Origin of the sequence: Xanthomonas arboricola pv. juglandis, from assembly GCF_001013475.1 — a bacterium.
GTDB lineage: Bacteria > Pseudomonadota > Gammaproteobacteria > Xanthomonadales > Xanthomonadaceae > Xanthomonas > Xanthomonas arboricola.
In genome coordinates this window covers 398498-496234 of the sequence record NZ_JZEF01000004.1, presented here as the reverse complement: position 1 = coordinate 496234, position 97737 = coordinate 398498, and the positions used below count along the sequence as shown (strand labels likewise).

72 protein-coding genes, 1 pseudogene and 1 riboswitch (1 of these 74 running past the window's edge) are annotated in these 97737 nt (G+C 66.9%); of the genes and pseudogenes, 22 read left to right on the top strand and 51 right to left on the bottom strand.

The window, feature by feature from the left end:
• Positions 1 to 156 precede the first annotated feature (156 nt).
• From thiL to XARJCFBP2528_RS17055, 5 genes are all read right to left on the bottom strand, one after another.
• Positions 157 to 1131 (bottom strand): thiamine-phosphate kinase, encoded by a 975-nt coding sequence (gene thiL, locus XARJCFBP2528_RS17075; protein ID WP_047124916.1) that lies wholly within the window; start codon positions 1129 to 1131, stop codon positions 157 to 159.
• 110 nt (positions 1132 to 1241) lie between these two features.
• A complete protein-coding gene (nusB, locus tag XARJCFBP2528_RS17070) occupies positions 1242 to 1721 on the bottom strand; it encodes a transcription antitermination factor NusB (protein WP_039519005.1) in 480 nt (159 codons plus the stop codon).
• Complete coding sequence (gene ribH / locus XARJCFBP2528_RS17065; protein WP_005997267.1) at positions 1718 to 2182, bottom strand: 6,7-dimethyl-8-ribityllumazine synthase; 465 nt, start codon at positions 2180 to 2182, stop codon at positions 1718 to 1720. The genes nusB and ribH overlap by 4 nt, the downstream gene beginning before the upstream one ends.
• 251 nt (positions 2183 to 2433) lie before the next feature.
• Positions 2434 to 3573, bottom strand: coding sequence for a 3,4-dihydroxy-2-butanone-4-phosphate synthase (ribB, locus tag XARJCFBP2528_RS17060; RefSeq protein WP_047124915.1), 1140 nt, complete (start codon positions 3571 to 3573; stop codon positions 2434 to 2436).
• Complete coding sequence (locus XARJCFBP2528_RS17055) at positions 3570 to 4172, bottom strand: riboflavin synthase (protein WP_047124914.1); 603 nt, start codon at positions 4170 to 4172, stop codon at positions 3570 to 3572. The genes ribB and XARJCFBP2528_RS17055 overlap by 4 nt, the downstream gene beginning before the upstream one ends.
• A gap of 162 nt (positions 4173 to 4334) precedes the next feature.
• A riboswitch (FMN riboswitch) is annotated at positions 4335 to 4513 on the bottom strand.
• Positions 4514 to 4731: 218 nt separating this feature from the next.
• Between XARJCFBP2528_RS17055 and XARJCFBP2528_RS17050 the strand changes: the two genes are divergently transcribed.
• Both XARJCFBP2528_RS17050 and XARJCFBP2528_RS17045 read left to right on the top strand, forming a co-directional pair.
• On the top strand, positions 4732 to 5355 hold the full coding sequence (locus XARJCFBP2528_RS17050) for an outer membrane beta-barrel protein (protein ID WP_016905113.1): 624 nt from the start codon (positions 4732 to 4734) through the stop codon (positions 5353 to 5355).
• Positions 5356 to 5461: 106 nt separating this feature from the next.
• Positions 5462 to 6793, top strand: coding sequence for an IS4 family transposase (locus XARJCFBP2528_RS17045; RefSeq protein ID WP_016905121.1), 1332 nt, complete (start codon positions 5462 to 5464; stop codon positions 6791 to 6793).
• Positions 6794 to 6870: 77 nt separating this feature from the next.
• Here XARJCFBP2528_RS17045 and ribD read toward each other — a convergent pair whose 3' ends face one another.
• The 5 genes from ribD to XARJCFBP2528_RS17020 form a co-directional block, all read right to left on the bottom strand.
• The gene (gene ribD, locus XARJCFBP2528_RS17040) at positions 6871 to 7965 is read right to left on the bottom strand and encodes a bifunctional diaminohydroxyphosphoribosylaminopyrimidine deaminase/5-amino-6-(5-phosphoribosylamino)uracil reductase RibD (RefSeq protein ID WP_016904673.1); all 1095 of its coding nucleotides are present in this window, start codon (positions 7963 to 7965) and stop codon (positions 6871 to 6873) included.
• Entirely contained in the window at positions 7965 to 8447 is a 483-nt protein-coding gene (locus tag XARJCFBP2528_RS17035) for a GNAT family N-acetyltransferase (protein ID WP_047124913.1), read from the bottom strand. The genes ribD and XARJCFBP2528_RS17035 overlap by 1 nt, the downstream gene beginning before the upstream one ends.
• Complete coding sequence (nrdR, locus tag XARJCFBP2528_RS17030; protein WP_006453216.1) at positions 8444 to 8968, bottom strand: transcriptional regulator NrdR; 525 nt, start codon at positions 8966 to 8968, stop codon at positions 8444 to 8446. The genes XARJCFBP2528_RS17035 and nrdR overlap by 4 nt, the downstream gene beginning before the upstream one ends.
• A 102-nt stretch (positions 8969 to 9070) precedes the next feature.
• Complete coding sequence (gene glyA / locus XARJCFBP2528_RS17025) at positions 9071 to 10324, bottom strand: serine hydroxymethyltransferase (protein ID WP_016904671.1); 1254 nt, start codon at positions 10322 to 10324, stop codon at positions 9071 to 9073.
• Positions 10325 to 10509: 185 nt separating this feature from the next.
• Positions 10510 to 11022, bottom strand: a complete 513-nt coding sequence (locus tag XARJCFBP2528_RS17020) for an RcnB family protein (protein WP_016904670.1) — start codon at positions 11020 to 11022, stop codon at positions 10510 to 10512.
• A 226-nt stretch (positions 11023 to 11248) separates the two neighbouring features.
• Here XARJCFBP2528_RS17020 and ettA point away from each other — a divergent pair, with 226 nt between their 5' ends.
• The gene (gene ettA / locus XARJCFBP2528_RS17015; RefSeq protein WP_047124912.1) at positions 11249 to 12910 is read left to right on the top strand and encodes an energy-dependent translational throttle protein EttA; all 1662 of its coding nucleotides are present in this window, start codon (positions 11249 to 11251) and stop codon (positions 12908 to 12910) included.
• Between the two features lie 53 nt (positions 12911 to 12963).
• Here ettA and def read toward each other — a convergent pair whose 3' ends face one another.
• On the bottom strand, positions 12964 to 13479 hold the full coding sequence (def, locus tag XARJCFBP2528_RS17010; protein WP_016904668.1) for a peptide deformylase: 516 nt from the start codon (positions 13477 to 13479) through the stop codon (positions 12964 to 12966).
• A 211-nt stretch (positions 13480 to 13690) separates the two neighbouring features.
• A complete protein-coding gene (arsC, locus tag XARJCFBP2528_RS17005; protein ID WP_016904667.1) occupies positions 13691 to 14113 on the bottom strand; it encodes an arsenate reductase (glutaredoxin) in 423 nt (140 codons plus the stop codon).
• 633 nt (positions 14114 to 14746) lie between these two features.
• On the opposite strand from arsC, the gene XARJCFBP2528_RS17000 reads away from it, so the two are divergent.
• Positions 14747 to 15160 (top strand): post-PEP-CTERM-1 domain-containing protein, encoded by a 414-nt coding sequence (locus tag XARJCFBP2528_RS17000; protein ID WP_024940595.1) that lies wholly within the window; start codon positions 14747 to 14749, stop codon positions 15158 to 15160.
• On the top strand, positions 15153 to 16811 hold the full coding sequence (locus tag XARJCFBP2528_RS16995) for a PA domain-containing protein (RefSeq protein ID WP_047124911.1): 1659 nt from the start codon (positions 15153 to 15155) through the stop codon (positions 16809 to 16811). The genes XARJCFBP2528_RS17000 and XARJCFBP2528_RS16995 overlap by 8 nt, the downstream gene beginning before the upstream one ends.
• 236 nt (positions 16812 to 17047) lie before the next feature.
• Here the strand turns inward: XARJCFBP2528_RS16995 and XARJCFBP2528_RS16990 are convergent, their stop codons facing one another.
• From XARJCFBP2528_RS16990 to XARJCFBP2528_RS16935, 12 genes are all read right to left on the bottom strand, one after another.
• Positions 17048 to 21583, bottom strand: a complete 4536-nt coding sequence (locus XARJCFBP2528_RS16990) for a cellulose biosynthesis protein BcsC (RefSeq protein ID WP_047124910.1) — start codon at positions 21581 to 21583, stop codon at positions 17048 to 17050.
• Positions 21565 to 22746 carry a cellulose synthase complex periplasmic endoglucanase BcsZ gene (bcsZ, locus tag XARJCFBP2528_RS16985; RefSeq protein WP_016901864.1) on the bottom strand — a complete coding sequence of 394 codons (1182 nt, stop codon included), beginning with the start codon at positions 22744 to 22746 and terminating at the stop codon, positions 21565 to 21567. The genes XARJCFBP2528_RS16990 and bcsZ overlap by 19 nt, the downstream gene beginning before the upstream one ends.
• Entirely contained in the window at positions 22743 to 25058 is a 2316-nt protein-coding gene (gene bcsB, locus XARJCFBP2528_RS16980; RefSeq protein WP_047124909.1) for a cellulose biosynthesis cyclic di-GMP-binding regulatory protein BcsB, read from the bottom strand. The genes bcsZ and bcsB overlap by 4 nt, the downstream gene beginning before the upstream one ends.
• A gap of 44 nt (positions 25059 to 25102) precedes the next feature.
• Positions 25103 to 27247: a UDP-forming cellulose synthase catalytic subunit gene (bcsA, locus tag XARJCFBP2528_RS16975; protein ID WP_047124940.1), complete on the bottom strand. Its 2145-nt coding sequence runs from the start codon at positions 27245 to 27247 to the stop codon at positions 25103 to 25105.
• Positions 27248 to 27339: 92 nt separating this feature from the next.
• Positions 27340 to 27825 carry a hypothetical protein gene (locus XARJCFBP2528_RS16970; RefSeq protein ID WP_047124908.1) on the bottom strand — a complete coding sequence of 162 codons (486 nt, stop codon included), beginning with the start codon at positions 27823 to 27825 and terminating at the stop codon, positions 27340 to 27342.
• Between the two features lie 28 nt (positions 27826 to 27853).
• Complete coding sequence (gene bcsD / locus XARJCFBP2528_RS16965) at positions 27854 to 28309, bottom strand: cellulose biosynthesis protein BcsD (RefSeq protein WP_016901867.1); 456 nt, start codon at positions 28307 to 28309, stop codon at positions 27854 to 27856.
• 175 nt (positions 28310 to 28484) lie between these two features.
• The gene (gene pncB, locus XARJCFBP2528_RS16960) at positions 28485 to 29681 is read right to left on the bottom strand and encodes a nicotinate phosphoribosyltransferase (RefSeq protein WP_039518967.1); all 1197 of its coding nucleotides are present in this window, start codon (positions 29679 to 29681) and stop codon (positions 28485 to 28487) included.
• Between the two features lie 175 nt (positions 29682 to 29856).
• The gene (locus tag XARJCFBP2528_RS16955; protein ID WP_047124907.1) at positions 29857 to 30825 is read right to left on the bottom strand and encodes a glycoside hydrolase family 113; all 969 of its coding nucleotides are present in this window, start codon (positions 30823 to 30825) and stop codon (positions 29857 to 29859) included.
• Positions 30807 to 32093 carry a hypothetical protein gene (locus XARJCFBP2528_RS16950; protein WP_016901870.1) on the bottom strand — a complete coding sequence of 429 codons (1287 nt, stop codon included), beginning with the start codon at positions 32091 to 32093 and terminating at the stop codon, positions 30807 to 30809. Before XARJCFBP2528_RS16950 ends, XARJCFBP2528_RS16955 begins: the two co-directional genes overlap by 19 nt.
• A gap of 49 nt (positions 32094 to 32142) precedes the next feature.
• Entirely contained in the window at positions 32143 to 34050 is a 1908-nt protein-coding gene (locus XARJCFBP2528_RS16945) for a glycosyltransferase family 2 protein (RefSeq protein ID WP_026064183.1), read from the bottom strand.
• Between the two features lie 13 nt (positions 34051 to 34063).
• The gene (locus XARJCFBP2528_RS16940) at positions 34064 to 35095 is read right to left on the bottom strand and encodes a hypothetical protein (protein WP_026064184.1); all 1032 of its coding nucleotides are present in this window, start codon (positions 35093 to 35095) and stop codon (positions 34064 to 34066) included.
• 130 nt (positions 35096 to 35225) lie between these two features.
• The gene (locus tag XARJCFBP2528_RS16935) at positions 35226 to 36065 is read right to left on the bottom strand and encodes a glycosyltransferase family 2 protein (RefSeq protein ID WP_047124939.1); all 840 of its coding nucleotides are present in this window, start codon (positions 36063 to 36065) and stop codon (positions 35226 to 35228) included.
• A gap of 356 nt (positions 36066 to 36421) precedes the next feature.
• Between XARJCFBP2528_RS16935 and XARJCFBP2528_RS16930 the strand changes: the two genes are divergently transcribed.
• From XARJCFBP2528_RS16930 to XARJCFBP2528_RS16915, 4 genes are all read left to right on the top strand, one after another.
• Positions 36422 to 37582, top strand: coding sequence for a phosphotransferase enzyme family protein (locus tag XARJCFBP2528_RS16930; RefSeq protein ID WP_016901887.1), 1161 nt, complete (start codon positions 36422 to 36424; stop codon positions 37580 to 37582).
• Positions 37583 to 37614: 32 nt separating this feature from the next.
• A complete protein-coding gene (locus XARJCFBP2528_RS16925; RefSeq protein WP_016901888.1) occupies positions 37615 to 39780 on the top strand; it encodes a TonB-dependent receptor in 2166 nt (721 codons plus the stop codon).
• A gap of 201 nt (positions 39781 to 39981) precedes the next feature.
• Positions 39982 to 40557, top strand: a complete 576-nt coding sequence (gene pnuC, locus XARJCFBP2528_RS16920) for a nicotinamide riboside transporter PnuC (protein ID WP_016901891.1) — start codon at positions 39982 to 39984, stop codon at positions 40555 to 40557.
• Between the two features lie 105 nt (positions 40558 to 40662).
• Positions 40663 to 41391, top strand: coding sequence for a UTRA domain-containing protein (locus XARJCFBP2528_RS16915; RefSeq protein WP_016901893.1), 729 nt, complete (start codon positions 40663 to 40665; stop codon positions 41389 to 41391).
• Between the two features lie 513 nt (positions 41392 to 41904).
• Here the strand turns inward: XARJCFBP2528_RS16915 and XARJCFBP2528_RS16910 are convergent.
• From XARJCFBP2528_RS16910 to xerD, 19 genes are all read right to left on the bottom strand, one after another.
• Positions 41905 to 42744 (bottom strand): glycosyltransferase family 2 protein, encoded by an 840-nt coding sequence (locus tag XARJCFBP2528_RS16910; RefSeq protein ID WP_047124906.1) that lies wholly within the window; start codon positions 42742 to 42744, stop codon positions 41905 to 41907.
• Entirely contained in the window at positions 42741 to 45065 is a 2325-nt protein-coding gene (gspD, locus tag XARJCFBP2528_RS16905) for a type II secretion system secretin GspD (protein WP_016901902.1), read from the bottom strand. The genes XARJCFBP2528_RS16910 and gspD overlap by 4 nt, the downstream gene beginning before the upstream one ends.
• Positions 45062 to 45853, bottom strand: coding sequence for a type II secretion system protein XpsN (gene xpsN, locus XARJCFBP2528_RS16900; protein WP_024939113.1), 792 nt, complete (start codon positions 45851 to 45853; stop codon positions 45062 to 45064). Before xpsN ends, gspD begins: the two co-directional genes overlap by 4 nt.
• Positions 45843 to 46496 carry a type II secretion system protein GspM gene (gene gspM / locus XARJCFBP2528_RS16895; RefSeq protein WP_016901906.1) on the bottom strand — a complete coding sequence of 218 codons (654 nt, stop codon included), beginning with the start codon at positions 46494 to 46496 and terminating at the stop codon, positions 45843 to 45845. The genes xpsN and gspM overlap by 11 nt, the downstream gene beginning before the upstream one ends.
• Entirely contained in the window at positions 46480 to 47601 is a 1122-nt protein-coding gene (locus XARJCFBP2528_RS16890) for a PilN domain-containing protein (protein ID WP_016901907.1), read from the bottom strand. Before XARJCFBP2528_RS16890 ends, gspM begins: the two co-directional genes overlap by 17 nt.
• Positions 47598 to 48449, bottom strand: coding sequence for a type II secretion system minor pseudopilin (locus XARJCFBP2528_RS16885; protein ID WP_016901924.1), 852 nt, complete (start codon positions 48447 to 48449; stop codon positions 47598 to 47600). The genes XARJCFBP2528_RS16890 and XARJCFBP2528_RS16885 overlap by 4 nt, the downstream gene beginning before the upstream one ends.
• Positions 48446 to 49081: a type II secretion system protein J gene (locus XARJCFBP2528_RS16880; protein ID WP_016901925.1), complete on the bottom strand. Its 636-nt coding sequence runs from the start codon at positions 49079 to 49081 to the stop codon at positions 48446 to 48448. Before XARJCFBP2528_RS16880 ends, XARJCFBP2528_RS16885 begins: the two co-directional genes overlap by 4 nt.
• The gene (gene xpsI / locus XARJCFBP2528_RS16875; RefSeq protein ID WP_016901927.1) at positions 49078 to 49494 is read right to left on the bottom strand and encodes a type II secretion system protein XpsI; all 417 of its coding nucleotides are present in this window, start codon (positions 49492 to 49494) and stop codon (positions 49078 to 49080) included. The genes XARJCFBP2528_RS16880 and xpsI overlap by 4 nt, the downstream gene beginning before the upstream one ends.
• Positions 49491 to 50003, bottom strand: a complete 513-nt coding sequence (gene xpsH / locus XARJCFBP2528_RS16870) for a type II secretion system protein XpsH (protein WP_026064185.1) — start codon at positions 50001 to 50003, stop codon at positions 49491 to 49493. The genes xpsI and xpsH overlap by 4 nt, the downstream gene beginning before the upstream one ends.
• Positions 50004 to 50013: 10 nt before the next feature.
• Entirely contained in the window at positions 50014 to 50445 is a 432-nt protein-coding gene (gene gspG, locus XARJCFBP2528_RS16865) for a type II secretion system major pseudopilin GspG (RefSeq protein ID WP_016901930.1), read from the bottom strand.
• A 123-nt stretch (positions 50446 to 50568) separates the two neighbouring features.
• Entirely contained in the window at positions 50569 to 51786 is a 1218-nt protein-coding gene (gene xpsF, locus XARJCFBP2528_RS16860) for a type II secretion system protein XpsF (RefSeq protein WP_016901931.1), read from the bottom strand.
• Between the two features lie 175 nt (positions 51787 to 51961).
• Complete coding sequence (gene gspE / locus XARJCFBP2528_RS16855; RefSeq protein WP_016901933.1) at positions 51962 to 53689, bottom strand: type II secretion system ATPase GspE; 1728 nt, start codon at positions 53687 to 53689, stop codon at positions 51962 to 51964.
• 129 nt (positions 53690 to 53818) lie between these two features.
• Positions 53819 to 55702, bottom strand: a complete 1884-nt coding sequence (locus XARJCFBP2528_RS16850) for a diffusible signal factor-reguated S8 family serine peptidase (protein WP_016901936.1) — start codon at positions 55700 to 55702, stop codon at positions 53819 to 53821.
• Positions 55703 to 55923: 221 nt separating this feature from the next.
• Positions 55924 to 62718 carry an ESPR-type extended signal peptide-containing protein gene (locus XARJCFBP2528_RS16845; RefSeq protein WP_047124905.1) on the bottom strand — a complete coding sequence of 2265 codons (6795 nt, stop codon included), beginning with the start codon at positions 62716 to 62718 and terminating at the stop codon, positions 55924 to 55926.
• Positions 62719 to 63262: 544 nt separating this feature from the next.
• Positions 63263 to 65047: a S8 family peptidase gene (locus XARJCFBP2528_RS16840; RefSeq protein WP_374057768.1), complete on the bottom strand. Its 1785-nt coding sequence runs from the start codon at positions 65045 to 65047 to the stop codon at positions 63263 to 63265.
• Between the two features lie 179 nt (positions 65048 to 65226).
• Complete coding sequence (locus XARJCFBP2528_RS16835) at positions 65227 to 69195, bottom strand: YadA-like family protein (RefSeq protein ID WP_047124904.1); 3969 nt, start codon at positions 69193 to 69195, stop codon at positions 65227 to 65229.
• A 747-nt stretch (positions 69196 to 69942) separates the two neighbouring features.
• Positions 69943 to 73989 (bottom strand): phosphoribosylformylglycinamidine synthase, encoded by a 4047-nt coding sequence (purL, locus tag XARJCFBP2528_RS16830; RefSeq protein ID WP_016902879.1) that lies wholly within the window; start codon positions 73987 to 73989, stop codon positions 69943 to 69945.
• Positions 73990 to 74382: 393 nt separating this feature from the next.
• Positions 74383 to 75186: a DsbC family protein gene (locus XARJCFBP2528_RS16825; RefSeq protein ID WP_016902881.1), complete on the bottom strand. Its 804-nt coding sequence runs from the start codon at positions 75184 to 75186 to the stop codon at positions 74383 to 74385.
• A gap of 135 nt (positions 75187 to 75321) precedes the next feature.
• A complete protein-coding gene (xerD, locus tag XARJCFBP2528_RS16820; protein ID WP_016902882.1) occupies positions 75322 to 76293 on the bottom strand; it encodes a site-specific tyrosine recombinase XerD in 972 nt (323 codons plus the stop codon).
• Positions 76294 to 76480: 187 nt separating this feature from the next.
• On the opposite strand from xerD, the gene XARJCFBP2528_RS16815 reads away from it, so the two are divergent.
• A complete protein-coding gene (locus tag XARJCFBP2528_RS16815) occupies positions 76481 to 76942 on the top strand; it encodes an RDD family protein (protein WP_016902883.1) in 462 nt (153 codons plus the stop codon).
• A 154-nt stretch (positions 76943 to 77096) separates the two neighbouring features.
• On the opposite strand, the gene lptG is transcribed toward XARJCFBP2528_RS16815, so the two are convergent.
• Positions 77097 to 78203 carry an LPS export ABC transporter permease LptG gene (lptG, locus tag XARJCFBP2528_RS16810; protein WP_016902884.1) on the bottom strand — a complete coding sequence of 369 codons (1107 nt, stop codon included), beginning with the start codon at positions 78201 to 78203 and terminating at the stop codon, positions 77097 to 77099.
• Positions 78200 to 79282, bottom strand: a complete 1083-nt coding sequence (gene lptF, locus XARJCFBP2528_RS16805; RefSeq protein ID WP_039814671.1) for an LPS export ABC transporter permease LptF — start codon at positions 79280 to 79282, stop codon at positions 78200 to 78202. Before lptF ends, lptG begins: the two co-directional genes overlap by 4 nt.
• Before the next feature lie 107 nt (positions 79283 to 79389).
• Between lptF and XARJCFBP2528_RS16800 the strand changes: the two genes are divergently transcribed.
• The 3 genes from XARJCFBP2528_RS16800 to XARJCFBP2528_RS16790 all read left to right on the top strand — a co-directional run bounded on the left by XARJCFBP2528_RS16800 (position 79390) and on the right by XARJCFBP2528_RS16790 (position 84429).
• Positions 79390 to 80871 carry a leucyl aminopeptidase gene (locus XARJCFBP2528_RS16800; protein WP_016902886.1) on the top strand — a complete coding sequence of 494 codons (1482 nt, stop codon included), beginning with the start codon at positions 79390 to 79392 and terminating at the stop codon, positions 80869 to 80871.
• 114 nt (positions 80872 to 80985) lie between these two features.
• On the top strand, positions 80986 to 81411 hold the full coding sequence (locus XARJCFBP2528_RS16795; RefSeq protein ID WP_016902887.1) for a DNA polymerase III subunit chi: 426 nt from the start codon (positions 80986 to 80988) through the stop codon (positions 81409 to 81411).
• Positions 81412 to 81519: 108 nt separating this feature from the next.
• Positions 81520 to 84429, top strand: a complete 2910-nt coding sequence (locus tag XARJCFBP2528_RS16790; RefSeq protein WP_016902888.1) for a valine--tRNA ligase — start codon at positions 81520 to 81522, stop codon at positions 84427 to 84429.
• 93 nt (positions 84430 to 84522) lie between these two features.
• Here the strand turns inward: XARJCFBP2528_RS16790 and XARJCFBP2528_RS16785 are convergent.
• Positions 84523 to 85657: pseudogene (locus XARJCFBP2528_RS16785) on the bottom strand (pectate lyase family protein).
• Between the two features lie 255 nt (positions 85658 to 85912).
• Here XARJCFBP2528_RS16785 and XARJCFBP2528_RS23740 point away from each other — a divergent pair.
• Positions 85913 to 86098 carry a hypothetical protein gene (locus XARJCFBP2528_RS23740; RefSeq protein WP_126750558.1) on the top strand — a complete coding sequence of 62 codons (186 nt, stop codon included), beginning with the start codon at positions 85913 to 85915 and terminating at the stop codon, positions 86096 to 86098.
• A 348-nt stretch (positions 86099 to 86446) separates the two neighbouring features.
• Here XARJCFBP2528_RS23740 and rimI read toward each other — a convergent pair whose 3' ends face one another.
• From rimI to pssA, 3 genes are read right to left on the bottom strand one after another with little or no spacing between them, the layout of a single operon-like run.
• Entirely contained in the window at positions 86447 to 86929 is a 483-nt protein-coding gene (rimI, locus tag XARJCFBP2528_RS16780) for a ribosomal protein S18-alanine N-acetyltransferase (protein ID WP_016902890.1), read from the bottom strand.
• On the bottom strand, positions 86926 to 87396 hold the full coding sequence (locus XARJCFBP2528_RS16775) for an alanine acetyltransferase (protein WP_026064413.1): 471 nt from the start codon (positions 87394 to 87396) through the stop codon (positions 86926 to 86928). The genes rimI and XARJCFBP2528_RS16775 overlap by 4 nt, the downstream gene beginning before the upstream one ends.
• Positions 87393 to 88166, bottom strand: coding sequence for a CDP-diacylglycerol--serine O-phosphatidyltransferase (pssA, locus tag XARJCFBP2528_RS16770; protein ID WP_016902892.1), 774 nt, complete (start codon positions 88164 to 88166; stop codon positions 87393 to 87395). The genes XARJCFBP2528_RS16775 and pssA overlap by 4 nt, the downstream gene beginning before the upstream one ends.
• Positions 88167 to 88297: 131 nt before the next feature.
• Here pssA and XARJCFBP2528_RS16765 point away from each other — a divergent pair, with 131 nt between their 5' ends.
• From XARJCFBP2528_RS16765 to XARJCFBP2528_RS16755, 3 genes are all read left to right on the top strand, one after another.
• Complete coding sequence (locus XARJCFBP2528_RS16765) at positions 88298 to 88699, top strand: DUF4124 domain-containing protein (protein ID WP_016902893.1); 402 nt, start codon at positions 88298 to 88300, stop codon at positions 88697 to 88699.
• A gap of 114 nt (positions 88700 to 88813) precedes the next feature.
• Complete coding sequence (locus XARJCFBP2528_RS16760) at positions 88814 to 90508, top strand: proline--tRNA ligase (RefSeq protein WP_016902894.1); 1695 nt, start codon at positions 88814 to 88816, stop codon at positions 90506 to 90508.
• A gap of 144 nt (positions 90509 to 90652) precedes the next feature.
• Positions 90653 to 91105: an H-NS histone family protein gene (locus XARJCFBP2528_RS16755; RefSeq protein WP_016902895.1), complete on the top strand. Its 453-nt coding sequence runs from the start codon at positions 90653 to 90655 to the stop codon at positions 91103 to 91105.
• A gap of 60 nt (positions 91106 to 91165) precedes the next feature.
• On the opposite strand, the gene XARJCFBP2528_RS16750 is transcribed toward XARJCFBP2528_RS16755, so the two are convergent.
• Positions 91166 to 92425 (bottom strand): threonine/serine exporter family protein, encoded by a 1260-nt coding sequence (locus tag XARJCFBP2528_RS16750; RefSeq protein WP_016903960.1) that lies wholly within the window; start codon positions 92423 to 92425, stop codon positions 91166 to 91168.
• Between the two features lie 49 nt (positions 92426 to 92474).
• Here XARJCFBP2528_RS16750 and XARJCFBP2528_RS16745 point away from each other — a divergent pair, with 49 nt between their 5' ends.
• From XARJCFBP2528_RS16745 to XARJCFBP2528_RS16730, 4 genes are all read left to right on the top strand, one after another.
• A complete protein-coding gene (locus XARJCFBP2528_RS16745; protein ID WP_026064688.1) occupies positions 92475 to 93704 on the top strand; it encodes an MlaE family ABC transporter permease in 1230 nt (409 codons plus the stop codon).
• An 85-nt stretch (positions 93705 to 93789) separates the two neighbouring features.
• On the top strand, positions 93790 to 94632 hold the full coding sequence (locus tag XARJCFBP2528_RS16740) for an ABC transporter ATP-binding protein (RefSeq protein ID WP_016903958.1): 843 nt from the start codon (positions 93790 to 93792) through the stop codon (positions 94630 to 94632).
• 2 nt (positions 94633 to 94634) lie between these two features.
• The gene (locus XARJCFBP2528_RS16735) at positions 94635 to 95561 is read left to right on the top strand and encodes an MlaD family protein (RefSeq protein ID WP_016903957.1); all 927 of its coding nucleotides are present in this window, start codon (positions 94635 to 94637) and stop codon (positions 95559 to 95561) included.
• The gene (locus XARJCFBP2528_RS16730; RefSeq protein ID WP_026064687.1) at positions 95558 to 96202 is read left to right on the top strand and encodes an ABC-type transport auxiliary lipoprotein family protein; all 645 of its coding nucleotides are present in this window, start codon (positions 95558 to 95560) and stop codon (positions 96200 to 96202) included. The genes XARJCFBP2528_RS16735 and XARJCFBP2528_RS16730 overlap by 4 nt, the downstream gene beginning before the upstream one ends.
• Positions 96203 to 96668: 466 nt before the next feature.
• On the opposite strand, the gene XARJCFBP2528_RS16720 is transcribed toward XARJCFBP2528_RS16730, so the two are convergent.
• Entirely contained in the window at positions 96669 to 97268 is a 600-nt protein-coding gene (locus XARJCFBP2528_RS16720) for an alpha-ketoglutarate-dependent dioxygenase AlkB family protein (protein WP_016903955.1), read from the bottom strand.
• Positions 97269 to 97395: 127 nt separating this feature from the next.
• Here XARJCFBP2528_RS16720 and XARJCFBP2528_RS16715 point away from each other — a divergent pair, with 127 nt between their 5' ends.
• Positions 97396 to 97737, top strand: the beginning of a protein-coding gene (locus XARJCFBP2528_RS16715) for an electron transfer flavoprotein-ubiquinone oxidoreductase (protein WP_016903954.1). It continues 1308 nt past the right edge of the window; 342 of the gene's 1650 nt are visible here — the first part of the coding sequence; its start codon is at positions 97396 to 97398; its stop codon lies beyond the right edge, outside the window.

Below are 97737 nucleotides of genomic sequence, written 5' to 3'. Positions count from 1 at the left end.
GGCGGGAGGCGGGAGGCGGGAGGCGGGAGCGTAGGCGCCGCAATGGCTGGCACGTGCTGAAGTGCAAGCCGGCGGACGCCATCGCATGGCCGCTCCCGACCTGCAGACGTTGGCTGCGATGCAGCACGCCCGCGCCACGCCTCCCGCGCGCTCAGCTCAGCCCACGAAGTGCTGATATCCGCGTTGCGGCGGCTGCCACGGGTTGCCATCGGCGTCGTGGACCACCACGCCCGGCTCGGCGACGATCTGGCCGATGCGCGTCACCGCGACTCCGGCGAAGTCCATTGCCTGCGCCACCGCGTCACGGTGCTGCACGGCGGCGGTGAAGCACAGCTCGTAGTCGTCGCCGCCGCCGAGTTGCCAACCGATGCATTGCAGCGCGCTGATCCCGGTGCTGCGCGGCATCGCCGGCAGTGCCGCCAGCGCCAGCTGCGCGCCCACACCGCTGCGTTCGCACAGATGGCCCAGATCGGCCAGCAAGCCGTCGGAGATGTCCACACAGGCATGCGCAAGCCCACGCAAGCGCAGCCCGGCCTGCACGCGCGGCTGCGGGCGCAGCAGGCGGCCGCGCCACAGTTCGTGCAACGGATCGGCCGCCGCGCAGGTCACGTCCAGCTGGCCGGCTTGCCATAGCGACAAGGCCGCCGCCGCCTCGCCCGGCGCGCCGGTGACCCAGACGTCATCGCCCACACGTGCGCCATCGCGACGCAGCGCCGCACCCGGCGGCAGGCTGCCGATCGCGGTCACCGCGCACGCCAACGGCCCGCGTGTGGTGTCGCCACCGACCAGCGCAATGTCATGCGCATCGGCCAGTGCAAAGAATCCATCGGCGAATGCGTCGACCCATGCGGCATCGTCGTGCGGCAACGACAGCGACAAGGTGCACCAGCGCGGCTGCGCGCCCATCGCCGCCAGGTCGGACAGATTGACCGCCAGCGTCTTCCAGCCCAGATCCTCGGCGCGCGTCTCGTGCGGAAAATGCACGCCCGCATTGAGCGTATCGGCGGTGATCGCCAGTTGCTCGCCCGGCGGCGGCTGCAGCAATGCCGCATCGTCGCCAATCCCCAACGGCACATCCACACGCGCCGCAATGCGCGCGCGCAAGCGGGCAATTAGATCGAATTCGGGCATGTGGGCGGGAATCGGGAGAAGGGAATCGGGAATCGCAAAAGCGCGTCAGGAGATATCGGAGATGGTGCTCTTACGATTCCCCATTCCCGACTCTCCATTCCCGCGGCGCCTCAGGCGCCGTTAGCGCCCGACTCCACCTTGCGCCACTCCACCGAGGCGCGATCCAGCACGCCGTTGACGTAGGTGTGGCCGTGTTCGGAGCCGAAGCGCTTGGCGGTTTCGATCGCTTCGTTGATCACCACGCGGTACGGCACGTCCTGGCGATACAGCAGCTCGTAGGCAGCCAGGCGTAGCACTGCGCGCTCGATCGCGTCGACTTCTTCCACGCCGCGATCCAGATACGGCGTCAGCGCGGTGTCGAGCTCGGCGCGGTTGCTCAGCACGCCTTCGACCAGGTTTTCGAAATAGGCCAGATCGGCCACTTCGTGCGCCTGCTCATGCGCAAACTGCGAGATCACCTGCTTGGCGAACCCGCCGGAAATCTGCCAGGCATACACCGCCTGCAAGGCACGCCGACGCGCGCGCGAACGCAGCACCGGGTCGATGCCGTCGCGACGGACGTGGCGGGCGTGTCCACCGGACTTGCTCATGGCAACAACTCCATCAAATTGACCAGTTCCAATGCCGCAAGCGCGCATTCTTCGCCCTTGTTGCCATGGCTGCCACCGGCACGCGCCTCGGCATCTTCCACGCGCTCGACCGCCAGCACGCCGTTGAGCACCGGCACGCCGGTCTGCAACTGCACGCTCATCAGGCCTTCGGCGCACAGGTCGGCCACGTGTTCGTAGTGGCGGGTGTCGCCGCGGATCACACAGCCCAGCGCGATGATCGCCGCATGCTGTCCGGATTGCCCCAGGCGGTTGGCGGCGATCGGAATTTCCCAGGCGCCCGGCACGCGGATCACGTCGATGGCGTCCTCGCCGATGCCGTTGCCGGCCAGGCTCTGACGCGCACCGGTGACCAACGCGTCGGTGATGCGGGCATTCCAGCGGCTGGCGATGATCGCAAAGCGCGCGGTGGTGGGGCGGAGATCGCCTTCGTAGTGGGTCATGCGGGTCGGCAACTCGAGGGGGCGGCAAGTTTAACAGCTGCCGGGGCCTGGCCCCGGCTGGTGCGTGGCGGCCGGGGTGCCGAAGCAGCCCCGGCCATGTCGCCAGGAAACGATTGTGGAGCGCGCAGCACGGGCTGGGGCAGCTGGCATGGTCGATGCGCAACAACCGCGCGAGCCGCTCGGACAGCGCGGTTCCTGCTGCGCCTCCGGCAACCACCGGACAGCGGCGGCTCCAGGCCGCCCGCGCTACGTCAGGGCAGCGCGGCCGCTGGCACCGAGCGCATCCCTTCGCCCGCGTGGCATTCCAGGTATTCCACCACCTCCAGCCCGAACCCGGCCAGGCCCACCTGACGCCGCGGCGTGCCCAGCACGCGCAGCTTGCCCAGGCCCAGTTCGGCCAGGATCTGCGCCCCGGCCCCGTTGCGCCGCCACTGGCTGACGTCCTTGGCGTTGGTGGCCGCTTCCGGTTGCTGGCGCAGCCGCGCCAGCAAGGATTCGCTGTCGCGCGGTGCCGACAGCACCACCATCACGCCCTGCCCTTCGGCGGCGATCGCACGCAAGGCATCGGTGGCGGCTACGCCAAAGTCGTCGCGTTGCCAGTGCAGCAGATCGGCCAGCGGGTTTTCCACCTGCACACGCACCAGCGTCGGCGTGGCCGGATCGGCAGTGCCGCGCACCAGCGCAAAGTGCAGGTCGTGGGCGATGCGGTCGCGGTAGGTCACCAGCATGAACGGGCCGAACTCGGTGCTGATCTCGCGCTCGTCCACGCGCTCGACGGTGTGCTCGTTGGCCAGGCGGTAGGCGATCAGATCGGCGATCGAGCCCATCTTCAGCCCGTGCTCGCGTGCGAACACTTCCAGCTGCGGGCGCCGCGCCATGCTGCCGTCCGGGTTGAGCACTTCCACCAGCACGCCGGCCGGTTCCAGCCCGGCCAGCATCGGCAGGTCGCTGGCCGCTTCGGTATGGCCGGCGCGGGTCAGCACGCCGCCGGGCTGGGAGATCAGCGGGAAGATATGCCCCGGCTGGCTCAGATCCTGCGGCTTGGCATCCGGCCGCACCGCGGTGCGCACGGTGTGCGCGCGGTCGTAGGCGGAGATGCCGGTGGTCACGCCTTCGGCCGCCTCGATGCTGACGGTGAAGTTGGTCTGGAACTGCGCGGTGTTGTTGCGCACCATCGGCGCCAGGCCGAGCTGCGCGCAGCGCTCGCGAGTCAGCGACAGACACACCAGCCCGCGCGCGTGGGTCACCATGAAATTGATGTCCGACGGCTTGACCAGCTCGGCCGCCATGATCAGATCGCCTTCGTTCTCGCGGTCCTCGTCATCGACGATCACCACCATGCGGCCGGCGCGCAGTTCCTCGATCAATTCCGGAACGGGTGCGAAATTCATGCCGTACCCCGCGTGCCGAGCAGGCGTTCGACATAGCGCGCCACCAGGTCGATTTCCAGATTCACCGCCGCGCCAACCGCGGTCTGCGCAAACGCGGTGTTGGCCACCGTGTGCGGAATCAACGCGACCTCGAAGCCGTCCGCGTCCACTTCGTTGACGGTGAGGCTGACCCCGTCCACGCAGATCGAGCCCTTCTTGGCGACATAGCGCAACACCGCCGGCGGGGCGGCAAACCGCCAGCGCTGCGCGCGCGCATCGCCATGTACCGACTGCACCTGGCCCAGACCGTCGACATGCCCGCTGACCAGATGCCCGCCGAGGCGGTCGGTCGGGCGCATCGCACGCTCCAGATTGAGCAACGCGCCTTCCGGCAAGGCGCCCAACGTGGTCAGCGACAGGGTTTCGGTGGAGGCATCGGCCTGGAAGCTGCCGGCATCGAAGGCGATCACGGTCAGGCACACGCCGTTGACGGCAATGCTCTCGCCCAGTTGCACCGCCTCGAACGGCAGGTTGCCGGTGGCAAAGGTGAAACGCACATCGCCGCCCTGCGGCTGGCGCGCCGCCAGATGGCCGACGCCTTCGATGATTCCGGTAAACATCAGCGCACCCCCGTCGTTGATGACGACAGCGCGGACGGGGTGCGGTGGAAGATCGCGACGCAGCGCGACGGGTGACGCATGGACATAGTCGTTTCTCGCAGGAGTTGAGCGAAAAACGCCACAAGGCAAACAGGCGCGCGCACAGCCGCAAGGCTGCGCGTTGGCCGTCTTCTTTCATCCGGACTATACCGTCGGCCCCGGCATCGCACCGGATCTGCTGACCTTGCGCAGCAGGGGTTTCGCGTGGATCCGCTCAACCCTGAAGTGCAAGCGCTCGCGGGCTCGCATGCTTGCGCATGCCTACCGCCGGTGGGGAATCGCACCCCGCCCTGAAGACGTTCGTGAGTACCGGCGAACCGGTGCGCAAAGTCTAACAGGGCACATCGGCGCGATGGCTGAGCGTGGGCTAAGGCTGGCAGGACACTGCGTCATGTGGGGAAATCCCCCATAGCCAGGATTGTGAAGGATCTGTTAATTTACGCGCCGCGACGGGAGACGTCGCTTTTTCCCTCCCGCAACGGGACGGAGACACGGACATCAATTCGGAGAGAGACATCCAATGCGTAACACCCTGATTCTGGCTGCCCTGCTGGCCGCCGCACCGTTTGCTGCTTCGGCCGAAGGCCTGAGCTATTCCTACGTCGAAGGCGGCTGGAACCGGACCGAGATCGGTGTAGACGGCGACGCCGACGATCTCGACGGTGGCTACCTCCGAGGCTCCTGGCAGATTGCCGAGCCGGTGTACGTCTTTGCTGGCTACCAGCGCGCGACCGAGAATTACAGCCCGTTTCCTGGTATCACTGCAGACATCACTGTGCAGCAGGCACACGTTGGTATCGGTTATCGCCAGGAAATGACCGAGCGTGTGGAGTTCACCGCCGACGTCGCTGCCCTCCGCAACAAAGGCGAAGTCGAATCGCGCGTCAACGGCCGCAGACTGGGTAGCGCATCGGATTCGACCAACCTGGGCTTCGCCAACCTGGGCCTGCGCGGCAAGCCCTCGCCGCGGACCGAAGCCTGGATCAAGGCCGGCTATATCGACGGTAGCGACGTGGACGAAGGCGAGTTCGTCGGCACCCTGGGTGGTCAGGTCAACTTCACCCGCACCTGGGGCCTGGTCGCAGAAGCGCAGTTCATCGACGACGCCAACCAGTACAAGGTCGGCGTGCGCGCAAGCTTCTGATCGACGCGACTCAGATACACCAAGGCCCCGCATGCGGGTAATGCTGTTCACTTAAGCAATTGAGTTACCGAAAATCTGGTATCAGACCTCTGGTATCGGATTTTTTGTGTCCCTTCAACAGCAGCTGTTCGACCTTGGCGATCTGTTCAACTTCTCCGACCTGAGCACGTTTACGCAGAATATTCCGGTGGAGTGGGTGGCCAGCGCGCTGGAACTGTCTTCCAAGGCCAGCATCCGGCGTCGGCGTCTTCCCAGTGATCAGGTGTTGTGGCTTGTCCTGGGCATGGCGTTGTTCCGTGACGAACCGGTGCACGAGGTCGCACGTCGTTTGAACATCTGCGCACAAGGGCTGGCCTCAGAAGATCTGTTGGCTCGCAGCGGTGTCAGTCAGGCGCGCGCGCGACTGGGCGCCGACCCGGTCCACCACCTGTTTGCAACGACTGGGGCGCAGTGGGGATGCGAACGCTACAAAGGCGATGAATGGCAGGGATTGCAGGTCTTTGCCGTGGATGGCGCGCTGCTGCGGACGCCAGACACTGAAGAACTGCGCGAACATTTTGGTTCCGGTAATACCAGCACGGACCGTCAGACACCATTTCCCATGCTGCGATTGGTTGCACTGATGAACGTACGCTCGCATGTCTTGCTCAATGCCCAGCTCAGTCCGTACCGGCGCAGCGAAATTCGCTTGAGCGAGCCGTTTCTACACTCCATTCCCGACCATTCGGTCACCTTGTTCGACAAAGGATTCTGGAGCGCTGATCTGTTGCTTTCGCTAGCCAACACTGGCACTGCACGCCACTGGCTGACACCAGCACGCAAAGGCCTGGTGGCTGAGGAAATCACGCGTTATGGCACTGATGATCGGTTACTGCGCATGCGTGTCTCGCCGCAGGCCAGAAAACGCAATCCAGCGCTTCCCACGCACTGGGACGTACGTGAAGTGAGCTATCTGCATCAGGGGAAGAGAAAGTCGGTGCTGACCTCGTTGCCTGTCACCACTTACAGCACCAAGTCTGTCGCACTGCTTTACCAGGAGCGATGGGAAATCGAACTGAGTTTGCGCGACATCAAAAGCTCGATGCAGCACAACGCGACGACCTTACGTAGCAAGAAGATCGACTTGGTGTACCAGGAGGTCTGGGGGTTGCTGCTGGCTTACAACATCATTCGACGTGAAGCCGGTCAGGCAGCGGAGGCGTTTGGCAAAACGCCTTCGGACATCCGATTCAAACCGGTTTGCCAGTACATCGCAGTGCAACTCATCGTGATGGCCGCAGCCAATCCAGCTTCCGCCACAGGAAGACGCTTATCCCAGCTTCGCTCAGGCATCGCGAGCCTGTTCCTCGATCACCGTCCAAGGCCTACCCGGCCAAGGACGGTGAAGATCTCGAAGACCCGCTATCCGGTAGATCGGAAGGCTGCTCCGCCTAAGTGAACAGCATTACCGCATGCGGGGCCTTTTTCATGCGCGCAACAGCACAGCTGCGCGGCATCGCGCGCGCCATGCAGCGCTCACCCGGCAACAACCGGCGCATAGCGCAGACGCAGATCCTGACCCAGCTGGCGCACATCCAGCAGCTGCAACGCAGCGCGCTGCGCCATCGTCTCGATGCCCAGCCCGGCCAGCAGCGGCCTGGCGGTATCGCCCAGCAGTACCGGCGCCATGTAGACCAGCAGCTCGTCGACCAGCCCGGCCTGCAGCAGCGCACCACCCAGCGTTGCGCCAGCTTCCACATGCACCTCGTTGATGCCGCGCTCGCCAAGCAGGGCCAACACCGCTGTCAGATCGAAGCGGCCGGCTTGCAACGGCATCGCAAGGAACTGCACATCGTCCAGCGACGGCGCGGCGACATCCTCGCCATGCAGATACAGCGTGGGCGCATCGCCCTGACACAGGTTCCTGCACGCCAACGTCCGCAGCCCGGCATCGAGCACCACGCGTAGCGGCGGCACGACCGGCGTGTCATCGCCCAGCCGCACCGTCATGGAGGGGTCGTCGGCCAGCACCGTGCCCGCACCAGTGAGGATTGCGCCCGCACGCGCACGCCAGCGCTGCACGTCTGCACGCGCGTCACTTCCGGTGATCCACTTGGATTCACCGCTGGCCAGCGCCGTACGTCCATCCAGGCTGGCGCCGAGCTTGACCCGCAACCACGGCCGCCCACGCTCCACCCGCGACAGAAACCCACGATTCAGCGCGCGCGCCTGTGCCTGCAGAACACCGCTAAGCACTTCGATCCCAGCCTCGCGCAGCAGCGCAAACCCGCCGCCGTTGACCTGCGGAAACGGGTCGGCCATCGCCGCAACCACACGTGCAACGCCGGCATCGATCAAGGCCAGCGCACAGGGCGGTGTGCGTCCGTAGTGCGCACACGGCTCCAGCGTGACGTAAGCGGTGGCGCCACGCGCCAGCGCGCCGGCCGCGCGCAGCGCGAACACTTCCGCATGCGGGCCGCCGGCACGTTGATGAAAGCCCTCGCCCACGCACACGCCATCGCGCACGATCACGCAGCCGACCATCGGATTGGGGCGCGTGGTGTAGGCGCCACGCTCGGCCAGGCGCAATGCCTGCGCCATCCAGCGATGATCGTCGGCCGTTGCGCTCATTACGGTGCCGCTTGCGGTTCGATACACATCACCACAATCTGCAGCGGCCCCAGCAGTAATTCTGCATGCGTCTGCCAGCCCAGCCGCTGATAAAACGGCACCAGCACTGGTTGGCAATACAGGTACAAGGCCGGCACGCCCATGCGCGCGGCGGCCTGCACGCAGTGCGTCACCAGCGTCTCGCCGATGCCCTGCCCGCGCGCCTGCGGCTGCACGTACAGCGACGCCAGCCAGGGCGACCACTGGCGAATACGCGCATCGTCGTTTTCCAGCAGGCTGACCGACCCGAGCCACTGTGCCTGATCGAGCGCAACCCAGGTGGTCGGGATCACGCCGTCGCGGCTGTGGCTGCGCAACTCGCGCAAGGCCTGATCGAAATTCCAGTCCGGCAACAGGCTGCCGAAGGCCTGCAGATGCGCCTGCGCGAGGGCGGGCAGCAGCTGCGGCGTGTCGGCCACGCAGGCGATGCGCATCGCCCTCACCGCTTGCCGGGCTTGCCGGCGCGCTCCAGGGCCGCTTCCAGCAACGGCAACTGCTCGATGCCGACCGGGAGCTCGCGCTCGAGCTTTTCGATTTCCTCGCGGAAATCGGCAACGTCCTGGAAGCTGCGGTACACCGAGGCAAAGCGTACATAGCCCACATGATCGAGCTTGCGCAGCTCGACCATCACGTACTCGCCCACCCGCAGCGAGCCGACCTCGCGTTCGCCGGACATGCGCAACTGATGCACCACCGCCCGCACCGCCGCTTCGATCTGTTCTTCGGACACCGGGCGCTTTTGCAGCGCGCGGTCGAAACTGGTGCGCAGCTTGCGCGCATCGAAGGCCTCGCGCCCGCCGTCGCTCTTGACCACGGTCGGCAGCTTGAGTTCGATCGTTTCCAGGGTGCTGAAACGCTCGCCGCACGCCTCGCACTCACGGCGCCGACGAATCGTCGTGCCGTCTTCGGACACGCGCGAATCGATCACGCGGGTGTCGTTGTGCTGGCAAAAGGGGCAGTGCATCAGGGCGCCGGGATTGGAGAGTGGGGATTAGGGATTGGCAACAGCAGGTGCAAGGACGCGCTTGCCGCGCATCCCCAATCCCGAATCACCAATCCCGGCATCTCAGCCATACACCGGATACTTCTTGCACTGCGCCGTCACCGCGTCGCGGACCTTGGCCAGCACCGCTTCGTCGCTGGGGGCGTCGAGCACGTCGGCGATCCAGTTGGACAGGTCGATGCTGTCCTGCTCCAGGTAACCACGGGTGGTGATTGCCGGGGTGCCCAGGCGCAGGCCGGAGGTGACGAACGGCGAGCGCGGGTCGTTGGGCACCGAGTTCTTGTTGACGGTGATGTGCGCCTTGCCGAGCGCGGCCTCTGCATCCTTGCCGGAGACGTCGCGGCCGATCATGTCTACCAGCATCAGGTGATTTTCGGTGCCGCCGGACACGATCTTGTAGCCGCGCGCGATCAGCGTGTTGGCCATCGCCTGCGCGTTCTTGACCACCTGCTGCTGGTAGGTCTTGAATTCCGGCTCCAGCGCTTCCTTGAACGCCACCGCCTTGGCCGCGATCACGTGCATCAGCGGGCCGCCCTGGATGCCGGGGAACACGATCGACTGCAGCTTCTTCTGCAGCTCTTCGCTCGCGCCCTTGGCCACGATGATGCCGCCACGCGGGCCGCGCAGGGTCTTGTGCGTGGTCGAGGTGACCACGTGCGCATGCTCCAGCGGGCTCGGATACACACCGGCGGCGACCAGGCCGGCCACATGCGCCATGTCCACGAACAGATACGCACCGACGCTGTCGGCGATGGCGCGGAAACGCGCCCAGTCGATCTTCTGCGAATACGCCGAAAAGCCGGCCACGACCATCTTCGGCTTGTGCTCGGTGGCCAGTCGCTGGACCTCGTCATAGTCGATCAGGCCCTGCTCGTTGACGCCGTACTGCACGGCGTTGAACAGCTTGCCGGAAACGTTGACCTTGGCGCCGTGGGTCAGGTGACCGCCGTGGGCCAGGCTCATGCCCAGGATGGTGTCGCCGGGCTGCAGCAGCGCCAGATACACCGCCTGGTTGGCCTGCGAGCCGCTATGCGGCTGCACGTTCGCATAATCGGCGCCGAACACCTGCTTGATGCGCTCGATCGCCAGCTGCTCGGCAATGTCGACGAATTCGCAACCACCGTAGTAGCGCTTGCCCGGGTAGCCTTCGGCGTACTTGTTGGTCAGCTGGCTGCCCTGGGCTTCCATCACCAGCGGGCTGCAGTAGTTTTCGCTGGCGATCAGCTCGACGTGATCCTCCTGGCGGCCGCCTTCAGCAGCGATGGCCTTGGCCAGTTCGGGGTCGTAGGTTTCCAGTCGGACGTCGCGCGAGAACATGCAGAGCTCCGGGGCAGCTGTTGCCAGTAGGGGCGCAGATTGTAAGCCCCCGCATGGACAGGTGACCAATTGCGACGCTGGCGCAGGCCAGGTGCGCCATGGCGGGTTCCGCCCTGGAACGACAAAGGCGCACCGGAGTGCGCCTTTGCGGATGCCCTGCCCGCTGTCCGAGCCAGTGCCGAGGCCTAGTTGTTGAGCACCAGGTCGGCGATCACACCGGTGGCAATGGCCACCAGCAGCAGATTGCCGGTGTTGTCGCGCTGCCACCGGTAGCCATACGGCGGGCGGCGCAGGTTGTAGCGATCGTAGTCGTTGATCACGTAGACCGGGCCGTGGAAACGCTGGCCGCGGGCCCACGGCGGCGGGCCGGCGCGGTAGTAGCTGGGGCGATCGTAGACATAGACCCGGTTGCGGTCGTAGCGACGGTCCTGATAGCGGGCATCGCGATAGCCCTCGCGGTAGCCGCTGCTGTGGTAACGGCGGTCATCGCGGCGGTCGGCCCGGCGCTCGTCATGCCAGTCGCGGCGGTCGTTGCGCCAATTGCCACGGTAATCGCGGTCGCGGTCGCGGTGATCGTCACGGTCATGACCACGACGGTCGTGGCCGCGGCCCCAGTCGTCGGCAAACGCTGCCGGGGCCACGGAGCCCAGCGCCAGGATGGAGGAAAGCACAACAGTCACGATGCGTTTGCGGTTCATGGGATTGCTCCTGTCTGCGATGTCGCAATTTCATTAAGGCGCTGGCCGCCTTAACGCATTCTTGCTGGAATCGATTACGAAAACGCCCATTCAGGTGGAAGGTAGGCTGCCGTTTAGCTACTGCCGCGCCGCCGCGGGTCAAGCCGGTTGCCCGTATAATCGGCGCAATCCCTTTTCCGCTGCCTCCGGCCTCGGCCGGCGGGCTGCCTGCGTCCACGGAGCACCCATGTCGCAATACATCTACACCATGAACCGCGTCAGCAAGGTGGTCCCGCCCAAGCGGCAGATCATCAAGGACATCTCGCTGAGCTTTTTCCCGGGCGCCAAGATCGGCCTGCTGGGCCTGAACGGCGCCGGCAAGTCCACGGTGCTGAAGATCATGGCCGGCGTGGATACCGATTTCGAGGGCGAAGCCCGTCCGCAGGCCGGCATCAAGGTCGGCTACCTGGCGCAGGAACCGCAGCTCAACCCCGAGCACAGCGTGCGTGAGGCGGTCGAGGAGGGCGTGGGCGACGTGCTGCAGGCGCAGGCCGCGCTGGATGCGGTCTACCTGGCCTATGCCGAGGAAGGCGCCGATTTCGACGCCCTGGCCAAGGAACAGGAACGCCTGGAAGCGATCCTGGCCGCCGGCGATGCGCACACCCTGGAAAACCAGCTGGACGTGGCCGCCGATGCGCTGCGTCTGCCGCCGTGGGACGCGGTGGTCGGCAAGCTGTCCGGTGGCGAAAAGCGCCGCGTGGCGCTATGCCGCCTGCTGCTGCAGAAGCCGGACATGCTGCTGCTCGACGAACCGACCAACCATCTGGACGCCGAGTCGGTGGAATGGCTGGAGCAGTTCCTGGCGCGCTACACCGGCACCGTGGTGGCGGTCACGCATGATCGCTACTTCCTCGACAACGCCGCCGAGTGGATCCTGGAACTGGATCGCGGCCGCGGCATTCCGTGGAAGGGCAACTACACCGACTGGCTGACCCAGAAGGACGAGCGCCTCAAGCAGGAAGACAACCAGGAAAAGTCGCGTCAGAAGGCGATCCAGAAGGAACTGGAATGGTCGCGCCAGAATGCCAAGGGCGGCCGTACCAAGGGCAAGGCGCGTCTGGCCCGTCTGGAAGAACTGCAGTCGGTGGACTACCAGCGCCGCAACGAGACCAATGAAATCTTCATCCCGCCGGGCGAGCGCCTGGGCAATGCGGTGATGGAGTTCAAGAACGTCTCCAAGAAGTTCGGCGACCGCCTGCTGATCGACAATCTGTCGATGATCGTGCCGCCCGGCGCCATCGTCGGCATCATCGGCCCCAACGGTGCCGGCAAGTCGACCCTGTTCAAGATGATCACCGGCGCGGAGAAGCCCGATTCCGGCGAGATCGTGGTCGGCCCGACCGTGCAGCTGTCGTACGTGGACCAGAGCCGCGATGCGCTGGAGGGCAACCACAACGTGTTCCAGGAAATCGCAGGCGGCCTGGACATCCTCAACATCAACGGCGTGGAGATCCAGTCGCGCGCCTACATCGGCCGCTTCAACTTCAAGGGCCAGGACCAGCAGAAGATGGTCGGCTCGCTCTCCGGTGGTGAGCGCGGTCGTCTGCACATGGCCAAGACGCTGCTGCAGGGCGGCAACGTGCTGCTGCTCGACGAACCGTCCAACGACCTGGACATCGAAACGCTGCGTGCGCTGGAAGATGCATTGCTGGAGTTCCCGGGCAATACCTTCGTGATCTCGCATGATCGCTGGTTCCTGGATCGCATCGCCACGCACATCCTGTCGTTCGAAGGCGAGTCGCACGTGGAGTTCTTCCAGGGCAACTACCGCGAGTACGAAGAAGACAAGCGCCGCCGCATGGGCGATGACGCCGGTCCCAAGCGTCTGCGCTTCAAGGCGCTCAAGTAAGCACGACAAGGGCGCCGCAAGGCGCCCTTGTCACATGCGATGCCGCGGTGCGATCACAGGTCGTAGGACAGCACGTCCTCGAAACCGAAGGTGGCGAAGTTCTCGATCCGCGAGGGGTACAGGCGGCCGACCAGATGGTCGTATTCGTGCTGCACCACGCGGGCGTGGAAGCCTTCGGCCTCGCGTTCGATCGGGCTGCCGTCCGGCGCGAAGCCGCGGTAGCGAATGACGCGATAGCGCGGAATGACGGCACGCAGGCCGGGAATGGACAGGCATCCCTCCCAGCCGTTTTCCATCTCCTCCGACAGCGGTTCGATCTGTGCATTGGCCAATGCGGTGCGCGGCACCGCCGGCGCCTCGGGATAGCGATCGCTGGCTTCGAAGCCGAACACCATCAGCTGCAGATCCACTGCGATCTGCGGTGCGGCTAGGCCGACGCCGCGCGCATCGTCCATGGTCTCGAACATGTCGGCCACCAGCGTGCGCAGCTCGGCGCTGCCCAGGTTGGTCACCGGTGGCGCCACGCGCAGCAGGCGTTTGTCGCCCATGCGGATAATCTCGCGAATCATCTGGCTGCTCCGGGGAAACGTTGTGACGATTCTAGGACCTGTGCGGTAGGTGGGGGTGAGGTTGGGGATTCGGGATTCGGGATTCGGGATTCGGGATTCGGGATTAGTAATTGGTCGCTGGGGCGTCAGTGGCGCTGCTTGGCGTTTCGCATCTTGATCTGAGTTGGCTGCGCTTGATGTGGAGCGACCTCATGTTTCGCGTATCTGTCTATCAGCCCGTTACGCGTTGCCCGGCATCGTCCAGTACGCGTTCGCCATCTTCCTTGACGAAGCCGCTCGTCGCAGGCGGCAGCAGGTCGAGCACGCGTTCGGAGGGGCGGCACAAGCGCGTCCCCAACGCGGTTTGCACGAAGGGGCGGTTGATCAGGATCGGATGCGTGAGCATTGCGCTCAGCAACGCTGCGTCGTCCAGCGTGGGATCGTCGAGTCCCAGTTCCAGATACGGGGTGCCTTTCTGACGCATGGCTGCGCGAACCGGGATGCCGGCGGCGGCGATCAGGGACTGCAGTGTTTCGCGGGTGGGCGGGTGCTGCAGGTAATCAACGATCTTCGGTTCGATGCCGGTATGGCGGATCAGGGCAAGCGTATTGCGGGAGGTCCCGCAATTGGGGTTGTGATAGATGACGGCGTGCATGGGGACCTGGTGCGCGGAGTGGTCAAGACTGTAACGCGCTGCGGTCGAATGACACGCGCTGCGTGCGGGACAAGCGCAAGGTACGCGAAGAAAGCGCTGATGCCGATGCCGATGCCGATGCGGGGCATAAGCATCTCCCAGCAGGCCACCAACGCATGGCTTGCGCGCGTTGGTACGACCGCGCTAATTGCGTAGGCCGGGCCACTGGCCGGGTTGGAATACAGCCCCTCTCCCCTCGGGAGAGGGGTTGGGGTGAGGGTACGGGGCGAAGCCCAGGCGTACCCGACCCCTGCTCTCAAACTCCACCAGGCTTCGCACGACCCCTCACCCGCCCCTTCGGGGCACCTTCTCCCGCAGGGAGGAAGGAAGGCTTCCGGCCCGGTTGGTTCGCGTCAAAAATCTGGCCGATTTGAGTGCCAGCTGCCGCTGCAGCGCCCAGAAATTTCCCCAACGCAAGTGCGGCGATAACCGTTTCAGGCTCTCGCTTCGCATTCAGCGGCCTATATGTCAAAAGATTGACACACATCACGGATTCATGATTCAGTCATGAACAGACTGAAACGGAAGGATTCCCCCGATGCCGGTGTCTGCACGGCGTCCCTTTTCCCTGTTGGACTCAAGGAAACCCCAACGATGATGAGCTTTCGTAAGCCCGGATGGATGCTGTCCGGTGTGTTGTGTGTCGTCTGCCTGCCGGCCTTGGCCGTGGCGCAAGAGGCTGCAACCAGCAGTTCCAAGGTGGGTATCGATCCCGTCACCGGCAAGCTGCGCCCGCTGACCGACGCCGAGAGCGCGGCGCTGGATCAGCAGGCTGCGTCGGCTGCCCGCAGCAGCGCTGCCCGCACTGCGGTTCCGCAGACCGAATCTGCCGCACGCGCGACCGAGCGACGCCTGCCCAATGGCACCGTGGCGCGCAAGTTGCCGGCCACGCAGATGAGTTCGCTGATGGCGACCCGTCAGGCCGATGGCCGCATCGTCATCGAGCACAGCGAAGACGCCGACACCCAACCCGCCCACGCCGAGCACGGAGCGCTGCCGCATGAATAAGCCCTTGTTGCTGTTGTCCCTGGCGGTGGCTGCGGCCATCGCGCCGCTGCATGCAAGCGCCGCCAACGTCACGCTGATCAATGGCGATGCCGGCACCAGCGTCGGCTTGAACGACCCCACCAGCGCAGCGCCCTTGGGCGGCAACCCGGGGCGCTCGGTCGGCGAGCAGCGTCGCATCGCCTACCAGTACGCGATGGACCTGTGGGGCGCGGTGCTGCAGAGCAATGTCGAGATCAAGGTGTATGCCTCGTTCGCGCGGCTGACCTGTACCTCCACCGGCGGCACGCTGGGCCAGGCCGGCCCGAACTGGATCGTCAACGACTTCCCCGGTTCCAAGCCCAATACGCTGTATCCGTCCGCGCTGGGCGATGCGATTGCCGGGCAGGATCTGGTCCCCGATCCCAGCGATCCGGCCGACGTGTTCTCGCAATTCAACGGCGATCTGGGCAAGCCCGACTGCCTGGCCGGCTCGGGCTGGTACCTGGGCCTGGACGGCAAGACGCCCGAAGGCCAGATCAACTTCCTCAACGTGGTGATGCACGAGATCGGCCACGGCCTGGGTGCGGCGGGCTTTCTCAACAAGACCACCGGTGTGCTCGGCTCGGGCAGCGGCCTGACCGACGTCTACACCGCGCAGGCCTTCGACAACGTGCAGAACAAGCGCTTCGACGATCCGGCCATGACCAACGCGCTACGTGCCGAAGCGATGCGCACGCCGGGGCGTACGGTGTGGGCCGGCACGCGCGTCAACCGCGAGGCGGCACTGATCCTGGATCCGCGCACCCTGTTGCAGGTGAGCGCACCGGCCAGCGCGGCGGGCAAGTTCGAGGTGGGCTTTGCCAGCTTCGGGCCGCTGGCCACGGCGGCCAATTTCCCGGCCCGCGCAGTGGTGACGGTCAATGACGGAGTGACCGCGGCATCGGCCAGCGATGGTTGCGAAACGCCGTTCGTCAACGCGGCCGAGGTGGCCGGAAAGGTAGCGCTGATCGACCGCGGCACCTGCGCGTTCGCGATCAAGGTCAAGAACGCACAGCTCAACGGCGCGGTGGGCGTGATCGTGGCCAATAACGCGGCCGGCGTACAGACAATGGGCAATGCCGCCCCGCCGATCACCGACATCACCATCCCGGCGATCATGGTGTCGCAGACCGATGGCGCGCGGCTGAAGGGCAGCGCCGGAGTGGTGGCGGCGTTGTACGAAGACCCCGAGCTGTTGCAGGGCACCGATACCGCGGGCCGCACGCGGCTGTATTCGCCCAGCGTGGTGGCCGGCGGGTCCACGTTCTCGCACTTCGATACCGACCTGCAGCCGAACGCGTTGATGGAACCGTTCGATACGCCGGAAGTGCAGGCGCATCTGAACATCGACCTGACCCCGGCGCTGTTTGCCGATATCGGCTGGACGCTCAATCGCGGGCTGGCCAAGCTGGGCAACTGCAATACGCTGGTGCCGACGCTGGAGACCGGCGGGCTGATTCCCGGCGCCAACATCTCGGCCGAAAACAGCCTGTGCAAGTCGCAGAATGCCGGCAACCGTCTGGGGTACCTGACCTGCATGGACGAGCACGCACGCGAGTTGCAGAACCAGGGTGCGATCAGCCGCATTCAACAGGCAGCGGTGTTTGTCTGTGCCACCAAGGTGCGCCCGTAACAACAGGCGCAGTCTGCAGGCAATCGATGCAGTGCGAACGGCGCCGGGAGGCGCCGTTCGTTTATCCGTGCTCACACTGTTCGAGCTGCGCCACACCCGGCGATGTCCATGCCCCACCGAGAGCGCGCGCGCCAGCAAGCGTGTACAGCGCGCAGCAAAACGCCGGCCAGAGACACCCACCAGAGCGCAGACCAACCGCCACGGCCAGAGGGCCGCGCAGTCGGTCTGCCTTGTCCTCAACGATCGGCAGCGTATGGCGAGGTCAGCACCTGTGGCGCACGACCCAGTGCCGCGCCCAGCCGATCCATCACGAACCGCAGATAGAGATTGCTGCTGAACTGGTTGTAGTCGCGCGCATTGTTGAAGGTCATGCGCCCGCCCAGGAACAGCTGCGGTGCCACCTGCCATTCGGCCGCGCCACTTAGGTTGTAGGACACGCCGGTGCGGGTTTCGCCCGCATACACCGGGTCGGTGTAGCGGTTGACCAGCCCGAGCAAGGCCGCCAGCGAGGCGGCATCGTAGGCGGCCTGCTGCAGGGTGGGATCGGTCGGAAAATACGGCGAGGCGTCGGTGCTGAAGTGCTGCACGCCGATGCTGGCATCGACCTTCCAGTTCACCGTCTGGCCGGCGCTGCGGCCGCTCCAGTGCATCGGGAAACCCAGGTCCACATAGTTCTGCGGGCTGAAGTAACCGCCATGGCCGTAGGTGAAGCCGCTGAGGTTCTTGTCGTACTGCATGGCGGTGAGATTGACGCCAGCCGTGAGCGACTGGTGCCGGGTTTCCAGTGCGTGCACGTAAAAGCCAAGATCGACCTGGCGCTGGTCGTTGTCGGCGACGTTGTTGCCGAGCAGACGGTGCGCGGCAAGATTGGCATAACCGCCCAGCAGCCCATTGTCGGCAGTGGCCGACAATGACACGCCATTGCTGGTCACCCCGCCCCATTCGCGGCCGCTCCGTGCATCCTGCGCGCCGGAGAACGACAGCACGCTGTCGGTGACCGCGCGCCGAGAGGCTTCGGCCGACCAGCTCACCGCATCGCCGAGCTCGCCGCGATAGCCGACGCCGCCGATGAGGTTCTGCTCCTGGAAGCCGATCGGGGTGCTGCCGATGTCGGCACTGAACCCGCCATTGCGATAGCGCACACCGACGCCCACCCCGGTGTCGTCCTGGCTGAGCCGGCGCGTGCCGTTGCCGGTGGCGGCCATGGTGTTGAGCGTGGCGGCCAGCCCGGTTGGGGTCTGTTGTGCGGCGGCCGTGCTGCCGGCCAGCGCACGCAACGCGGCCGCATCGCCGACAGCCAGCTGTTCGCTGAGCGCGGCGTTGCCGAGGATGTCGCGCGCCAGTTGGGCAATTGGCGTGTTGGAGGCGTTGATGCCGAGCAGGTAGGCCGGCAACGGTTCGTTGGCCAGCGCCGCCACGGCGGCGGCATTGCTGTTGTTGTTCTCGACCAGCAGTTCGTTGAACAGACCGGTGTTCAAGGCGTAGCGACGCAGGCGTTCACGCGTGGCGGCGGTGTCGCCTTCGGTGGCGAGCAACTGGTACATCGACGAGCTGACCAGCGTATCGATCGGGCCGCGATCGGCCGCCAGCGCATCGTTGATGGCGGTCTGCGGGCCGCTGCCGAAGCGGCTGGCGGTGACGTAATCGGTGGTCAGCGTGCCGGCATCGACGATGGTCGGGGTCAGGGTGACGCCAAGCTTGCCGTCGCCGACGGCGAACTCGGCCTGGACCGGCATTTCGATATCGTCCAGGCGGCCCAGACCGTCTTCGCCATCGCGCGAGCGGTACAACGCGCCACCGGCGAGGTTGTCGCTGTTGTCCGACTGCACCGCACGCAGTTCGTCGAGCACGCCGTTGCCGCTGCCGAGCGGCGGCAACGCCTGTGCGGCGGGCTTGGTCAGACGTGGACCGGCGTCTGCGGCGATCGGCGCAACCGCGCGCGCGGCAAGCAGCCCGTCGCCGCGCGACGAACCGCGCATGCGGCCGCTGGAGACCGGCAGCATGGCGGGCGCAGCGCCGGAGCTGACCGGCGGCGGCAACGTATCGCCGCCGTTGTCGGCAGACCCACCGACCGGCGCGGCAGTGGCGAACCGTGCAGAGCCCGGCGACGCCGCCACCGGTGCAACCGCCACGTCGCCATAGGCGCTACCGGCATCCATGCGCTCGGACAACACCGCCGGCGAGCGTGGCATGCCGCCGGTCATGCCGGAAAACGGATTGAGCGGGCGGCTGGAGGACGCGACCGCGGACGGACCACGCGCGGACGGCAGGCCATTGTCCAGTTGCCCGGCCTGACGCTGCTGCGCGGCCAGCGAGGCACGGAAATACTGCTCGGCCTTGCGGTTCTTGCCGGCGCTGCGATACACGCGGCCGGCCGCGGCCAGCACCTCCGGCGACTCCGGTGCCTGCGCCAGCGCGCGTTGCAGGTAATGCTCGGCATTGCGCAGGTCCGACTGCGCGGCCGCGCTGTTGGCGGCGGCAGTGAGCGTGTCCAGGTCGTCGGGATGACGCTGCAGGATCTGCTGGTAGATCGCCAGCGCCTGACGCTGGTCGCCGGAGGCGGCATACAGCCGCGCGAGCGCGGCCTGCGCATCGCGGCTGTCCGGTTGCTGGGCCAGGATCGGCGACAGCGCGTCGTAGGCGCCTTCCAGGTTGCCGAGTTCGCGCAGCGCATCCACCTGGCGCAGCGTGTAGGCGCTGCGTAGGCGTTGATAACGACGCAGCTGTTCCGGGGTCAGGGTGGTGGCCTGCAACTGGCGCAGCACCGCCGACAGTTCGGCGTCCTGGTGCGCGCGCAGCAGCACGCCGGCATATTGCAGGCGATCTTCGCTGCGCACCGTGGCGCCGGTGACCAGGCGCTGGGCCAGGGTCAGCGCGCGCGGGGCGTTGCCGGCATCGGCATGCGCGCCGGCCAGTGCGGCCAGCAACTGCGGGTCGTCGAGCTGATTGCCCAGCGCAGTTTCGGTGCGCGCCAGCAACTGCTGCGCGTCGCCCGGCCGGCCCTGCTCCACCAGCAACCGTGCCTGACGCGCCTGCAGTTCTATCCAGGCGGTGGTGCGCAGCTGGGTCATTTCCGGCGTGCGCGATGCGACCGGAATGCGCTCCAGGCTGTCGTAGGCGCCCTGCCAGTCGCCGCTTTCCTGCGCGAGCAAAGCGTTGGCATGCAGCGCTTCGGGTTGGTCGCCATGCACGGCGAGCAGGCCATCCATCACGCTGCGGGCCTGATCGGGGCGGCCGGCCTGTTGGTACAGGCGGGCCAGATCCAGACGGATCCAGGCATCGCCCGGGCGCTCGACCATCGCCGCTTCCAGCTCGGTCTGCGCGCTGACCGCATCGCCGGCTTCCAGCGCCTGGCGGGCGCGCGCGCGCTGCACGTTGGAACGCAGCAAGGCTTGCCCGCCGGCTTTGGCACGTTCTGCGGCAGGCAGGCGATTGAACAAGTCGCTGGCTTCCTGCATGCGGCCCTGGCGGCTGTACAAACCGACCAGGCCCTGCAGCGCGCCGGCATTGTCGGCGTCGTGCGACAGCGCCTTGCGGTAGCTGGCCTCGGCGGCGGCCGGGTCGCTGGCGGCCTGCAGGCCGCCCAGCGCCACCTGCGCGGCCGGTTCGTTGGGCAGCAGCTGCACCGCCTGCTCCACCAGCTGGCGCGCCTGGGCCAGATCGCCACGTTTGCGTGCGGCCTCGGCCTGCTGCAGTTGCAGCCAGTAGCGCGCGCTATCCAGCGCGCCTTTCCATTTGCCGTGACTCGCAGCCGCCGGGCGCAGCAGCTCCTGCGCTTCGGCAAAGCGCTGCTGACGCAGGCGCACCGAGCCCAGGCCGCCGAGCGCTTCCGGATCACGCGCACGTGCGCGCAACACCTGCGTGAAGCGTTGTTCGGCAGCGCCCAGATTGTTGGCGCCCAGCGCGCGGAAGCCTTCGCCCAGCAGCACGCCATTGGGGTCGGCCGACGCGGCGGCGGCGGCGCTGCGTTGTTCGCGCAGCTGGCCGAGTTTGGCGGTGACTTCCGCATCGGCCGGGGTACCGGCCAGGAATGCCTGGTACAGCGGCGCATCGGCCATGCCGGCATTGAGCCATAGCAGCGCCTGGCGCCAGCTGCTGCGCGCCGGCCCGCCGACATCGGCGCGTTGCGCCAGCGTGCGCAGCTGCGCGATGCCGTCGCGGCGGGTGGGTTCGCGGTAACTCAGCACCTGCGCCAGCGCCAGCTGCACTGACGGGTTGCCCGGTTCGCTGGATTGCAGGCGTTGCAGACCATCGCGCGCACGCTCCCAGCCGGTGGGGGTGCCGGCCAGCGACTGGTAGTACTCCAGCGCCAACGCCGGCGGCGGCGGCTTGCCGGCGAACAGCGCTTCGTAGTTGCGCGCGGCTTCGACATAGCGCCCGGCCACGGCGGCGCGGCGTGCGTTGCGCAGGTTCGGATCTTCGCCGGCAGCGCTGCTGCCACGGGCGCCGATCGCCACGCGCAGGCGCTGTGCCTGCGGCGATTGCGGGTGTGCCGCGTCGAGTTGCTGCAGGCGCTTGCGTGCTTCGGATTGACGGCCCTGCGCCAGATCGATCTGCGCCAGGCCGAGCAAGGCGTCGGGCTGATCCGGATCGACGCCAAGCAGCTTGCGCCAGGTGTCGGCGGCCAGATCGTCGCGGCCCTGGTCGTGCCAGTAATTGCCCTGCCCGACCAGTTGCTGGGTGGCGCTGGTCTGCGCCTGCACCGGCGAGGCGAGCAGGCACAGGTCGATCATGCCGACGAGGTACAGCGGGGTCAGTTTTTTGCGGAGCATGCAGGCGTTCTCCAGGCGGGCAGCAGGCGCCCGTCTGCGGCAAAGCGGTAGCGGTTCTCAAGCCAGCCCTGTCCGAACAGGGCCAGCGTGCGTTCGAAGTACGGCAGCGCAGCGGCTGCCGCTTGCGCGGCGGCGGGAATGCGCTGCGCCTGCGCCTTGAGCAGCGCGGGCTGGCCCATCGCACTCAGGTAGGGCAGCAGCGCGGCAGAAAACCCGACCGGCAATGCGCCGCTGCCCACGCCGCGCGCGGTGTCGATCTTTTCCGCAAACGGGGTCTGTGCGGCGAGCAGGTCGGCCGGGCCGGACAGGTCGCGCAGCAAGCCGCTGCGCAGCGGCTCGCCGGCATCGAGCATGCCGGCCCACAGATACACGCGGATCGCGTCGTAGCTGCCGACGTTGCCGCGCTTCGGATCCGGGCTGAAGCGCTCGCCATCCCATACCGTCCAGTCCGGCGCAAAGCCCACCGGCGCGCTCTCGCGCAACACGCGTGCGGCGTTGCTGGCGATCGCCGCCCACGGCCCCTTGGGGTCGGCGTTGGCGCAGCGCCGCAGCACCTGGATCGGCAGGTAGCTGGGATTGAGCGTCCAGCGCTGCTTCTCGGCAAAGCCGGTGCGGCCGGGCAGCAACATCGCGCCCAGGCCCGGCAGCGTGGCCACCTCCTGTTGACGCATCAGTTGCAGGATCTGCTGGCCGGCCTTGACGTACCCGGGCCGGCTCCACAGCCGGCCGGCTTCCAGCAGCGCGTAGGCAATCCACAGCTCGCCATCGCTGGCGGTATTGGCATCGAGCACGCGCCAGCTGCCGCTGCCATCGCGCCCCCACAACCACGCCGGCAGATTCAGATCCGGGCGGCCGCCGCACAGATTGTGGCGGGTCCAGCCCAGCACCTTCTCGAACAACACCTGGTCGTTGTTGACCAGGGCGAAGAACAGCGCATACGACTGACCTTCGGAAGTCGAGCGCTGGTCCGGATTGAGGAAATCCACCACCCGCCCGTCGGGCTGGATGTGCTTGTCGACGAAGGCATTCCACAGCGGCCACGGCCCGCATTGGCTGGCCGCCGCCGCTGCGCGCGTGGGCAGCAGCGCGGCCAGGCCGGCCAGCGCACCGGCACGCAGCAGGCTGCGGCGCGTCATCGTCGCGGCGCGATCGTGCGCGCTCATGCGCTGCCGCCTTCGTTGAGCCGCTCGGCGGCATGTCGGCGCAGCAGCACGCGCGCGGCCAGCGCCAGCAACAGCGCCAGCAGCACCACGGTCAACGCCAGCCACACCGGGTGGTGCGAGAAGTACCAGCGCAGCCAGGTCGGGAGCGGCAGATGGCCCACGTAATAGGTCTGGTTGCCGACCAGGCTGATGACCTTTTTTTGCTGCAGCAACACCACGCTGCCCTGGAAGTCCTTGAGCAGGGTCGGGTCGAACCAGGCGTCGAACAGCCGGCTCATGTTGGCTGGGTCTTCGCTCTGGAACGCGACCACGCTGCGGCCGGACTTCAACGGCGATTCGAAGCCCATCAACAGCACATCGTCCGGCTGCGGTTGCAGGGCGATTTCGGTGGTGGTCGGCAGGTCGGTGCGGCGCGCATCGAAGGACAGGAAGCCCGGCAGCTTTTCCAGCACCCAATCGGTCAGCGCAAAGCGTGTCGCCTGCCCGTCCTGGCCCACCGGCAGCTGTGCGCGCCATTGCTTGAACAGCGGCTGCGACTGCGCACTGCCGAGCAGCAACAGATCGCGGTCGGCATGCTGCTGCACCGCGCCGGCACCGATGATCTGCGCATGCAGCGCCGGATACCCGGTGGAGGCGCCGAAGCGTCCGAGCAGGGTCAGCACATTGCCCAGGTCCTGATCGCCGGGATTGTCGGGCAGCACGATGGTGGATTCGGACAGATCGGCCAGGCGCGTGAACGGGTAGCCGGCATTGGCGAACGCGGCCAGGTTCGGCATCGCCATGTAGTGGTGGAAGCCGCTCAGGTCGATGCTGGAATCGGCATCGATGGCGCCGGACACGTCCGGAAAGGTGTTCTTGCACTCCTCGCCCTGCGGGCGATCGAAAAAGAAGTGAAAGCGCAACTGGCTGTTGGCCGAGAACGCACCCACCGGCAATGTCAGATCCTGATGCACCGGCATGCTGCCGCGTGCGCCCAGGCTGTTCCACCAGCGCCTCGGGGTGGACTCGGCGAACGGGCGGCCGGTCAGCGGCAGCGTGGTCACGAACGACTCGTTGATGCTGACGTTGAGCGCGGACTTGTTATCCACGTCCGGCACCGTGTAGCGGTATTTCAGCGCAACCGGAATGCCGTCGCGCTCCCACACGAACAGGTCCGGCGGCAGCTGCAGGCCGACCCGGATCAGGTCCGGGTGATAGCCGCTGACATTGAGCTGGCCGGGCTGGGTCACCAGATCGCCGAAGCGCACCGGATGCTGGCTGGACACCCACTTGGGCGCGTCGTACGGCTGACGCGGCGCCGGCGCGCTGACCTCGCCGATGCGGGCGACCGCCCCGGTCAACGGCGCGCGCAAGGCCAGCGCGGTGGCGGCGCGTTGCAGGTCTTCGCTGTTGCGGCCGAGCACCAGCAGCAGCTTGCCATTGGGATCGGTCGGGTTGACCACCACTGCCACGGTCGGGCCACGGATATCGGCCACGCCACTGTCGGCGGTGGCGAACTGCTCCGGCAGCGTGCTGGGCGTGGCGAACACCACTGCGTTGCCGGTGGCCGGCAGCGCTTCGGTCGAGGCCGGGAACACCGCGCCGCGGTAACCGGCCAGTGTGCCGAACCACGAGGCCACCACGCCAGCCGCCTGCAGCGTGGCGTTGTCCGGGCGCTGCGGAAAGTAGAACGGCAATTCCAGCCGGCGCGTGTCGCGCACATCGAAGAACGGCACCGGCAACAACGCCAGGTTATTGGCCAGCGCCAGCGGCGTGGTGGTCAGCGACAGGCTGGTAGCCGCGTCCACATTCGCCCACAGGCTGCTGTGGTCCGGGTCTTCGCACTCGCGCGTGTAATGGCCGATCAACTGCAGGTTGAGCTGGTTGTAATCGGTGACCAGGCGCGGGTCGATCGGCAGATCGGCCGAGAGCAGCTTGCCGGCATTGGCCTTGTCGGCGGGCAAGGTGCCCACGGTGACGCCATTGATGGTGACCTTCAGATGCGACAGGTCCGGCAGCAGCGCGGGCGAATAGCTGTATTTGAGGTTGAGCGTGGCGGCGGTGACGATCTCGTCGCTGCGCACGCTGAAGGGCACGCCGGCACTGCCCTGCACGCCGCGCAGGGTGATTTCGTAGTCGATGCCGAGCTCGCGCAGGCTGGAGGTGCGGGTGCTACCGGCCGGCATCGCTGCCGGTGCCGGCGGCGCGCTCGCGGCGGTGCCGGCCTGCCCGGTCAGCGTGGCCGTCGCCGTTGCCGGCACGGCCTGCTGCGCCTGCGCCAGGCTAGTCAGCAGGGTGAGCACACAGGTCAACACGGCCGGGGACATTCGCATCGGTTGCTTCTTGGCAGGGAAAAGGGAAACGGCAGGCGTCACGCTCACGACTCCAGATCCAGCGCGCGCGCCGGGCGAAAGCCCTGACGCGCACTGAGTGCGATATGCCCGCCCAGGCGTCCGAAACCGCGCGCGCTGGCAGCCAGCACCTGGCCCATCGAGCGCCAGAACGAATCGCGGTCGTGCTGGCCCCATTGCGATAGCCAGATGTCGGCGCGCGCAAAGGTCGAGGCCACCAGCCAGCGCTCCTGTTCCATCGACATCGCGGTGAACTGCACGCTGACCTGGCCATCGCGGTCCTGCCGCACCACCGCCGGCAAGGTCTGCTCCACGCCGCGATGACTCAGGCCGATTTGCACCGGCAACCCCGGCTCGATCGGCTGCGGCTGGGCGAGCCTGATCGCCATGCCGCCGGTGGAAAAATTCAGCGAGCGGCTGGGCAGCACGCTGCCATCGGGCAGATACAGATTGACCGGGACATCCAACGGCACGCGATGGGCGCTGCGCACCTGGCGGGTTTCGCTGGCGGTGGCGATGGTGGCGCCCAGCAGCACCATGTTGTAGAGCGTCCAGGCCAGGTTGAACCAGATCGTCTGCTGCTCGCCGCTGCCGCCGACATAGATCAGGCGCAGCACGCCGGCAGCCACACCGGCCAGGTTGAGCAACAGCAGGAACAGGTACGGCTTGGCGATCTGCGCATCGAAATAACTGCGCGCCACCAGCCCGCCCTTGGGCGTGACATTGAACTTGCCCAGCTTGGGGTTGAGCAGCGCAACCAGGGTGGGACGGAAGATGTACCAGGCCAGCGTGGTCTCGTAGACCTCGTTCCACAGCAGATGGCGGAAGCGGCTCTGCACCCGCAGGTTGGTCAGATTGGCCTGCAGGAGGTGCGGCAACGCATAGGCCAGGATCATCAACGCCGAGGCCTGGATCACGTGCGCGCCGAAGAACAGATAGGCCAGCGGCGCAGTGAGATAGATGATGCGCGGCAAGCCGTAGAAGAAGTGCAGCATCGCGTTGAGGTAGCACAGCCGCTGCGAGAGCCTGAGCCCGCGCCCCAGCAGCGGATTGTCGATGCGCGCAATCTGCGCCATGCCGCGCGCCCAGCGGATGCGTTGCGCCACATGCCCGGACAGGCTCTCAGTGGCCAGCCCTGCAGCCTGCGGCACCGCCAGATAGGCGGTGCGATAACCGCGGCGCTGCAATTTGAGCGCGGTGTGGGCGTCCTCGGTAACGGTTTCCACCGCCACCCCGCCCACCTCTTCCAGCGCGCTGCGCTTGATCACCGCGCAGGAACCGCAGAAGAAGGTCGCATTCCACTGGTCGTTGCCATCCTGCAACAGGCCGTAAAACAGCTCGCCTTCGTTGGGCACCTTGCCATGCGTGCCCAGGTTGCGTTCGAACGGGTCGGGCGAGAAGAAATAGTGCGGCATCTGCACCAGGGCCAGCCTGGTGTCGCGCAGGAACCAGCCCATCGCCACCTGCAGGAAACTGCGGGTGGGAATGTGGTCGCAGTCGAAGATCGCCACGTACTCGCCGCTGCATTTCTTCAGCGCGGCATTGATATTGCCGGCCTTGGCGTGCGCGTTGTTGGTGCGGGTGACGTAGTTGATGCCGACCTCGGCACAGAAGTCGCGGAACGCGTCGCGGCGGCCGTCATCGAGCAGATGGATGGTGATCTTGCCGGCCGGCCAATCGATCACGCTGGCCGCCAGCACGGTGGTGCGCACCACCGATAGCGGCTCGTTGTAGGTGGGAATGAACACGTCCACGCTCGGCCACAGGGCCTGGTCGGCCGGCAACGGCACCGGCTTGCGATCGAGCGGCCACAGCACCTGGAAATAGCCCAGCACCAGGATCACGAACGCATACAGCTCCGCGCCCAGCAGGCCCAGACCCAGGATGAAATCCACCGCGCTGCCCACGCCCATGGTCTGGGTCGTGCGCCACCAGATGTAGCGGCACGACACCGCCAGCGACATGCCCATCATCGTCAGGATCACCACCCGCCCGCCGCGCTTGCGCACCGCCAGCGCAACGGCGAACAGCACGCCGGAAAACACCAGTTGCTGGGTGACATCCATCGGCACGGCGACCACGAACACCAGCAGCAAGCCGCCCAGCAACCATAGCGCCCAGGTCGCCAACGTGGGCAGCGGTGATCCGGAACGGCGGCTGGCAGCAGTCATCAGATAATCCTTCAAGCGTGGCGGCGTGCGGCAAAGCAAGGCGAAACAGGCGAGCGCAGCGGCGCTTGCCGAAAGTCACACGGTGGTGCTGATCAACGCGAGCGCAGTCGCTGCAGTGGGCTTTGCGTCGCGCTGGGCGCATCGGCCTGCAGCAGGCGCTGGAACAAGCGTTCCAACGGCGTCTGCGCCTGGCGCTCGCCCGGCTGCGCTGCAGGCGCTGCAGGCTCGTCGAGCTGGCGCAATTTGCGTAGCGGCGCGAGCGCATCGAGCGGCGGGCCTGCCGTCCCTTCGACAGGCACTGGCCGATGCGGCGCCAGCGCTGCCTGCATGGCAGGCAAAACGTCAGGCACTGATGCCGCGGGCGCCGGCAGCGGCGCTGGCGTCTGCGCGGTGTCCGTCGCAGCGGGGGGCTGTTCGACCGCTGCCGGGACCGGCGTTTGCGTCACTCCCGGCCTGCGCGGCGGCAGCTGGGTGTGGGCGAAATCCTGATAGCCCGCGCTCGCCGGCGTCCCCAACCGCGCGAACAGGCCGGACACGTCGTCATGCCCGGAGGTTGCCTTGTTGTTCTTCGGTGCCATCACACTCCCCTTGCCCGACTTCAGCCGTTCATGCCGTCCGCATCAACACGAAGTTGCGCAGATCGACGCTGTCGCCTGGCGCGGTCTGCACCGCCAGGCCTGCCAGCATCCCCAGTTGCTGGAACCACCCTTCGTACACGCCCTGCAGGAACCCATCGCTCCACGCCACACCATCCAGTGCCACGCTCAACGGCGCGCTGGCGTGCTGGATCCGCACGTGGTCGGCGTGTTCATGCATCGCGCACTGGCCCCAATCGCAGCGCTCCCACACTGCGTTGGCGGCCTGCTGCATCTCGTCCAGGGTCGTGCAGTGCGCCAGCCGGTGTTCGCGCGCGAAGCGCCGGCCGATGCGCGCCATCAACGGGGCCAGATCATCCTCGGGCAACTCGGCGCCGAACTCGGCGGCCATCGCACGCACAAAGCCCAGCCACTGCCGGGAGCAGCTGCGCGCGCGGTACAGCGACAATGGGTCGGGTGCAGTCATTGAGACGTCGCGCGGAAAGGAGGCCGTACATCAACATCGCGTGCATCAGAAGTGAAGCAAGCGTGATGCCAATGTTAACGAACCCATGCGGCCAATTGAGCGCTGCATCGCATTTTTTTCGGCCATTCCCTGACAGCACTGTCGGGCCTCGGCACAAGCTGCCGCTACACGTCAGTCACTGCCGCGCGTGGTCACCCGCTTCCGGCATCGGCGGCAAGCCGAACACATCGCGCAGATAGCGCAGGTAACCGGCGTCCTCGCACATGCTCTTGCCCGGCGAGTCGCTGAGCTTTGCCACCGGCTGGCCATTGCAGCGGACCATCTTGATCACGATCTGCAGCGGTGTCGGCCCCAGGTCGTTGGTGAGGCTGGTACCGACCCCGAACGCCAGCCGGCAGCGCGTATGGAAGTGCGCGTATAGCCGCATCACCTTGTCGATATTGAGGCCATCGCTGAACACCAGCACCTTGGTCGCGGGGTCGATGCGGTGTGCCTGCAGGTGGGCGATGACGCGCTCGCCCCATTCGAACGGGTCGCCCGAATCATGCCGCATGCCGTCGAACAGCTTGCAGAAATACAGATCGAAGTCGCGAAGGAACGCGTCCAGCCCGACCACATCGGACAGGGCGATGCCCAGATCGCCGCGGTACTCGCGCGCCCACGATTCCAGCGCCGCCACCTGCGAGTCGCGCAACCGCGGCCCCAGCGCCTGGAACGCCTGCAGGTACTCGTGCGCCATCGTGCCCAGCGGGGTCAGACCGTAATGCTTGGCGAAATACACATTGCTGGTGCCGACGAACTGCTCGCCCAGGCCATCGCGCAGCAACGGCAGCAGCTCACCGTGCCAGTGCCGCGAATAGCGCCGCCGGGTGCCGTAGTCGGCGATCTTGCAGCCGGCCGGCATGCTGCGCAGGCTGCTCACTTTCTCGCGCAGGCGGCTGCGGCCTTCTTCGTAATCCGGCTCGGAGGTGTTGCGGAACCACACCTCGTTGATGATCGCCAGCAACGGCACTTCGAACAGGATGGTATGCAGCCACGGGCCGCGGATGGTCAGTTCGATCTCGCCCGGGTGGGTGGTCGATGCCGACAGCTGCAGATACTTGCGGTCCAGATGGAACAGCGCCAGGAAGTCGGCAAAGTCCGGCTTGATGAAGCGCAGGCCGCGCAGATAGGCCACTTCGTCCTCGCGCAGCCGCAGCCGGCACAGCGCATCGATCTCGCGCGAGATTTCGTCGATGAACTGGGCCAGATCCACGCCGGGCGTGCGGCACTTGAAGCGGTAGTCGACCTGCGCGGCCGGATGCTGATGCAGTACCGCCTGCATCATGGTGAATTTATACAGGTCGGTGTCGAGCAGCGAATGGATGATCATGCTGCCGGATTATGCCCGCAGCGGCGATCGCACTGCGTGCAAGCCGCCGATGCCTCGGGAAGCGCTGCGCTGCGCAGCGGCGGTGCGCCTGGCGATTTCCCTTGGCGAGTCACTCCGGCAATTCACCCCGGAAATTGCGCCCGGCACTCCCTTGGAAAGGGCCAGGCGCCATCGCTCAGCGCGCCAGCACCTGCTGCGCCGGCTTGCCCTGTACGGTGAAGTCGCTGTCGCCCTGGCCACCGGCCTTGGGGTCGGTGTACCAGCACCACAGCGCGATGCCTTCCACGCCGTGCGCCTGCAGCACCTTGCGCCACTGCTGCAACACCTGCAGCTGCAGGCGGGTGTCCACTGCGGCAGCGCGTTGCTCCGGGCTCTCCCATGGCGCGGCCAGGCTGCCGCGTGCAGAACGCAGCCCCAACTCCGCCACCCACACCGGCTTGCCCACGCGCTGGCCCAGTTGCTGCAGGCGCTGCGCGGCGGCGTTCATCTCGGCCGTGCGCGTGCCGGCCGCTTCGGACAGACGCGGATACAGGCTGGTGCCCACCGCATCGAACAAGGACCAGTAGCGGAAGCTTTCGGCGTGCTCCATGCCGTCGGCCACGTACAGCAGCTTGCCGTGGTAGACCTTGCGCACTTCCGCCACCAGACCGGGCCACTGCGGCGCGTCCTGCAGCTTGCGCAGTTCGGTGCCGATCACCAGCGCTTCAGCGTGCTCGTCTTCGGCCAGTCTGGCCAACGGCAGCAACGCATTCTGATACGCGGCAAACCAGGCTGCCTGGTCGGTGGGCGCGGTGTCGCCGGCCCAATGCCCGGGAATCCACACATGCACCTTGAGCGTGGCCTGCAGGCCGGCCTGGTGGCTCTGCCGCAACGCGGCGCGCATGGCCTCCACGCTGCTGTCGCTACCCAGCACCGGGTCGTTCGACTGCGGGTTGGCCTGCCACACAAACGCGACCAGCAGCGCCTTGCTGGCGCCGGTCTTGGCCAGCGCGTCCAGCGACTGCCCCGCCGCCTCGCTTTCCCACGGCGCATTGGCCGAGACCTTGACGTTGGCGCCCATCCACGTCGTTGCATCCGCGTTGCAGCCGTTGACCAACATGCACGCCCCGACCAGAAACGCGGCGCTCAGAACGCGTTTGAACATGTGGCAGATGCCTCGGTGGTGGACGCGGTCGTGGCGTGCGCGCAGTCCATTGCACCGATGACCGCAGTGTTCTTGTCCGGCTGCACCATTGCAGCGGTGGCAGCAGGCGTGGTGGCACCGGCAGCGAGCTGCGTGGGTGCGGCCACATTCGCGGCAGTCGCAGCTGTGGGCTGCGCCTGCACAGCGTCCGCTGCCGGCGTCGCCGAGCCGGTCGGCAACGATACCGGCGCACGCATGACCACCGCCTCGCCCTGCAGCAAGGACTGCGCATCGGCAGGCGCCGCACGCATCCAGCTGCCCCAGCCCTGCGGCTGCACCCAGGCCGCACCGATCAGGCCCAGCAACAGCAGGCCGGCGGCCTGGCTGCGCTGATCGGCATGCAGTGCGCGCAGCAGCAACGCTGCCGGCACCCACAGCAGCAGCAAGGCGTCGAACCCCGCCCAGCCGAAGGCGAACGACAACGCCGCCGCACAGATCACGGTGCCGGCACTGGCCAGCACGCCGCGCGTGAGCGCACTGCTGCGGCTACGGGCCAGCAACGCCAGCACCGGGAAGCAGACCACCGCCGCCACGCCCCAGCGCACCGCCGGCAGCCAACCTTGCGCATGCTCGGCCAGCGGTAACGGCAGCGGATGCGCACCCTGCCCGATGCTGGACAGCGTCGGCCACGGTGCGTTGAACACGGTCAGATTGACGTAGGCCCACATGCCGACCAGAAACGCGAACGGCAGATAGCACACCAGGTAGAACGAACCCGGCGCCTTGCGCAGCATCTGCGGCGGCATCACCAGCAGCAGCCACGGTGCCACCATCGTCGACAACGCCAGTGTCTGCAGGTCCAGGCACAGCAGGATGCATAACCAGCCGGCGATGCGCAGATAGGTGAAGGCCTCTACCGGCGTCTGCAGGCGGCGCAAGGTGCGGCACAAGCCGTAGAACGCCAGCAGACCCACCGCCTGGCTTCCGCCTGCGGCGATCGGCAGTAGGAACAGCGGATTGCAGCCCACCAGCAGGGTCAAACCACTGGCCCAGCCGCGTCCGAACACACCGGCCAGATCGCGCCACAGCAGCGACAGGAACAGCGCGTTGGCGGCGACCGCCAGGAACGGCCAGACCTGGAACGGCAGATTCCAGCTGTCCAGCCCCAGATTGATCGCCCACGACAACAGACCGGTTGCCGGCAAGCCGGCTGCTGGTGCGATTGCCGGTGCGGCGGAGCCGACCGACTGCAGCAGCAACGGCTGGCTCAGCAGCGATAGGGCCACCACGGCAACCAGAAACGCCGGCAGCCCGCTGTGACGACGCGAAACTGCCGACTCACTCTTCGAGTGCGGCGCGGCGCTCGTTTTCCGAATGCTTGCTGATGCCATGAGTGGTCTTCTCCCAATAGAACGGATTGTGGATCAGCTGCCAGAGACCCTTGTAAGCGGCGATCGACTGCAGCGCCCAATAGAACGGCACGGTCAGCGCGTAGGGCGCCAGCTTGAAGTAGTCGCGTTTGAACGCAGCCACCAGAGTGATGTAGATGAAGAACGCATTGGCCAACAACAGATTGACCAACGACACGGTCGCCAGCCACGGCGGGAAAAAGCGCTCGAACGCGGTTGTCCCGGTGACTGCCCAGACCACATACAGCGCCCACAGCACCGGCACGCCCAACGCGGTGAAGAAACCGCCGCCAATGAAGAACTGAAAGCCCCAGAAGCCCTTGAACCCGGTGCTGCGATACAGATGCACCGGGTCGCGCATATGCACCAGCCAGGTCTGCATATAGCCCTTGAGCCAGCGCGAACGCTGCCGGATCCAGTTGGGAATGCTGACGTTGGCTTCTTCGAACGTGGTGGAATTGACCACGTTGACGCGGTAGCCGTTCTGGATCAGCCGCACGCCCAGGTCGGCGTCTTCGGTGACGTTGTACGGGTCCCATGCGCGCACCTGGCGCAACACATCCAGACGGAAGTGGTTGGAGGTACCGCCCAACGGAATCGGAATGCGCAGGTATTCCAGCGCCGGCAGGTAGAAGTCGAACCAGAGCGTGTACTCCAGCGTGAACATCCGCGTCAGCCAGTTCTCGTCGGCGTTGTAGTAGTTCAACCTCGCCTGGATGCACACCACATCCTTTTCGGCCTTGCGGAACGCGGCCACCACGCGCTTGAGCTGATCCGGCTCGGGCTTGTCTTCGGCGTCGTAGATGGTGAGCAGTTCGCCGCGCGCAAAATGCAGCGCGTAGTTGCAGGCCTTGGGCTTGGTCTTGGGCTGCGACGGCGGCACCCGGATGATTTCGAAGAACGCCTCCAGGCCGAGTTTCTTGGCAGCCTCAATGGTGTCGAAATCGTCCGCCTCCAGTACCAGCTTCACGTCGAGCTTGCTGATCGGGTAATCCAGCTTGCGCAGCGCATTGGCCAGGATCGGCAGGACTTCCGGTTCCTTGTACATCGGCACCAGCACGGTATAAACCGGCAGGTCGTCGTCGCGCAGCGCGGCCACTTCGTCCTCGGTGACCTTGATGTCGATGCGGTGGCGCGAGCCAAACCACACCAGCAACAGCTTCAGCCCGAAGGTCGCCAGAAAGCCCAGCGCCACCAGCACGTTGACGGTGATCAGGGCCGGCACCGGGAACAGCACCATTGCGATCACCAGCACAGCGGCGATCGCCCACAGCGTGAACTTCTGTCCGCGCGTGACCACCTGGCGCGCCGAGTAGGTCGGCGCATGCGATGCGAGCAGGTTCAGCGCGTTGTCGGTGAGCTGCTCGTCGGCGTAACGCTGCAGGCTCCAGATGATGTCGAACTTGGCGGTGCCGACAAAACGCACGTCCTCGCCGTAGTGCGCGCGCGCCCAGGCAAACACCGCCGGGTCGGGATCGGCCACGGCCAGCACCAGCACGCCGTCTTCGCGACGCCACGGCAGCAGCAGGCGCTGCGCGTAACTTTCCAGATCGCCGGGGGTGAGCAGTTCCGGATCCGGCGGCTGCTGCACCAGATCGATGAACGCAAGGCCGAAGTGCGCGGCAACGATGGCGTAGAACCGCTGCGCCGGCACACCGCGCTGGGCCAGGATCACATCGCCCAGGCGCGAGTTCCAGCGTTGCTGCAACGCCAGCGCCGAGCGCAGCTGTTCGTCGGTGATGACGCCTGCCGTGACCAGCGCGCGACCCAACAGACCGCGTTCGCGGCCGATGTCCGGTGCTCGTCCCAGCGCGTCCATTTCGCAGGTGACCGTCATTGTCGTGGCGTCCTTAGAACCGCCACCAGGCGGCCACAAATGGCCCACCTGCGGCAGCGGTGTTGCGGCCCATCACTGGTTGCTGATATCCCACCTGCCACTGACTGCCGCCCGGCGCGGTGTACAGCGTGGACAGCTGCAGCTTGGTGAGGTCGTAGTTGGTGCCGGTAGCGACGAAGCCGACGCCGCCAGCAGAGCCGGGCACGTCAAAGTTGTTGCGTCCGTTGCCCAGACCCTGGATCACGTTGACTTCGCCGAGCAGCAACCAGCTCGGGGTCAGGCTCAGGCCGGTAGACGCGTCCACCCGCACTTCGTCGGAAGCGGCACTGCCGCGCAGGCGCACCGCGCCACCCAGATCGACGTAGCCGTTGCGCCCGCCTAGCGTGTAACCACGGCCGCGGCTGTACCGCAGCTCCAAGCCATAGTCGCCAAGACCAAGCGCAGGATCGGAATTCGCTTCGGGATTATTCGGATGGTAGGTCTTGCTGCGGCCGTAGGCGGGGATGCTGACCAATGCCTGCACCGAGCTGCGCCAGACGTCCTCTTGCGCGCTCGGCAGCGCATAGCGCAGGCCAATTTCCTGATCGGCAAGACCAGTGGTGCTGGTGCGGGTCCGGCCATCGCCGCCGTAATTGCTGAAACCGACTTCGGTGAAATAGAAATTGCCGATTAAGATCAGCTTGTCGGTCAAGCCATGCTCGACGTAGACATTCAGCTGGTCCTGGCGGCTACGCCCGTTTCCGTCGAATTGTTGGCCGTCACCAAACGTGGTGCGGTGATGGCTGTCGTCGAACCAACCGCGGCCATCGCTATGCAGCGCCTTGACGATCACCAGGGTGTCGCCCTGCGGCTGGGTCCAGGCGCCTGCCACGGCCGTGTCCGGCAAGGCTGCCATCAGGCAGCTCAGCGCGAGCGCCGAAAGCGCAGCCGCCGGCACGCGGCGAGTGGTGGAATCAAGGGAAGAGGGCGAGACAACCGGACTGGACTGCAGCGCGGCGGCGCACGGCTGACGTACCCGCAATTGCGGGTCGTTCTGTAAGGACATTTGCACGATTCCTGATGGGGGACCCGGAAGGGACAGGAAGCTAGTGATTGATCACACTTCGAGGCGAAACGTATCACAGTTAAGTGCCGCCACCCATCACTGATTTATCACAAATTTAACGCGAGCGAGCTCATCTCTTTTGCAACAATCGCGGCACCTGGGCGGCGGCGTGAGTCCAGATCGCCAGCCATACGCCAAGCCGGGTGAGCAGCCCCCGCTGGCCCGCCTCGAACTTGCGGAAATAGCGCCACAGGCCGCGGTGTTTGTGCCACTCGACAAAGAACGGCCGCGCACGACTGGACACGCCGCGCACGTGCACGACCCGTAGATCGTTGGCCACCGCCACCAGCGCACCGGCCTGACGCGCACGCCGGCACAGGTCCAGGTCTTCGGCGTGCAGGCGGTAGGCGCCGTCCCAGCCGTCGAGCCGGTCGAACAGGCTGCGTTGCATCAGCATCAAGGCACCGGAAATGGCGTCCACCACCTGCAGGGGCGCAGACGGATCGGCCGGCACCGCCAGCTGGGCGGCGGCGCGCGGCGCGCGCAGCATCGCGGCAAAATCCGGGTCACGGCGGCGCACCGCGGCATCCGGCTGCCCGTGCTCGTCCACCTGCTCCACGCCCAACAGCACCGCCGCGTGCCCGACCGCGCGTGCGCACAGCTGCGCCAAGGTGTCGCGCTCGACCATCAGGTCCGGGTTGATGAACACCAGCCAGGGCGCCTGCGAGTCGCGCGCGCCCTGGTTGCAGGCGCTCGCAAAGCCCGGGTTGTCCGGATTGGCGATGAAGTGCAGCCGCGCATCGGCCAGCGCATGCCGCTGCACGACCACCAGGGTGTCGTCACTGGAAGCGTTGTCGACCACCCGGATCTCGCTGATGCCCTCGGCCGCGCGCAGCCGCGCCAGGCACGCATCGATGGTGCTGCTGCTCTGATAGGTGACGACGACGGCGGCAATCTGGACGGGAGTCATCCGGCCATTATCCGGTGCCGGGGCGGCGCAACGCCATCGTGCGTCTGCCAGCGCCGACATGGCGGCTGGCAGCAGCAGCAGGCATACTGCGCGCCCGGAACCGCCCAGCGGTTTTGCGCAGGCGCCGCCCACGGCGCGTCCCACATTTTTTAGTGTCGAGATGACGGCCAGCGACCTTTCGGTGTTGCGCTGCCTTTTCATCCCCTGCAGCGCAACCGCCTGATGGCGCGCGCGCCGCAACGACGGCCTGGCAGCGCCGTCCGTGTTGTCGCCGGCGCGCGCGCCGGGTCCGCCGCTTCGGCACCGATCGACTGGTCTATACCACTAGCCCGCACCGCATTGCCGGAGCCGGGCGCATGAGCACCTCGCATCAGGTGCACGGCATGAGCCTGGAGCTGGCGCTGCCGGACTGGCCGGTGTTGACCGCCGACGAAATCCGTCGCGTGCTGCAGCACTTTTCCGTTCCCGTCGGTGGCGAACTGATTCGCTGGCATAGCGCCCGCCCGTTTTCTGCCGCCGCCTGCGTGGACACCGCCAGCGGCAGGCTCATCGTCAAGCGGCATCACCGCAGCGTGCGCAATGTCGCCGCGTTGCGCGAAGAGCACGTCTTCATGGCGCATCTGCGCTGGGCCGGCGCACCGGTGGTCGAGGTGCTGCACGATGCCGCGGGCCGCACCGCCCTGGCCGATGCCGAGTGGGTCTACGAAGTGCAGCGCGCAGGGCTCGGCCAGGACCTGTATCGGGATGCCTTGTCGTGGACGCCCTTTACCAGCACCCCGCATGCGGCGGCGGCGGGTGCCGCGCTGGCACGCCTGCATCTGGCAGCACAGGGGTTCGATGCGCCGCCACGCCGCAGCAGCGTACTGGTGGCCAACCTGGCCCTGTTCGCGCAGGCCGATCCGATCCGGGCCGTGGAACAGGCCTTGCTGTCGCGCCCCGGCCTGGCCGCCGATTTTCAGGACCGGCCCTGGCGCCGTGACCTGACCGAACACCTGCTGCCCTGGCACGCCCGGGCCTGGCCGGTGCTGTCGGCGCCCGGCGCGCTGCCGCCGCTGTGGACGCATGGCGACTGGCATGCCTCCAACCTGCTGTGGCGCACACACGACGATGGCGACGTCGAGGTCAGCGCGGTGTTCGACTTCGGTCTGTGCGACCGCAGCTTTGCGATGTTCGACCTGGCCACGGCGATCGAACGCAATCTGATTCCATGGTTGAACCTGGATGCGGGGCAGCGCGCGCAGCCGCAGCTGGAGCAGCTCGACGCCTTGCTGGACGGCTACGCCCGGCACTGCGCACTGGGCGCCGCGCAGCTGCGGCAGCTGGCCGCCTTGCTGCCAATCGTGCATGCGGATTTCGCCCTGAGCGAGATCGAATACTTCGCCGGCATCACCCGCTCGGCCGACAACGCCGACATCGCCTATCACCGTTACCTGCTCGGCCATGCGGACTGGTTTGCCAGCGCCGATGGCCAGTGCCTGCTCGATCACCTGCACGCGCGCGCGCGCCGGGTGCCATGAGCGTTTTTCCTTCTCCTTTTCGAGCCCTGCGCATGCACCTGTCCGCCCCCCTGCCCCACCGCCGCCCGCTCGCGCTTGCACTTGCGCTGTGCATCGCCACGCCTGCACTCGCACAGCAACAACCCGGTGCCGAGGCGGTCGAACTGGATGCGGTCAACGTGCGTGGCGAACGCGCCGACGCCAGCACGGCCTTGACCGGCTTCGGCGCCACGCGGCTGCTGGATGCGCCGGCCTCGATCGCGGTGATCGAGCGCCAGCAATTGCTCGACCGTCAGGCACGCGTGCTCAGCGAGGTATTGCGCGCCGATGCCTCCGCCGGCGACGCCTACGCCCCGATCGGCTACTACGAGAATTTCGTCGTGCGTGGCTATTCGCTCAATGCCGCCAACAGTTACCGGATCAACGGCCTGAGCGCGGTGGGCGAGCAATCCATTGCACTGGAAAACAAGCAGCAGGTGCAGATCCTCAAGGGCCTGGCCGGGCTGCAATCGGGCGTCAACGAACCGGCCGGGCTGATCGACTACCGCACCAAGCGGCCCGAGCACGTGCGCAGCGTGACCCTGGGCACCGACGAACAAGGCTCGCGCTATGTGGCCGCCGACCTGGGCGACTGGTTCGGCGCCGAGCGCAGCCTGGGCCTGCGCGTCAATGCCGCGCGCGAGGACATCAACAGCTATGTCGACCACGCCGACGGTTATCGCAATTTCCTGTCGCTGGCTGGCGACTGGAAGATCAGCCCGCAGTCGCTGCTGCAGCTGGATGTGGAATACCAGCATCGGCAGCAACGCTCGGTGCCCGGCTACCAATTGCTCGGTGGCACGCAGGTACCGCGCGACATCGATGTGCATCGCCTGCTCGGCTACCAGCCGTGGTCGCGGCCGGTGGAGATGGATTCGCTCAATGCGCAGCTGCGCTACGCCTACCAATTCAACGACGACTGGCGCGCCACCGCTGAAGCGTCACGCAGCCGCTCGGTGATCAACGATTTCTCCGCGTTCGCCTGGGGCTGTTATGGCGCGGCCAGTTGCGCCGACAGCGCCACCCCGAACTTCTTCAGCGCGCAAGGCGAGTACGACGTCTACGACTACCGCAGCCCCGACGACACCCGCGTGCACGATCAACTGCGCGCCACCGTGGAAGGCCATGTAGTCACCGGCGCGCTGGATCACCGCCTGAGCATCGGCGGCGATTGGCTACGCCGCACCATCGATCGCTTCGGCTCGGTCAATGAATTCGTCGGCAGCGGCAGCATCGACCGCGACCCGGAGGTGTTTGCACAGACCGACGTCGCCCTGGACCCGAAGCAACGCCGCCTGGACAGCCGTCAACGTGCGTTGGTATTGGCCGACCGGATCGGTCTTGGGTCGCAATGGGAGCTGTCGTTGGGCGCGCGTTACGTGCGCCTGGACGAGCGCAGCTTCGATCGCGATGGCGTGCTGGAGCGACGCACGCGCAAGGACACGCTGCTGCCGCAGGCCGCGCTGCTGTTCAAACCGCAGCAGCAGGTATCGCTGTACGCCAGCTACGCCAAGAGCCTGGCCGCCGGCGGTACCGCCCCGTGGTTTGCCGACAACGCCGATGAGATCCTGCCGCCGACCAATGCCTACCAGCTGGAGACCGGCGCAAAATTCGAGCTCGACGGCCTGCGCCTGGGCGCGGCGCTGTTCGACATCCGCCAGGCCTACCAGTTCACCCAGCCGCAGGCCGATGGTGGCCTGCGCTATGTGCAACAGGGCCGCCTGCACAACCGCGGCCTGGAGTTGTCGGCCGATGGCGCGGCAACCGAGCAATTGCGCGTGTTTGCCAGCGTTGCCGCCATCCGCGCCCGTGCCGAAGACACCGACATTGCCGAGTACGAAGGCCATCAGGCCATCAACGTGCCCAAGCTGCGCGCCAGCCTGCAGGCCGATTACAGCGTGCCCGGCATCGATGGCCTGGCGCTGCTGGCAGGCGTGCAATACAGCGGGCGCAAGTTCGCCGACCGGCTCGGCAACGCCAGCGTGCCGGCCTACACGGTGGCCAACCTGGGCGCGCGTTACGCCACCGCGCTGGGCGGGCTGGCCACCACCTGGCGCTTGAACGTGGACAACGTGTTCGACAAGCGCTACTGGCGCGATAGCGGCGAATACCAGGGCGATGCCTATCTGTTCCCGGGCGCGCCGCGCACGGCGCGTCTGACTGTGCAGGTGGATTTCTAAACGCAACCGATGCGCGGCCATGCGATCCGCTGACGCATGAGCTGCACGGGTTACGCGACAGCGGTGCTGCACGGGCCGAGTGCGCTGCAGGTATCGGCTACAGGCGGTGAATGCGCTTCGCCTGCCCGCACGATTGCTTTGAACTGTTCTGCGTCTCTGCCCTCGATCCCTCTTCCATCAGACATCCTCCCCAGACCTTCCATGTCATTGCTCGAATCTGCCGCCGTCGTGATCAACCTGCTCGGTGTCTGGCTGACCGCGCGGCGCATTCGCTGGTGCTGGCCGGTCGGCATCGTGGCGGTGGCGCTGTATGCCTGGCTGTTCTATCAGTGGAAGCTGTACTCGGACATGCTGCTGCAAGGCGTCTACGTGCTGACGCAGTTGTACGGCTGGTGGCAGTGGCAGCGCGGGATGGCCGCACAGACACGCATTCGCCCGTTGCCGATGCCGCAGGCGGAGCTGTGGATCTCGCTGTGCATCGGTGCCGTGTTCGCCGCCGCGCTCGGTGCCTACATGCATCACCGCACCGATGCCGCACTGCCGTGGCTGGACGCGGCGCTGGCCAGCTTCAGCCTGGTCGCCAGCGTCTGGGCCGCACGCAAGCGCATCGCCAACTGGATACTGTGGGTCGTGCTCGATTGCATCTACGTGGGCGTGTTCGTCAGCAAGGGGCTGTATCCCACCGCACTGCTGTATGCAGGCTTCGTGCTGCTGGCGCTGTATGGATGGCGCAGCTGGAAAACCCAACAGCAGCAGAACCTGGCAGGCCTTGCCTGAGCCACCTGCGGTTTGCGGGCGCGTTCTTCTTTACCATCGCCGCATGCACCTCTCTCACCCAACTGCCTTGTACCTGCGCCGCAGCCACCATCGGCAGGTCGCCGCATGAGCGCGTCGCGCCAACACGCCATCACCGAAATCGTTTCCGCGCAGATCGCCGCCGGCGAATGGGGCCCGGATCAGCGCCTGCCGGTAGAGCGCGAGCTTGCCGAACGCTTCGGCTGCACCCGCATCACCTTGCGTGAGGCCTTGCAGCAACTGGAAGCGCAGGGCCGCATCTACCGCGAGAACCGGCGCGGCTGGTTCGTCAGCGCACCGCGCGTGCGCTACGACCCCACCAGCATCGCCGGCTTCATGCAGTACGTGGCGGCGCAAGGACGCAAACCGCGCACCGAGCTGTTGAGTGCCACCCGACAGGCAGCGGGGGCTGCCTACGCGGCCGCACTACGGCTGGAGACGCCGTACGAAGAAGTCTTCGTGCTGCAACGCCGGCGCTGGATCGACCGCCGCGCGGTACTGCTGGAAACCAACGTGGTGCTGGCCGCCTGGGCGCCGGGCCTGCTGGAGCACGACCTGGCTGGCTCGCTGTCGAGCGTGTTCAACCAGAAACTCGGGCTGTTCCTGAGCCGCGCGCAATTGTCGATGCATCCGGCCGGGCTGGATGCCGCGCAAGCCCTGTTGCTGCAGTCCACCACCGGCACACCCTGCTTCCGGCTGCAGCGGATCAGCTTCGCCGAAGACGGCCGCGCGGTGGAACTGGATATCGAATCCTGGCGCCACGATGCGCTGGATGTGGTGGTACGCACCGAGGCACCGATGCGGTCGGCTTCTTGAGCGGCTAACAAGACGACGTCACTTCAGTCACTGCCCTGCGGCCTGGCTGCAGGGTCCTTGCCCGCCCACCATCGCGGGACACGCTGCAAGTACGTCCTTGTAAGCTCTTACGCGGCATCCATGCCGCGTAAGGTCCCGCGACGGTGGGCGGCCAAGGACCAGTCGAGACGGTCGGTGGGCATGTTTTCAACAAAGCAACCGACTCACTCTCTGGTGCGGTGTCCTCGCCGATTGCGGGACCGTGTGGCGGCATGGATGCCGCCACCGAGCCCCCAGGGACGGGTTCACGGCGTGTCCCGCTAGCGGTGAGGGCACCGCACGCTCGACCCACTCGGCGTTTGACCTGGACGTCCGTTAGCATCCACCAACATACGGTCGACAAAGCCACTGCACTCACCGTACGGCGAGCAGTCGTCAGGTTGCGTAGGACAGCGCTCAAGAACTGCACTGTACGAGTCCACCGAACACCGACTGCGCCCGCCTGACGGTGAGCATGCCGCTTCGGCAGCTGTTCTACGCGTCAAATAGCCTGCGTTGTGGATCCGGCGGCGGTAACTCGGCTAGCAACTGCGCGAGTTGATCGCGCTGCGCACGCAGCGGGTCATGCATCAGGAAGTTGGCCAGGCGTGCGTGCCAGGCCGGCCAGCGTGTGGCCAGTGCATCCATGTCGCCATCGGCAGGGCGGCCTTCGTGCGGCGAGGCGACAAAGGCGGTATCGCACAGCACGTTGCGCCATCCCAGCCCAGCCATGCGCAGGCTCAGGTCCACCAGTGCCGCATACCAGGAGCCATAGCTGCTGGCGTCCAGGCCGCCGGCCTTGCGCCGCGCGCTGCCACGTAGCAGCACCGCGTGGCCGATTGCCGACGGCAGTTCCGGATGCAGTGGCGGCATCGCCGCACACGCAGCGGCAAGCCGCTCCGGCGCGGCGGGCATCGGATTGAGTTCACCTAGGCGTGGCCAGCTGCAGGCTTCGCCCACATTGCTCCACGGGGTGGCGGTGGCGATCGCCGCATCGCGCGCAAAGCAGGCGTCGAGCTGATTCAACCACCCCGGCAGCGGGCAGGCATCCACACCCAGCACCACCACATCGGCATCGCCGCAGCCGCTGAGCATTTCGTCCAGATGCGCCACCTCGCCAAGCATGCGCTGACGACGGGTGTGATGCGCCTGCAGCCGCGTGCGCGCCAACCAGTGCGCGATCACCGCGCGGCCACGCGGGCCGGCCTGCGCGTCGTCGGCCAGCCACACCCGCGTGCCGGCGGGCGTGGCGGCATCCAGCGCGCCCAGGCAGGCATCCAGGGCCTCGTCGTCGGTGCCGACCGGCACCAGCACGACGGGCAATGCCGCACTCATTGCGGCTTCTGGCTGGGTTTCAGCGGCTCCATGGCCTTGAACTTCTGGCCGTATTCGTCGGTGAGATTGCGCGCTTCCTGCGGGTTGCGCACGATCGATGGGGTGATCAGCACGATGACTTCGCGGCGACGAGAATCTTTGGTCTTTGTCCCGAACAGAGCGCCGACCACCGGCAATTTACTCAGGAATGGCACACCGTCGCTACCGTCAGTTGTGCTGTCGTCGATCAAGCCCGCCAACATGATGGTGTCACCACTCTGCACGGCTGCTTCTGTCTTGACGCGACGCGTGTTGATATCGACATTGCAGGCAGCCGCATTGACTGTTGCTGTCGCAGAAAGACAAGCAGCAGGGCGATTCTCTGGACTACTGACCTCCTGCACGATATCTAGAAAGACCATGCCGTCTTTCGTGACGCGTGGCCGTACTTTCAGGATCACACCGGTGTCGATGTATTGCACCGAAGAGAAGCTGCTGTCGCTACCAAGCCCGGTATTGATGGACGTCGAATTGATGGCAATACGCGAACCGACATTGAGCGTCGCTTCGGCATTGTTGCGCACAAACACAGAAGGCGTCTGCAGCAGGCGAACGTTAGTTACTTTATCGAGCGCAGTGATAATCGCAGCAGCGTTTTTCCCTAGAAAACTCCAAGCAACCCCTCCACTGCCGACTTTCCCGGCGATGTCACCCCAGATGTTACGTCCCGCTGCATTTGCAAGACCAGCTCCCAGACCGATGCCCGTTCCATTGGTCAGACCGCCATCGGTCGCGGTTGCCGGCGCATTTACTGCATTTTCAAAATACCAGTTAACGCCGTAACTCAGCGCACCGGTCAAATTCACCTCGGCCACCTGCGCTTCGATATGCACCTGCATCGGCATCACATCGAGCTTTTCGATGACGTCGCGGATCGAACTCCACGACTGCGGGGTGGCGCGCACCAGCAAGGTATTAGTTTCGGCCACCGCCGACACGCCGACCTTGTCGCCTTCCACTTCCAGCGTCACCGCGCCATTGCCGTTGCTGCGCGGCGACAGTTGCAGGCTGCCGTTGCCCAGTCCACCGCTGCTGCTTCCACTGCCGCTGCTGCCGCCGAAGCTGCTGCCAGAGGAGCTGCCATCGCTGCTTTCGCCGATGCTGCCGCCGGTGGTGCCCGAGCTGCCGCCCATGCTGCTGTCGCGGTTACCCAGGGCGCCGCCGAGCACGCTGGTTTCCGAGCCCGGGGCCAGCGAGGCGTTGGAGTCGCTGTTGTTGCCGCGCCCACCGAACACTTCCGACAGGCGATCGGCCAGGTCCTTGGCCTTGATGTACTTCAACTCGTACGAGAACAGCCGCACGCCGCCGCCGGCGCTGTCGATGCGGTCCAGCCACTGCTGGATCTGGTCCAGGTAGCGCGGCTGCGGGGTGATCACCAGCACCGCGTTGGCGTTTTCCAGCGGCATGAAACGGAACATGCCGGCGCTGGGTGTCTTGCTCTGCTCGCCGAACACCTTCTCCAGATCGGCCGAGACCTTTTCGGCCTTGCCGGACTGGATCGGGAACACGCCCACCGACATGCCCGACAGCCAGTCCACATCGAAGATCTGCACGGTGCGCAGGTAGTTTTCCAGCTCGGCGCGGGTGCCGCCCAGGGTGATCACGTTGCGCGAGGGATCGGTGCCGACGATGGCGTTCGGGCGCGCATAGGGCTCGAGCACCTTCTTCATTTCGCTGGCGGAGATGAACTTCAACGGCACCACGCGCACTTCGAAACCGCGCGCGGCAGACGGCGATGCGGTGCTGGGCGCGACGGTGCCGGCCAGCGCCTGGTCGGCCGGCACGATGTTGTAGCGGCCGCCGCTGAACACCATGCGCGCGTTGTTCCAGCCCAGCACCATTTCCAGCAGGTTCAAGGCCTGCGCCGGCGAGACCGGATTGGGCGTGGCCAGGGTCACGGTGCCCTGCACGCCGGGGGCGATAACGTAGTTCTGCCCGAGCATGTCGCCCAGGATCGCCTTGACCACCGCCTGCACCGACTCGCCTTCGAAATTGAAGGTGGCGCTGCCGCTGCTGGCCATGCCCAGCGTCGGTGACGGCGCGCTCGCCGCGCTCTGATTGATCATGGTGCCGCTGCCACGCCGGATCACCGGGGTGGGCTTGGCGCTGGCATTGCCCTCGGCGCGTTGCTCGGCACCGGTCTGGGTGGCGCCGGCGGCGCCGACTTGCGGGTCCAGGCGCGCGTCGCGGCGCACGTCCGGCGGCGGAGTGGTGGCGCAACCGGCCAGCAGGCCGATCAGCAGGGACACGGGAAACAGGCGCTGCGTCATGCGTTCACTCATTGGGTCTGACCGGGGGTAGAGCCGCTCTGGCGCTGCTGTTGCAGCTGGCGGCGTCGGGCTTCGATACGTTCGCGGATGGCGCGCATCTGATCATCGGAGGGGCGTGGGGCTTCCTGGGCGCCATCGCTGCGCTGCGGCGGCACCGTCGGCGGTGTCTGCCCACCGGGCTGCTGTGGCGGCGTGGCGGGCTGGGTCTGCGGCGGCTGCGTCGGTGCGACCGCGGCGGCATCGGGCGACGGTAATGGCGGGACGGCGCCAGCAGCGCCACGCGCGCCCGCATTGGCGGTGGGCGGTTGCCCGCCCAGGCCGTTGAACACGTGCAGCTCCAGTGTCTGGGTGCCGCCGGGGCCTTCGATGGTTGCGCTGCGCGGCTGCAGGGCGAGCAGGCGCCAGCCCTTGACCGCTTCGCCGCCCAGCTGCACCCGCACCGAATCCTGTGGATCCAGCGTCAGCGTGGCCATCTTGAAGTTGTCCGTCAGCAGCACGCCGGTCAGGCGCACCGTCGAGGCGGCGCTGCTGCCGTCGTTGCCGGACAGGAAGAACGGATGCGGCAGGCGGTCTTCGGCGAAGGCCGGATGCGCGGCGATCTCCGAATATTTTTCGAACGCGCCCAGCCGTTCCGGCGCTGGGGCCGGCAGGGTGGGCAGGCGCTGCACCAGCGCCGGGTCGTCCGGCAGCAGCTCCACGCGCTTGCCCAGCCCGGCCACGGCCAGCACGCACACCAGCAGCGCCCAGCCGACCACGGTGGCCAGCAGCCAGGTGCGCAGGCCGATCATGTCAAGGCGCATTGCTGGCCTCCGCGGCGTCGGGGGCGGCGGGCGCGGCGTCGGTGTTCAACGGTGCGGCACTGGCGCCGGGGCGCAGGTAGCCGGCCAGTTCGAAGGCAATGTCCAGGCCGTTGCCGCTTTCGTTGGGCGAGAGTTGGTAGCGCTGCGCCATCACGTTGAGGTTGTCCACGAACAGGCGCGGGGTGCCGTTTTCCAGGCTGTACAGCACCGAGGCCAGCTCCGGGGTGCCGCAGCGCAGGCGTACCTGCACCGCGACGCGGGTGAAGCGGTCCTTGCTTTCCGGCTGCAGCGGCGAGCGGTTGCTGATCGCGCAGCTGCGGTTGCCGGGGCTGGCTTCCACCACGGCGCGTTCCAGCCGCTGCACCAGGCCGGCCGATGCAAGTTCGGCCGAGGTTTCCGGCAGGAAGCCCGGGCGGCTTTCCAGGGTCTGGCGCGCCTGGCGTAGCCGTTTGCTGACTTCCGGCGCCTGCTGCAGTTGCACGCGCACGCGCAGCTCGCGCTCGCGCAGCGCTTGCAGGTCGTCCTGCACCGCGATCATCGGCTGGGTGAACCAGGGGTGCACCAGCACCAGATAGGCCACGCCGATCACCAGCAACAGCAAGCCCAAAGCGATCCAGCGATCGCGCTTAACGCTGCGTGGCATCGGCCGCCTCCTTGGCATCGGGGCCGGCCAGTTCGGCGGTGATGGTGAAGCGGTCCACGTTGCGACCGGCATCGCTCTGCAGCACGCCGGTCAGCGAGGGCGTGCGCCACAGCGGCGAGCCTTCCAGGCGCCGCACCAGCGAGGAGGCTTCGTTGCTCAAGCCGATCAACTGCAATTGCCCACCTTCGACCGAAAATTTTTCCAGGTAGGTGCCGCCCGGCAGACGCCGGCTCAGCTCGTCCCAGATTTCCACCGAGGTGGGGCGGGTGGCGCGTTGCTGCTGGAAGAAGTTGGCCCCTTCGACCAGATCCAGCAATTGCTGGCGTTCGGCGGCGACCTGGCGCGCACGCGCGGCGTTGGCCTGCACCTTGGCACGCAAGTCGTCGGCGGCCTGGCGGCGGTTGTCCAGCAGCAGCCAGCCGGCCACCGCCAGCAGCACCAGTGCGGCGGCGGTGAGCAACAGATTCCAGCGCTGCATCGGGTCGCTGCGCCGCAACCGCCGTGCCGGCGGCAGCAGGTTCACGCCCAGTGGCAGCCCCTGCGCATCGGCGACATCGATGCCGGACAAGGCGCTGGCCCATGCGTCGGGCACGCCGTCCGAGCCATCGATCAGGCGCCGCGGCACCACCACCAGTTCGGCATCGAGCTGGCCGTCTTCGCGCACGTCCAGCACGCGCGCATCGAAGTACACCTGGTCGGCAGTGAACGGGGTTTGCCGATCGATCTCGAAGCGCGCCACATCCTGCAGGCGCGCCGCTGCCGCAGCAGGCAGGCGCAACGGACGACGCAAGGCATGCGCGGCCGGCAGCAGCCAATGCCGCGGCAGGCCTTCCAGCGCGGTCGGCAGCAAGGCATGGACTTCCTGCGGCTGCACCGGCCACGGCAGGCTGGCGATGGTCTCGCTGCTGTGATCGCGCTGACGCAGCAACTGCAACGCCTGCCCATCGGGCTGCAACAACAGCCGCGACGGCGACAGGCCCAACTGCCATTGCCAGCGCTGCGGCAGCCAGGCCAGCAGCGATTGTTGCCACCAACGCCAGAAGCCTCCGGCTCCCGGCATGGCGCGTACGCCGATACGACCCAAGGTGTCCCGCCATGCGGTCATTGCACTGCTGCTCCCTCTTCCCAACGCAACACGGTATATGCCGACCCAGGTAATGCGGACGCACTGGTGGAGACCACCGCCCGCAACACAGCCTCGCGTCCCTGACTCAGTCGCGCCCGGCTCTCGATACTATAAGTGTCCGACCCACCAACCGTCGCCTCGCTGCCCGGCAAACCCGGCGGCGCGTCACGCTGGGCCAGCAGTTGCCGCGCATCCAGGCCCATCGCGGTCAGCACCGGGCCCGGCGCAAAACGCGCTTCGGGGCGCGAGCGTCCGCTGTACAGGGTGAGGTTGGGCAACAGCTTGCGATACAGCTCGCCATCCATTCCCAGCACCAGGCGCAACTCGCCCAACGTTTCGAACGGGCCATCCTTGGCACCGTACGGCAATCCGGCATCGGCATAATCGCGGTCTTCCGCGCCACCGCCGGGCTGGCTGAGCGAATCGCCATCGCGCCAGTCGACGATCGCGCCGGCAATGCGCGTATCGCGGCCCTGTTCGCCACCGACCGCGCGTACCAGTCCAGCCAGCAGCGCGGGCTCGGCCATGTTCAAGTCCACCTTGCCGCTTTCGTCGGTAATGCGGATCTCCACCGTGGCATCGTCCATCTGCCAACGATAGCGCCGGCCGTCTGCAAGCCAGCGTGCCTGGGTGTCGGTGCTCTGCAGGCGGGACAGTGCGTATTCCAGCCCGGAGCGCGCGTATTCCTGCGCCTGCGCGCCATTGCGCAGCATGCTGCCCTGCAGCGCTTCCACCCGCGCGGTCAGCGCGAATGCGCCGATCATCGCGGTGAGCAGCGCAATCAGCCACAGCACCAACACCAGCGCGGCACCGCGCATCGCGCTCATTGCCCCGCTCCCGGGTTGCTGGATTGCGGCAAGGCCACCACCAGCGGCGGCCAGGCGGCACCGCCGCTACGGATCTCGATACGCACCAGCAACGGCAGACGGTCGTGCCATTCCCATTGCGGCAACCATGCGCTCAGGCGGCCGCTCTGCGGATCCATGCCGCGATACCGAAAGCTCACCTGCTGCACGTCTTCGGCGAGTGTTTCCGGCGGCAGCGTGGTGCCCTCTTCGATCGACTTGCCCGATTGCAGCATGGTCAATGCGATCCGCAGCGTACGCTGTTCACCATCGCCGGCCACCGACAGATCGTGTAGGTACGGCCCGCCGCGGCCCAGGTAATCCGGCACATCGGCGGCAAAACGCAGACGCTGCGGCTCGCCGATGAACAGCATCGGCTGCTGACTCTGCGGGTCGATGCCCATTGCGATCGGCAGTGCCGCCGCCAGCCGCCGGCGCAGGAATTCTTCCACCGCACGCACGCGTTCGCTGCGCTGGGCAATCGCCTCGCCGCGCTGGCTGACCGCACTGGCCGAGCGCAAGGTGGCAAACGCCAATGCCAGCCCGCCGACCAGCAACATGGTCGCCAGCAACACTTCGATCAAGGTGAAGCCGGCACTGCGCGAGCGACTCATGGCGCGCTGCCCGGCTGCGCCGCAGCCACCAGCCGCAAGGTGCGCCACTGCAGGACCTGATTGGGCTGCTCGCCCCAGCGCACCACCAGGGTCAGCTGCAGCAACGTGTGCGCACCGGGGGATATCGGCGCCTGCGGATTGCGTCGTGGCTCGTCGTACGGGCGCACATCCATCGACCAGCGGAAATGCCCGTCTTCGAAGGTGCCTTGCTGCTGCTCGGGCACCAGCGGTTTATCCATGCCCTGCGCCGCCAGCAACGATTGCGCATGCAGGGTGGCGCGCGTGCTCTCGTCGGCCGCACGCACCTGACGCGCGGCACCGGACAGCGATCCCAGCAACAGGCTCAACGCCAGCGCCAGCAACGCAAAGGCGACGATCACCTCGATCAGCGTGTAACCGCGCTGATGCTTCATGGCGCCGGCGTCCGCAACTGCCCGGAACGCACTTCGCCGGTGATCCAGCCCACGTCCACGCGCCAGGTCGCGTCCTTGACGCGCAGATCGATGCGCCCGCCGGTGGAGGCGCCATCGGGGAAGAACTGGATGGCGCCCTGATCCTGCCGCGACTGCACCTGCCGCGCGCCGGTGAAGCGCACCTCCAGCGACGACGGCAGATCGCCGTGATGGCCGCCGGGTGCTTCCCAGCGGCGCTGCTGCGGATCGATCAGAAACCGCTGCGGCGTGCCGGTGGCAATCGCCTGGGTGCGCGTATAGCGCAGCTGCGAGGCGATCGCCTTGCCGGCGGTGCGCAGGCGCATGCCGTCGATCCCGCCGTTGAGCGCGGCGGCGGCCAATACGCCGGCCATCGCGATCAGGGCGATGACCAGCAACATCTCCAGCAACGAACTGCCACGCGTGCGGGGACGACCAGGGCCGACCACTCCATGCGGATGATGACGCAACGGCTGACACGCAACGCGCATGGCGAACGGCTTATTGGTACTTGATGTCCGCGTCGTAACTGCTGCCACCGGGGCGGCCGTCCTTGCCCAGGCTGATCAGATCGAACGGCTGGCCATCGCCGGGCGCGCGGTATTCGATGGTGTGGCCCCACGGGTCGTTGAGTTCGGCCGGCTTGGCATACGGGCCGAGCCAGCCGCTGCTGCCGCCCGGCTGGGTCACCAGGTCATCGAGCTTGCTCGGCAACTTGCCGGTGTCGAGCTGGAAATTCTCGACCTTGCCGGCCAGGGTCTGGATCTGCGACTTGGCCAGGTTGGCCTTGCCGCGATCGGCACCACCGAGCACACGGCTGCCGACCAGGGTCAGCACCGCGCCGATCAGGACGATGACGATGATGATTTCCAGCAGGCTCATGCCGGCCTGGCCTGCACGCGACGGACTACGGGTGATGGAGCGCTTGATCATGAACGATTTCCTTGCACGTCGATGAAAGATGCTGCCGCCAGAAGATGACACGGCGGGCATTGCAATGGTTCCCGCATGGGTGTCGCGCGGTCACCGGAAAGTTGTTGTGAATCCGCCGCCACGTTATCCGATGGCATTGGTCAGGTCATACAGCGGCACCAGCACCGAAATGATGACAAGCCCCACCACCGAGGCCAGCACCAGCGTGATCAACGGCACCAGCGCGGCCAGCGCGCGGTCGATGGCTTGCGCGGTTTCCAGCTCGAAGGTGTCGGCGGTCTTGAGCAGCATCGTGTCCAGGGCGCCCGATTCTTCGCCGACCTGGATCATCTGCAGGGCCAGCCGCGGGAAGCGCTTGCCGCGTGCCAGCGACATCGCCAGGCCATGGCCGTTCTTGACGTCGTCGGCCGCAGCGTCGACATCCTCGACCAGCGCCACATTGGACATCACGTTGCGCGCAATGCCGATTGCCGCCAGCAGCGGCACGCCGTTACGCAGCAAGGTGCCCAGCGTGCGCGTCAGCCGTGCGGTTTCCAGGCGCGCGATCAGGCTGCCGACCACTTTCTGCCGCAGCAACCACTCATCCAGCGCGGCACGGAACGCGGCATTGCGGCGCTTGCGATCCAGCCACAGCCCCAGCACGCCCGGCACCACGATCAACACCAGCCACCAGTCGCGCACCAGCAGGCCCACGCTCAATACCGCCTGGGTGAACCACGGCAAGGCCACGTCCAGGCTTTCGTACATCTGCGCGAACTGCGGCACCACATAGCCGAGCAGGAACAGCAGCGCGCAGCCCACCACCGCCAGCAGGATCGCCGGATAGATCAATGCGTTGATCACCTTGCCGCGCAGCGCACGGCTGCGCTCCAGGTAATCGGCCAGGCGCTGCAGCGTGTCCTGCATGCTGCCGCCGGCTTCGCCCGCACGCACCATATTGATGTAGAGCTTGGAAAACAGCCCGTGCTGGCGTTCCAGTGCCGAAGACAGCGGCGCGCCGCCACGCACGGTGTCGCGCACATCGCCGATCACCCGCCGGCTTTTGTCGTCTTCGGGCAGATCCATCAGGATCGACAACGCACGGTCCAGCGGCTGGCCGGCCCCGATCAGCGTGGACAACTGCTGGGTGAACTGCACCAGTGCGGCGTTGTCGAACGGCTTCTTGCGCAGCAGCATGCGCAGCGACGGCGAGTCGTTTTCGCCGGTGGCCAAGCGCGTTTCCACCGGCAGGTGGCCCTGCTCCTGCAGGCGCAGCGCAACGTCCGCGTCGCTGGCCGCTTCCATCTGGCCATCGAGCATTTCGCCATGGGCGTCGAGCGCTTTGTAGCGGTACAGGGGCATCAGGCTGGACGGCCGGGAGTGGGGATTCGGGAACCGGGAATCGGGAAAAGCAGGAGCCTGCGCTGCGTTGGCGCGAGTGGGCGCAGCTGTGCGCGTGCACAACGCATTGCCAGGACGCTGCTCTGCTTATCTTCCGATCCTGAGCATCCGATGCTCGCTGTGGCTCCGTTGACTCTCACGCATCCTCCGTCACGCGCAGCACTTCTTCGATGGTGGTCTCGCCGCGCAAGGCCTTGGACAGGCCGTCCTCGTACATGGTGCGCATGCCGGCCTTGCGGGCCAGTTGTTCGATCTCGCCCATGCCGGCGCGACGCATCACCGCGCGCCGCAATTCGTCGTTCATCACCAGGAATTCGACGATGGTGGTGCGGCCCAGGTAACCGGTCGGCGCGGCAGCCGAGGCACGCGGACGATACAGGTAAATCTCGCCGTCCGGTTGCAGCCGGCGCAGGTTGAAGCGTTCGATCTCTTCCGGCGATGCCAGATAACGCTCGGCGTTGGCCAGGTCGAGTTTGCGCACCAAGCGCTGCGCCAGGATGCCGTTGATGGTGGAGGTGAGCAGATAGTCTTCCACACCCATGTCGAGCAGACGGGTAATACCGCCGGCCGCGTTGTTGGTGTGCAGCGTGGACAGCACCAGATGGCCGGTGAGCGCGGACTGGATCGCGATGCGCGCGGTTTCCAGATCGCGCATTTCGCCGATCATGATGATGTCCGGATCCTGACGCACGATGCTGCGCAGCGCGTTGGCAAAATCCAGCCCGATCTGCGGTTTGGCCTGGATCTGGTTGATGCCTTCGATCTGGTATTCCACCGGGTCTTCGACGGTGATGATTTTCACGTCCGAGGTGTTGAGCTGGCTCAACGCGGTGTACAGCGTGGTGGTCTTGCCCGAACCGGTCGGGCCGGTCACCAGCATGATGCCGTGCGGTTGCTCCAGCACCTTGCGGAACTGCGGCAGAAACTCTTCGGTGAAGCCGAGCTTGTAGAAGTCGAACACCACCGTTTCGCGATCGAGCAGGCGCATCACCACGCTCTCGCCGTGCGCGGTGGGCACGGTGCTGACACGCAGATCCAGCTCCTTGCCCTGCACGCGCAACATGATGCGGCCGTCCTGCGGCAGCCGGCGTTCGGCGATGTTGAGCTTGGCCATGATCTTGATGCGGCTGATCACCGCGGCGGTGAGCTTGGCCGGCGGGCTTTCGCCTTCCACCAGCACGCCGTCCACGCGGTAACGCACCTTGAGCCGGCTTTCGAACGGTTCGATATGGATGTCCGATGCGCGCAGCTCCACCGCGTGCTGGATCACCAGATTGACCAGCCGGATCACCGGCGCTTCGGACGCCAGATCGCGCAGCGCTTCGATATCGTCGCTGCTGTTGGCATCGCCATCGGCGGTTTCCACGATGGTGCCCATCGCGCTGCGGCCCTGGCCGTACCAGCGCTCGATCAGGTCATCGATTTCCGAGCGCAGGCCGACCTGCAGCAGCAACGGGCAACCGGTCGCAAGCCGCACCGCGTCGATCGCGTAATCGTCATAGGGATCGGCGATCCACAACTCCAGCCGGCCATCGCGTTCGCCGACCGGGCATAGATGAAATTGTTTGAGGAAGCGCAGCGACAGCCCCTGCACTTCCGGCAGCATTTCCGGTGGGGTATCGCCGAGCTGGCGTGCATCCACCAGCGGCAGACCCAGCACATCGGCGCAGGTCTCCGCATGATCGCGTTCGGACACCAGGCCCAGACGGCCCAGCAAGGCCAGCAGGCCCATACCGGATTCGTTCTGCAACTGGCGCGCGCGCAGCAGATCGGTGTCTTTCAGACGACGGCGTTCAAGCAGCGCTTCGACGATGCGTGTCTCCGCACTGCGATGCTCAATTGGATCGACGGCAACCGCGTTCACACTCGTCTCCACTGGTCCGGCGCCGACTGTAGCAGTTTGCCGCGACGATCAACCGTACGCATCTGAATCGTCCTGAAAAACGATGCCCCCGGTGGTTGGCCGGGGGCATCGGTCACACTATGGAACGGCTTACTGTCGTGCGACGAGCGTCAGCTTCGCGTAGTCGGCAGCGCCCACCAACTTGATGTAGTAGGTGCCGGCCTTAGGGGCGGTGAAACGCACGGTTTCGCTGTTGCCCGGGCGGGTCGACTTGGCGTCGTAACTGGTGGCGCTGGGCTCGGCTTCATGGCTGACGTACACCGACACATCGCCGGTGCCGCCATAGGTCATGAAGCTGAGCACGGCACCGGCCTTGGCTTCGAAGCTGTACAGCGTGGAACTGGCGTAAGCACCGCTCAGGCCGGTCAGCGGGGCCTTGTTGGTCAGGGCGATGGCGGTCGGCGCGCAGCTCTCGGTGGCCGGATCGCAGGGCTCCACCAACACCGCTTCCAGCGCGGCCTTGGCATCGACGATGCCGCTGCCGATCGGGGTGCTGGCCGGCGGGGTCACGGGGAAGCGACGGCTGGTCTGCTTGAGCAGGGCTTCCACCGCGGCCGGGGTCAGCGGGCCATCCCCCAGACCGATCGCCGCGCTCTGCACCAGGGCGACGACACCGGCCACGTGCGGCGATGCCATTGAGGTGCCACCCAAGCCCATATAGGTATAGGTTCCCGAGGTCGGCGTGGTCGCACCGGTGTAGCCGGCCTGCCAGATGTAACCGCCCGGATTGCCGTCCACGCTGCCACCGCCGCCCGGGCCGGACAGGTCGACCTTGCTGCCGTAGTTGGAGTAGTAGGTGATGCCGCCGGTGATGCGCGTGGCACCCACGGTGATGGTGTTGTTGCAGCTGGCCGGCGAATGGTTGGCCGCATCTTCGCCGCTGTTGCCGGCCGCTACCACCACGGTGGTGCCGCGCGCGACCGCGCCGTTGATCGCCAGCTGGGTGGCCGAATCGCAGGGCTCGCCGCCGCCCAGGCTCATGTTGATCACCTCGGCCGGGTTGGTGTTGGCCGGCACGCCAGCGACCGTGCCGCCGGACGCCCAGACGATCGCATCGGCGATGTCGGAGGTGTAGCCGCCGCAACGGCCGAGCACGCGCACCGGCAGGATGGTCGCCTTCGGCGCCACGCCAGCCATGCCTACGCCGTTATTGGTCGCCTCGGCCACGGTGCCCGAGACGTGGGTGCCGTGCCAGGAGCTTTCCTGTGCCACCGAGCCGTCATAGCAGACGTTGTCGGCCTCTTCCCAGTCGCCGTAATCCAGCGCGCCCGGCACGCGGGCATCGGTGGGACGACGCGAGACTTCGGCATCGGTGATGAAGTCGTAACCCTGCAGCAGGTTGCCGGCAAAGTCCGGATGGCCCGGCAGGATGCCGGTATCCAGCACTGCCACCACCACGCCTGCACCCTGCGACAGATCCCATGCGGCCGGCGCATTGATGCCGCCGTTGGGGTTGCTCAGATGCCACTGGTACTGCGCGTACAACGGGTCATTGGGGACCAGTTGCGGGGTCACGTCGGTGGCGGCAACGCTCTTCTTGATGTCGACCGGGCGCAGCATGCGATCGATCTGCACGTCGGCCACGGACGGGTCGTTTTTGAGCTCGACCACTACCTTGTCGACCTGGGCTGTGGTCAGCGTGCTGGACAGCTTGATCAGGTCCGAGCCGATGCCGAGCTTGCGCACATACGTCGCCTTGGCGGCGGCTGCGCTGCTGCGTGCGCCGGTGCTCGCACCGACACGGCCGACCGCGGCCTGCACCGCGCTCAGCTTGCTGGCGCGATCGGTCGCGGCAGCAGTGTTGTCCTTGTAGCGCACGATCAGGCGGCTACTGAACGCAGCGCCGGCCGATGCTGCCTGGGTCGGTTCCTTGACCAGCAGTTTCGGGGCAGCAGCGAGCGTGCCCGATGCACCGAGTGCCATCATCAGGATGGCGCCGGTCAGCGGGGAGAGACGGAAATTCTTGTCGATCACGGTGAAGTCCTCTTCGTGTTTTTCGTCGATCAGCTGGGAGCGGTTCTCGAACTGCGGCGCAACTGCGGTGCAGCGCGCTGCGTTCGATCAGCCACTCCTGGTAAGGCCATCACTCCATCGAATCCGTTGGCCGGCCCAGCCACGGTCCTTGCCCGCCCCCTCAGGCCTTGCTCTGGCGCGGCGGCGCACATCGGCGCCGCCGCGTGTCATGCAGCGGCGCGTTACCAGCCGAAGCCGGCGCCCACACCGATCGAACTGTCGTCACCGCTGAGTGCGCCGCCCACCGTCAAGGTGGCGCGCGGGCTGATCGCACGCTGATAGCCCACCGACAACGCCGACTCGCCGTTCTGGAAACCGACGCCGGCACCGACGCGGTTCTGCGTGGCGATGCCACCGACGCTGGCGGCCATGTTCAACATCGCCGAGCTCATCGCGCCCTGACGATCCAGGCGGCGGTTCTGCCTGCGCAGACGGTCTTCGATGTCACCTTGATAGGTCTCGAAGCTGTCGGCCATCGCGTTGTAGCGGCTGTCGGTATAGCTGTTGGCCGCGGCAACGCCGTTGTCCAGCTGGCCCTTGTTGACCGCATCGGTGGCACGTGTGCCGGCGGCCACATTGGCCACCTGACGCTCGCCGCCGACGCTGCCCACCGACACCGTGTTGGCACGATCGGCAACCGACCCCTGACCCAGCGCAACCGCACCTTGCGCACTGGCACGTGCGCCCTGGCCGACCGCCGTGCCGGAGGCCGCACTGACCTGCGCGCCTTCGCCCATCGCCACCGCATTGGTCGCCACCGCGGCAATCTGCGTATTGGCGCCGACCGCAGTGCTGCCATCGGCATTGACGCGTGCGTTGCTGCCGATCGCAGTGTCGTTGGGGCCATGCGCATACGCGCTGCCGCCGATCGCCGTGCCGGTCACGTGGTTGGCCACTGCGGCCGTGCCCACGGCGGTGGAGCTTGCGGCCGGGGTGATGCTGCCGACCACTGCGGCGGTGGGTGTGCCCTGCACGCTTGCGCCGCTATCGGCAACGGCGTTGCCCGATGCGCTCACTGCGCTCGCAGCCACTGCAGGCACCCCTGCAGTGCGCAGCGACAGCGTGCGTGCCGCAGTGCTGGCGGTTGCGGTACCACCGCGTGCATCCAGCTCGGTGACCTTGCTGTCCAACGCGGTCAATGCCGCACCGACGTTGTTGTAGCTGGCACCCTGGATCACGTAGGTCGGCGCGACGAACACGCCCTGCGCACCGATCGCCGCGCCACCGCCGAGGAAGCTGGCGGCGTTGCTGAGCGACTGGAACAGCTGGCCGCCGTTGATCGCATCGGTGCTGCCGGCGGCGATCGCGCCGGCGCCCAGGTTGACGATGCGCCGCGTAGCCGGACCGCCGCGGCCATTGCCGCTGCCCAGCGACACCACGTTGGCTTCGTAGGTGCGCGAGCCCGAGCCCAAGGCCACCGAATCGGCGCCGGAGGCCCCGGCATTGGCTCCCAGCGCCACGCCGTTGACCCCACTCTGGCGCACGAAGCTGTTGTAGCCCACGCTCACCGCGTTCTCGCCGATCGCATCGGTCTGGCGACCGAGGGCGGTGCTGCTGACGCCGCTGGCGATGCTGTCCACGCCCATTGCCGTGGCGCCGATCCCTGAGGCGGCGCTGCCCGCGCCCAGCGCCAGCGTCTGCCGCGCCGAAGCGTTGGCGCCCGCGCCGACGGCGGTGCTCTGCACGCCGCTGGCGACCGCTTCGGCGGTGCCCTGCGCCTTGAAGTGCATGCCGGTGGACCCGGCAGCGGTCGCCACCGCGTCGAGCTGGGCCTTGTTGACCGCATCGGTGCCCTCGGTGCCGGCAGCGACGTTGCTGATCTGCCGGGTCAGGCCCTTGCTAGCGTCGCCGACCGAAACCACGTTGTCGCGGTCGGCGAACGAATTGGCTCCCAGCGCCACGCTGTCGAACACCTTGCCGGCCTCGCCGCCGTCGCCCATCAGCCAGCGGCCGACCCGCGCATTGGCGCCCAGCGCGATCGAACCTTCGCCGTGCACCAGCGTGTTGCGGCCGATGGCGATGCCGTCCTCGGAATAGGCGATGATCGCGCCGCCGTCCTCGGCGCTGCACACGAAGCAGCCGACATTGGCGTTGGCGCCCAGCGCAATCGAGCCGATGCCATTGACCGTGGCGCGGTTGCCCATCGCCATGCTGTCGGCCCGGTAGGCCGAGGAGAACGCGCCCAGCGCCACCGAGTGCGAACCGGAGGCCCAGTTCTGGGTACCCACCGCCGTGGAGTACTCGCTGCCGGCGAAGTTGGCATAGCCCAGCGCGGTGGTGTAGTCGCCCAGCGCGTTGTTGGACGCGCCCACCGCGGTGGCCCGGAAGCCGGCGCGCGCGCCGTTGCCCGCCGCCGTGCCCCACTCACCGGTGGCCTCGGCCTGCGACCCCAGCGCGGTGGCCGCGTACTCGGTCGCGCGCGAGCCGGCGCCGACCACGGTGGTGCGGCCGCCGCTGGCCTCGGTGTCCGCGCCGACCGCGGTGTCCCGGTAGCCCAGCGACCGGGCCCCCGCGCCCAGCGCGGTGGACAGGCGGCCGCTGGCCTCGGTGTTGATCACTTCGATGCCGGCATAGGCCTCGCCCAGCGTGTCCTCGTAGACGTCGTACAGGCCGCCGATGGCCACGCTGCCGGTGCCGCTGGCGGTGGCGGCGGCGCCATTGGCGACACCGAACCGGCCACTGGCCTGCGCACCGGCGCCCAGCGCGGTGGCCGCCAGCCCGGTCGCGGCGGTCTGGCGTTGCAGCACCACGCCCGCCCGCCCATTGGCGGCGGTGTAGTCCAGGTCCAGCACGCCGCCGACCGCGGTCGAGGACGCGCCGGTGGCCAGGCTGTCCAGGCCCACCGCAGTGGCCGCGCTGGCGGTGGACACCGCGCCGGCGCCCAGCGCGGTGGCGCCGTTGCCGAACGCGTTGGCCGCCTCGCCCGCGGCCAGGGCGTCGTCGCCCTCCACGTAGGCGCCGGCATCGCTATCGGCGCTGCCGCTGGCCTGGAAGTACTTGCTGGTGGATTGCGCGGTTTCGGCAACGGCATTGAGCTGATCCAGATTCACCGCGTCGGTGCCCTGCGTACCGGCGGCCACATTGGTGATCTGACGATCGAACTCGTAGCCGGCGCCCGAACTGTTGCCGACCGAGACGGAGAACTCGCGCGTGGCGACCGAGTTGCTGCCCAGCGCGACGCTGTAGTCCTGGCTCGCATACGACGCAATGCCCAGGGCCAGACTCTGTAGACCGCCCGACACGGCGTTGTAGCCGACCGCGGTCGAGGAGATGCCCACCGCGAAGCTGTCGCCGCCGACCGCCACCGTGTAGGCATCGCCGGCAGTCGCGCCGGCGCCCAGCGCCACCGAGCCATAGCCGCTGGCCACGGTGGTCGAGCCGGTCATCATGTTTTCCGAGCCGATCGCGGTACTGTTGAGCCCGGTCGCCGAGGCCGCGAAGCCGACCGCCAGACTCTGGTCGCCTGTGGCCGTGGCCATGGACCCGAGCGCGGTCGACTGCGCGCCGTAGGCATTGGCGACGACGCCGAGCGCGGTCGACTGGGTGCCGGACGCGCCGGCCCCCATGCCCACGGCGGTCGCGCCGAACCCAGTGGCATGTGCGCTGGCACCCAACGCGGTCGCGGCCACGCCCGAGGCCTCCGCGCCCACCGCCACCGGGTTGCCCTCGGCATCGGCAAGCAGCGGATCGCCGTTCTCGTCCACCGCGACGCCGCCCACTGCAACAGCTGCCGCCGCCGTCGCCTGCGCCCCGGAACCGAACGCCGAACTTTCCTCGCCCGCCGCAAGCGCGTTCACGCCCACCGCCGTCGCCTGCGCCTCCAGGGCGTTGCTGCCGGCGCCCAGTGCGCTGGCCCCGCGGCCGATGGCGTTGCTCGCCTCGCCTGCGGCCAGGGCGCTGTCGCCTTCCACGTAGGCGCCGGCATCGCTGTCATCGCTGCCGCTGGCCTGGAAGTATTTGCTGGTGGATTGCGCAGTGTCGGCAACGGCGTTGAGCTGATCCAGATTCACCGCATCGGTGCCCTGCGTACCGGCGGCCACGTTGGTGATCTGACGCTCGTTGCCGGCGCTGCCCACCGAGACCGCAAAGTCGCGATCGGCCACCGAATCGGCGCCCAGCGCCACGCTGCTTTCGCCGGTGGATTCGGCAAAATTGCCGAGCGCGGTGCTGTTGAGGCCCGGTGCCCATGCCGCGCCGCCGAGCGCGGTGGAGAAGTCGCCGGAGGCTTCGGTCGGCAACAGGCCGAGCAGAGCGCCACCGACCGACACGCTGTTGTAGCCGCTGGCCACGCTGCCCTGGCCGGCCGCAACGCTGTAGTCGCCGGTTGCGGTGGCATCGCCACCCACGGCCACGGTATTGGAGCCGCTGGCGGTGCTGAAATTGCCCAGCGCGGTGCTGTTGAAACCGGTCGCACTGGAATAGCCGCCCAAGGCGGTGGAGTAGTTGGAGGTGGCCTCGGCACCGAAGCCGAACGCGGCTGCGCTGGTGCCATCGGCCACGCTTTCTGCGCCGACCGCAGTGGCCGACTCACCACTGGCGCTGGCGAAATAGCCCACCGCGGTGGTTTCGCTGCCATCGGCCACGCTCAGCGTGCCGGCGGCCAGGGAACCATCGCCATACGCACCTGCCGCCGCACCCAGCGCGGTGCTCTGCGCGCCGGCGGCTTCGCTCTCGCCACCCACGGCCACGGCGTAATCCCCGCTGGCCTGGCTGAAGGCGCCGTTGGCGATGCTGCCGTAGCCACTGGCAGCGGCGTTGTAACCGGCCGCATTGGCGTACTGCGCGGTGGCGCTGGCACCGCTGCCGATGGCGACGGCGCCGATCGCAGTGGCCTGGCTGCTGGAGCCGAACGCGCTGCTGTAATCGCCGTCCGCGGTAGCGTTGGAGCCGGCTGCAGTGGCGTCCTCGCCCTGCGCATCGGCGGTGCCGGTGCCGGTGCCGGCAAACAGACGCGCAGTGGTTTCGGCGGTTTCGCCGACTGCGTTGAGCTGGTCCAGGTTCACCGCATCGGTGCCCTCGGTACCGGCGGCGACATTGGCGATCTGGCGCTCGCCACCGACGCTGCCGACCGACACCGTGTTGTCGCGATCGGCAACCGCGCCGGCGCCCAGCGCCACGCTGTTGTCGGCGTAGGCCACGCTGTCGGTACCCAGTGCCGTGCTGCCCTGGCCCCACGCCACGCTGGCCACACCCACCGCAGTGGATGCAGCACCGTTGGCAAGGCTTTCATAACCGAGTGCGGTTGCGCCGCGCCCGCTGGCGATACTGCTGGCACCCAGCGCCGTGCTGTTATCGGCGAGCGCCGACGCATCGGAACCTGCCGCAACGCTGTCGGCGCCTTCGGCAATTGCGGTGCCATCGCCGGTGGCCACGAACGTGCGCGCGGTGGTGGATGCAACGTCGGACACGGCGGTGAGCTGGTCGAGATTGACCGCATCGCTGCCTTCGGTACCGGCGGCGACATTGGTGATCTGGCGCTCATCGCCGGCCGCGCCAACGGACACGGTGTTGGCGCGCGTGGCAATCGAATTGGCGCCCAACGCAACCGAGTTGGCGCCGCGTGCGGTGCTGTAGTAACCCAGCGCCGTGCTCAGCTCGCCGCTGGCCCAGGATTCCGGGCCGACTGCCGTGGCACCTTCGCCGGGTGCATAGGCGAAGTAACCCACGGCGGTGGCTTCGGTGCCGGAGGCTTCACTGAGCACGCCGACGGCGGTGGTGTAGGTACCCGATGCGATCGCCCCGGCGCCGAGCGCGGTGGACGCTTCGCCGCTGGCCTGGGTCTGCACGAAGAAACCCAGACCCGGGACGTAATCGACCGGACCACCGACTGCGGTGCTGCTGGTGCCGCTGGCGCTGGTCTGCGTGCCCACGGCGGTGGCGTAATCGCCTGCCGCATTGGCAACCGCACCGAACGCGGACGACTGCGCACCGGCCGCATACGCGCCGACGCCGAACGACGAGGCCGCGAAGCCATCGGCATTGGCGCTGGCGCCAACTGCGGTTCCGCCGACGCCGGCACTGGTGGCGCCGGTGGTGACCGGCACGCCGCCACTGGTGATCAACGGCTCGCCGTCTTCGTCCACCGCAGCGCCGCCAACGGCCACGCTGCCGGGGCCGTTGGCCTGCGCGTTATGGCCGAATGCCGCGCTGTTCTGCCCGGACGCGAGTGCATTGGCGCCGACCGCGGTGGCATTGTCGGCCACCGCATTGGCACCGGTCCCCAGTGCGGTGGTCGCCGTGCCCACCGCATTGGCGGCATCGCCGGCAGCCAGCGCGCTATCGCCTTCGACATAGGCGCCGACGCTGTCTTCGCCCGGAGTCGCCTTGAAGAACGTGGCCGTGTCTTCGGCCACATCGGCCACGTCGCGCAACTGCGCCACGTTGACCGCGTCGGTGGCGTTGACGCCGGCGCTGACGTTGGTGATGCGGCGCGTGGCCGGGCCGCCGCGGCCATTGCCGCTGCCGACCGACACCACATCGTCTTCGTGGGTGCGCGAGCCTGCGCCCAGCGCCACCGAGTTGGCGCCGGTCACGCCGGCGTTGGCGCCGAGCGCCACGCCGTTTTCGCCGCTCTGGCGTACGAAGCTGTTGTAGCCGATGGCCACCGCGTTCTCGCCGATCGCATTGGTCTGGCGGCCGATCGCGCTGCTGTTCACGCCGCTGGCGCTGCTGTCGGCACCGCTGGCGAGCGCGCCGGTGGCGCTGGCGCGACTGCCGGCGCCGACGGCAGTGGCGTTGGCGGCAGGTGCCGATGCGCCGCGGCCGACCTCGACCGATTGCGCCATTGCAGAAAGGGGGATTGCGATGCCGGCGCTACCCAGCGCCAGGGCGATCGCGGCAACCAGGCAACGGCTCTGGCGGCGGTCGATGAATGCGGCGGTGCTCACTGCGCCCGGGCTGTCGCCGCTGGCCAATTCCGATGCCACGGCCCACACGCCTAACGATTTGTTCCAGACCTTGCGATAAATCCGATTCATCGACGCACTGCTCCTGAATGTTGGGACTGGTTTTTTTGACGAACACCCACCATCGCGAGGGCCTTCCAGCCACTGCGATCCCCGTGGTGATTGGCGCCATGGGCCAAATGGCGGTGCGCGGGAAGCTGCACCCTGGATAGTCAAAAAGTGAACGCTACCCAACCATAGAACTGAGCGAAGTGTTAACAGCGGTCAAATCGGGCGTCAAGTTTTTGACAGAAAGCGAAGCTGAGTGTGTTTTCCATCACACTTCGGCTTGCTTTTATTCGTTTTTTGATAATTCTTTGGAAAACAGCGATCTAGATCATGTCTTGGAAGACATTCCCAAGCTGAATACGCATGTCCACAGCAGACAAAAAAGCCCGCTGGCAGGACGCCAGCAGGCTTGGTTGCGCAAAACCGCGCGCCGAACAGGTCAGGAATCGGGTCAGCGCTCCCCGCGCCGACGACTCAGCCCATCACGGTCCACAACGAGAGCGGTTTTACCCGCATCACTGCGCCAGGAAACCGACGTCAGCGCCCCCTTGCGCCGCCATGTGTCGGATCACTGGCGCGCCAACAGGCTCACTCCATCGAAGCTGCTGCCGTCGAGCCGGATGAAATAGGTCCCGGCACGCGGTGCGGTGAAGCGCACCGTCTGGCTGGTTCCGCTGCGGCTGGACATGCCGTCGTTGTCGTTCGCGCTCGGCGCGCGGCCCAGGGCGACATACAGCGCCGCCTGCCCGCTGCCGCCGAAGCTGATGAAGCTCAGCACCGCACCCGCGTTCGCCTCGAAGGCGAATACACCGGCATCGCCGGCCACGTTGGACAAGCCGCGCTCGGGCACGCTGTTGCGCAGCGTCTGCGCATCCAGCTGGCAGCCCAGATCGCCGCTGTCGCAGCGGCGCAGCGCGCGATCGATCGCCGCGCCGGCATCCACGATGCCGCTGCCGGCCGGCGTGCTCAACGGCAACTGCACCGGAAACGCGCGCGCACTGCGCTTGAGCAGGCGTTCCAGCGCCGCAGGTGTCAGCGGCGGCTTGCCATCGGCGATCAGCGCGCTCTGCACCAGTGCGGCAGTCCCCGCCACGTGCGGGGAGGCCATCGAGGTTCCGGCAAAGCCAGGCCCGATGTAGTCGAACTGGCCGGACGTGGGCGTGGTCTTGCCGGTGTAACCGGTCTGCCAGATCCAGCTGCCGATCGGGCCGTCGTACAAGGTGTCGGTTGCCAGATCGCGCGCGCCGCCGCCGGGTGCGGCCAGATCGATCAAGCTGCCGAAATTGCTGTAGTACGCCAGGCCGCCGGTCAGGCGGGTGGCCGCCACCGACACCACATTGGCGCAGTTGGCCGGCACCGTACTGGACGCATCCGAGCCATCGTTGCCGGCCGCCACCACCACGGTGGTGCCACGCGACACCGCACCGTCGATCGCCGCCTGCGTGACCGAATCGCAGGGGCCAAAGCCGCTTAGGCTCATGTTGATGATTTCCGCCGGGTCGCGATTGTCCGGCACACCTTCCACATGCCCGCCGGACGCCCACACGATGGCATCGGTGATGTCCGAAAACGACCCACCGCAGTGACCGAGCACGCGGACCGGCAGCACCTTGGCCTTGTAGGCCACACCGGCACCGCCAATGCCGTTGCCGGTGGTTTCGGCGATCGTGCCGGCCACGTTGGTGCCATGCCAGGAGCTGTCATGCGCTGCGGAAAAAATGCCGCACTCGCCGTCTTCGGCTTCCCAGTCGCCACGGTCCAGCGCACCCGCCACGCGTGCATCGGTCGGACGTCGCGACCGGCCGGCATCGGTGATGAAGTCGTAGCCCTGCAGCAGATTGCCGGCTAGATCCGGATGCGCCGGCAGGATGCCGGTGTCGATCACCGCCACCACCACGCCCTCGCCCTGCGCGATCTTCCACGCCGCCGGCGCATCGATGCCGCCGACCGGATCGGTGAGATGCCATTGATTGCTCGCCAGCAGCGGATCGTTGGGCAAGCTGCCGCCGCTGCTCTGCAACGGATAGGCGCGTGCATCGATCTGCGCATGTTCCACCGCCGGATCGGCTTGCAGCTCGCGCACCAGGCGGTCGGCGTCGCTGCGGCTGAGTTGCGTGGGCAGCCGGATCAACTCGCCACCCACCGCCAGGGTACGCACATGCGTCGGCGCGGCCTGCGCGCCGCTGCGCGCGGCCGGTGCCAGGCGCACTGCCGCGCGTGATGCCGCCGCAGTGATGGTGGCCGTGGACGCGGCGCCGACGTTGCGCGCGCTCACTGTGCCGCTGCGATAGGTGACGATGATGGCGTCGACCGGCGCGTCGCGCATGGCCTGCACCTGTTGCGCGCTGCGCATGCCGTCCGGTGTGGCCGCGCTGGCGATGCCGCTGGCGAGCGACAGCACGGCGCTGCAGGCAATGGCGAGAGTTCGGGAACGATGGGTCTGAATCACGATGACGTCCTCTTCAAGATGAAATGCAAATGAGTGAGCACGCAGCCGCCGCAAGCGCAGCCGCTGCGATGGCAAGACCTGCGCTACCAGCCGAAGCCGGCGCCCAGGCCGATCGACCGGTCGTCGCCGCTGAGTGCGCCGCCCACCGTCAAGGTGGCGCGCGGGCTGATCGCACGCTGATAGCCCACCGACAACGCCGACTCGCCGTTCTGGAAACCGACGCCGGCACCGACGCGGTTCTGCGTGGCGATGCCACCGACGCTGGCGGCCATGTTCAACATCGCCGAGCTCATCGCGCCCTGACGATCCAGGCGACGGTTCTGCCGACGCAGACGGTCTTCGATATCGCCCTGGTAGGTCTCGAAGCTGTCGGCCATCGCGTTGTAGCGGCTGTCGGTATAGCTGTTGGCCGCAGCAACGCCGTTGTCCAACTGGCCCTTGTTGACCGCATCGGTGGCACGCGTGCCGGCGGCCACGTTGGCCACCTGACGCTCGCCGCCGACGCTGCCCACCGACACCGTGTTGGCACGATCGGCAACCGACCCTTGCCCCAGCGCGACCGCACCTTGCGCACTGGCACGTGCGCCCTGGCCGATCGCCGTGCCGGAGGCCGCACTGACCTGCGCGCCCTCGCCCATCGCCACCGCATTGGTCGCCACCGCGGCGATCTGCGTATTGGCGCCGACCGCGGTGCTGCCATCGGCATTGACGCGCGCATTGCTGCCGATCGCGGTGTCGTTGGGGCCATGCGCATACGCGCTGCCGCCGATCGCCGTGCCGGTCACGTGGTTGGCCACTGCGGCCGTGCCGACGGCGGTGGACGTTGCAGCCGGGGTGATGCTGCCGACCATTGCGGCGGTGGGCGTGCCTTGGAGCGCGTTGCTTGCGGCAAGCCCGCTCGCCGTTGCGGTGACTGAAGACACGGCGCTGCCGGCCATGCCGTCAGCCGCCAGCGATGTCGACAGCAGGCCATCGTCTGTCGCATCTGCGGTAGTGGCGACAATTGAGGCGTCCGCAGCAGGGGCTGGCGCCGTTGCCACACGCGCCGCAACCGAACGCGCCGCAGCGCCAGGCGTCGCCGTACCACCACGCGCATCCAGCTCGCTGACCTTGCTGTCCAACGCAGTCAGTGCCTCGCCCACATTGCGGTAACTGCTGCCCTGGATCACGTAGGTCGGTGCAACGAACACGCCCTGCGCACCGATTGCCGCACCACCGCCGAGGAAGCTGGCGGCATTGCTCAACGACTGGAACAGCTGGCCGCCGTTGATCGCATCGGTACTGGCACCGGCAATCGCACCATTGCCGACATTGACGATGCGGCGCGTGGCCGGGCCGCCTCGGCCATTGCCGTTGCCCACCGACACCACGTTGGCCTCGTAGCTGCGCGAACCCGCGCCCAGCGCCACCGAATCGGCACCGCTGGCACCGGCATTGGCACCGAGTGCGACGGCATCACGTCCACCCTCGCGGGTAAACGCGTTGTAGCCCACTGCCAGACTGTTGTTGCCCAACGCATTGGATTGCACGCCCAATGCCACCGCCGCGCTGCCCGTTTCACCGACGAACACGCCCACGTTGGCATTGCGCCCGATCGCGATCGCATCGGGTGCATCCGCCTTGGCGTTGGTTCCCAGCGCGATATTGTCGCCATAGAGGATCGACGTATTGGCACCGCTCCCGATCGCGATGCTCCTGCTGGAGGTGGCACGCGCGTCATAGCCGATGCCGATGCCCTCCGCGCCCTCGGCAGATGCCAATGCCCCCAGCGACACCGTGCGCGGAGCGAACGACGCGGCGCTATGGCCGATCGCCACCGCGTCGGTATTGTTGTCGTTGGAGAACACGTTGGCGTTGTAGCCAAGCGCAACGGCGTAATCGCCGTCGCTGCGCGCACCGGCGCCAATGGCAACACCACCGACCCGGAACGCACCCGCCGGCCTGAGCGTGGAGCTGATCAGCGACATGCCGCCAAGCGTCACGCTGCGCTCGCCGGCGGCAACCGCCAGACTGCCCACGGCAACACTGCTCTCGCCAAGACTGGAGGCATTGAAGCCCACCGCCGTGGTCATGCTCGCATCGGCCCGCGCACCAAAACCGAAGGCCGACGCCGCCGCACTGCGCGCGGTCGAGAACGCGCCCACCGCGGTGGCGACATCATCCTGCGCACGTGCGCTGAATCCAGCCGCCATCGATTGCTCGCCGCTGGCCGCAGCCCCCGTGCCGACCGCGGTGGCGAAGCTGCGCGTAGCAGTCGCCCCGCTGCCCAGCGCCGCTGCACCGCGCGCCTGGGCCAGGGTGGCCTGTTCCTGCGCACCGACGATGGAACCCGCCGCATCGAACACCGGCACGGACGCGACGCCGCCCACTGCAACGGCCGAGGCATCGGCCGCGCTGGCGTTGCGGCCGACGGCCACGGCATCGCGCCCGAGCGCCAGACTGCCCGAACCCAGCGCATTGGCACCATCGCCGATCGCGTTGCTGGCGCTCCCCAGCGCCAGCGCATTGAGTCCGTCGACATGGGCAGCGACTTCGTCCGTATCGGTCTTGCCGATCGCCAGCGTGCTGTCGAGACGGTCGGCTACCGCACGCACGCTGTCGAGCTGGGCGACATTGACCGCATCGTTGGCCTCGGTGCCTGCCGCCATGCTGGTGATCTGCCGCGTCAGCCCCGCCTGCACATCGCCAACCGACACCGTGTTGCTGCGATTCGCGTAGGAATGCGCGCCCAGCGCGACGGCGCTGGAGGCAGAGCGGTTCCAGGCATCGTCGACAAAATCGCCCACACGCGCGCCATAGCCGATCGCCACCGCGTCGATGCCATTGGTTTGGGAATCTGCACCGATCGCGGTGTTGTTGCCGTTGAACCACGAGGTGCCGGCACGCGCGCCCAATGCGATGCTGTTTTCAGTGTAGGCGGTGCTGTCGTGACCGATCGAGATGCCACCATCGCCCATCGCCAAGGCGAAACCACCCAGCGACACCGTGCGTGGCGCGAACGAACCGGCGCTGTGGCCGATCGCCACTGCATCGGTATTGCCTGGCGCATTGGGAAAGATGTTGGAATCGTAGCCAATGGCAATCGCATAATCGGACTGGCTCTGCGCACCTGCGCCGAGCGCGATGCCGCCTGTTCCGGTGGCAGCGGTGATCGAGCCGGAGTTGCTGATGCCACCGACCACCACGCTCTGCACGCCACTGGCCAATGCGGTATCGCCCACCGCGATACTGCTGCTGCCTTGGCTGCGCGCCCGGTAACCGAAGGCGGTGGACGTGTCTCCGCTGGCACGCGAACTGTAGCCGCCGGCGGTGGAAAGAAAACCGCTTGCCGTGGACAAGCCGCCGATGGCGGTAGCGCCATCGTTGAAGGTCTGTGCGCGATAACCCAGCGCCGCGCTCTGCACGCCAGTGGCGCTGGCGCCGCTGCCAACGGCGCTGGAAAACGGATCCCCAGCCACTGCACCGCCGCCGACGGCGGTGGCCCCCACACCGGACGCCTGCGTGGCCTGTTCGCGTTGCCCGATGACAAATCCGGATGCGTCGTAGTCGTAGACCGTTGCCACGCTGCCGACGGCGGTTGCCGATTCCCCTGCGGCCGACACGTTGTGTCCGATCGCGGTGGCGTCGCGCTCCAAGGCCAGGCTTCCGCCGCCGAACGCGCTGGTTCCATCGCCCAGCGCATTGCTCGCATTGCCCAGTGCCAGCGCATCCTGCCCATCTGCAAACGCCGGTGCATCGGCATCTGCCGCAGGCGTTGCCAATGCTTGCGCGCTCGCTGTTGCAGGCGCGGCGCTGTCGCTTGTCGCCGCATCGGTGTCGCAACGCTGTTGGCCTTGGACGACCGTGCAATGTGCAAGCGCGTCGGCTTGGGTGGTCGTGGCCTGGGCAACTCCAGCCATGCCGGCAAGCGCCAGCAGCATTGCCGCCGCCAGCCTGCCGCGCGCATGCCCCGCAGATCGATATAACGCTTGATTTCCCGCATCGCGGGCAAGCCTTACCGTTCGGCGATGAGCACCCTGCTCACCGCCGGCATCCAATTGAATTCGCTTCATTAACGACTTACTCCCCATTGGTCTGGCATGTAAAAACCGACCACCGTGCGGTTGCATCGCACGGTCCCCCTGAGGTTTATCGAAAACGCACTCGCCCTGCTTCTGCAGCGGGAACTACCCGCGCAAAAGCATCCACGATCAATCCATAAAGTGCTGCAGAAACGCCATGAATCGAAGATTCATAACGTGGTCTGAATCTATTGAAAAACCAAAAGTTCAATTGAGATTGACGTCACACAAGCAGCATCACCAGATACTTCGACTAAATACCTAGTAGTTTTGATAGTTACTTAAAGTAAACCATGTTTCGACCTTCACTAAATGCAGTTCATCGCAACAGCGCCAATGCGAGCGCAGGCGTTCGCCCCCACCAGCAAGGCATGCAACGTGATGGCGACAAGCCTTGTGCTGGCCGCAGGCCAGGCTGGAAAACCGCGTTTTTCTAGAGTGTCCTGCCGCTGCGCGCGCTGCGTGCAAGGACGTGGCTGCCATTGGCAGCTGTTGCAGGCGAGCCCGGCTCCTTGGGAGCCTGCAGTCGACCCAAACGCGGCCATGCATTTTCTTGCTCACAAAGCACCACGCATCGCCACGCCGCTCGCGGCAACGGTCGAAGGACTCGACACCGCCGCAGGCCCGTCGCGCAGCTCCGACACCGGAAACGACAACGGCCGTGTGCATCGCTGCACACGGCCGTCCAATGACACGGTTGGAACGGCGCTTCAGCTCACGCCGCACACCTCCCTACCGTCAACCGCACCAGACCCGCGCGTTGCGGAACATGCGCAGCCACGGCGAGTCCTCGCCCCAGTCGGCCGGGTGCCAGCTCAGGTTTGCCGTGCGCGGAGTGCGCTCCGGATGCGGCATCAGGATGGTGGCGCGACCGTCGCTGCTGGTCAGGCCGGTGATGCCGTCCGGCGAGCCGTTCGGATTGAGCGGGTACTGCGATGCCACCGCGCCATCGCCATCGATGAAGCGCAGGGCCACACGGGCAGCCGCCTGATCCACCACGGTGTCGAACTCGGCGCGGCCTTCGCCATGCGCCACCGCCACCGGAATCCGCGAGCCGGCCATGCCGCGCAGGAAGATCGACGGCGACTCCACCACTTCCAGCAAGGCGGTGCGCGCTTCGAACTGCTCGCTGCGATTGCGCAAAAAGCGCGGCCAATGCTCGGCACCGGGAATGATGTCCTTGAGCTGGCTAAGCATCTGGCAGCCGTTGCATACACCCAATGCGAAGGTATCGCTGCGCGCAAAGAACGCGGCGAACGCATCGCGCAAGGCCGAGCGCTCCAGGATCGAGGTGGCCCAGCCGCGGCCGGCACCCAGCACGTCGCCGTAGCTGAAGCCGCCACAGGCGGCAAACCCGGAGAACTGCGCCAGATCCACGCGGCCTTCGATCAGGTCGCTCATGTGCACGTCGAACGCACGGAAACCGGCGCGTTCGAAGTTGTAGGCCATCTCGATCTGCCCGTTGACGCCCTGCTCGCGCAGGATCGCCACCTTGGGCCGCGCACCGGTCGCCACGAAGGGCGCCGCCACGTCTTCGGACGGATCGAACACCAGCTTCGGACGTAATCCCGGCGCCTGGAAGTCGCGCGCCTGCGCGCGCTCCTCGTCGGCGGTTTCCGGGTTGTCGCGCAATTTCTGCATGGCGTGTGTCACCGACCACCAGGCATCGAACAAGGCTTCCCAACGCCACTCGGCCAGCACCCGGCCCTGCCCGCTCACGCGGATGCGCGGCGCGCCGGTGGGGCGTGCGATGCGCTGCGCGCACTCGGTCAGCGCATGCCGCTCGACCAGATCGGCAAACGCGGCGCGATCCTCGCTGGCGATCTGTACCACCGCGCCCAGTTCTTCATTGAACAGGCTGCGGAACGCATCGTCGCCCCAGGCATCGAGGGTGATGTCCAGACCCTGCCGCGAGGCGAACGCCATCTCGCACAGCGCCGCAAACGCACCGCCATCGCTGCGGTCGTGATACGCCAGCAACAGGCCGCTCTCGCGCGCTGCGCGGATCAGTTCAAAGAAGCTGCGCAGCCGCTGCGCATCGTCCAGATCCGGCACCTCGCCGCCGAACGCCGGCAATGCCGCAGCGTCGGCATACACCTGCGCCAGCACCGAGCCGCCCAGGCGCTGCTTGCCGCCACCCAGCCCGATCAACCACAGCTCGCTCTCTTCGTCGCTACGCAACAACGGCGTCAACTGCGTGCGCACATCGCCGACCGGCGCGAATGCACTGATGATCAATGAGACCGGTGAAACGCTCTTGTGGGTTTCACCGGGAATGGGGAATGGGGAATGGGGAATGGTGGAAGCGGAGGGCTGCGGCGTTTTGCCATTCCCGATTCCCGATTCTCCATTCCCGACAACCCACTGCGCCTGCATCGACAGCGAGTCCTTGCCCACCGGCACGCTCAGCTCGAGCGCCGGGCACAGCTCCATGCCGATCGCGCGCACCGCGTCGTACAGCAGCGCGTCCTCGCCGGCGTGACCGGCGGCGGCCATCCAGTTGGCCGACAGCTTGATGCTGTCCAGCGTCTGCACCGGCGCGGCGCACAGGTTGGTGATCGCCTCGCCCACCGCCATGCGCGCCGACGCGGCGGCGTTCAACAACGCCAGCGGGGTGCGCTCGCCGATCGACATCGCCTCGCCGGCGAAGGTGTCGAAGCCGGCCAGGGTGATCGCGCAATCGGCCAGCGGCAGCTGCCACGGCCCGATCATCTGCTCGCGCGCGGTCAGGCCGCCCACGCTGCGGTCGCCGATGGTCACCAGAAAGCTCTTGGACGCCACCGTGGGATGCGCCAGCACGCGCAGGCCGGCCTGCTGCAGGTCCAGCGCGGCGGTCTGCAGCACCGGCCACTGCGGCGCCGGCGGATGCACCGCATCGCGATGCATCTTTGGTGCCTTGCCGAAGAGCACGTCCATCGGCAGGTCGATCGGGAGCGGGGAATCGGGAGTGGGGAATGGGGAATGGCGAGAAGCGACATCGGCAGCCGGCAGCGTGCTGTTGCCATTCCCGATTCCCGAATCCCGATTCCCGTCCCCAAACACGCCATAGCCAACCACCAGCCGCTCCTCGGCCGTGGCCACGCCGACGGCGGCAAACGGGCAGCGTTCGCGCGCGCAGATGGCGGCGAATTCGTCCAGGCGTGCCTGCGGTACGCCCAGCACGTAGCGCTCCTGCGATTCGTTGCACCACAGTTCCAGCGGCGACAGCGAGGGGTCGTCGGTGAGCACGCGGCCCAGGTCGATGATGCCGCCCACGCCGGAGTCGTGCAGCAACTCGGGGATGGCATTGGACAGGCCGCCCGCGCCCACATCGTGGAACCAGCGGATCGGGTTGTCGCTGCCCAGCGCCACGCAGCGGTCGATGACCTCCTGGCAGCGGCGCTCCATCTCCGGGTTTTCGCGCTGTACGCTGGCGAAATCCAGCGCCTCGGCGCTGTCGCCGGCCGCCACCGAGCTGGCTGCACCGCCGCCCAGGCCGATCAGCATCGCCGGGCCGCCCAGCACGATCACCGCATCGCCGGGCTGCAGGCGCAGCTTCTCGACCTGATTGCGATCGATCGCGCCCAGGCCGCCGGCCAGCATGATCGGCTTGTCGTAGGCGCGGGTCAGGCCCTCACCTTCGGCAAGCTCGAAACTGCGGAAATAGCCGAGCAGGTTCGGCCGGCCGAATTCGTTGTTGAACGCGGCGCCGCCGAGCGGGCCGTCAAGCATGATGTCCAGCGCCGGGGCCATGCGCGGGTTCAGCGCGCGCGGCGCCTCCCACGGCTGCGGCAGGGTCGGGATGCGCAGATGCGACACCGTGAACCCGGTCAGCCCGGCCTTGGGCTTGCCGCCGCGGCCGGTGGCGCCTTCGTCGCGGATCTCGCCACCGGCACCGGTGGCGGCACCGGGAAACGGCGCGATCGCGGTCGGGTGGTTATGCGTCTCGACCTTGATCGCAAACGCCGACGGCAGCACTGCCTCGGCGCGGTACTCGCCGCTGGCCGGATCCGGGCGATAGCGCGCGGCCGGCACACCTTCCACCACCGCCGCGTTGTCGCTGTAGGCCGACAAGGTGTGCTGTGGGGTCTGCTGGTGGGTGTGCTTGATCATGCGGAACAGCGAGCGTTCCTGCGGCTTGCCGTCGATGGTCCAGCTGGCATTGAAGATCTTGTGCCGGCAGTGCTCGGAATTGGCCTGGGCGAACATCATCAGCTCGACATCGGCCGGGTCGCGGCCCAGCTCGGCGAAGCGTTCGCGCAGGTAGTCGATCTCGTCCTGCGCCAGCGCGAGGCCGAGGTCGCGGTTGGCCTGTTCCAGCGCCGCCAGCGGCACGCGCTGCAACTGCCCGCGATCGGGCACGTTGAACAGCGCCTCGGCGGCCGCGGCCGAGCCGAGCAGCGACTGCGTCATCGGGTCGTGCAGCAGCTTGGCCACGGCGGCCTGCATCGCTTCGTCGGCCGGCCAGCCGGCCAGATCGATGCGGGTGCCGCGCTCCACGCGCTGGATCGGCTGCCCGGCCCCGCGCACCAGTTCGGTGGCCTTGCTCGACCACGGCGACAAGGTGCCCAGACGCGGCACCACATAGCGCGAGGAGGCATCCTCGGCCCGCGGCGCGGGAGCGGCTTCGGCCTGCAGGATCCGCTGCAAGATGGCCTGGTCGGGCGCTTGCCCGGCCTCGGCGCGGATGAAGTACACGTGCCAGGCGCCGGTGATGCGCAGCGCGGGAACGAGGGTTTGCAGGCGGGTTTCGAGCCGAGCGCGGCGGAACGGCGAAAGGGCGGAAGCGCCCTCGAGGACCATCATGTCCGGGGAACCGTGTCAGAAACGGGGCTGCAGATTGTAACGGAGCTGATGCGTCGGCGCCGGACCCGGCGTGGGTGGGCCGCCGATCCATGCAGTGATCATTCGCACAGCCCGGGCCGGATTCGGCGCGTTCCGGCCGATGCGGCAACGGCGAAGGCGGATGGCGATGCCGGCAGGGATTCACGCGCATGCCCGCGCTTGGGCCGGGTCTCAGCGCGGTGGCAACGTCCGCAGCGCTAGCCACCACCGGTCCACCGCCGCTCTCACCGCATCAACCGTGCAGCCAGCCCGACCCTGAAACGCAAGAGGCCGGAATGCATGCGCACTCCGGCCTCCTGATCGATCACACCGACCGCCGCAGCGGCCGGCATCCCAGCGCCGCTGCCGGATACCTCAGCGGCTGCCGCCGGCAGTGCTGACCGCGCGCTTTTCCAGCGCCTCACGCAGCTGCGCCGGCGGCAGGTAGCCACCGAGCTGGGTGCCGTCCGGCGCAAAGATCGCCGGGGTGCCGTTGACGCCCAGACGCTGGCCCAGCGTGTATTCCATCGACACCGGGTTCTTGCAGTCCTTGGCATTCACCGGCTGCCCGGACTTGGCCGCGGTCAGTGCCTGCTTGCGGTCGGCCGCGCACCACACCGCGATCATTTCCTTGTGGTCCTGGCTGCCCAGGCCCATGCGCGGAAACGCCAGATATTCCACCGCGATCCCCTGCTTGTTGAGCTCGCCGATCTCGCTGTGCAGCTTGCGGCAGTAGCCGCATTCCACGTCGGTGAACACCGTCACGGTGTACTTGGGGTTTGCCGGTGCGAACACGATGCGGTCGGCCTTGGGCACGGTCTCCAGCTGCTTGCGGCGGTAGGCCAGCAGGCCCGGGCTGGCAGCGAACTGCTTGTTCTGGATGTCGAACGGCTGCGCCTGGATCAGGTAACGGCCGTCGTCGCTGACGTACAGCACCTGTCCGCCGACCACCACTTCGCGGAAACCGGGAAACGGCGCGGCGCCGATGTAGTCCGGCTTGAAATCCGGATCCAGCGCCTTGAGCGCGACGCTCACACGCTGGTCCACATTGCCCGCAGCGGCGGGGGCAGCGGCGGCAGCTGGCTTGGCGCCGGCGTTGCTTGCCGCAGGCTGCGAGGATTGCGCGCAGGCGGTAAGGCTGATTGCGCCCAGCAGCGCGGCGATGGCAAGACGATACATTCACGCATCCAGTGGAATGGGGTGCCTGGATTCTCGCACAGCGCAGATGAAGCCAGGCAGCGAGCGGGACGCTTTGTTTGCCGGCCGAGCCGCTGAATGGGCCACGGCGGGCCGCCGCTGCGCCTGCAGCCGCAGTCAGCCGCGCGGATGATGGGCGGCGTGCAGCTTCTGCAGGTGCTGACGCGCCACCAGGGTGTAGATCTGCGTGGTGGACAGCGAGCTGTGACCGAGCAGCATCTGCAGCGCGCGCAGGTCCGCACCGTGGTTGAGCAGATGGGTGGCAAAGCTGTGCCGCAGCCCGTGCGGGCTGACCGTGGCGGGGTCGATCCCGGCCACCGCCGCATAGCGTTTGACCAGCGCCCAGAACTGCTGGCGGCTGGGCGGCTGCCGCGCTGCATCGATGAACAACGGCACCTGCCCGTCCACTGCCGCCACCGCCTTGTGGCTGGCCAGCAGCGGGCGCGCCTGGCTCAGATACCGCTCCAGCCAGTGCTGGGATTCCTCGCCCAGCGGTACCAGCCGCTCCTTGCTGCCCTTGCCTGTGACCCGCAGCACGCCCTGGCGCAGGTTGACCCCCACTGCCGGCAGGTTGACCAGTTCGCTGACGCGCAGGCCGGCCGCATACATCAGCTCGAGCATTGCGCGGTCGCGCAGGCCCAGCGGCGTGTCGATCTCGGGCGCGGCTAACAGCGCCTCGATCTGCGTTTCGGTCAGCGCCTTGGGCAAGCTACGGGGCAACTTTGGTGGGTCGATCAGCGCCGTCGGGTCGTCGCTGCGTACCCCATCGCGCAGGCACAGCGCGTAGAACGCCCGCAGCGTCGACAATAGCCGCGCTGTGCTGCGTGGGGAGTAATTGGCCTGAGAGCGCCAGCGCAGATAGTCGAACAACGCCGCCCGATCGACACCCAGCAGGCCGCCGCCGGCACCGTCGCGCCAGCGCGCCAGCCCTTCCAGGTCGCGCCGGTAACTGTCCAGGGTCTGCCGTGCCACGCCCTGCTCGGCCCATAACCGGTCCAGGAAGCGTTCGATGGCGGCGGCATCGGCGGCCTGCACCGGTGGCAGGTGTTGCGCCAGTTGGCGACGTTCGGCGGGACTGCTGGCTGACATCGCAACAGCATAGAGCGTGACATGCGATTTGCGGCGCGCCGTGTCGGCCAGGCGCGAGATTGGCGGTGCGGCTTGCCTCGACAAGCCACCCACCACATCGCTCCTGCCTCGACGCACAGGCCCGGCCCGGCGCGGGATTGCCGCAGCGCGACGTTGCCCGATCGGCTGCGCCGGCTATGCTCGCGGCATGACCTCGCCCCCTTCACCGCGCAGCGCGCGCCCGCCCGCCCTGGTGGTCTGGCGCCTGCTGGCCCTGTGCTACGACGCCTGGCCGGTCCTGGCGCTATGGATGCTGATCTCCGCCGCGTTCACGCTGGGCTTTACGCTTGCCGGGCACCCGGCCCGCGAAAACATTGCCCCCTTCAGCGGCTGGCAATGGCTGTTGTGGCTGTGCTGCTGGATCGCCGCCGGGGTGTACGCCACCGTCAGCTGGCGACGGGGTGGCCAGACCCTGGGCATGCGCCCGTGGCGGCTGTCGCTGATCGGGCCGCAAGCCACCTGGCGCGCGCTCTGGATCCGCTATGCCGTCGGCACGCTGTCGCTGGCCCTGGCTGGCGCAGGATTCTGGTGGGCCTGGCTGGACCGGGACCGCCTGGCCTGGCACGACCGCGCCAGTGGCACCCGGCTGCAGCGCACGCCCAAACGCTGAAACGACCAGGCCGGCCTCTTGCCGATCTTTACGGCAGGCACCACAGGAGTGCGGCGGTCATGCGATCTACTGACCGCCTACACGCGTGGAGCGGCAACCGCTGCTCAGAACAGGCAGAGCAAGGTTCCGAACACGCTGAACCGACGCATCGGCGTCAGCTACTGCGCCGTCGGAACAGCCATGCCGACACGCCCAGCATCACCATCGGCGGCAGCGCGTAGGCGATGCGGTAATCCAGCTTGAGTGCGCCGGCCATGCGGCCGAAGAACAGCTGCAGCAGCCAAAACCCCAGCGCGAACAGGATGCCCAGGAACAGCCGCTTGCCCAGGCCGCCGCTACGCAGCGAACCGAACGAGAACGGGATTGCCGCCAGGCACAGCGCCAATACGTTGAGCGGATAGAACCAGCGGCTCCAGTACTGGTCTTCGTAGTCGCGTGCGTCCAGGCCGTTGCGGCGGCGGTACTCGATGCTCTGTTCCAGATCGCGCGCGGACAGGTTGCGCGGCTTGGCCAGCCCTGCCGCCAGCGCCGCCGGGCTGAGCTGGGATTGCCACGGCAGCTCGGGGAAGGTTTCGCGCTGCACCGAGCGCTCCTGGAAGGTATCGCGGCGCACCTGGCGCAGCGTCCAGATCCCGTTGCGGTTCTCGGCCAGCGCCGCGTAGGTCAGCTGCTGCATGCGGCCGCTGGCATCGAGGTGGTACAGCCGCACATCGTGCAGGTCCAGCGCGGTGCCGCCGCCATCGAGCAGCTTTTCTTCGCCGCTGAGCGCGTTGAGGAAGGTGTCGCCCTCGCGCGCCCACAGGCCGGAATAGCGCGAGCCGGCCATATTGCTGTTGTAGCGGGCGCTGGTCTTGAGGGTATCGGCCTGGTTCTGTGCCCATGGCCCCACCGTCTCGCCACTGATCACCATGGTGGCGGTCAGCAGCGCCATGGCCGCCACCACCGAGGCCGACATGCGCTTGCGCGACACGCCCAGCGCGCGCAGCGCGGTGAGCTCGGACGTTGCCGCCAGCTGGCCCAGGCCCATCAAGGCGCCGATCACCGCCGCGGTGGGAAACAAGGTGTAGGCCCGGCGCGGCACGGTATAGGCCACATAGGCCACCGCATGGCCAAAGCTGTAGCTGCCCTGGCCGATGCTTTTGGCCTCGCTGGCAAAGGCGTTGACCAGGTCCAGGCCCAGCAGCACCGCCCATGTCAGCAGCACGGTGAACAACACCGCACGCCCGATGTACCAGTCATGCACCCGCGGCATCAGCCTCATGCGCGCACCCTCGGCCGACGCACGCGGCCATCGCGCGCATACGCCCAGATCGCCACCGCCAGCAGCGGCAGGGTCAGCCACCACAGACCGAGCGCGGCCGGCGTCTTGCCATTGGCGATCCACTGGGTGCCGACGATCATCAGATTGGTGCCCACCATGTAAGCCAGGAAGGCCAGCATGATCCGGCCATACCGCTGCTGCCGCGGCGCGCTGCGCGACAGCGGCAGGGTCAGCAGCGCAAAGGCCAGCGCCAGCAGCGGCGGCGCCAGGCGTTCATGCAGCTGCGCGCGCGCGGCCGGGCGCTGGTCCGACAGCAACTGCGTGGTCCACATCACTTCCGGATCGTTGGCATCGTGCACCTGGGTCCGGTCGGGCAAGGCCACATCGTTGCTGGCGAACTTCATCAGGCGGTAGTCCAGGGTATTGCCGGCGGCCGGGCCTTCGATGCGGTAACCGTCCTCCAGGCGCAGATATCGGTCGGCCTTGCCTTCGAAGAACATCGCGCCGCGGTCGGCGGTGACCACATCGATGCGGTCGTCCTTCTGGCGCTGCATGAAGACCTTGCCCAGGCCCTTGCCGTCGGCCGAGATCGTGGTCAGGTAGACCACCCCGCCGCCGGACAGCGGGGTGAACTTGCCCGACTCCAGGCCGGCCATCACGATGCTGCGGTTGGCGTCTTCCAGCATGGTCTCGGCGGTGCGGCTGGCCCAGGGGCCCAGCCACAGCGAGCACAGCCCGATCACCACCACCACCGGCACCACCAGCATCAGCATCGGCCGCAGCAGGCGCCGCGGGCCCACACCGATGGCGGTGATGACGGCCATTTCTGAATCGCGGTACAGCCGCGCCAGTGCCAATAACAGCCCCAGCATCAGCGCCAGCGGCAGAATGATCGGCAGATACGCCACGAATTGCAGGCCTACCTGAGACAGCAGCAAGCGAGCAGGGATGCGGCCATCGGCGATATTGCCGAGGATATCCACCAGCACACCGCCGACGCTGACGACCAGCAGCACGATCAAGGTGGCCAGGAAGCTCTGGGTGAAATCGCTAAGCAGGTATCGATCGAGCTTCGGCATGGGGTGGGCTTGTTTTAAACTCTCGGATTCGTTCGCGGCGGCGCCAGCCTAGTCAGGTTGGCGTAAACAGCCCGCGATTGTACGGATTTGCCTACGGAATCTGATCAATGGCCCTGCAATTCACCCTGAACCAAGACGCGCCGGCAAGCGCCGCCGTCGACTGCATCGTGGTTGGCGTGTTCGCCGACAAGACCCTGTCGCCCGCTGCCCAGGCACTCGATAGCGCCAGCCAGGGCCGTCTGACGGCCCTGGTGGCACGGGGCGATGTGGCTGCCAAGACCGGCAGCACCAGCCTGCTGCACGACCTGCCCGGCGTCGCCGCCCCGCGCGTGCTGGTGGTCGGCCTGGGCGAGGCCGGCAAGTTCGGCGTGGCGCCGTACCTCAAGGCGGTGGGCGACGCGACCCGCGCGCTGAAGACCGGCCCGGTCGGCACCGCCCTGCTCACCCTGACCGAATTGCCGGTCAAGGCGCGCGACAGCGCCTGGAACATCCGCCAGGCCATCATCGTCAGCGACCACGCCGCTTACCGTTACACCGCCACGCTGGGCAAGAAGAAGGTCGACGAGACCGGCCTGACCACGCTGGCGATCGCCGGCGACGACGCCCGCGCACTGGCCGTGGGCGTGGCCACCGCCGAGGGCGTGGAGTTCGCCCGCGAGCTGGGCAACCTGCCGCCGAACTACTGCACACCGGCCTATCTGGCCGAGACCGCCGCCGCGTTCGCCGGCAAGTTCCCCGGCGCCGAGGCCGAGATCCTGGACGAAACACAGATGGAGTCGCTCGGCATGGGCTCGCTGCTGTCGGTGGCGCGTGGCTCGGCCAACCGCCCGCGGCTGATCGTGCTGAAGTGGAACGGCGGAGGCGACGCGCGTCCCTACGTGCTGGTCGGCAAGGGCATCACCTTCGACACCGGCGGCGTCAACCTCAAGACGCAGGGCGGCATCGAGGAAATGAAGTACGACATGTGCGGCGGCGCCAACGTCATCGGCACCTTCGTGGCCACCGTCAAGGCCGAGCTGCCGATCAACCTGGTGGTGGTGGTGCCGGCGGTGGAGAACGCCATCGACGGCAATGCGTACCGCCCCTCCGATGTGATCACCAGCATGTCCGGCAAGACCATCGAGGTCGGCAACACCGACGCCGAAGGCCGCCTGATCCTGTGCGATGCGCTGACCTACGCCGAGCGCTTCAACCCCGAAGCATTGGTGGACGTGGCCACGCTGACCGGCGCCTGCATGGTGGCGCTGGGCCACCAGACCGCCGGCCTGATGAGCAAGCACGACGACCTGGCCAACGAACTGCTGGCCGCCGGCGAGCACGTGTTCGACCGTGCCTGGCGCCTGCCGCTGTGGGACGAGTACCAGGGCCTGCTGGATTCCACCTTCGCCGACGTCTACAACATCGGCGGCCGCTGGGGCGGCGCGATCACCGCCGGCTGCTTCCTGTCGCGCTTCACCGAGAACCAGCGCTGGGCGCATCTGGACATCGCCGGCGTGGCCAGCGACGAAGGCAAGCGCGGCATGGCTACCGGCCGCCCGGTGGGGCTGCTGACCCAGTGGTTGCTGGATCGCGCCGAAGGTGGGAATTGAAAATCGGGAACAGGGAATCGTGAAAGCCCTTTCCTTTCAGGCACCGGCGCGACCTTCGGGGTCGCGGCGGTGCCGTGACCATTCCCAATTCTCCTCTCCCGATTCCCTGCCCTGATGCCGCGTGCCGACTTTTACCTGATCGCCAAACCGCGCTTCCTCAACGAACCGCTGCGGCTGGTCTGCGAGCTCGCGCGCAAGGCCAACGACGCCAACCTGTCCACGCTGATCCTGGCGCGCGACGCCGCGCAGGCCGAGGCATTGGACGACCTGCTGTGGGCATTCGACGACGAGGCCTACATCCCGCACCAGATTGCCGGCACCGACGAGGAAGACGAACTGGCGCCGGTATTGATCGCCGCGCCGGAGTTCGATGCCCCCTCGCGCCCGCTGGTGATCAACCTGCGCGACGACCCCTACCTGGGCGCCTGCGACCGCGTACTGGAAGTCGTCCCGGCCGACCCCGCCGCCCGCGAACCGCTGCGCGAGCGCTGGAAGCAGTACAAGGCCCTGGGCCTGGAACTGACCAAGTACGACATGTGAATCGGGAATGGGGAATCGAGAATTGAACGTCGACTGCCCCGTAGACCTTCACTTTTCAACACACCCGCTTTCCCCATTCCCTATTTCCGACTCTCCATTCCCCGCCTTATGACCACCCTCGCCTCCAGCTACGAACCCTCTTCTTTCGAATCGCGCCTGTACGCGCAGTGGGAGGCGGCCGGTTATTTCGTGCCGTCCGGCAAGGGTGAGCCGTATACCGTGCTGCTGCCGCCGCCGAATGTGACCGGGACGCTGCATATGGGCCATGCGTTCCAGCAGACGCTGATGGATACGTTGGTGCGCTATCACCGCATGCGCGGCTTCGATACGCTGTGGCAGGTGGGCACCGACCATGCCGGCATCGCCACCGAGATGGTGGTGTCGCGCAACCTGGCCCTGGAAGGCAACGGCGAAACGCGCGACTCGCTCGGGCGGGAGGGCTTCATCGCCAAGGTGTGGGAATGGAAGGCCGAGTCCGGCGACACCATCGAGCGCCAGATGCGCCGGCTGGGCACCTCCAGCGACTGGTCGCGCAGCACCTTCACCATGGACCCGCAGCCGTCGGCCGCGGTCAACGAAGCCTTCGTGCGCTGGTACGAGCAGGGCCTGATCTATCGCGGCCAGCGCCTGGTCAACTGGGACCCGGTGCTGAAGACCGCGATCTCCGACCTGGAAGTGGAAAACGTCGAAGAAGACGGCTTCCTGTGGTCGATCCGCTACCCGCTGGCCGACGGCGTGACCTACGAGCACGTCGAGCACGATACCGACGGCGTCGAGACGCTGCGCGAAACCCGCGATTACCTGGTGGTCGCCACCACGCGCCCGGAGACCATGCTGGGCGACACCGCGGTGATGGTGCATCCGGAAGACCCGCGCTACGCCACGCTGCACAGCGCCCGCATCGTGCTGCCGCTGACTGGCCGGCAGGTGCCGGTGATCACCGACGATTATGTCGACCGCGCCTTCGGCACCGGCGTGGTCAAGGTCACGCCTGCGCATGATTTCAACGATTACCAGGTAGGCGTGCGGCATGACCTGCCGCTGATCAACCTGTTCACCGTCACCGCCACCATCAACGAGAATGCGCCGGAGCGTTATCGCGGCCTGGATCGTTATGACGCCCGCAAGCTGGTGCTGTCGGAACTGGAAGACCTGGGCGTATTGGGCGAAACCAAGCCACACAAGCTGCAGGTGCCGCGCGGCGATCGCACCGGCCAGGTGATCGAGCCCTATCTCACCGACCAGTGGTTCGTGAAGATGGACGCGCTGGCCAGGCGCGGCCTGGAACTGGTCGAAAGCGGCCAGGTCAAGTTCGTGCCGCCGAACTGGATCAACACCTATCGCCACTGGATGGAGAACATCCAGGACTGGTGCATCAGCCGTCAGCTGTGGTGGGGCCATCGCATCCCGGCGTGGTTCGACGAGGCAGGCAAGTGCTATGTCGGCCATGACGAAGCCGAGGTGCGCGCGAAACACGGCCTGGGTGCCGACGTCGCGCTGCAACAGGACAGCGACGTGCTGGAAACCTGGTTCTCCTCGCAACTGTGGCCGTTCTCCACGCTGGGCTGGCCGGATGCGAACGCGATGGCCGAGCGCGGCTTCGAACGCTATCTGCCGTCGTCGGTGCTGGTCACCGGCTTCGACATCATCTTCTTCTGGGTGGCGCGCATGATCATGGCCACCGACAGCTTCACCGGCCAGGTGCCGTTCCGCGATGTCTACATCACCGGCCTGATCCGCGATGCGCAGGGCCAGAAGATGTCCAAGTCCAAGGGCAACGTGCTCGATCCGCTGGACATCATCGACGGCATCAGCATCGAAGACCTGGTGGCCAAGCGCACCAACGGGCTGATGCAGCCGCGCATGGCCGAGAAGATCGAAAAAGCCACACGCAAGGAATTCCCGGACGGCATCATCGCCCACGGTGCCGACGCGCTGCGCTTCACCATCGCCGCACTGGCCACGCATGGCCGCGACATCAAGTTCGATCTCGGCCGCGCCGAAGGCTACAAGAACTTCTGCAACAAGCTGTGGAACGCCACGCGCTTTGTGCTGATGAATACGCGCCCCGGGGATCCCGCGGCCGCGGAAGCGACAGACGCGTCGCCACGCGCCCGGGGGACGAACCATGCGGACACCGCCTCGCATCCGGACTCGGGCAAGCATGTGCCGGTCACCGATGCAGAAAAGTGGATCCTGGTGCGGCTGGACAAGGTCAGCGCCGAAGCCGAGGCGCACTACGCCGCCTATCGATTCGACCTGCTGGCGCAATGCCTGTACGAGTTCGCCTGGAACGAGTTCTGCGACTGGTTCCTGGAGCTGACCAAGCCGGCGTTGAACGGCAACGACGCCCGCGCCGCCGACAGCACCCGCCGCACCCTGCTGCAGGTGCTCGAAGCGCTGCTGCGCCTGCTGCACCCGCTCACCCCATTCGTCACCGAAGAACTGTGGCAGCAGGTTGCACCGCGCCTGGGCATCACCGCCGCCACGATCTCGCTGCAGGCATTCCCGCAGGCCGGCGATATCGATACCGCCAGCTACGCCAGCGCAGAGGCCGATGTCGAATGGCTGAAGTCGATGGTGTCGGCACTGCGTCGTGTGCGCAGCGAGTTGAACGTGCCGCCGTCCAAGCAGGTACGCCTGCTGCTGCAGGCCGGCACTGCTGACGATCGCGCCCGTATTGGCCGCTTTGCCTCGCAGCTGTCGTTCCTGCTCAAGCTCGAAGCGATCGACTGGCTTGATGCCGGCCAGGACACCCCGCCGTCGGCCACGGCCATCGTCGGTGAGCTCACCCTGCTGGTGCCGCTGGAAGGCCTGGTCGACATGGATGCCGAACGCACGCGCCTGGACAAGGAAATCAAGCGCGTGGAAGGCGAGATCGGCAAGTGCAATGGCAAGCTGGGCAACGCCACCTTCGTGCAGAACGCGCCGGCCGTGGTGGTTGGGCAGGAACGCGCGCGCCTGAACGACTGGACCACGCAGCTGACCGGCCTGCGCGAACAACGCGCCAAGATCTAGCGCCGCCAACACGCACAACGCCCGCAGTGTTGCGGGCGTTGCGGGAAGCGATGCAACGCTGCACGCATCGCAGCGTTGCGAGTGGAAGACGCCTTACAGCTTACCTGCACCGGCCTTTGCCTTGACGTCTGCAGCCACCTTGTCGGCCGACAGCAGGCTATAGGTATACGGCGGGGTCCAGCCGATGTTGGTATTCCACGAGCAGGTCAGCGCCTCGCCGTTGAGCAGTGAGCCCTGGTCGCGGTACACGCTGCCGCCGTAATCGGCCGCAATCTTGTCGCAGCCGCTCACCCCGCTGATGTCGAACGCATTGTTCTCCGAGAAGATCTTCGACTCCTTGCCCACACCGTGCGCGTGCGAGAACGGATAGACCTTATTGCTGGTGCTGCCGACGTGGTAGTTGTTGTACAGGTGCACCTGGCCGAAACGCACACGCGGTGCGCGCGCGGAGATATTCTCGAACAAGGTGTTGTGGATGGTCACCTTGAGCTTGCCGCTGTCGGTGCTGGAGGCGCTGTCGCTGGAGCCGATCAGGCTGTTCTTCTCGTGCGACTTGAACGCCGAGTAGGAAATGGTGACGAAGTTGGCGCCCTTCTTGACGTCCATCGCACCGTCGTGATGCTGCTTGGGGCGACCGTTGGCAGTGCCGTTCTGATCGTCGGTGCGGCGACCGTCGGTGAAGGTGACATGGTCCACCCACACATTGGTTGCGCCCTCGACCGTGAGGCCGTCGTACTCGGAATTCCAGTTGCCGGCGCTGCCGTCATCCGGATCCCAGACCGGCTCCGGATCCCACGGATTTTCGATGGTGAGGTTGCGGATGATGACGTCGTTGGCCTTGACGTAGAAATAGCCTTCGCGGATCTCCGCGTTGCTGGTGATGCCGATCAGCGTGGTCTTGGTCGGAATGTCCAGGCGCGCGCGGGTCTTCATATCCGAGGTCGCGGTGTACGGCGTGCCCTCGCTGACATCGATGATGCCGCTGATCTTGATGATGCGCCCGTTGCTGCCCACGCTGGCTTTGAGCGCGCTCTTCAGCTCTGCGGCGGTCTTGACCGTATATGATGTTGGCAGCTGCCGCTTTGGAGCCGCCCTTGGTCCCTCCGTTCTGTGTTGCCCAACCGGTGGTTGCAACTTCCAGCGCAGGATCGGCACAGGCAATGCCAACGACCAGCAACAACCCGACAAACAGCGACGCGGCGGCCGCCGTTGAAAATTTCGGCTTCATCTTGATGTCTCCCTCGGATAGGTTCGATGCGCCGCGCGGCGGCACACCCCTCGTCTAGCAGGCGCGGAACATACTTTTCATATATGTAATGTTCAGTTCAGCGACATCGATACTAGGAGCATCGCATTGGCTTGCATCCAGCCGATGCATCGATGTGCACGCGCAGTCACGCAAACGGTTGCGGGACACGCAAGAGAAGACAAAACGCTGCAATCAAGACACGCAGAGACAGGCGTAAGGACACTGCAGCGCAGCATGATCCGCATCGCAATGCAGACGGACACAGGTCCGGCACGGTGTGCCGCCACGATCACATGCCTGCATGTTTTTTTGACGCGTACAGCGGCTGCAATGCGATGGATCGCCATCGTGCGGCGTCGCGCACGTCTGGACGCAATTGATCACGCCGCTGAAAACGTCAAACACAAGATGGCGAAATAATCACCATGTGCATGCAAGCGCGTCATGGCAGATGGCGGCGCGCAGGCGGCCGACTCAAGCGCTGTAATGGAGGAAAAGTGCGGCCTGTTGCGATCGATTGCAGCGATACGCAAGGGCTCGGGTCACGGCGCGCAATGCCTGATTACCTGAGCGTATTTCGTAACGACAAAGCCGCATGCTGCGAACCGAAAGCTCCGGAGCGGTCGTCTGACCGTGACCCAAGAGCAGACTGGCGTCTCCAGGTCGTGAGCCCCCTCAACAGGGCAACCGCGCGGCAGGTATCAGGTGTATGCGCGCGGTTCCGGCAGCACGCGCGAAACCACTCCCATCAGCTACCGCCGATGGCGCTCAGGAAAACCCTTCGAAGGACAACTCGATCGCCATCACCAACGCATCTTCGCGGCCGGTGTTGGAGGGGTAGTAACGTGGGCGCCGCCCGATTTCGTTGAAGCCTTCGGAGTGATACAGCGCGATCGCCGAGGGGTTAGACGGGCGTACTTCCAGAAACGCGCGACGCGCGCCGCGATCGCAGGCACCCTTGATCAGCGCGCGCAACAGCACGCGGCCATGCCCCTGGGATTGCGCCTCCGGTGCGATGCAGACATTGAGCACGTGCGCCTCGTCGGCGGCGATGCTGATCACCCCGTAGCCGATGACCTGCCCGCCCTGCTCCATCACCCAGCCCGGATAGCCGGCCTGCAGGCAGTCGCGAAAGATGCTGCGCGTCCACGGGAACGGATAGGCGCGGTGTTCGATGTCCATGACCACATCCAGATCGCTTTCGCGCATGGCGCGCAGCGAGGTGGGCAGCGGCATGTTCAAGGCGCTCATGCCGGATCCCGACGCCGCCGCAGCGCACGCAGTTGCGGCCACAGCGCGCGCTTGGCTGCCGGATTGCCACGCAACTCGGCCAGCGGCCAGGATGCCATCAAGGCCTGGGTATTCGGATTGCCCGGATTGCAGCCGGAGGCGCGCAGCAATGCCATCTGCAGGCGATCGGGCATACCGACCCGGTTGCGCCGCTGCGGCGCCGTCGAAGACGCAGTCGCGACCGCCTGCGGCGCGTCGGCCGGTGCGACCGGTGCGCTGCGACGCACCCCAGGCGGTGCCGCGGGCGGCGGCGTTGGCGGCGCGCGCTCCACGCGCAGCGGTGCAGCCGCCGGCGCGCGCTCGATCGTCTCGTCAGGCGCCGCCGCCGCGTCCACGCTGTCGCGGTCCAGATACACGGTGTGCCCCAACGCCTGCAGGTACGACACCTGCAAATCGGACCACATCGGCTCGGAGGCCAATTGACTCATGGCAGCTCGGGCGTGCGCCGCCAGCGCCGCCACAGCCACATCACCGGGCCGGACAGCGCATACAGCACGCCGATCACCAGCAGCGAACGGGCCAGATCGATCACCAGCAACGCAATCACCACCGTGGCGATCGCCAGCGCCAGGAACGGCACACGGTCGGCGCGCGGACCACGCGCGCCGCCCTTGAAACTCCAGAACCGGATCCGGCTGACCATCAGCAAGGCCGCTACCACGGTGACCGCAAGCGCCAAGTAACGTAGCTGCTCGCCATCAAAGCCCAGGCTGTCGTCGGCAAACGCCCACACGAAGGACATCATCAGGCCGGCGGCCGCCGGGCTGGCCAGGCCGATGAACCAGCGCTTGTCGACCACGCCCACCTGCGTATTGAAGCGTGCCAGCCGCAGCGCCGCGCAGGCCGCATACAGAAACGCGGCCGACCAGCCGACCCGGCCCATCACGTTGCTGTCGTACTTCAATGCCGACAGCGACCAGTGGTACATCACCAGCGCCGGGGCCATGCCGAAGCTGACCAGATCGGCCAGCGAGTCGTACTGCACGCCGAATTCGCTGCTGGTATTGGTCAGGCGCGCGACCCGGCCGTCCAGCCCGTCCATCACCGCGGCCACGAACACCGCCATGGCGGCCTGGACGAATTGCCCATTGGCGGCGGCGATGATGGCGTAGAAACCGGAAAACAGCCCGGCGGTGGTGAACAGGTTCGGCAGCAGGTAAATCGTGCGCGAGCGCGGGGGCGGTCTCATCTCATCCATCCGGCAAGTGTAGGGCCTGAGGTCCGTCCGGCGGTAGCGCGCTTGCATCGTACGCGCCCGCCCGCGGCGTCACTTGCCAGCGCGGGCCGCGGATGCTGCAATCGCCGCGGGAATCATCCAGGGGAAGCCATATGCACCTGTCGTCCGGGCTTTGCGCCCTGTTGATGCTGGTCAGCGCCGCCGCCGGCGCCACCGATCTATATAAATGGAAGGACGCCAAGGGCGTCACCCACTACACCGAAACCCCGCCACCAACCGGCCAGCGCTACGAAGCGCGCCGGATCGATGCGCGCAGCGGCACCGCCGCCATCGCCGCGCCGGAGGCCGCCACGCCCGAATCGGCCGACTGCCTGACCGCACGCCGCAACCTGGAACTGCTCAGCGGCAAGGGCGAGGTCACCATGGGCGCCGGCGCCGACGGCAAGCCCGGCACCCCGCTGGACCCGGACGCCCGCGCGGCGCAGCGCAATCTCGCCGAAGCGGCGGCCAAGGCCTATTGCAAGCCGACAGCGAGCGGCAATCCGGCCACCTGAGCCGGCCCGGGACCGGCCACCTGCCGGTCCATACGCACGGCCGATCGGCCGGCGCCACTGACCGGCAGGGCGCGAGACTGGCAAACTATGGGCTTTCCGCCCAAGCGAAGCCCGATGCGTCTTTCCCAGTTCCACCTGCACACCACCAAGGAAACCCCGGCCGACGCCGAGCTGGTCAGCCACCGTCTGATGCTGCGCGCGGGCATGATCCGCAAGCTGGCCTCCGGGCTGTACACCTGGTCGCCACTGGGTCTGCGCGTGCTGCGCAAGGTCGAGGCCATCGTGCGCGAGGAGATGAACCGCGCCGGGGCGGTGGAAGTGCTGTTCCCCACCATCCAGCCGCGCGAGCTGTGGGACGCCACCGGCCGTTGGGAGAAGTTCGGCGGGCAGTTGCTCAAGATCAAGGATCGCAAGGAGCAGGAGTTCTGCTATAGCCCGACCGCCGAAGAGGCCGCGGCCGAATTCGCGCGCCAGGAGATCAACAGCTACAAGCAGCTGCCGCTGAACTTCTACCAGATCCAAACCAAGTTCCGCGATGAGATCCGCCCGCGCTTCGGGGTGATGCGTGCACGCGAATTCCTGATGAAGGATGCCTATTCCTTCCATCTCACCGATGCCGACATGGCGCGCGAGTACGACAACATGCGCGCGGCCTATACCCGCATCTTCACCCGGCTGGGGCTGGAATTCCGCGCCGTGCAGGCCGACTCCGGCGCCATCGGCGGCGACGCCTCGCAGGAATTCCACGTCATCGCCGCCTCCGGCGAGGACTCGCTGGCGTTCTCCACCGGCTCCGATTACGCCGCCAACGTGGAAACCGCCAGCGCCGCCCTGCCCGCCCCGCGCGCCGCGGCTGGCGAGGCGATGCGCCAGGTCGCAACGCCCAGCCAGAAGACCTGCGAAGACGTCGCCCAGTTGCTGGGCATCGCGCTGCAGCGCACGGTCAAGTCGGTGGCGGTGATGACCGAAGCCGGCTTCGTGCTGGTGCTGGTACGCGGCGATCACGCCGTCAACGAGATCAAGCTTGGCAAGGTCGCCGGCCTGGCCGGCTACCGCCTGGCCAACGAAACCGAAATCCGCGACCACCTCGGCTGCGAGCCGGGCTTCCTGGGTCCGGTGAATACCGCCCGCCCGGTGCGCGTGGTGGCAGATCGCGATGTCGCGGCGCTGGCCGATTTCGTGGTCGGCGCCAATGTGCCCGGCGCGCACCTGGTGGGCGTCAATTGGGGCCGCGACCTGCCGGAACCGGAAACCGTTGCCGATGTGCGCAACGTCATCGACGGCGAACGCGCGGCCGATGGCGGCGAGCTGCGGCTGGCCCGCGGCATCGAGGTGGGCCATGTGTTCCAGCTCGGCAGCCAGTATGCGCAGGCATTGCAGGCCACCGTGATCGACGAGAACGGCAAGCCCGCAGTGATGAAGATGGGCTGCTACGGCATCGGCATTTCGCGCATCGTGGCCGCGGCGATCGAGCAGAACCATGACGATGCCGGCATCGTCTGGCCCGCGCCGATGGCACCGTGGCAGGTGGTGGTCTGCATCATCAACCCCAAGCAGGATGCGCAGGTGGTTGCCGCCGCTCAGGCATTGCTGGACGAATTAATCGCCGCAGGGATCGAAGCGGCGCTGGACGACCGTGGCCTGCGCCCGGGCGCGATGTTTGCCGATATGGAACTATTGGGTATTCCGCATCGGGTGGTGGTCTCCGAACGTGGATTGGCCGCCGGTACATTTGAATATCGCGCCCGCACTGCAGAGGCAGCAGAAAACCTGGATAAGGCCGGGTTATTCTCCCGCCTGGGTCGTTGATCAAATCACCCGAAACTACTTCAATTGGATGAACACAAGGCGCCGAATTATTTCGGCGCATTTGTCACTTGGGTTTTCTGACATTATGATGGCCAGCGCTGCCACGGACCGGCATTCTTTTCTCTCTCATCTTCCGGAGTAGTGATGTCGATCGATCTTAGCGGCCTGTCGGCCAAGCAATTGGGTGCACTGATCAAAAACGCGAAAAAGCAGCAGACCGTGGTTGCCAAGCGCGCCCCGATTGCCAAGGTTCGCACGCAGCTGACCCGTGCGGCAAAAGCCCAGGGTTATTCCATCGAAGAATTGTTTGGCGCCAGCGCCGGTCCGGGTCGTCCGGCTGCCGCTGCCAAGCCGGGCCCGCGCGCCGGCCGCAAGCTGGGCAAGGTTCCGCCGAAGTATCGCAACCCCGCCAATCCCCAGGAAGCCTGGACCGGCCGCGGCAAGCAGCCGCGCTGGCTGGCCGAACTGACCGCCGCCGGCAAGAAGGTCGAAGACTTTCTGATCAGCAAGGTCAGCGCCAGGAAGACCCCGGCCAAGAAGGCCGCGCCGCGCAAAGCCGCCACCAAGCGCGCGACCAAGAAGCCCAAGGCTGCTTGATTGTTACCAATAAAAAACGCCGGCAGTGCCGGCGTTTTTTATTGCGCGTTTTTCTACCGGTCATAAATTCTTGCGGGCCGGAATCAACAGATTGCCGAACAGCAATCCGGCCATCAAGGCCATCACGATATTGGTCACCGCCAATAGCGCGGCCTGCCCGACACTGACATCCTGTTGCTGTACCAGGGTCAGAAAGCCGCGCAGGCTGACACTGCCCGGAACCAGCATGATGATGCCGGGCAAACGGATCAATGCACCGGGTTTTTGCACCACCCGCCCGAACAGATTACCGGCGGCGGTCAATGCCATGGCCGATGCAAAGACGCCGGCCGGGCCACCCCAGGCATGCCCGGCATAACGCGCGATGACATACCCGGACATGGCCGCCGCCATGATCCATAAATAATCGCGTCGATTGGCCTTGAACAACACCGCAAAGGCATAGGCGGCCACCAGCAGCGAGGCCCACTCCACCCAGCCGGACTGTGGGCGCAATGCGGCCACCTGCGGGTGCAGGCCGAGCACCTGGGTCAGCGTCACCGCGATCACCGCACCGACGGTGAGCTTGAGCACCGTGGTCACCGCACCGGCCAGCCGCGCCGTGCCCGAGACCCAGTGCTGGCTGGCCAGCTCGTTGAAGGCATTGGTCAACGACATGCCGGGCAGCAGCACCACCAGCGAGGCGATGATCACCGTATTGAGGTTCAGTGGCCCGACCAGCGACGCCACCACCGCGGCCACCACCCCGGCCAGCAGGCCGGCCAGCGCCTCGCCGGCCTCCTTGGTCGCCGGCCGCCTGTCGGTGTATTGGGTCAGCAGGCCGATCGACATCCCGATCGCGCCGGCGGTGGCGATATCCAGCCAGGGCAGTTTCCACAGCCCTGCCACGCCGGCAGCGGCCAGCCCGAATGCCAGCACCTGCATGGTCTTGCCGCGCCGATCGACCTCGCGGTCCAGCCGCCGCAGCGCGGTGTGGCCCTGCGCGATGCTCATGCGCCCGTTGGCCACGCCGTCGGCCACGTAATCGGCCACGCTGAGCTTGTAAAGGTCGTTCTCGCCCGGGGCCAGCCGGATCACCCGGGTGATGTCGCTGGAGCCGATGGCCTTGGTCGGGTCGCTGAAGCTCAAAATGATCCCGGTGGGATTGGACCAGGGCTCGCAGTCCAGGCCCAGCTTGTGCGACAGTCCGACCACGGCGGCCTCCAGACGCTGCGCCGTGGTGCCGTAGGAATGCAGGCGTCCGGCGATTTCCGAAACAAAGGCGACGCGCTGGGCATAGGTGGCGCTGGCGGACGGTTGGACGACGGTGGCAGCGGACATGCGTGGCGGGTCGGATCGGAGAAACGCCGTCTGGCGAGGCCGCCAGTGTATGCCGCAGCGCACCTGGCCGGCGCGTCGATTGTCTGTGCCGGGACCGCAGCTGCGAAGCGTCCCCATCATTCGCTCACGCCGGGCGCGGTATGCTGGCGCCACGGACAGGCCACCCATGATCAAAGCGCAACCTCCACGCATCGAACAAGACTCGCAGGATCACGCACAGCTCCGCCTCGCTGGCAGTTGGGTCCTGGCGACCGCATTGCCCCAGGCCGAGCTGCTGCAGGCCGTGCCCGAAGGGGTCCGGCGCATCGACGCGCGCGGCATCGGGCAACTGGACTCGGCCGGGGTGCTGCAGCTGCTGCGCTTCGCCAGCCGCATGGGCCTGAAGGAAGACGCGATCGACTTCCGCGATGAGCACCAGGCGCTGGTGTGCACCATCGAGGAACTCAACGACGAACGCCCCAAGCCCAAACGCGATTACGGCTTCGTCGCCGCGCTGGACCGTCTGGGCCGCACCACCCACGGCGTCGGCCAGGGCATTCTGGAGCTGAACAGTTTTCTGGGCGAGAACCTGGTCAAGATCGCGCGGCTGATCCACGAGCCGCGGCGCTTCCGCCTGACCTCCACCGTGCACCACATGGAGCAGGTCGGCCTGGATGCGGTGCCGCTGGTGGTGCTGCTGTCGTATCTGGTCGGCGCGGTGATCGCGTTCCTGGGCTCGACCATCCTGCGCGACTTCGGCGCGGAGATTTACGTGGTGGAGCTGGTGTCGATCGCCTTTCTGCGCGAGTTCGCGGTGCTGCTGACCGCCATCGTGCTGGCCGGGCGCACCGCCAGCGCGTTTACCGCGCAGATCGGTGCGATGAAATCGCGCGAGGAAGTGGATGCCATCCGCACCCTGGGCCTGGACCCGATCGACCTGCTGGTGATTCCGCGCCTGCTTGCGCTGATCTTCACCCTGCCGCTGCTGACCTTCATCGCGATGATCGCCGGCCTGGCCGGTGGCGTCACCGTGGGCGCGTTCGATCTGGATATCCCGCCGCAGATGTATCTGGCGCGCATGCACGACACCATCCAGCTGCGGCATTTCCTGGTCGGGCTATCCAAGGCGCCGCTGTTTGCGCTGGTGATCGGCTTGATCGGCTGTCTGGAAGGCCTGAAGGTCAGCGGCACCGCGCAGTCGGTTGGCGAACGCACCACCTCCTCGGTGGTGCAGACGATTTCCTTGGTCATCATCCTCGACGCGATCGCCGCGCTGTGGTTCATGAAGATGGGGTGGTGATGAGATCGGGATTCGACATTCGGGATTCGGGATTCGTGCAAGGCAGGAGCGCAGCTGGCGCTTTGACACTCGGGAGAGCCGTGCTGTGACCAATCCCGAATCCCAAATCCCCACTCCCGGCACCGAACCCGAGACCGAGGATGACCAGCTGGCGATCTCGGTGCGCGGGCTGACCAATCGCTTCGGCAGCCAGGTCGTGCACGAGGAGCTGGACCTGGACGTGCGTCGCGGCGAGATCCTGGGCGTGGTCGGCGGCTCGGGCACCGGCAAGTCGGTACTGATGCGCAGCATCCTGGGCCTGCGCGAGCCGGACGCCGGCAGCATCCAGGTGCTGGGGGCGGACGCGCGCTCGGGTCGTTTCGCCGACCGCCAGCACATCACCCGCAATACCGGGGTGCTGTTTCAGGACGGCGCGCTGTTCTCGTCGATGACCGTCGGCGAAAACGTGCAGGTCCCGCTGAAGGAGCATCACGGCGAGTTTCCCGAGCGCTGGTATTTCGAGCTGGCGCTGCTGAAGATCAAGCTGGCCGGCCTGCCGGCCGATGCACTGGACAAGCTGCCCTCGCAGCTGTCCGGCGGCATGCGCAAGCGCGCCGGCCTGGCGCGGGCGCTGGCGCTGGATCCGCCGCTGCTGTTTCTGGACGAGCCCACCGCCGGGCTGGACCCGATCGGCGCGGCCGCCTTCGACCGGTTGATCCGCACCCTGCAGCAGGCGCTGGGCCTGACCGTGTTCCTGATTACCCATGACCTGGATACGCTGTACGCCATCTGCGACCGCATCGCGGTGCTGGCCGATCGCAAGGTGATCGCCAACGCGCCGCTGGCCGAAGTCGAGCAGATCGACCACCCCTGGATCCAGGAATATTTCCACGGTCCGCGCGCCCGCGCCGCGCGCGCGGCCAAGACCGACTCCACCGAGACCGCCTGAGCATGGAAACCAAAGCCAATTACGTCTTGATCGGCGCCTTCACCATCGTGGCGGGCCTGGCCCTGCTGCTGTTCGGGCTATGGGCCGCAAAATACTCCTCCGACCGTACCTGGCAGCAATACCGGGTGGTGTTCCGCGAGGCGGTGACCGGCCTGACGGTCGGCAGCCCGGTGCAATACAACGGCATCGCGGTGGGCTCGATCACCGAGCTGACGCTGGCGCCGAACGACCCGCGCCAGGTGGTCGCGCACGTGCGGGTGAACTCCACCACGCCGATCAAGAGCGACACGCGCGCCAAGCTGGCCATCACCAGCCTGACCGGCCCGTCGATCATCCAGCTCTCCGGTGGCACGCCCGAGGCACCGTCGCTGACCACCATCGACAAGAGCGATGCGCCGATCATCCAGACCACGCCGTCGGCATTGCAGAACATCACCGACACCGCCAACCGCATCGTCGAGCGCATGGACCAGATGCTCTCGGACAAGAACGTGGCCAGCATCACCGCCACCTTGCAGAATCTGGAAAAGATCAGTGGTGGCATCGCCGATCGCGACGAAGGCATGCAGGCGCTGATCGTCAGCGCGCGCGATGCCGCACGCAATCTGGACACCACCCTGACCACCACCAACGGCACCATCAAGCGGCTGGACCAGAACCTGGTGCAGCAGTTGCCGGGCATCCTGGAAAAGCTCGATGCCACCCTGGTCAAGCTGGATTCGGCCGCCGGCAACGCCGACAACATCCTTGGCGAGAACCGCGCGGCCATCAATAGTTTTGCCAACGATGGCCTGGGCCAGCTCGGGCCCACGCTGACCGAATTGCGCGGCCTGATCCGTGACCTGCGCCGGGTCAGCGACAAACTGGACAACAACCCTGCGCGCTACCTGCTCGGCCGCGACGCACCCAAGGAGTTCGAACCGAAATGACTGCCATGCGCCTGTTGCGTCCCATGTTGTGCGTCTCGTTGCTGGCGCTGGGCGGCTGCTCGGTGTTGACCGGCGGCGACAAGAAGCCGGCCACCATCTACGCACCTAACGTGCGGATTGCGCCGAACCCGTCCTGGCCGCAGGTAACCTGGCAACTGTCGGTGTCCAAGCCCAGCGCCGCGCGGGTGATCGACAGCCCGCGCATCAACGTGCGCCCGACCCCGGGCGAGTTGCAGGTCTATCACGGCGCAGGCTGGGCGCAGCCGGCCACCGACATGCTGGAAGACAGCGTGGTCCGCGCGTTCGAGGACTCCGGCAAGATCGCCGCCGTCGCCCGTATCGGCACCGGCATCCGCTCCGACTACAAACTGGCGATCGACCTGCGCCGCTTCGAGTCCGATTACGCCGGCCAGTCGCTGCCCTCGGCCACCATCGAACTCAATGCCAAACTGCTGCACGCTGCCGATCAGCGCGTGGTGGCCTCGCGCACCTTCCTGGTCGCACGCCCGTCCAGCGGCACCGACACGGCTGCCGTGGCAGCGGCATTCGAACAGGCGATGACGCAGGTCACCACCGAGCTGGTCGGCTGGACCTTGATCACCGGCCAGCAGGACAGCCAGAGCCTGCCGCGTTCGTTGTAAGCGCAGGCGACAGTTCTTAGAGCGGTTAACAAAGCACTTCACGCCGGTCTACCGCGGGGCGGCTGATCTGCGGCCTGGCTGCAGGCCCTTGCCCGCCCACCATCGCGGGACACGCCGCAAGTACGTCCATGTAGGCTCTTCTGCGGCATCCATGCCGCATAAGGTCCCGCGATGGTGGGCGGGCAAGGACCAGTCGAGATGGTCGGTGTGCATGGCTTTCAACAAAGCAGCCAGCAAACTGTCTGGTGCGGTGTCCTCACCGATTGCGGGACCGTGTGGCGGCATGGATGCCGCCACCGAGCCCCCAGGGACGGGTTCACGGCGTGTCCCGCGAGCGGTGAGGGCACCGCGCCCTCGACCCACTCAGCGTTTGACTCGGACTGCTGACTGCATCCACCAAGATGTGGACAACAAAAACACTGCACTCACCGCCAGCCTAGCGCTCGCTACGCTTCGTTAGCCGCTCTTATGGCCGGGACACGCGCGGCGCAATCTGACGAAAGGTCAGATTGATGCGCTCGCCGATGGGCTTTGCGGTGCGCGGCAATGCATGCTTGTAGTGGCGCTGGGTATCGCCTGCCATCAGCAGCAGATCGCCGTGCCCCAATTCCAGCGTCTGCTTCAACGCAGCATCGTCGCGATGCTTGAATGCAAAGCGCCGCGTCGCACCCAGGCTTACCGAGGCGATCAATGGTCTCGCGCCCAACTCCGGCTCGTCGTCGCTATGCCAGCCCATCGCATCGTTGCCGCTGCGGTAACGGTTGGCCAGCACGCTGTTGAACGGCGCCCCGGTTTCGGCCTGCAGGCGCGTGCGTAGAGGCTGCAATACCTCCAGCCACGGCTGCGGCGCGAACTGCGTGCCCGAGTAGCGATAGCTGGCGTCCGGATCGCCCATCCAGCTGCTCAGACGCGGCGAATCGACCGTGCGCCCGAACATGCGGATGCGATGCACCTCCCACTGCACCTGCGTCAGCAGCGCCTGCAGCAGCGCATCGGCCTGCGCGCGCGGCAACCAGCCGCGACACCAGGCGATCTCCGCTTGCGGCAACGCCACCCGAATCTTCATGCATCAAACGCTAGCACGCGCCCGCTGAGTGGAGGCTGCGCGGCGCGGATGAATCGATCCGATTTGCCGCCGTCACATCGAATCCCGGAAAATGCGCAGCAGCCATCGAGCCAACGGGAGCGGAGCAATGTCGGAAGCAGGAGTCGGCGCAAATGCGCCAGAGACGGTCGAGCGCGACGTGATGGAGTACGACGTCGTCACCGTCGGCGCCGGTCCGGCAGGGCTGGCCTTTGCGATCCGGCTCAAGCAGCTCGATCCGGCCATCAGCGTCTGCGTGATCGAAAAATCCAGCACCATCGGTGCGCATATCCTGTCCGGCGCGGTGATCGAGCCGGGTCCGCTGGATGCCTTGCTGCCGGGCTGGCGCGACAACCCGCCGCCGATCTGCGTAGCCGCCACCGACGACGAATTCTGGTTTCTCGGCAAGGACAGCGCGCGCAAGTTCCCGGTGGTGCCGCCAGGCATGCGC

Excerpts from the sequence above, each read along its gene's own strand:
- bcsA (WP_047124940.1), bottom strand. The coding sequence starts at position 27,247 with ATGACTGCTGCCAGCCGCCGTTCCGGATCACCGCTGCCCACGTTGGCG.
- XARJCFBP2528_RS17050 (WP_016905113.1), top strand. The coding sequence starts at position 4,732 with ATGCGTAACACCCTGATTCTGGCTGCCCTGCTGGCCGCCGCACCGTTT.
- nusB (WP_039519005.1), bottom strand. The coding sequence starts at position 1,721 with ATGAGCAAGTCCGGTGGACACGCCCGCCACGTCCGTCGCGACGGCATC.
- XARJCFBP2528_RS16760 (WP_016902894.1), top strand. The coding sequence starts at position 88,814 with ATGCGTCTTTCCCAGTTCCACCTGCACACCACCAAGGAAACCCCGGCC.
- bcsD (WP_016901867.1), bottom strand. The coding sequence starts at position 28,309 with ATGACTGCACCCGACCCATTGTCGCTGTACCGCGCGCGCAGCTGCTCC.
- XARJCFBP2528_RS16885 (WP_016901924.1), bottom strand. The coding sequence starts at position 48,449 with ATGAGCGCGATGCGCGGTGCCGCGCTGGTGTTGGTGCTGTGGCTGATT.
- XARJCFBP2528_RS16815 (WP_016902883.1), top strand. The coding sequence starts at position 76,481 with ATGACCTCGCCCCCTTCACCGCGCAGCGCGCGCCCGCCCGCCCTGGTG.
- pssA (WP_016902892.1), bottom strand. The coding sequence starts at position 88,166 with ATGGATGAGATGAGACCGCCCCCGCGCTCGCGCACGATTTACCTGCTG.
- xpsI (WP_016901927.1), bottom strand. The coding sequence starts at position 49,494 with ATGAAGCATCAGCGCGGTTACACGCTGATCGAGGTGATCGTCGCCTTT.
- xpsF (WP_016901931.1), bottom strand. The coding sequence starts at position 51,786 with ATGCCCCTGTACCGCTACAAAGCGCTCGACGCCCATGGCGAAATGCTC.
- pncB (WP_039518967.1), bottom strand. The coding sequence starts at position 29,681 with ATGATCATCCATTCGCTGCTCGACACCGACCTGTATAAATTCACCATG.
- purL (WP_016902879.1), bottom strand. The coding sequence starts at position 73,989 with ATGATGGTCCTCGAGGGCGCTTCCGCCCTTTCGCCGTTCCGCCGCGCT.
- pnuC (WP_016901891.1), top strand. The coding sequence starts at position 39,982 with ATGTCATTGCTCGAATCTGCCGCCGTCGTGATCAACCTGCTCGGTGTC.
- XARJCFBP2528_RS23740 (WP_126750558.1), top strand. The coding sequence starts at position 85,913 with ATGATCCGCATCGCAATGCAGACGGACACAGGTCCGGCACGGTGTGCC.
- XARJCFBP2528_RS16835 (WP_047124904.1), bottom strand. The coding sequence starts at position 69,195 with ATGAAGCGAATTCAATTGGATGCCGGCGGTGAGCAGGGTGCTCATCGC.
- xerD (WP_016902882.1), bottom strand. The coding sequence starts at position 76,293 with ATGTCAGCCAGCAGTCCCGCCGAACGTCGCCAACTGGCGCAACACCTG.
- XARJCFBP2528_RS16910 (WP_047124906.1), bottom strand. The coding sequence starts at position 42,744 with ATGAGTGCGGCATTGCCCGTCGTGCTGGTGCCGGTCGGCACCGACGAC.
- XARJCFBP2528_RS16880 (WP_016901925.1), bottom strand. The coding sequence starts at position 49,081 with ATGAGTCGCTCGCGCAGTGCCGGCTTCACCTTGATCGAAGTGTTGCTG.
- XARJCFBP2528_RS16720 (WP_016903955.1), bottom strand. The coding sequence starts at position 97,268 with ATGAAGATTCGGGTGGCGTTGCCGCAAGCGGAGATCGCCTGGTGTCGC.
- XARJCFBP2528_RS16915 (WP_016901893.1), top strand. The coding sequence starts at position 40,663 with ATGAGCGCGTCGCGCCAACACGCCATCACCGAAATCGTTTCCGCGCAG.
- XARJCFBP2528_RS16800 (WP_016902886.1), top strand. The coding sequence starts at position 79,390 with ATGGCCCTGCAATTCACCCTGAACCAAGACGCGCCGGCAAGCGCCGCC.
- XARJCFBP2528_RS16755 (WP_016902895.1), top strand. The coding sequence starts at position 90,653 with ATGTCGATCGATCTTAGCGGCCTGTCGGCCAAGCAATTGGGTGCACTG.
- XARJCFBP2528_RS16730 (WP_026064687.1), top strand. The coding sequence starts at position 95,558 with ATGACTGCCATGCGCCTGTTGCGTCCCATGTTGTGCGTCTCGTTGCTG.
- XARJCFBP2528_RS17000 (WP_024940595.1), top strand. The coding sequence starts at position 14,747 with ATGATGAGCTTTCGTAAGCCCGGATGGATGCTGTCCGGTGTGTTGTGT.
- XARJCFBP2528_RS16825 (WP_016902881.1), bottom strand. The coding sequence starts at position 75,186 with ATGTATCGTCTTGCCATCGCCGCGCTGCTGGGCGCAATCAGCCTTACC.
- rimI (WP_016902890.1), bottom strand. The coding sequence starts at position 86,929 with ATGAGCGCCTTGAACATGCCGCTGCCCACCTCGCTGCGCGCCATGCGC.
- XARJCFBP2528_RS16935 (WP_047124939.1), bottom strand. The coding sequence starts at position 36,065 with ATGACTCCCGTCCAGATTGCCGCCGTCGTCGTCACCTATCAGAGCAGC.
- glyA (WP_016904671.1), bottom strand. The coding sequence starts at position 10,324 with ATGTTCTCGCGCGACGTCCGACTGGAAACCTACGACCCCGAACTGGCC.
- XARJCFBP2528_RS16750 (WP_016903960.1), bottom strand. The coding sequence starts at position 92,425 with ATGTCCGCTGCCACCGTCGTCCAACCGTCCGCCAGCGCCACCTATGCC.
- XARJCFBP2528_RS16845 (WP_047124905.1), bottom strand. The coding sequence starts at position 62,718 with ATGAATCGGATTTATCGCAAGGTCTGGAACAAATCGTTAGGCGTGTGG.
- ribD (WP_016904673.1), bottom strand. The coding sequence starts at position 7,965 with ATGAGCGCAACGGCCGACGATCATCGCTGGATGGCGCAGGCATTGCGC.
- xpsN (WP_024939113.1), bottom strand. The coding sequence starts at position 45,853 with ATGCGCCTTGACATGATCGGCCTGCGCACCTGGCTGCTGGCCACCGTG.
- XARJCFBP2528_RS16940 (WP_026064184.1), bottom strand. The coding sequence starts at position 35,095 with ATGTCCTTACAGAACGACCCGCAATTGCGGGTACGTCAGCCGTGCGCC.
- ettA (WP_047124912.1), top strand. The coding sequence starts at position 11,249 with ATGTCGCAATACATCTACACCATGAACCGCGTCAGCAAGGTGGTCCCG.
- ribH (WP_005997267.1), bottom strand. The coding sequence starts at position 2,182 with ATGACCCACTACGAAGGCGATCTCCGCCCCACCACCGCGCGCTTTGCG.
- XARJCFBP2528_RS16745 (WP_026064688.1), top strand. The coding sequence starts at position 92,475 with ATGCCGCAGCGCACCTGGCCGGCGCGTCGATTGTCTGTGCCGGGACCG.
- bcsZ (WP_016901864.1), bottom strand. The coding sequence starts at position 22,746 with ATGAGCGCGCACGATCGCGCCGCGACGATGACGCGCCGCAGCCTGCTG.
- def (WP_016904668.1), bottom strand. The coding sequence starts at position 13,479 with ATGATTCGCGAGATTATCCGCATGGGCGACAAACGCCTGCTGCGCGTG.
- XARJCFBP2528_RS16795 (WP_016902887.1), top strand. The coding sequence starts at position 80,986 with ATGCCGCGTGCCGACTTTTACCTGATCGCCAAACCGCGCTTCCTCAAC.
- gspM (WP_016901906.1), bottom strand. The coding sequence starts at position 46,496 with ATGCCACGCAGCGTTAAGCGCGATCGCTGGATCGCTTTGGGCTTGCTG.
- XARJCFBP2528_RS16995 (WP_047124911.1), top strand. The coding sequence starts at position 15,153 with ATGAATAAGCCCTTGTTGCTGTTGTCCCTGGCGGTGGCTGCGGCCATC.
- XARJCFBP2528_RS16945 (WP_026064183.1), bottom strand. The coding sequence starts at position 34,050 with ATGACGGTCACCTGCGAAATGGACGCGCTGGGACGAGCACCGGACATC.
- lptG (WP_016902884.1), bottom strand. The coding sequence starts at position 78,203 with ATGAGGCTGATGCCGCGGGTGCATGACTGGTACATCGGGCGTGCGGTG.
- gspD (WP_016901902.1), bottom strand. The coding sequence starts at position 45,065 with ATGAGTGAACGCATGACGCAGCGCCTGTTTCCCGTGTCCCTGCTGATC.
- lptF (WP_039814671.1), bottom strand. The coding sequence starts at position 79,282 with ATGCCGAAGCTCGATCGATACCTGCTTAGCGATTTCACCCAGAGCTTC.
- XARJCFBP2528_RS16990 (WP_047124910.1), bottom strand. The coding sequence starts at position 21,583 with ATGCTCCGCAAAAAACTGACCCCGCTGTACCTCGTCGGCATGATCGAC.
- thiL (WP_047124916.1), bottom strand. The coding sequence starts at position 1,131 with ATGCCCGAATTCGATCTAATTGCCCGCTTGCGCGCGCGCATTGCGGCG.
- nrdR (WP_006453216.1), bottom strand. The coding sequence starts at position 8,968 with ATGCACTGCCCCTTTTGCCAGCACAACGACACCCGCGTGATCGATTCG.
- XARJCFBP2528_RS16765 (WP_016902893.1), top strand. The coding sequence starts at position 88,298 with ATGCACCTGTCGTCCGGGCTTTGCGCCCTGTTGATGCTGGTCAGCGCC.
- XARJCFBP2528_RS16735 (WP_016903957.1), top strand. The coding sequence starts at position 94,635 with ATGGAAACCAAAGCCAATTACGTCTTGATCGGCGCCTTCACCATCGTG.
- XARJCFBP2528_RS16955 (WP_047124907.1), bottom strand. The coding sequence starts at position 30,825 with ATGTTCAAACGCGTTCTGAGCGCCGCGTTTCTGGTCGGGGCGTGCATG.
- XARJCFBP2528_RS16890 (WP_016901907.1), bottom strand. The coding sequence starts at position 47,601 with ATGACCGCATGGCGGGACACCTTGGGTCGTATCGGCGTACGCGCCATG.
- ribB (WP_047124915.1), bottom strand. The coding sequence starts at position 3,573 with ATGAATTTCGCACCCGTTCCGGAATTGATCGAGGAACTGCGCGCCGGC.
- bcsB (WP_047124909.1), bottom strand. The coding sequence starts at position 25,058 with ATGCGAATGTCCCCGGCCGTGTTGACCTGTGTGCTCACCCTGCTGACT.
- XARJCFBP2528_RS16930 (WP_016901887.1), top strand. The coding sequence starts at position 36,422 with ATGAGCACCTCGCATCAGGTGCACGGCATGAGCCTGGAGCTGGCGCTG.
- XARJCFBP2528_RS16970 (WP_047124908.1), bottom strand. The coding sequence starts at position 27,825 with ATGGCACCGAAGAACAACAAGGCAACCTCCGGGCATGACGACGTGTCC.
- XARJCFBP2528_RS16790 (WP_016902888.1), top strand. The coding sequence starts at position 81,520 with ATGACCACCCTCGCCTCCAGCTACGAACCCTCTTCTTTCGAATCGCGC.
- XARJCFBP2528_RS16925 (WP_016901888.1), top strand. The coding sequence starts at position 37,615 with ATGCACCTGTCCGCCCCCCTGCCCCACCGCCGCCCGCTCGCGCTTGCA.
- xpsH (WP_026064185.1), bottom strand. The coding sequence starts at position 50,003 with ATGCGCGTTGCGTGTCAGCCGTTGCGTCATCATCCGCATGGAGTGGTC.
- XARJCFBP2528_RS17055 (WP_047124914.1), bottom strand. The coding sequence starts at position 4,172 with ATGTTTACCGGAATCATCGAAGGCGTCGGCCATCTGGCGGCGCGCCAG.
- XARJCFBP2528_RS16840 (WP_374057768.1), bottom strand. The coding sequence starts at position 65,047 with ATGCGCAGCGCGCAACAGGTGCAGGCCATGCGCGACGCGCCGGTCGAC.
- XARJCFBP2528_RS17020 (WP_016904670.1), bottom strand. The coding sequence starts at position 11,022 with ATGAACCGCAAACGCATCGTGACTGTTGTGCTTTCCTCCATCCTGGCG.
- arsC (WP_016904667.1), bottom strand. The coding sequence starts at position 14,113 with ATGCACGCCGTCATCTATCACAACCCCAATTGCGGGACCTCCCGCAAT.
- gspG (WP_016901930.1), bottom strand. The coding sequence starts at position 50,445 with ATGATCAAGCGCTCCATCACCCGTAGTCCGTCGCGTGCAGGCCAGGCC.
- XARJCFBP2528_RS16775 (WP_026064413.1), bottom strand. The coding sequence starts at position 87,396 with ATGAGTCAATTGGCCTCCGAGCCGATGTGGTCCGATTTGCAGGTGTCG.